Origin of the sequence: Vibrio chagasii, from assembly GCF_024347355.1 — a bacterium.
Classification (GTDB): domain Bacteria; phylum Pseudomonadota; class Gammaproteobacteria; order Enterobacterales; family Vibrionaceae; genus Vibrio; species Vibrio chagasii.
Genome location: NZ_AP025465.1, coordinates 1,845,491 through 1,960,833 on the forward strand (window position 1 = coordinate 1,845,491; position 115,343 = coordinate 1,960,833).

The window sequence follows — 115,343 nt, forward strand, 5'->3', positions numbered from 1 at the left end:
TCCACATCAACATTAACAGTAATAGTGTCTGTTCCGCCATTTCCATCGCTAACAACAACAGTGAAGCTATCATTGCCGTTGTAATTTTCGTTTGGTGTGTAGGTCCAGTTGCCGTCTTCATCTACAACAACGGTGCCGTTGGATGGTTCAGTGCCTTTAGAGAAGTTTAATGAATCACCATCAGTGTCAGATGCTGAAAGGCTACCGTTGACTGGTGTGTCTTCATCAGTAGTTACGGCTATATTGTCGCCAAGTGGGTTGCCATTTGTATCTGTAATAAGTGGGGTATCGTTGACAGGGTTAACGCCAACATTCACAGTGATCGTATCAGTACCACCTTGGCCATCGGATACAACGACCGAGAAACTATCGTCACCATTGAAATCATTATTTGGGATGTATGTCCAACTACCATCACTGTTTAAAGTGACGGTTCCGTTTGCTGGCGGTTGGGACATAGCAAAAGAAAGAGCATCATTATCGTCGTCAGAAGCACTTAATGTACCGCTAACAGGGGTATCTTCATCCGTTGTGAAAGAGACAGTACCTCCGACAACGACATTGTTGGCATCTGTAAATAGAGGGGCGCTATTAGATTCAGTTGAAGATTCTGAGATAGAACGATAGGCATCAAGAAGGCTTAAACTTTGAGTGCGGGACATGCCCAACGCTTCGAAGCCTTCGGTTACGAACTCGGTATCAGGGATAGTTTCTTCACCATCTCGCTCAATGGTACCGCTGGTGCCTAGACTTGAACCATTTTGACCAACAGCGGTTGCGAACTCTTCACCTAATTCTGCAGGGTCTTGACCTTCTTCTAAGGCTGCGAATATATCAGCAATATCTTGGTCGAGTTCAATCTCACCATCTTCTGGTGAGAATCGCTTCGCGGAAACTTCAGGGCTATTTGATTCATTAAGAGATTCTAAGATGACATCTCCCGCCTGAAGTGACTCGCCTTCTTCTAGGACTTTAATCGTGCCATCTGTTGAAATAACAATGCGCTGGCCCAGTGCTAGTGCACCAGCCAAATTCAAAGTCGTCATGTCCATATTAACCCCTAAAACCCATCTTTTGCCATCAACGTCAAAATAGTGACATCTCTTTGTAATATTAGTTAAAATATAACACCTATAAACACATCATTCATAGTTATGATTCTATTATTTAACAACCTTAAATGGAAGTTAATGACAATGCTCACAACAAGTAACAATTCAGGTGCGTAAAACATCAATATAAGTTATTGTGTTAGCGAAAGATAATTCGAATACAAATAAAAGATTTCAGTGCTCAAAATCAAAATAAAACGCACGATGATCTGTTAAAAAATTTACAACCATTTACGGCAGCTTCTAGAGCGAACGTTATTTTTTTGGCGGTTCACCTAAATTTTGTGTCTTTATCAAGTAAAGCTCATATTTCGGTGTCAGTCCATTTGGGGAGATGGAAATTGAATTGCATTCAAGCAACAACATTAGGATTAGCGATAGCGCTGAGTTTGCCGGCTGGCGCACAAACCTTAGAGCAGGCTGTAGCATTTACTTTAGAAAGTAACCCTGAAATCAAAAGTGCTTACAACGAGTATATTAGTAAACGTTACTTGAATGATGCATCAGGGGGAGCCTACCGACCAAGTATCGATTTAGATGGAGGTATTGGTTATGAACATACTGATCTCGCGACCAACCAAGACACCACCGACCTAACACGAAAAGAAGCAACGATTACGTTAACCCAATTGATATGGGATGGGGCTAATACGTCAAATGACATCGATCGTACTGCGGCTGACGCTGAGTCTGTGCGCTATCAACTGTTATCTAACGCCCAGGACATAGCACTTGAAGTAACAAAAGTGTATCTTGACGCAGTTAAAGCTTATGAAGTTCTTTCTCTCTCAGAAAGCAACTTAGCGACACACAAAGAGATATACAGTGATATTCGTAAGCGCGTGGAGTCAGGAATTGGCTCGACAGCAGATATGTCTCAAGTAGAAGCTCGTATTGCTAAAGCACATGGTAACTTACTCGCAGCTCAAAATAACTTGTTTGACACTCACACTCAATTTAAGCGACTTGTCGGACAATCTCCGCTGGGGCTAACCTTTCCTCGTGCCGATGCTGGTGCTATTCCATACACTGTTGATGGCGCCCTAGCAAAAGCCTTCAATCAACACCCTGTGATCAAGATAGCTCAAGCCGACGTTGATTCAGCAAAGTTTCAGTATAAGCAGTCGAAAAGCACCAACTACCCAACAGTGTCTTTTGAAGCAGCGCAAACCTGGCGTGATGATGCCGGAGGTACAGAAGGAAGTAGTGATGAATTCTCGGCAATGGTTCGCTTGAGGTACAATCTTTATAATGGTGGTTCAGATCAAGACCGCGCTGAAAGCGCCGCTTACCAACTGAACAAAGCCAAGGATCTTCGTGAGAGCACGTACCGCAATGTCGAAGAGAGCTTACGTCTTTCCTGGAGTGCTCTGGATTTGACGGTCCAGCAAAAAGAATTCCTATCTGATCACGTAGACTCGGCATCAGATACGGTTATCTCATATGAGAAGCAATACCGCATCGGTAAACGTACCCTTCTCGATTTGCTCAATACCGAGAATGAACTGTTTGAAGCTCGTAAAGGCTATTTAGATGCCAAGTATGACGAGCAATACGCAAAATATCGCGTTATGAACGCAACTGGTAATCTACTTACTGGCTTACGAGTTGAGATCCCTGAAGAATGGAATGAAAAGGTGGAATATTAATGAAGCTAACAAACACAGTTGTATCGCTTTGCTTCATGGTTATATCTACCCATGCTTTAGCTGACAACAATGAAGATGAATTTGAGTATCGTGCGCTTCCGCCTGTCACTCAAATTTACGATCTACAAGATGACGACAACGATGGCGTAATCAATGCGCGTGATTTGTGTGCCGATACGCAGATTGGTGCAGAAATAGATAACGACGGTTGTGGTTCATATTTCGAGTCGTCGGAGAAAAAAGAGCTCCATATACTCTTCGCCAATAACTCTACAGAAATTAACCCAGCTTTTCTTAACCAGATACGCCAAATGGCTGCCTTTTTGAAGCGTTACGAAAGTACCACTATTGAATTGCAAGGTTACGCTAGTAAGGTGGGTAATGCCGAGCACAACCTAATGCTGTCAAAAGAGCGGGCTGCCAACGTTAGACGTGCACTTATCAGCAACGGCATTCAACCTTCTAGAGTCAACATCGTTGGCCATGGTGATTCTGAGTTCAGTAGCAATGACACCAAAATCAACCACGCACTTCACCGTAAAGTCGTTGCTTCTGTGGCCGGTTTTAAAGGCAATATCAAAGAAGAATGGCATATTTTCACTAAGATTAAGAAGTAACCCTCCCCCTTTAACCATACTGAAACGCTATCTTAAATTCACGTTTCAGTATGGTTATAATTCCTTGAATAGCATATACCTAAGCCGTCTATAATGTTAATCTTGCCACGTTATCAACATAGAGAATTAATCCATGAGCAAACTAACAGCTGATACTCAAGCAAATCTAGAACTTTTCGTTTCTGAAACACAAGAAACTAAACTGGTATGGGGCCTTCGCAACGAAGAAGGTTGGCTAGCATGTGACTCAAGTGAATTCGAAAACAGCGAAGTGATGCCTTTCTGGTCTTCAAAAGAAGATGCTCAAACTCACAACGTTGAAGAGTGGGCTGACTTTGAAGTACTAGAAATTCCACTAGACATCTTTGTCGAAGATTGGCTACTAACTCTTGCTGAAGATGGCGTACTAGTAGGTGTTAACTGGAACGAATCTCTAGAAGGCAAAGAGCTTGAGCCTTCTGACCTAGCGAAATTATACATCTAATTTCAAGTATCGGCCGTGCAAATTGTACGGCCGATATCTCTCTGATAAAACTAAATAAATTAGAGATCCCGTTCGCAATCCCTGCCACAAACACCCCTCAAAAATTGAAGCAAGATCAAACTAATCATAGAATATCGTTCTTTATCTAATTGATAGCTTCTTGTGACACGTTCTCTTTTCCTTTGCTTTATATTTTTGGTTAGTTTTGTTACACACAGCCAACCAGTTAGTCCAAGTCTCTCTTTAGACTCACCTATCACTTTGCCAAGAGCATCTGATATAAACACTCCAAACGCTGATTGGAATACACTTTACCTATCGACTTTGAAGCACTCTCCTGAACGTGCGTTAAACATGCTGCAAACACGCTATACGAGCTCGACTGTTTACGGTGATAAGCTTTACCTATCATCTCTCCTCTATCAATACATGAGTCATCGCGATCAACCCTTCTATGGCATAGCTTCCAATGACAGCGAATACCAGGCAATTGAAAAAACATTTCTTTCTGCTCTGATGAAAGACGGCAAAGGTCAATATGAAGAGGCACAGCAAGGCTTTTTGACTCTGTTAGCAAAAATGCAATCTCGTAGCGATTCAACCGGCAAAGCACTGCTCAAGTACCAATTATGTCGATCCCTCAACGAACAAGCTAAATATCATCAAGCGAACTACTATTGCTCGGGGCTTGAGTCCGACTTACATGATGCCATCGATCCTGTGCTGCCCAAGTTCATTACTCATCGGGTCATCGCTAACAATCATCATTTTCGTAGTGACTACCACACCGCGTTAAATACCTATCTATCTTTGATCAAGGCATTCCCAAAAGGAAATGATATCTCTGGGGTTTACAACGATATTGGTAACTTACTCAAAGAGCTAAAACAGTATGAAAAATCAACTCAATACCTAGAGGAAGCGCTTGCCCTTAGAGCCGATGCTTCAGGCCTAATGAAGGCTCAGGTTCATCACAGCCTTGCTGATCTCTATTTAAATCAAAGCCAAAGCGACTTAGCGATTCATCACTTTGAACAAGCGCATAAATTACTAAGAGAATCATCCCATAACTACGGCATGGCAGTCACTCGTTTAGGGTTAGGTAAAGCTTATACGCAAACACAAAAGTATGATTTAGCGCGAAGCTATTTAGTAGAGTCACTCGAGGCTGCCAATGAATTGAACAATGATGGCATTCGTATCAATGCTTATCTGGCAGTGAGTGATATGTTCGAAGAGAAAAAGCTTATGGCTGAGGCACTTAATTATGCCGAGCAAGCTTTGAAGTTAGCGGAACAGGTATCAAGACACAAATACACAGCTCAAGCTCTACTTCAATTATCTGAGATACACAAAGCGCTTAATGATTACCAACAAGCGTTTATCTATTATCAACGATATTCATCCATTCAGATGGAAGCGCGAGATACAGACAACCGACTCGCACTCGAGGCGCTCGATATTGCTCATACCAAATATGAACAGGAACTAGAGAATTCCTTGTTAATGCATCAAGCGAACATTGACCGCCTTCATATCGAAAAAATGGAGCGCCAAAGCTGGGTTTACAACATCATTGTGATTCTATTGTTGTGTGGTGGGAGTTTTATGGTGTTCGCGAATAAAACAATTCGCTCAAAAGCAGCGATTGACGCTACGACCAAAGCGTACAACAGAACTGAGATCATAAGACGAATTAAACGGGTGAAGCGTTCTCAAGAAACGAATAAACAGCATGTTCTAGTCTTATTAGACTTAGATAAGTTTAAGAAAATCAATGATGAACATGGTCACCCAACCGGGGACAGAGCAATAGTTCACATTAGCAGACAAATCAGAAAGCATTTAATGAGCGGAGAGTTGTTTGGTCGTTTAGGTGGTGAAGAGTTTGTAGTAATGCTGACAGACACCCCCCCACCGGAAGTAAGAGAACGAGTTGAAGAGTTGCACTACGCCATATCAAGCACGGTCTTCTTATCAGAAAGTAAAAAGCCACTTAATGTAACCGCGAGTTTTGCTTACTTAGCAACCTCAAACGCATTAAGTGACTTTGATGACTTGTATTCAGTTCTTGATCAAGCGTTGTATCAAGCAAAGAGCAACGGCCGAAACTGCATCATCGATGCCTATAACGAACCTATTGATTTACCAGAAGTTATTTATTCTCAGCCTGTTTGCGAACCAACTCAGCCATGATGCTTTCGCGGTCACCTAGGTAATCATTAAGGCCGACTTTACGTAATTCACACGCTGGACAATCGCCACAACCATCACCAATGATGCCGTTGTAACAAGTTAGGGTTTTACTACGAACAAGCTCAAGTGCTGAGTATTGATCAGCTAAGGCCCAAGTTTCAGCCTTGTTTAGCCACATGAGTGGCGTTTTGATATCCAGCTGCTTATCCATACCTTGAACTAGCGCAGTGTTCATCGCTTTTACAAAGTCATTGCGACAATCAGGGTAACCAGAAAAGTCTGTTTCACACACACCGGTAATCACCGTTTCCGCGCCAATTTGGTACGCGTAAATGCCAGCCAGTGTTAAGAACAGAATGTTACGACCTGGGACAAACGAGTTTGGCAAACCGTTGTCTTGCAGTTCATGAGAAACAGGAATATCGTCACGAGTTAAAGAGCTGATAGCTAGCTCATTTAATAGAGTCACATCCATCACTTTGTGCGCTTTCACGCCTAACTCTTTAGCTAGTGATTCAGCGACTTCAATCTCGAGTTTATGACGCTGACCATAGTCAAACGTAATCGCATGAACTTCATCATACTCTTTTAATGCTTGAACTAGACACGTGGTTGAGTCTTGACCACCACTAAATACTACTACTGCTTTTTTCATTTCCATTCCTACCTAAAACTGACGAGCTTTCTACAACGGGTAAGTACTCTACAAAGTCACAAACTATGCGATGCTCAAGTACTTATGAGTTTGAATTGATAAGCGCCAATTGCGCTCAATGCAGGTATCAATACAAAGCTTCGTCGCACGATCTTTTTGGCTAATTGGTTGTAGAGCAATCACAGTATCGTCAGATACTTCTGCTCGTTCCAGTAAACCATCAAGTTGCTCGATATCCTTACTTGTTCCTACTGGGTGCTTAATCTCGTTCGCACGCTGTAAAGCGCTGTCTAAGATTTCCAGTTTCGCTTTCATTGCCACCTTGGGTGACACCGTAACCCAAGTATCAGGTGTCGCTTTGACTTCAGATGTACCGCTAGTCTCAATTTGGCAGCGACAGCCGTGTTTCTCAAATGCTTCAGTAAGAGGGACAAGATCATAAATACATGGCTCACCACCTGTAATCACAATGTGTTTTGCAGTGTAACCTTGCTTGATGTATTCATTCACGATTCCTTGAGCATCAATAGAAGACCAAGTCGGTGAATCCTCTGTCTTAACCATGATATCACCAAGGCTAGTCTCGTCTTCTGGCAAAGCTTCCCATGTCTGTTTGGTATCACACCAAGAACAGCCTACAGGGCAAATTTGCAGACGAACAAAAACAGCAGGAACGCCGGTAAACACGCCCTCACCCTGGATGGTTTCAAACATTTCGTTAATCTTGTACAACTTTCCCTCAGCTCAATCATTTGATGAAATTAATCAACCGCAGACCTTAAAGCACTTACCCCTTTTGGTCAAACAAATGAGTACTGATAAATCAGTTGATCAAAGCCCTAGCCTGAAGTTTCAAGTTCCCTTATCCTTTCGCCCGTTAGATTTCGTTAGCTTTTAATTTTTAGTAAGGAACAGCATGTACAAACTGATTGCTCTTGATATGGACGGTACACTTCTCAACAGTGACAAAGTGATTTCTCAAGAGAACAAAGACGCAATTGCTAAAGCTCGCGCTGCGGGTGTGAAAGTCGTTCTGGCTTCTGGCCGCCCTTTAGAAGGCATGCAAAGCAAACTCGATGAGCTTTCAATTAACGGCGAGGATGACTTTGTACTCTTCTACAATGGCTCTATGGTTCAGAATGTATCAACAAAAGAGATCATTCATAGCGAGATCAGTAATGGTAAAGTAGCAAAAGAAATCGCTGCACTTGCCGAACAGCTTGGTGGCTATGTCCATGCATTCAGCAAAGTTCATGGTTTAATTACACCAGAGAACAACGAATACACCGGCATTGAGGCGCGCATTAACGGCTTAGATATTACCGAATTCGATTTTTCTCAGTTGGAAGACGACCACGAAATAATTAAAACCATGATTGTTGCTGAGCCAACGAAACTGACAGACATCATCAGTAAATTGCCACAACAGCTTAAGAATCAGTTTACTATTGTTCAGAGCGCACCTTTTTTCTTAGAGTTCCTAAATCCGAACTCGAACAAAGGTGTTGGTATTGAAGCCATTGCCAAACACTTAGGCATTACAGCCGAAGAAGTAATCTGTATGGGCGACGCTGAAAATGACCACCATATGCTGGAATACGCGGGTCTGGGCATTGCAATGGACAACGCAATGGAAGAAACCAAGAAACTGGCAGATCACATCACAGCAAGCAACGACAATCATGGCGTAGCGGTTGCGATTGAAAAGTTTATCTTTAACTCGTAATCATTCGACTGGTATCGTAGACATTAAAAAGGCTGTGCAATGCACAGCCTTTTTGTAGTTAACAAGTATCGTTCGACTATTTTCTTGCCCAAGGCAAACGAAATGCCACAACACCAAACAAAATCAAAATTGGGAAGCGTAATGTCTCAACAATAAATGAAGCGATACCACTAAAAGAAACAAAGCTACCAGCCCAGCTAATCAGCAGATTTCCCGCAAGCAACATCGCCATCACGCCTAGTACAACCTTAAACGAGAATTGACCGATTAAAGGTTTAGAGTCCGTTAGAGTCACGAGGCAAGCAATGGTCATTAAAATAGCGACCCAGAATGAGAACGTTGGCAGTGGCCAGATAACTGTAAGTACGATTGATAGTAGGCATAAGCCCCACCAAACGCCTTTGGATCTTAATAGCACACTAATATCAACATCGGGTTTACTATCAAGTCTCACTATATGCCAAGTCGTTAAGGCGCCTAACAAACCGCCCATCAACACATCACTGAAAAATGCACTGCCCGTATAAGCTTTAAACAGCATAATCCAAAGTAGCCCGGCAAGTACAATCAGTATCGACTTCTGCTCAAAAAGACGTTTTAGTTTCCACAGCACCAACAAAGTTAAACTCACCCAAAGCGCTGCCAACAAACTTGGAAAACTATAACCACTGCTCATCACTAATTTCAATGTTGGGAGATAAGCGTGTGGACGTGGGAAACCAAAACCTTGGTGCGCTATCAAAGTCAGCAGTGTCACTGATATCAAGGTGAAACCGAACTTCAACGCAAAGTTGCGACCAAAATGCCAAGCGATTAATGGCAAAATCACAATGAAAGCCCACGGTTTTGCGAGTAGATCGGTCAATAGAACCGTATTAGAAAAGATACTAGGTAACTTATCGAACATGTTTTGCAGCGAGACAATCCAACCTAGTTCAACTTGGTGAACTTTTGGCGCTGCACCCACCAGCTCCGTCACATAAGTCACAGGCTGATTTGTCGCCAATAGAAACAGCTCATTAATCTCAGACCACTGTTCTGGGTAGCGGTATTCATTTGCTGGTAGCGCAGTAGGAGGAAGCAACATCGCCCTACTCACTTCGACGCCATAATGCGGAGCAAACCAAATAGGTAATTCAAAGCCACCTATCTCGTTTCGAGCTTGATAACTGATCACCTCAGAATCTGAGATACAATCATAAATAACAGCACTGTCTGTGTAACCAAGTACATCACCAACCGTTACGGATAGCCCCGCTTCTTCCCAGGTTTCGCGCTGCGCTGCGATAGCAGGTGATTCACCGGCGACTACGGTGCCTCCCGGGAGAGACAATTGCCCCGTGATCAGCTCATCAACTAACACAATTTGATTGTCAGCACGTACTACACACAAGGCGCCCGCAATATGATCAGGCAAGGTGTTGTTTGCCAAAGCGGGAGTAGTACTCAACAGAGAAATAATAAAAATCAATAGATATCGAATAGCCAACGAATTTACCTACAAATAATAGAAGAAATGGAGACTGCTATCGCAGTTGAACTATTGTAATGAAACACGCAAAAAATCGCTGTCTATGTTTTGTGCAAAGCCTTTCTCATCCATTGAATGTGAGGTGTGAACCCCATTTTTTGATAGAAGTCCTTGGCAGGAGAGTTAAAGTCCCAAACCTCGACAAACACTTGCGTTACACCATAGTTTTCGAAAGTGGATTCGATACGCTCAAACAACGACTGAGCGACATCCGCTTTTCGGTATTCCGGTAAAACAAAAAGCTCATCGACACTCCCCATCTGAACCGGCTTGCTCACTGTGGAGATAAGCTCACAAAAGTGTCCTGAAATGAACCCGACAATTAGCTGCCCTTTGAGCGCCACATACACTAGGCACTCTGGATCATCTAAGTACCTTGCAATACTCTTTTCCTGCTCGATCTCTTCAGCCGTCTTAAAGTGCTCAGGACAAGCAATATGATGGTGATGGTGAAGATCAAACATCAACTCATTAAGTTGCTCTAGATCGGTGTGCTTTGCAGCTCTTAGTGTGACGTTCATTATGAGTACGGTTCTCAGCCCAATTAATTATCTAAACAGAGTCTAGTTTACTTGCCATCACTAGCTATACAAGTGATTGAATTAATTCGTTGTTTGAACAGTGTATTTTAGATACAAAAATGACCACGTTGTCGTGGTCATTCGCGTTGAGATGGGATGGTTGTTAAACCTATTGGGCAAGAGTCGAGCATTATGCGCCGTCGCCTTTTTTCTCCTCTTTGCCTTCCTTAAGATCAACAAGCTGCTGCTCCAATTCAATCAACTTAATTTCCGCTTCGACTTCAGCGACTCGTTTCTCCGCATCAGTGCGGTTATCTTGCGACAAGCCATCAGCAGTCACTTGAGTTCGCTGAGCATTTCTCGCATCATCCGTATCCTTCATTGAACCCGCGACACCACCAGTAACACCACCCAATGCAGCACCTTTAACGGCCAAGCTTGCATCTCCAGTCAGTGCACCCGCTGTCGCTCCTAGTAACGCACCGCCTACCGCACCACGATTTCGTGCAGCATTCTCATTTTCGTTATCCATTGCCGGTGATGCACAGCCAGAAAGAGTCACAATCAGTGTCGCTAAAAGAAAAGGTTTAGTGAATGTCATAGGAGTCTCGCTTCGTTCTTCGTTTGGATTGACGCCATATTAAGCAGACGAACGAACAAGATAAATAAACGCAAGTTTAGATAAAACATAATGGTCTGCTATATATAACCCAATTTATGCATAACGAAATACTAAGTGCTTTGTGAGCCAGGGTTCTCTTCCCCAGACACAAAAAAGGCGATCCCATCGGATCGCCTATTAACCTGTATCAAATGAACCTCGCCCTATTTTCCGAGCTTTTGTGCGATCTCAGTTAAGCTTGTTGGGTCATCAATCGTCGAAGGTACTACGTATTGTTCACCTTCTGCAATTTGACGTATGGTTCTTCGTAAGATTTTACCTGAACGCGTCTTAGGCAATCTCTCGACTACTAAGGCTTGCTTGAAGCAGGCGACAGCACCAATCTCATTTCGAACCTTACCCACTAACTCAGCTTGAAGGTCTTCTCCATCCACTTTCACTCCATCTTTAAGAACAACCAATCCGAGAGGAAGCTGACCTTTTAAATCATCGTGAATACCAACCACAGCACATTCAGCAATGGCAGGGTGGCCACCAACAATTTCTTCCATTTCACCCGTAGACAAGCGGTGGCCCGCCACATTTATCACATCATCAATTCGGCCCATAATAAATAGGTAACCATCTTCATCAAGGTAACCGCCATCTCCCGAGACGTAGTACCCTGGGAATTGGCTTAAATAACCCGATTCAAACCTATCGTGGTTGCGCCATACCGTCGGTAAGCAACCAGGTGGAAGTGGTCGTTTAAGTGCGACAAACCTTGTTGATTAGCTTTTACAGGCTCACCCAACTCATTGAGGATCTCCACTTGATAACCCGGTACAGGTTTAGTTGAAGAGCCCGCTTTCACAAGCAAAGACTGAAGCCCCGTCGGATTTGCGGAAATCGCCCAACCCGTCTCCGTTTGCCACCAGTGATCGATAACTGGTTTGCTCGTGTGAGATTCGACCCAGTCCAATGTTGGCGGGTCTAAACGTTCACCTGCCATGAAAATAGACTTGAGTGATGATAAGTCATACTTGTTGAGCAACTCTCCTTCGGGATCTTCCTTCTTAATTGCCCGGAAGGCCGTTGGTGCCGAGAAAAGCACATCGACATTATACTCTTCACACACGCGCCAGAAAGCACCCGGATCTGGCGTTCGTACTGGCTTACCTTCATACAAAATGGTCGTACAACCATGAATCAATGGCGCATACACAATATAGGAATGCCCAACGACCCAACCGACATCAGAAGCAGCCCAAAACACACCGTCTTGCGGCATATCGTAGATAGTGCTCATCGAGTATTTCAACGCAACCGCATGACCACCATTATCACGTACAACCCCTTTTGGTTTACCTGTCGTTCCAGAGGTATACAGTATATATAGTGGGTCTGTTGCAAGAACAGGTACACACACATGTGGCAAGGCATCCTCAACGGCTTGTTGCCAGAGTACATCGCGTTCGTTGTTCAATTCGGCTAGTGACTGCTCTCTTTGGAATACCACCACTTTTTCAGGCTTCCAGCGGCTGTCCATGATTGCGCGATCGACCATCGGTTTATATGGCAGCACCTTGTTAATCTCAACACCACAAGATGCAGTAATCAACACCTTCGGCTCGGCATCCTCAATTCGAACGGCAAGCTCATGAGGAGCGAATCCGCCAAACACAACCGAGTGAACCGCTCCCAGTCGAGCACAAGCCAACATTGCCATTGCCGCTTCAGGAATCATTGGCATGTAGATCACCACACGATCACCCTTGGTTACGCCTTGCTCGGCAAGCATTCCAGCCGTTTTTGCCACTTGTTCGCGGAGTTCATTATAAGAATAAGAGGTCTTGACGCCAGTTACTGGCGAATCATAAATAAGCGCAACCTTGTCACCGCGTCCATGTTCACAATGATAATCCAGCGCTAACCAACAGGTATTCATTACCCCGTCAGGAAACCAACGTTCGATCCCATTCTTGTCGGCTTGTAAGATGTTTTGGGGTGATTCAAACCAATCAATGGCTTGTGATTGTGTTTCCCAGAACGAATTGGGGTCTTCCCTCGCCCATTGATACTCGGTGATGTAATCCGTTTCTCTATTCATTCGATTTGTAGCAGACATAGTGCCACCTCCATGATTCATCCATTTTCCAAGCGCCTGCCCTTCGGCAATAGCACTTGATTGCGCTCTTTTCTCAGCGTTGTGTTCGGAACATTTAACCGAACACGAAAATCGCTTTACTTGGGAAAAGGCACACGAATGGCACCTTCCATGATCACTCGGGCACTACGACTCATAATCGCCCTCTCAACTTTCCATCCGCTTTCTGTCTCTAGCGCTTTAGCACCTACCTTCAATGTTCCTGATGGATGCCCAAAAGTCACAAAGTCACGAGAGCCTCCTCCCGCCTCTAAATTCACTAGCGTGCCCGGCACACTCGCCGCTGAAGCAATCGCAACCGCAGCTGTGCCCATCATGGCGTGATGCAATTGCCCCATAGACAGAGCGCGTACCAGCAGATCTGTCTCATCCACAGCAACTGACTTGCCACTTGAAGCTTGATACGCTTGAGGCTTAGCAACAAAGGCAACCTTTGGGGTGTGCTGGCGTGATTCCGCTTGTTCTAACGAATCAATAAGCCCCATCGCAACTGCGCCATGCGCTCGGATAGACTCAAACATTTCTAGGGCTTTTGGATCGCTGTTGATATCTGATTGAAGCTCTGTGCCTAGATATCCGACCGATTCAGCATTAATAAAAATAGTCGGTATTCCCGCATTAATGTAAGTCGCCTTGATGCAACCTAGATCTGGAACATCTAAGAAATCGACCACATTTCCTGTAGGAAACATCGACCCACTCCCATCTGCCGGATCTAGAAAATCGACCTGAATTTCAGCGGAGGGGAAAGTGACACCATCAAGTTCAAAATCCCCCAACTCTTGAACTTCACCGTCCATGATAGGCACATGAACAATAATGGTTTTCTCGATATTAACTTGCCATACTCGCACTTCGACCACACCGTTTTCAGGGATACGGCTTGAATCAACTAATCCAGTATGAATGGCGAATGGACCAATCGCCGCAGACAAATTACCGCAGTTCCCGCTCCAATCGACAAATGGCTTGTCTATTGCTACTTGACCAAAGAGGTAGTCAACATCGTGATCGGTTTTATCACTCTTCGACACGATGACGGTTTTACTGGTACTGGAGGTCGCGCCTCCCATACCATCAGTTTGCTTACCATAAGGATCTGGGCTGCCAACCACACGCAGAAGAAACTCGTCTCTCGCAGGCCCCGCAACTTGCGCCGCTTCGGGTAAGTCATTCAAGCAGAAGAAAACACCCTTGCTGGTTCCTCCACGCATATAAGTTGCTGGGACTTTTATCTGTTTAATGTTCATCACAGGCTCCTATTGCGCGAGAAAGTCTTTGGCAAAGCGTTGTAATACGCCACCAGCGCTATACACACTTACTTCGTCTGCCGTATCCAATCTACAGGTCACTGGCACATCAAGTTTTTCTCCGCTTTTACGTGTGATCACTAAAGCCAAATCAGAACCCGCCTGGATGTCGCCATACACGTCGTACAGTTCGGTCCCATCCAACTCTAAGGTGTTGCGATTGATTCCCGCTTTGAATTGCAAAGGCAAAACGCCCATACCCACTAAGTTAGTTCTGTGGATTCGCTCAAAACCTTCAGCAACAATCACTTCAACACCCGCTAATCGGACGCCTTTAGCCGCCCAGTCGCGTGATGAACCTTGTCCATAGTCTGCGCCAGCCACAACAATCAAAGGTTGTTTACGGTTCATGTAGGTTTCTATCGCTTCCCACATTCGGGTAACCTGCCCTTCGGGCTCAACTCGGGCTAATGAACCTTGCACGACTTCTCCAGCGTCCTTCACCATTTCGTTAAACAGTTTTGGGTTGGCGAATGTTGCTCGTTGCGCGGTTAAATGATCGCCACGATGTGTCGCGTAAGAGTTAAAGTCTTCTTCTGGAACGTCCATTTTTGCGAGATACTCACCTGCCGCACTTGATGCAAGAATCGCATTTGATGGCGATAGGTGATCCGTAGTGATGTTGTCACCTAAAATGGCTAAAGGCCTCATGCCAGATAGGCTTCGTTCACCTGCGAGAGCCCCTTCCCAATAAGGCGGTCTACGAATATAGGTACTTTGAGGTCGCCAGTCATAAAGCGGTTCAGTCGTTACCTGTTCCCCATCCGGCTGGAACATTTTCACGTAGATTTGTTGGAATTGCTGAGGCTTAACATGCTCACCGACAACCGCATCGATCTCTGCATCACTCGGCCACAAGTCACTTAAATAGATTGGTTTACCATTGTTGTCAGTGCCTAAGCTGTCTTTCTCGATATCAAAGCGAATCGTACCCGCTAAGGCATAAGCAACCACCAATGGCGGTGAAGCTAGAAAGGCTTGTTTTGCATAAGGATGGATTCGACCATCAAAATTTCGATTGCCCGATAACACCGCAGTGGAATAGAGGTCGCGCTCAATGATCTCTTGTTGAATTTGAGGAGCCAACGCTCCACTCATACCGTTACACGTCGTACATGCATAGCCGACAATGCCGAAACCCAACTGTTCCAGTTCTGGAAGTAAACCTGCTGACTCTAAATAGAGCTTGGCAACCTTAGATCCTGGAGCAAATGACGTTTTCACCCAAGGCTTACGAACCAGACCAAGTTGATTCGCTTTTTTTGCCACTAGTCCTGCTGCTACCACGTTTCTTGGGTTACTGGTATTAGTGCAAGAGGTAATCGCGGCGATAATTACCGCGCCATCAGGCATTTGCTCGTCGCTATATTGTTCCGCGTGTTGCGCTTTCCAAGAAGCTTGGCTGATACCCTGCTGAGCAAGCTCACTGGTTGGTAAACGGCGATGTGGGTTCGAAGGTCCTGCGAGGTTTCGCTCAACTTTCGACAAATCAAACTCCAATACACGCTCATATTGAGCCGAATCGAGATCATCCGCCCAGAGTCCGGTTTGCTTTGCGTAAAGCTCAACTAACTCTACTTGCTCAGGATCACGACCTGTCAGCTTAAGATATTGAATGGTCTGCTCATCGATGTAGAACATACCTGCCGTCGCGCCGTATTCAGGTGTCATGTTTGAGATAGTCGCACGATCACCAATGGTCAGTGCACGAGCACCTTCACCGAAGAATTCCAAGTAGCTTGAAACCACTCTTTCATTGCGAAGAAACTCAGTAATAGCAAGCACAATATCAGTAGCCGTAATACCTTCTTGCCTTTGACCGGTAAGTTTAACGCCCACGATGTCTGGTAAACGCATCATAGACGGACGACCTAGCATCACAGTCTCGGCTTCCAAGCCGCCCACACCTATTGCAATAACACCCAGAGCATCAACATGCGGAGTATGGCTGTCGGTACCGACACAGGTATCAGGGAACGCGATACCTTCTTTAGATTGAATAACCGGGGACATTTTCTCCAAGTTAATCTGGTGCATAATCCCGTTACCCGCAGGGATCACACTCACGTTTTTAAACGCGGTTTTACACCATTCAATAAAATGAAAACGGTCTTCGTTTCTGCGCTCTTCAATCGCGCGGTTTTTATCAAATGCTTCGTTATCAAACCCGGCATGTTCCACTGCCAAAGAGTGATCAACAATCAGTTGAGTTTCGACCACTGGGTTCACCTTGGCAGGGTCTCCGCCTTGGTCGGCAATCGCATCGCGTAAGCCAGCTAAATCAACCAGAGCGGTCTGACCCAGAATGTCATGACACACGACACGCGCTGGATACCAAGGAAAATCTAAGTCGCTCTTGCGTTCAATGATCTGCTTTAAGCTGTCTTCAAGGGTTTCAGGATCACAGCTTCTTACCAATTGCTCCGCCAACACTCGGGACGTGTAAGGTAAGGTTTTATAGCTACCCGGAGATATCGCGTCTACCGCTTCACGGGCGTCGAAATATTCCAAGCCAGTTCCCGGTAGAGCCTTTCTGTATTGGCTATTTTCAACGCCTATATTTTGATCAAGGCTCGGGGTTTTCTCAATTTTCACATCAGACATACATCCACCATTATCTAAAATTCTATTCATTGGTTCTCAAGGACAACTCGATATATGAGCCACCTTGAGACAGAAGGATTAACGTAAATGAATAGGTAGCCAGTCTTGATGCTCCGGCCCGGTGTAGTCTGCACTTGGACGAATGATGCGATTATTTTCTCTCTGTTCGAACACGTGCGCCGTCCAGCCCGTAAGGCGGCTCATCACGAAGATCGGAGTAAACAGTTTGGTTGGAATATCCATGAAGTGGTAGGCCGATGCGTGGAAAAAGTCCGCATTACAGAACAAGCCTTTCTCACGCTTCATAACCGCTTCAACGCGCTCAGATACAGCATAAAGCTGCTCGTCGCCAACTTCTTGCGCTAGCTCTTTTGACCAACGTTTGATTAGCGCGTTACGTGGGTCGCTCTCACGATAAATGGCGTGACCGAAACCCATGATTTTGTCTTTGTTAGCAAGCATCTTCATGATGTTCGCTTCAGCTTCATCGGCGGTTTTCCAATCTTGGATCATTTCCATTGCCGCTTCATTCGCACCGCCATGCAGTGGGCCTCTTAGTGTGCCAATTGCTGCTGTCACACACGAATGGATATCCGACAGTGTTGATGCACAAACCCGAGCCGCAAAAGTAGAGGCATTAAACTCATGCTCTGCATAAAGCGTTAGCGAACAATGCATCACCTTCTTATGCAATTCACTCGGTGCTTTGTCCGTTAGCATCTTCAAGAAGTAACCACCTAAACATGATTCGCTTTGATCCTGTGTATCAATTCGCACACCATCGTGACTGAAGCGATACCAATAGCAGATAATGGCAGGGAAAAGTGCAAGCATACGTTCTGTTGATGATAGCTGCTCAGAGAAGTCAGATTCTTGCTCTAAGTTACCCAACATTGAGCAACCTGTTCTCATCACATCCATAGGGTGAGCGTCTGCAGGGATAAGTTCTAAAGCGGCTTTCAACGGTTCAGGCAAGCCACGTAAACCAATCAACAATGTTTTGTAGTCGTCTAACTCTTTTTCACTGGGTAGATGACCTCTTAGTAGCAGGTGTGCGACTTCTTCAAATTGAGCATGATTCGCAAGGTCGGTTATGTCATAGCCACGGTAAGTTAAACCCGTTCCTGATTTGCCAACCGTACATAGCGCCGTCGAGCCTGCGCTTTGCCCTCGCAGACCAGCACCACCAATCGCTGGTGCTGCACTTACTTGTTGTTTTACTGCAGAAGCATTATCGACAGTTGCTTGATCACTCAAAGATAAAGACATGATGAACTCCTTTTCTGGGTTAGCCGCCCTGCACTCTTTGGTGCTGACTATTTATATTCAGTGACCGCAACTATCTCATTCGATTTGACGGACCCGATGTGACTAACTAACCATTCACGTTATTGGATTAAGTTGATGTTTTAATATTTGAAACTGTGTTTATTCTTCACTCGAAAACAATTGATCCAGCTTGTTCTCGTAGTCGTGGTAATTCAGGTGCTCATAGAGCTCTTTACGAGTTTGCATTGAATCCAACAGTGCTTCTTGATTACCTTCAACTAGCAAGTGCTTATAAACATTCTCTGCCGTTTTGTTCATTGCGCGGAATGCACTGAGTGGATAAAGCACCATGTCGACATGAGATTGCGCCAGCTCTTTGCAGTTGTAGAGTGGGGTTTGTCCAAATTCGGTGATATTGGCCAAGATTGGCACATGCTTACCTGTCGCTGATTTGAGCGCTTCAGAAAACTTTACATATTGGTCGAGCTGATTCATCGCTTCAGGGAAGATCATGTCTGCGCCCGCTTCAACACACGCAATCGCTCGCTCAATCGCGCTATCAATGCCTTCAACTGCCAATGCATCGGTACGAGCCATGATCACAAAGCTCTCATCAGTTCTTGCATCGGTTGCCGCTTTTACTCGATCGACCATTTCTTGTTGGCTAACAATCGCTTTATTTGGTCGGTGACCACATCTCTTCTGAGCCACTTGGTCTTCCATGTGAATGGCAGCAGCGCCAGCTTTTTCCATCGCTCGAATGGTTCGTGCAATATTAAACGCCCCACCAAATCCCGTATCAATATCCACCAGCAAAGGTAAATCACACGCGTTGGTAATGCGTTCCACATCCACCAACACATCGTTCAATGTGGTAATACCCAGATCAGGCAAACCGTAAGACGCATTGGCGATACCTCCACCAGACAAGTAGATAGCCTGATGACCTAAGTTCTTTGCCATCATCGCGCAATACGGATTTACCGTGCCGACGATCTGCAGTGGATCATTGTCTTGCACAGCTTGGCGGAACTTCGCTCCTGCTGATAACTTCATAATGACGCTCCCTGTTTAATGTTGATTTTGTAATTTTTTAATCCACACCTTTGGATTGAATTTGTTGTTCGATAAGCAGACGACTACCGGATATGTGTCGACGCATCAGCATTTCTGCTAGCTCTTCATCACGGTTACGGATTGCTTGTAGGATATATTTATGTTCATCAAGCGCCTCTTTTGGTCGAGACTGCGCTCTAGGTGATTGATAGCGATACATGCGTAACAAGTGGTAAAGCTCATCACACAGTAGAGAAATAAGTTTGCTGTTGCGGCTGGCTTTAATGATTCGATAATGGAAGTCGAAATCGCCGTGTTGATGAAAGTAGGAAGAACCCTCGACTTCATCGATATGTTGGGAATGTGTCGACAATAATCCTTCAAGCCCGATAAGCTCATCTTGTGTGATGTGTCTTGCTGCTAGCCTTGCAGCCATGCCTTCTAGAGCCTCTCGAACCGCGTAAAGCTCAAGTAGCTTGTCAGCAGAAAAGGTAATCACTCGGGCGCCAATATGAGGAATTCGCTCAATCAGCCCTAACCCTTCGACACGCATAATCGCTTCACGCAAAGGACCACGACTGACCTCAAAGCGTTTAGCTAACTCGGGTTCCGAGATCTTGCTACCAGGCGCTAACTCGCCGTTAACTATCGCTTCAACCAAGTATTCCGTCAGGCTTTCTGACTTGGTATTTTCTTTTTCACCAATACGCGTTTTTATGTTAGCGCTTAAGGCAAGATCTTTTGTCGCAGTATTCATATTCACTCTGCTCACTTCTCATTGTCGAACCAAAACTGTCAACAATTTAACAACATGAACATAAAATACACGATCAAATTGTCGACAATCAAGATAATTGTCGACAATTTAGACTAAGGTATGACGCAGAAAAGCTGAACAATATGAGGTTGGATTGGTGAATTATCTTTAGCAGAACCCGATGGGGTATTAATGTATTACCAGCGCTACGAGTCAAGTGAAAGTATATGGGACGAAACAGTACGTATGGAAATTTACCGTTTTACACGCTTTTTGATTTCTGACATTAACGGTCTACTCGTTTGAATCAGGTTATTGGCACGTATTGTTGACTGCGAGAACGCGATACCAACGTTGGGAACTCAAATATTCCGCCCTTGATAAGTACGATGTGTTGGCTAAAGTAATTCACGGCACTACGACTCACATCTCGGGTTCGCGTTTTCATTACGATGTCAGATGCTGTGAAAAACAGCTCTTCAAAATGAGGGTCGGTTTTATGTTCGGTAAAGTCCTCTACCTCAGAATCATATAAACAGTACTCGAAAACATTTTTGTGTCTCTCGACCACTTGCGCTTCAGAAGTAAATAACACCCCATCGCCGCTATTCGAAAAAGAGTAAGACATGATGGAAAAGTGCTCATCAGTAAAATTGGTCGAGCTTAATGTCTTGAGTTTGAGCCCGTTCTTTCTTTCAACGTACTGTTTATAGTTGTAGACAAAGCTTAAGTTGTGACGATTCTGATGCGTATAATGCCTAATAAAAGAAAAAAGCATAAAAACTAAACTTAACAGAAAGAAAAAGTGATACTTATTAAAATTTTTCAAGGATATTTTTAATTTTTTCATTTTGAGAGTGAACTGAGATTATATAGTTATTGGCATAAGAGTTTTGCGATACATCTTCTAACGCATAGGCGAAGTAAACCTTCTTACCTTCAACTTGATAAAATAGCGTCATATCGGTATTCAGTTGACTAATAAGGTTCAATAATAGCTTAGGCGCAGTATGATCCCTTAAAGTGATCAGGTTGATATTATTACCAGCCTGACTCTCCAAGACCTTTAAATGGTAGTCAGATGATATAAAAGAATCTTTCATATATGGGGAGATCTGGGATAAACCTGAGTAAGCATAATCCTGGTACAAAAAATAACCACCAACAGCAAGATTTAAGCTTATAAAGAGCGTTAAAATAGGTTTTGCCTTGGTTGATATCTTGCTTGTAATCTCCTGATATAAGGGCTCGTTCTTTTCAATTTCTGGCTCTTCTGAGTCCAGGCTTATCAGTGCGTTATCGATAAACACATTCAGTTTAGTGCTTATGCTGTAACCAACACCACGGAATGCCGTAATTTCAACGTTCGCCTCTAGATCATAAAAGGCCTTTCTCAAAAGCGAAATACTTCGTTTTATCGACCCCTCAGTCACCACCTTGTTCTTCCAAACTGTATCTAATATGGTCGACTTTTCGACCATTTCTCCTTGCTTTTCCAATAAAAGAATCGCTAATTTAAACTCGTTATTATTGAGCAGTAATTCCTTTTCTCGATAAGTTATTTTATTTTTCCCACTATCAAATTCTACATTCATTGATAGAAAAACCTCATTAAAGCATTTAGATTCATAAAATCACATCGATTGTAATCACAGATCAATTATACCTAGTAAGCAACTTGATAAACACAGTCGCCCAATCAGAATTGAAATGAATCCTAGAAAGGATTTAATTACCCCATATCACTACGCAAAAATAGAGGAAAAACGTTTACTATTTGACCTGAAATTTATTTGATTTACCAAGAAAATAAAAAAGCCACAGTTTTATACATAAACTGTGGCTTTTTGATTGATACCTAACCATTTAACTAACAAATGATTAAGACTAATAGTAGTCAGGCTTTCGGCTCATGCTCTTGCAATACAGGCTACAAAGCCATCACTTGGTTTACTTGTTCACATAAGCTGGCATTAAGCGTGTTGTCCCAATCATTTTCCGTAACAAACTCACCCTTAGTGTTAAAAACCGTCACATTATCTTTTTCTGAAGCGTACGGTGTGAATGTAGAGGTTTGTAACCACTGCGACATAAGATCATTTTTAACCGACTTATCTTTGCTAGAAAATTCTGCAGGTCCGGATACCGCATTCACCTCATTACCGAAAATAAAAGAAAGCTCTGCACCATGACATGAACTCTCCGATGCCTTACACGTTTTGGCAAAGCTCTCTACGTAGTAGTCAGGCCACAGGCTAAAATCAGGTTGATAGTTGAACTGGTACAGCGCCGCATTCGAACCACCTGCAGCCAAGTTTTGCGCAACCTGTTGAGATGAACACGCAAACAGCACTTGATTCATGAGTTTGCGGGCATTGGTTTTACGCTTTGCTGCGGTGCTATTCCAGAAGCTTAATTTGAACTCCGGGATATTACGCAGCTTAGAGCCCTTATCTGCACCGAAAAACAGATCAATCAGTGAGTTATAACTGCCGGGTAAATCAAGAAGCGCATCAAACGGCGCAACAAAGATATTCGACTCATCTTGGTTGAAACCCAGAGTCACATCAACGCCATTTATCGATTTTAGTTCACTCGGCTGATACGGGACAGTCTCTCCATCGACATAGGGTGCCCAAGATAACAGACCCGCTGTTTTAGGGGTAATACTAGTCAAGCTATTCAGCTGCGTTGCCGCCGCTTTCATTTGAACTTGGACATCCACGATCTCTTCAAAAGGCACGCTAGAAATGTCTTTGTTCTTTCCAAGCTTATCTTGAACAACACCCGCTACCCATTTCGCTGACTCCGCATCTTTGTACTTAACGCCATATGGATTACTTTCCATGATGGCACGTTGGTACAGGTGAGAGTTTTGTTGCTCATCCATTAATTGGATGCCAATCGACATCGCACCTGCACTTTCACCAAACAAAGTAATGTTGTCGGCATCGCCACCAAAACTATCAATATTGGCATGAATCCACTGCAACGCCGCCTTCTGGTCTTGGATACCGTAGTTACCAGAGTGTTGTTCACTGTAGTAGCTACCAAGAATACCCAAACGGTAATTCATGCTAACCAGAATAAAGGGGTTGCCCTCATCTGCATTTTTAGCAACAAGCTTCGCGCCATCAAACTGCTTAACTGTACTAGAGCCTAGCTCAAATGCACCGCCATGAATGAACACATAAACGGGCAGCTTTTCGCCTTGTTCAACCCCAGATGGGCGCCAAACGTTCGCATTTAAACAGTCTTCACTTTGTGTTTCTTGTACTACGCCGTTCGCTTCCATTGTGTGAGGTATTTGCGGGCAGATATCCCCTGCAGAAGTCACATTATAATGAACGCCCGCTTTAAAGTGATTAAGCTTGGGGGCCTGAAAGCGTTCTGCTGAAGCATATTTTACGCCCATAAACGCATCGACTTGTGATGAATAGCCCACCGGCGAATGCGCTAGGCCTTGTAGTGTCGCCCCTTCAATATCCACGCTTGGTGCTGCAATAGCTTGGTTGCTTAACGCTAGAACGGCGCTTGCAATCGAGATTGATAATGTATTTTTCATCGGTTTACTCAAAAATAGAGAATCAGTGTTATTCGTAAAAATCAAAAAAGGAGCAAGGTTTGTCACCTTGCTCCCTATGCTTACAAACGATTATTCAGGAGCGACTGTCCAAGCGTTGTAACCTTTCTTCGTCTCAGTGAAATCAAGATTTGGTCGGCCCATTCCCGCTTCACACTTCGTTTCATTCGCTGGCAAAGAGAAGAATGCATTGTGTGGGTTAAACTCTGGGAAGAAACGATACACCTGATCGAAAGCCACTGGCATAGACATTAAACGGTTATCGACCATTCGAGTTGTGCCCGCGCGAACCAGTTCCCAACGCTCATTCCAGTTAACACGAACATACGCGTCGTAATCTGAGTTGTTGGTCGCCGTCAGCTGGATACGGCTCCAGTAATTCAGGAATGAACCACCCGTTTGACATCTCATAGTTAAATCTACCGGCACAGTTTGTGGTCGGTTCGCTTCATTTTGAATACCGAAACGAGAAACAAACATGTGCTGGTTCATTGAACCCTTGTCACCATTTCTCGAGAAAACAATCAAATCGCCCCATTGACTACCACCAGCACCACCGGCACTGCGGTCAAAGACACGGCCATTCCACAATGAAAAAATCGTCATCTCTGCAGTATTGCCTGAAGCAAGAATCGATTCTTCTAGGTGAAAATCAGATTGTGCTTTAAAAGAGAACAGTTGAGACACACCAGCGTCTACATTACATCCTTGGCTAACCACATTGTAACTACTGTAACCGTTCACCGTTAAACACTGTGTATCATCGCTCGCTGGGCGAACTTGGAATACATTCGTCGGGTGTGTGATGGTACCTGGCGCCGCTGGTACAAATTTAAACAGCACATTAGGGTCGGTATTTTCATTTACCGCTTGTGATGTGTCACAATCTTGGAAAGCAAACTTACCGCCAACATTGGTCAAACACCGTACGTTACCATTGCTATCGAAGTTAACAATACGCTTACCTCGGTCACCAATCGCAATATTGAAGCGTTTTGACTTCACCTTATCAACACCGTGTACTCGGTAATGCGCGACAAGATCCAGTGGGAGTACAACGTTTGCAAAACGTGGGAAGTACTGGTCGTACTGACTGCCTAAGTTTGCAATTGCGTCTGTAATACCATCGTTAAGAGAAGCAACATCTAAGTAGAATTGACCATCTTCAGAGAACTCGACAGAGTTCGCTAAGATAGTGCCATTGATTGCCTTCTCTACCAGTTTCAAACCTTCTTCTACTAGGCTTGGTAGCTCAGGAGCGTATACCTTCACAAACTCAACCAGCGGATACTCTGCCGACCAAGTAACACTTTCCAAACCTGAAATGGCACTGTGATCTAGTGTATCAAGTGAAACTTGAATACCAGTATTACGCGCTTCACGGCTGCCATTTCGGTTACCTTTGTTTGTCACCTTAGTAACGGCACCGTTAATGTATGCGTTGTCGTAAACCACATCGTTCGTTGCATCAGCATCGGCAAGCACAATTTGGCTGGCATCAGTGTTGTACGTCACAACCGTAGAAACGTTGTTCCAAGTAAACGTCTGTTTGCCTGTGGTTTGAAGATCGAACGCGACGTCGTTTGTTACGTGGCCACCTTGTAACGTTTTAGTTTGGGTGCCCGCTTGGATGCTTTGTCGATTGTCATCATCTTGCCATACATTAAGACCCGTCAGTTTTACACCGCTACCGTTTGCAATAAAGTCACACGACTCCGGGGTGTTTTGTGTCAACACACAGGTACTGTCTGGGTTGTTAGAATCGACAATACGCATTGGCGATGCACTCAAGTAAGCGCCTTGACCTGTCATTGTGGTGCGGCCTTGCGGATCGACAAAAGAAACCGGTGTGTCATTGTCGTTCAGCTTATAACCCAGCGATACACTGTAGAACGCCGCTGAATCCCAACCTTGTGAAGGGATAACCTGACCCGTAATGGTGTTGTGACCATTTGTGATATTGCTAGCTTGGCCTGATAGCGTTACCCACTCTGTTGTGGTGTTATCTTCGCCAGTACCGACCGTTTTTTCTAGTAGCACTCGAATAGGTTGGTTAGCAAAACTGTTTGTGCTGCCGTTAACTAAATCAAAGTCTAACGTTACATCGATTGGCGTTTGAGTCGCTAGCCACATTTTGCCGTCTCGGGTCAGGTTTTCACCTTTTGCTGGCACAAATGTCGCGGATGCATTTTCAATTTCAGGCGCATCAGGGATCAAATCGTCCATGATGAGGTCACCACCCCACATTCTTCGTACGCCATCGGCCACCCACAGTTCTATCTGAACACCGGTGCTGTGGTAACCAGACTCAGGAAGCAAACAAGACCACTGGCTGTTGCCTAAGCTCGAACAAGTGGAATTACGCCCATCAGAGCCATGAATCACCACCTTAAATGGGGCTTGCTCTTGGTACCACTCCCCCTGCGGGAACGATACCGGCGTGGTGATCAATACCTTTTGATTTGGCTCTAGAGTAAGCCCTTCCGGTTTAAAATTAGCCACACAATATGGACTGGCACCATGTGGGTTGAAATCTAAACACTTCAGGTGAGGGTCAATATTGTCCGCGCCATATTCGTTAGCAATGTTCTGAGAGTGTTGAGCAGCATGGGCTACTGAAATGCTGGCTAAGCTGGTTAGCAGCGCCGCATAAATAGGAGAAAATTTCATTAAGATTTCAGTCTCTTTGATTGAAAATAACAATATGTAAATGGAGATAAAGGCCTTCAAAACCTCAACCGCTTCGAGCTCATTGGCAACAAGTGCAATCGAATATGCTCATCCAGATGGCATTGTTGGAAGTCACAGCCAGCAGCAAGCAACGTTTAAAGACCCGCCAAGCTTGTGCTCGATTTGGCGTGAAATACAGTGAATTACCGTTAGTTTAGGTTTTATGAGCTTTTTTTAGAGGCTGTTAATTCAATGAGTTAGCTAATTAAGCCCGCTTCATAGAAAGCGGGCGCACTCAGTGAAAGAATCGCCAGTGTTATGGCTTAAGAAGCGCGGGCACCTTGTCACTTTGCAAGGCGCAGGTGTGTAAAATGTCGAGAATCAGAGCATTTTCATCGATGGTGTCTTGGTAAGGGATAGTCGGTAGCCCTTCCAGCGCTAAGTGCAGCTTTTCTGCGGTATAGCGGTAGCTATCAAACCCCTGATGTTTCCATAATTCAATCGAGGCAATTGCACGGTCAATACACGCCTCCATCGGTACCGGCTCCACTAAATCATCGACGGTCAGTTCGCCTCCCCACATTCTGCGCACGCCATCGGCCACCCACATCTCAACTTGCATACCCGTACTGTGGAAACCAGACTCAGGAAGCAAACAAGACCACTGGTTGCTGCCTAAGCTCGAACAAGTGGAATTGTGATTATCAGAACTTCGAATCACCACCTTAGATGGCGCTTGCTCTGGGTACCACTCCCCCTGCGGGAACGATACCGGCGTGGTGATCAAGACTCTTTGATTAGGCTCTAGAGTAAGCCCTTTCGGTTTAAAATTAGCCACACAGTATGGACTGGCACCAACAGGGTTGAGATCTAAACACTTCAGGTGAGGGTCAATATTGTCCGCGCCATATTCGTTAGCAATGTTCTGAGAGTGTTGAGCAGCATTAGCTGCTGAAATGCTGGCTAAGCTGGTGAGCAATGCCGCGTAAATAGGAGAAAATTTCATGGTTGTTGGTCTCTTGGTGATTAAATAAAAAGGTAAAATGGTTAAAAGGCACAAGTCGGCCTGCTCTAGAGGCTGAAGAAACGGGTGCATTGCACAGTGAACGAATACAAACTGCGTAAATGGAATATAACGGCGAGAACAAGCCTGCCATCCCACACTAGATTGATATCTACAGCTGATTGCATCAAAACGGTTGATTAACAGTCACTGAAGGCAAGCAGCTATTTGCCCTCAGTGCTCGCAACCTTAAATGCATGACTAACTGAATGAGTCATATCGAGATGGTTAGCGGTCAAACTGCTGGCAATTGACCATACTTTTTCTTCTGTCTTGGTCACTGCCCGCCATCGTAAATTGGAATTGAAGGTGACTGATGGTGATTTCAGGGTTTGCCTCGGGATAAGGCAAAGCCAAGTTGCTGTCTGTCGTTTGATATATCACTAGCCCAAAACTAGGGGGAATCGGTTGCTTGGTCAGCGTAATCGGTATCGGGTTATTGCCATCGTATGAGAAATTGACAACCAGCGTTTCGGGGAGCTTTTTGTCTTGAAACTTTGGAGTCGATGGGCTGAAGTTGACTGGTGGCTCACTTGCCAATTCAGTAATTTCCGTCACGCCCGGCAAAAAATCGAACGCCAGCGTTGGAAAGCTCAATCGATAGCGCCTGCTTCCAGACGGATTTGAAACAATATTGCCAAACGCAACTTGCATATGATCGACGGTTTGCGCTTCATAGCAAATCCCTTTGGTACCATCTGGTGGGTACTTAAGTGCCACGGGTAATGGTTCACTTTCAAAAGTGCGCGTTGCTTCTGGGTAGCCCTTGTCAACCTTGCCGCTGTATGTCACGGTCAGAGGCTTAAAGCCCACGCCTTTATTAAACACCTTATCAATGTCCGATGGGTTGATGGTCAGGGTTGGCGAATTCGCAAAGCACTCTCCCTTGTCATTACACCACTGGTAGGTTTTTGAATCGGCAATGACCTCATCGCCATCGGGATCGAGATCTTGAATAGGACGAACGGAAATAGGGCCAGTGCCTATGGTGTTGTTCTCACTCGGTGCGACATTCCATTCAGGCATATCAGTTGGGTAACCGTGGCCTGAAATGGCTGGCGTGTGGTTAGAGCAAACTTGGTTTTCAGGGCATTCTGCCATCGCTGACCAAGAACAGCATAAAGCCAAAATAGTGATGATGGATTGACGTATCATGGTTGTACCCCTATCGAGAGAAAGCGGGCTGAAAACAGCCCGCTTGGTTAGTGGTTAAAGCAATCTCAAAGGATTAACGTAGTGAAGCACGCGTAATTGGTGCTTCGTTCATAGACGCAGTGATCGTGTAACCTTGTGCCTCTTTCGGTAGAACAAATGTTAGGTCATCACCAGCATCAACCAGCGCTGCTTGAAGCGCCGCTTCAGCATCGCCTTGCGGGTAAAGGCCAGCTGTGTCTGTTGCGTTTGGTGTCAGTGTGAACGTCACATCTGCTTTAGCCAGGTCAACAACCGCACCGTCATCCGCGTGTACCGTCAGAGTTTGACCCACTTCAGCTGTACCGCTGATGGTAAGAGCCGTCTTCGCGCCAACCGTAAAATTGTTCGAAGTCATTTCATTAGACACAAGCGTTGTTGATGGGTAGCCGTATTGAGTATGAACTTGCCACACTAGGTTTAATTGTTTGTTTTTTAACTCAGTGAAGTTTGAAAATGTAATGACACCGTCGTCCAGTTCGCTGATATCCGCTTCATCTACTTTTGCGTATTTGGTGCCACTCGCATCTTCTAGCCAGTACGTCACCTTGGTGATGGCATCATCGTCTTGGTCTTCAAGAGTCGGTGCATCAAACTTAACTTCGATAGGTGCTGGTGCCCATAGAATATCTGGCGTATTTACTACAGGAGCCGTTACTGTTGGCTGGTGACCCAGTACAGGTGCAGTCGCAACACTTTCGATAGCCCAAGCTGCTGTTGCTGTAAAACCACCCATAAGTAGGCCGATAGTGATCATTGATTTTTTCATTGTCTTTCCTTTGTGAACGAAAACGTTCATGTTTTATTGTTAGTTATGAATTACTTGTTGTTTGTCGCCGACTTTGAATCCGACGTTTTTTTCTTTGTCACTTGGACTTTGAACTGGAACCCTTGGTCTTCGCCTTTCAACACATACTTTTGCTGATTGGCGTTCGCCACCTTGGTGAATTCGTTTTGAGTATCATGCTCTCTTCGGAACCATTGGAACGAGTATTGAGAAAGGTCTAAGACCGCCGCTTCATCTTCGAACACATAAGCCGTGATGGCTTCTGTCGTAAATAGGTCTTCATTCAGATGATGCCCTTCATGAAACAGGTCGACACGATAGACACTGCCCTTTAACCACTCGATATTGCCTTGCTTTGCGTCTTGTTCGTTCTGGTCGTAAATTGCTGTTACCGTAACGGATTGCGCCACATGACTCAGTAAAACCAGCTCAGCAATGCCTTCTTCATTGGTGACGGTTTGGTAAACGAAGTTCGCTTGGTTCGGCTCCAGCTCTAACGTCTCCCCATTCAACGTCAAAGATGTTAAGTCTTCTGCGGTGATTTGATAGGTCACCGGGATATCGGCAACGGCTTTGCTCAATAAGGCACTCGCAACGATGCTTTCACCCGCGGTCGCGGTTTCTGGTTCAAACGAAATTGACTCAAGAAACTTACTGTCAGTGACCGTAATCGACATGGTGTTAGACTCTTTCACTTGGCCGCTTTTGAGTTTGTATCTCACCTTAAGCGACAGTGTATTGTTTCCGTCATAGCGGTAGCTTGGCGCGGTAAATAAAGGTACCGAAGCACTCTGACTGTTCAGATACGGATTAGCAGTACCTAACCAGGTGTAAGAGACGATGTCAGGTCCCCCTTTCACCTCCATCCACTCCGCTAATGACTGCTGAGAGTTTTCTGCAACCACCACAGATTCAGGCAGACGAATACTGATCTCTGCGTATTTCTGTTTGTATTCCAAAACAATGTTATGGTCACGTTCAACAAAGTCCGTTAAACGGTCTTGTTTTGGTAATGAGCTTTGGAAAACTTCACGGCGCTCAGGCTCGTAAAAACCGCCAAGAGACAAGGTATAGTTAACACCAGCTATCCACTGTTCACTTGCCCCTTCCTCGTTTTGGTATCCCAACGAGAACGCCAGCTCTTTGGTCGGTTTAAACTCGGTGTTTAACTCGAAACGCAACGGGTTTTTGGTCGGGTTACTGCCATCGCGATGTTCTACGTATCGACCAAGGTATTGACCCGCTGTACCACTTAACTTCCAGCGTGTATCCATCGGCAGATAGCTTTCTAGCGTGAGATCCCAACCCTTCGCAGGTTTTTCAACAAGGCTGTTCATCCCTTCATACTCGTCCGGCGAATCTTTCCAATTCGACAGAGGAAAGTAGAAGTTGGAGCTCATGTTTCCGTAACCCACCCCGTACTCAACACCTAAGCTCATTCTTCGGTGATAGCGCTGATGGTCATAATCTATAAAGGTGTTTATCCCGTAGTACTCATCTTCAGCGAGTTGACGATAACCCGTACCAATGTGCGAAAAGTCTCGGCCATGGAAGTCGTCTTGGTTAAACACCGCACCCGCTTGAATAAACCACAAAGATTTATTGTCGGCTTGCCAAAAAGGGAACAGGCTTTCAACCTGATCAACTTGCCATTTGCTGCCTTTCGCTAAAGAGACGCCTAAATCAAACTGTGCGCCACCAAAAGCTTCAGATAACCAGTCTTCTGTTTCACTCACACCAGCAGCCACTAAACGAGATGGTACTTGCTCTTGGTAGGCGCGAATGTTGCCCTGCTCAGACTGCTGTTGAGCAATGGTCACGAGTTCAGAAGTCATTGGAGCAACATAAGGGTTAGCTTCGTTAAGCTTACCCTCGTCCAAAGCCAGGTTTGGCAACGAAGTACTATCTAACCCCTTGCGGGTCTGATATTGGTGATCGGTCAATTCAGCAATAAGTGGCTCTACCGTTTTCCACTCCGCATCACTGTATGGACCACACTGAAGCTCGTCCTTCCCTAGTTCAACCTCACGACAATAGGTGCTCATGCTAGTAATGACATTTAGCAGCGCTTCATCGACTTGATAAGCTGAAAACGTGACAAAGGTATTTTTCACCGTCGCTTGCTCACTGCTAACTTGCGCATTGTTAGCTTGTACGGTTGAAGCTACCTCTAGGGGTTTTAATTGGTCGCCCTCTAATGGGTTTGCATAACATGCTAGGCTCACAGCCAAACTACATGGCAGTAAGAACACAGCATTAATGGTTCGTGGCTTAAACATGACAAAATGGATTCTTCAAAAATTTTTCAGAATCTTAATCAAGAAAGCGTGAATTACCGCGTGATTCACCGTGAAAGATGAAAAGTACTTAAATTCAACAATTTGGAAGGTGAAGTGATGGCTAAAAGGTGTGTAATTTAGAAATTTTTTAGTTTTTTATTGATGAAATTACCAAGTAAACTCCTTATTAATATGGGTTACCAATCAATAAATTGTTACTTCAAAAAATGAGATTTTTTTTCATCTTGTTTTTCTGCGAACTTATTGACACATAGTGATATTGCATAGAAAAAGCGCACCAATTGGGTGCGCTTTTAAGTCCTGCCAAGTTAAAGGTAAACCGCGTATTTACCTATTTTGCATCGAGTAGCGAAGCACCTTCTAATTTCGGGGTATTAAGCTGCAGCACTTTTCTGGAGATATTTCGACAAGTCGACGCTGTCTATTTGCTCTGGCTTCAAATACGTTTCAGCGTATCGAATGTGGGTCTCACTCGTTAGGAACAGCCTAAACAGTTCTATGTCAATATGTTCATCCAGAGCCATCTTGTGCATGATGTCGATGGCAACGCTGATTGGCTTCGCTTTCTTATAAGGTCTATCAGCAGCGGTCAGCGCCTCAAAAATGTCCGATATAACTAGGATACGCTCTGGAATAGAAAGGTCTTCGGCAGTCAGCTTTCTTGGGTAGCCTGTACCTTTAAGCGTTTCATGGTGAGTCGACGCATAGCGCGGCACTCGGCTAAGTTCTTTCGGGAATGGCAGGCTTTCAAGCATTTTGATGGTACCTATCATATGCTCATTGATTTTGAATCGATCTTCCACCGTTAAAGTGCCACGTGAGATACTTAAGTTATAAATTTCTCCCAAATTGTACAAGTGCTCAGGAACATCCATTTTTATTTGATGCTTAGGATCAAACTCTAATGGTCGGTCGCGTTTCACTATGTGTTCTGGTCTATCACTTAAAAGTTGCTCTTTAGCGGGTAAGCTGGAGTTAGGTATCCTATTCATCGCCTCTATTGGCGATAAACCCAATTGGTCATCAAAATTACGCGTCCAAGTCGTTTCAGCGATAGAATGAATACGGGCAACCTTATCATCACTCATAAATTCACTACCCACATTAGATGTCGCGATAAACGCAAAATCGTCTTGTAACTTTTTCTTCGTTATAGCTAACTCTTCGGCTATCTGATCCGTTGGCAATTCACCTTCAAGCTGCTTACGCAAAGCCGTAATCTCTGCATCACGCCAAAGCACCTCAAATCGTGTTCTCACCTCGTGAATACGGTTGTAGTTCGCTTCTAGCTTAGAGCCTTTATCGACGATATGTTCTGGCGTGGTGATCTTTCCGCAATCATGCAGCCACGCAGCTATTCTAAACTCGCGACGTTCATCGTCATTTTCAAATTTAAAGTCTTTAAAGTAGTCTGATTGAGATTTTTCAGCCGCTTCTGCCAACATCAATCCGAGCTCAGGTACACGGTTACAATGCCCTGCGGTATAGGCAGACTTGTCATCGATGGCTTGTGCAATCAGCTTAATAAAAGATTCTACAAAGGCTTCATGCGTTTGTTCGTGCTGTTTTATTTCGGCGGCCATGTCTTTAACTGCGACAGATAGTTCCCATACTTCCTTGATAGGAGTATCAAGCACGGACACATTGTCATAGTCGCGCTGCTTTACTTTGTTAGTTTCAACTTTGAGCTTACGTATTGGCCGCACAATCGGCGCGCCAAAGAACCACGCTACAGGCAAGGTGAGGCTCATTAATAAACCTGTCACACTAACCGAGGTCGCTACTCGCTTGTTAACTGCGCTGTATACTTCAGCCTCAGGGATAACCACAGCAAAGTATTCTGAGTAGTGCTCACCCGTATCGATCTTCTTCAAATATAGGTGTTTAAGTTCACCATTGAGGTTTAGCTCAACCATCTCCCCCTCGGCGGTCGCTGTTGCGGTTTTTTCATAGAGTTCCGTGTAAGGAATCGTTGTACCCGCATCCATAGCCTGATGATCAAACCACTTTTGAGCTAACGCCGTTTTCTGCTCATCAGTAAGCGACTTGATGGCTTGATTGATGATAGGTAACAGCAATTGGTGTTTATTCTGCAAAACAATATGGAATTGATTAGGATAGTCTGTTTTTAGATCAAGCAGCGCTTCACTCACTCTCAAGTTCTGATGAAAGAACTTATCCAATGAAAATGACAGTACAGGCTTAACATCAATTACCGCAAAAACCTCTTCGTTGTCGACAGCGTCTAGCGCTGCCTCAATATCCTTAAACTCCAAAAGCTTAATATTTGGGAAATCAGTTTTTAACTTCGGTGTCATTGACCATCCAGATACAATAGCTACGCTCTCTCCATCAAGCTCTCGGTAGTTAACTACTGCTGGAGCATCACGTTTCGTGACTACAGCAAACGGTAGTTCATAGATCGGGTCAGTGTATAAACCGATAATGCCATTGCTTTCGTAATTTTGAACCGAGTGTAAGCCATCAATACTTCCCTTTTGGAATTTTCCTGTTAACTCCGCCCACGAGAGGCCATTTACAAATTCGAACTGCACTCCACTCACCTCACTGATCATTTTCAATAGATCAATCGCATAACCGTGTGGTTTTCCTGATACTGAAAAATCCATCGGTCCCCGGTCACTTTGATTTGAAAACAATAAAGGCGATGTATTGTCTATTATGCTTTGTTGCTGTGAAGACCAATTAATTTGATTCGCTTGAGGGAATGTGTTGTTCGACTGATAATTGCGATTAGACGCAATAATATTGCCCGCTTTAGAATATAGAAAGGATTCAGCTTGACTAGCTTCATCTAAACCCAACGCACTCACAGATAGCTTACTCGCTAACGAAGACAAAACAATATCAATCCCTATCACATGTTGAGTATCGCTCGTTGCTTTGGATTCAAACGCTAATGAATATGTTTGGCCTGTAATTTGGAGGTGTTGAAAGAGATATGGCTGGGTTTTCTCGACAGTCTCGGTATTGGCAGAGACATACCAGGGTCTTGTGGTTGGGAAGTAATTACTTTTTTCAGCTTTGGAGTCCCTGAGGTTAAAATCAAGATCATAGTATCTGGTTTGACGAATACGACCTTTTTCGCCATTGCTAATGTCAATGACCACCCAACTGTCGCTATCTTGTGCGCCTATTTTTGCTCTAACCTGAGGAAAGGATTCCAAATTAATGATCTGGAAAAAATTGTCGTTGGATGAACCAATATAAAGACTGTAGAATAGCGGATTGCCTTTTATGGCTTCAGAGAGAATATCTCGCGACTCTTCCCTTGAGATCTGGTCGCTCATTGAGCGATTCACTGAAGAAAGTAAATGTGCTGTGTTTATCGCATCTAAATCAACACTACCTATGTATTCGCTTAAATCCTGAGAAACCATGGTGAGTTTAGACAAGGTATGCTCAGTAGCCATCTTTTTGCTAAAGTAATATTGAAGTGATACAGCAACAATTGCCGTAAGTACCGTTGCAAGTAAAAACATCCCGCCAACGGTCACCCGTAATGAGATTTTTGTGTTTGTCATTATTCTATCCTTGAATAATTCCAGCCTAGAAATTTAACATCCGTGAAACATTTATCTTTTTACTACGTCATATCTTCCCCTTCAATACAAACTTAGACCTATGTGCTGTACGCTTCTTATACTGTTCTCTACGTCGCACTATCCTCTAATTTAAGTGATATTTATCAATATAAATGAATCTCTTATCACTCCCGTGAACTTTATGAACTTTATTCACCCAATGTTCTTTATCCTCAATATCGCCGCATTGAAGACATTTTGTTAACACACCGTTAACTTTAACTTCATCTGCTTAGCAACACCTAAGAGTGATGTTTAGCAGCTAGATATAAAACATAAGTTTCTCTCCATTGAAGAGATCCCCTACATAAGGAACGTGAACCATGTTCAAGGCACTGAAACCTACTCTTGCGGCTTCTATTATCGCAGCAACCTTTTCTTTCAACACTTTTGCTGCAGACGTAGAAAAAATCCATTTCCTAATCCCTGGCGGCGCTGGTGGCGGTTGGGATATGACAGCGCGTGGTACTGGTGATGTATTGGTGAAATCAGACATCGTAGAAAATGTCTCTTTCCAAAACCTATCTGGTGGCGGCGGTGGTAAGGCCATTGCTCACCTAATCGAAACAGCACAGCGTCAAGAAGACACATTGATGGTGAACTCTACCCCTATCGTTGTTCGCTCACTAACAGGTATCTTCCCTCAATCTTTCCGCGACCTAACACCGGTTGCTGCAACGATTGCTGACTATGGTGCGATCGTTGCGTCTGCTGATTCTAAATACAACACTTGGGAAGACGTAGTAAAAGAATTCGAAAGTAACCCTCGTAAGGTAAAAATCGCTGGTGGCTCTGCACGAGGTAGCATGGATCACCTAGTGGTTGCAGCGGCATTTAAAGGTGAAGGCTTTGATGCTAAGAAAGTTCGTTACATCGCCTACGATGCTGGTGGTAAAGCGATGGCAGCACTGCTTTCTGGTGAGACACAACTCCTATCAACCGGTCTTGGTGAAGTACTAGAGATGTCTAAATCAGGACAAGTAAAAGTACTGGCAGTAACGGCACCAAAACGTCTTGAAGCAGCACCAGATATCCCAACACTAACCGAGTACGGCAATGAAACTGTATTTGCGAACTGGCGTGGTTTCTTCGCTGCTCCAAATACAAGCCAAGCGAAGATCGATGAGTGGAACGAAGCGTTAGGCAAAATGTACAAAACCGATGAGTGGCAAGTGGTTCGTGACCGTAACGGTTGGATCGATAACTACAAAGCCGACAAAGACTTCTACGCCTTCTTAGAAGATCAAGAAAAACAGATGGGCGACCTAATGCGTGAGCTAGGTTTTTTGAAGTAACCAATAACGATAGAGGGTCATAGTGCCCTCTTACTCTTTCCTTGTTTCGCCGTACATGAGTTTACTAAAACTCCTTTGTTTATTCGTAACGTATTACCAAAGCTTGCCGATTCGTTGTAGACGCAAGTGGCTAAAGCAGCACTGTAATTCGCTTACTTTCGGTTAGTGATCCCAGACATTACTCATTAACTCGCTCATATACGGCTTTTTTTACTTTCTACACACCCCAAACGGAGTTGGATATGTCGGACTTACCAACCAAATTTTTTAGCAAAGAGTCTCTGCTTTCGAGTGATCGTCTCGGCGCAATGATCTTCATGCTAGCGTGCTTGTGCTACGGCTACCAAACTACCCTAATTCCGCTATTTCCCGGTGATGAGTACGAACCCTTTACTGCAAGAACATTGCCTACCCTACTGACTTTCATTGGCATCGGCCTTTCACTGATTTTGCTTGTTACTGGCCAACCAGACAAAAAGCTTAAGTGTGAAACCGCGCCTTTGAACTGGAAACTACTGATTGGTTTCTTAGTGCTAATGGCGTTTTACGGCGTTGGACTGACATACCTAGGCTTCGTTTTAGCAACAAGTTTCTTTTTGCTTGCTGGCTTTTACCTACTGGGAGAGCGCCGCAAGTCAATCTTGTTTGGCGCATCGTTTCCTTTCGTGATCGCATTCTTTCTTCTTTTAACTCAAGGCTTAGATATCTACCTAGAGCCTGGTTTAATCTTCACTCTTTGGTAGGGACAACATTATGTTAGACGGAATTTTACAAGGACTTTCGACCGCCGTGATGCCAATGAACATCATGATGGTTATCGTGGGCTGTTTCGTTGGTACCTTCATCGGTATGCTTCCAGGATTAGGTCCAATCTCAGCGATTGCTCTAATGATCCCTATCACCTACGGTCTAGATCCTTCTTCTGGCCTTATCTTGATGGCGGGTGTTTACTATGGCGCGGTATTTGGCGGCTCGACGTCATCAATCCTAATCAACGCTCCAGGTTGTTCTTCAACAGTTGTAACCGCTTTCGACGGCTACCCAATGGCGCAAAAAGGCCAAGCAGGTAAAGCACTAGCCCTTGCTGCGTACTCTTCTTTTACTGGCGGTACGCTTTCAGCAATCATGCTATTAATCGCGGCTCCGGCTTTAGCAAGCGTATCACTGAGTTTCCAGTCTTCTGACTACTTTGCACTGATGCTATTAGGTCTCTCTGCTGTAGCAGCATTTGCTGGCCCGGGTCAGGTTATCAAAGCGTGGATGATGACTATCTTAGGCTTAATGCTATCAACCGTAGGTATCGACAAAGGTGTTGGGGTCGAGCGTTTCACATTCGGCCTAACAGACTTAATGGACGGTTTTAGCTTCCTACTACTTGCGATGGCAACCTTTGCTCTGGGCGAAACCTTAATGGGCATTCTTAAACCAGAAAAAGACACCAGTGCTGAAGAAAGCCAAAAGATGTCTGATATCGGTAGCATGAAAGTGACCAAAGAAGAGATCAAAGAAGTCGCGCCGGTTTCCATTCGCTCTTCAATCCTTGGCTTCTTTACAGGTGTACTACCGGGCGCAGGTGCCACTATTGCGGCATTCCTAAGTTACGGCATGGAGCGTAGCCTTGCACCAAAAGACAAACAGAAAGAATTTGGTCAAGGAAGCATTCGCGGTCTTGTTGCTCCCGAATCGGCAAACAACGCAGCATCAAGCGGCTCATTCGTACCACTGCTAACGCTTGGTATTCCTGGGTCTGGTACAACAGCTATCATGCTTGGCGCGTTAATCGCTTACGGTATTCAGCCGGGTCCTCGTCTATTTGTTGAGCATCCAGATGTATTCTGGTCAGTAATCATCTCTATGTACTTTGGTAACATCGTACTGGTTATCTTGAACCTACCGCTTATCCCGTACATTTCTAAACTGTTGGCTGTACCGAGAACCGTATTGCTACCAATGATTTTGTTCTTCTCAATCACAGGTGTTTACTTGGTCTCTTTCAACACCATGGATGTATTTGTAATGTTGATTATTGCGATGGCTGCCATTGCGTTGAGGTTAGCTAACTTCCCTCTAGCACCGCTACTGCTTGGCTTTATCTTAGGTGGTTTGATGGAAGAGAATCTAAGACGTGCGCTGATGATCAGCGATGGTGAACTAAGCTTCCTGTGGGAGCGCCCTATCACGATGACATTCACTATCCTTGCGGTATTGGTTCTATCTAGCCCAATTCTAGTGAAACTATTTAAAAGCTTTAGAGCAAAACCAGTGGAAGTTTAAAGCTCTACCAAATCAATTAAACCTCAACGAAAGGAGCCATTGGCTCCTTTTTTCATTTGGACTTTCAATACGAACCAGCAGTTAAAGATGGTAGCAAACTCACAAACTAGCACCTTCAACACGCTCAGCTCTGATATTCTTAACAAAATAAAGTAAGGTAACCAGTCATTTAACGCATTGGACTCAAAACTATGGATTGGTTGGTTCTATTTCTCTCAGGCGTGATTGGCGGTGTGCTTAACTCTATTGCAGGAGGCGGAAGCTTTATCACCTTCCCTGCCTTATTATTTGCTGGTGTTCCACCAATAGCCGCAAACGCGACCAATACCTTTGCATCATGTGCAGGCTACATCAGTGGCGCTTATGCACTGCGTCATGAGATCCAATCGGGTACCAAGAAACTAAAGCTGACCATTGCTTTGTGCGTACTAGGTGGTGGTATTGGTGCTTTCTTGTTATTACACACACCCGAAGCTTTATTTACTCAGTCCGTACCTTGGTTACTGCTTTTTGCAGCGTTGCTTTTCACTTTTGGCGGAACACTAAACAAATGGCTTAAGCGCGCCACAGAAAAACACAAACACGCCACCAGCGCTGGGGCTTTTTTTTGGTTCATCGCGGCTTTCCGGGGAAAGCCGCTTTTATCTTCAAGAAGAAGTAGTCTGTATCTCGATACCCATATCCCATTCGCTTGATTAGCTTTATCTTGTTGTTTATCCCTTCCAATGTGCAGGTGTTAAGCGGATAACTCGCAGATGCGATAATGCCGTGAAGATAAGGCCTTAGTTTTCGTGCGAACTCTTTCAATGGCTTAATTCCACTCTCTTGTACTTGTGCCCACCACGCCTCCCAGAGCCCTTTAGCATGTACTTCTGATTCACAATACCAAAGCTCTTTGAGTTGTGCTCCGAGTATATAAGTGGTCATTAAGTCCTTATTGATATTCAATATTTCGGTAAGATAGCTGTTTTGCTGTGTATTCAAATTACCCCTGTTTTTTAGCAACACCCAGCGTGAGCGCTTGATCCATTGCCTCGCTTTTTTATCTTGCTTGAGTTTGTTGGCTTGGTCGACTCTGACTCTATCCATCACCTCTCGACCGAACTTAGCAACAACATGGAATAAGTCGTAAACGATTTTTGCGTTCGGACAGTGTGCTTTAACTTCAAGATCAAAAGCCGTATTCATGTCCATTGCGACCGCTTCGATATTATTGCCATGCTTGCCTAGTTGCTCGAAGAACGGCCGTATGTCCTTACGGCTTCGGCCTAACCCTATCCAAATGACTTGGTGTGTCTTAGCGTCAGCGATGACCGTGGCATATCGATGCCCTTTAAAGATGGCGAACTCGTCCATGACGAGTTGCCTTAGCTCCTCCCATTTCACTGGCGGTACCACTTTTCTAAGTCGGGATTTATCTATCTCTTTAATGGTGTGCCAATGAACGTTCGTTAACCGGGAGATATGCTTAATAGGAAGAAGAGGCAGTAATTGTTCTATATAGCTTCTTAAGCGCTTCGTTATACGAGCATAAGGCTCCAACCAAGATAGAGATTCTGTTTTTATGCCACACTCACGGCACTTGATTCTTCGCGTTTGAACAGAAAGAACAACAGGAACACCGAGCAACATGGCTTCTTTTACATGACGCCATTGATACTCATGAATAGCCTCGGCCTCGAGACCACAAAGGCACTTAGCCTCAGAGTTCGGTTCAAGAGTCAGGGTAATAAGTGATGCTGTCTGGTGAGACTTTACGACTTGAAAGCCTTCCCAGAATGAAGATAGGAAAGTATGATTCGGCATGAAAACGGTAGTTTGTGTATGATTTTTGTTTGGCGACTAAACCATATCACTTACTACCGTTTTTGTTTTTAGTTCCCGCTAATCCGCGATGAACCTTTTTTTTCAGCACTATTACTGCTCGTTGTGTGTATATACGGCGGCTATTTCAACGCAGGATTAGGCATAGTGACATTAAGCTATTTGGCTCTTGCTGGTTACACCAATATCAATGTAATGAATGGGATCAAACTGCTGGTTTCAGCTTGTGCCTCGCTTGCGGCAATTGTGTTTTTTATCGTCAATGGGTCGATTGATTGGCCATCTGGCATGGCGGTTTTAATGGGGACATTGGTTGGAGGCTATTACTCAGCGAAGATCTCTCGCCGCATTCCACAACAATATGTTCGAAACACAGTGATCATTGCGAGTTTTCTAATCACTGCCTACTTCTTTTATGATAGTTAAATTGGTGCCACTTAAGTACAAGATCATTGAGGTTAATAACAATCAGTACCACCGATAAAATTTCACCTCTAACCCTCCAGATGGCTATTTTATTGATTATAAAATAACCACTCTAAAATATGTGAAAGCAGTCGTTTAATTAGTAAATTTGATAACAATTTAGACTGTTTTTTAGCCTTTTGTTCACGCTAAATGGGATAATTCTCCTGTCGAAAATGAGACTTCATTAGGAGGCGTTATGAACATTAAACTCGGTCATGTCATGTCATCAAGTCGACTCATTTGCTTTGTCGCTTTTCTTGCTGCCACATTCGCGTGGATCCTAAAAATGCCCGCTCTGTTTTCTGTGTCAGCGCTCTTCTTACTGGTCAGCGCTATCGTTTATGTCGCCGATCTTTGGAAGAACCAAAAGAGAAATCGCGAAGCTTAAGGCTCAAATACAGCAGGCTTTACACGCTTGAATAAAGTACACACGTTAAAAAAGGAGCACTTAGGCTCCTTTTGTCTTTTATGCTTATCGCTTTAGCTGATTAGACGGCGTTATTAATGACGCCTCTTTATAAGCGAGGCCTTGTTCTTAACGACGGTTCTTTCTAACGACGGCTTCTTATTAACGACGGAAGTTACGACCGTTACCGCCACGACGAGCTTTAAAAGCAGAAGCTGCTTTAGCTTGTGAAGCTTGAATCGACTCTACCGTTAACTCCATTGGTTCACGAGGCTCTAAACCATGTCGGAACGTTCTTGAGCGAGGTGGCATCTGGTATTCAATGTCTGACGCTTTAGGCATACGCTTGAAACGGTAAAGGTAGAAGTTTTCAACCTTTTCACGAGCCCACTCAGTCTTTTTAAGGTATTTAACAGCACTTGCGATAGTTGGCTTAGTGTTAAAGCAGTTCATGCGCATTGCCGCATCCAAAATTTCCCAACCATAGTGATCCACTAATTCAGTGATCATGGTTTCAAGCTTTAAACCGTGTAGCGGGTTATTTTGTTGCAGTTCGATTCTTTCTTCTTCAGTCATAACATTACCTTTTTCAAGGCAGCTCTCCACCTTGAATATACGCTAGAACACCGTCATCACTGACCGCTTCTAGCTCAATCACTTAGGCATTATGTCCATTGCCTTTCTTTATGCCTTTATGATGGCATAAAGCATGTCAGTTATCCTATTTATCTTTTCATTTAATTTAAAAACCTTCATCAACCATCCTAGGCATAACCTCACAGTTGGTCATTAATTGGTTGTAACACCTACCTATGTGCAAGTTAACAGAATTAATGAGAACACACTGAAATAACCATTTATTTACTATTGTTATTATCTTTTATTCGCACGCAGTGCTATGGTTTATTCGAGACTAATGAAACAAAAAGACTAATAATAAACAATGATATAACTATAATTAAAGGTTGGCTTGTAACATGTTTGACTACTCCCAGATCAACAGAGTAGCGGCTCAAGATAAGGACATTATCGCCATTGTTAATGACCTTTTTCGGCTAGCTCGCGAACATTACCCCATATTATCTCGGCTTTCGGTCATACTTTGCAGTGACAATAAGGCGTCAGATTACTTTGTCGCAGACGCCCTTAGTAAAGAGGCTGAGCATCGACACATCGAGCAGGAAATCAAACCAGAATCGGCACTTTCTCGATTAGCTGAATCCCTCGATATTCGAATCATCAACGATCTCAGCTCGACTCCACCAACAGAGCAAACTTGCCATTTATTAAAGCTCGGCCATCAGAGCAGTTACACAACCCCTATTCACTATCAAGAACATAATCTTGGGTTTGTATTCGTGAATGCCTCATCGATTGGGTTCTTATCTAAATCATCAATACAATGCGATATGGCTTATCTCACTCAAGTCATCTCAAGCTTGTTCATTCAACTGTTCGAGCGGCAACGTCACTTCCAATCTTCCTTAGCAATTGCACTGAATATTGGACACGCTCGCGATCCGGAAACCAAAGATCATCTGATTAGAATGGGCAAATACAGTGAACAATTGGCTCGAACCCTATCAAATACAAACACAGAGATTACCCACCAGTTCATCCATCGTATTCGCTTATATGCACCCTTTCACGATATCGGGAAATACCGAATTCCAGATAATGTATTGTTCAGTACCGAGCGTTTCTCCGATGAGGAAAGAGCGATAATGAACAACCATACGTTATATGGGGAAGACATGATTAACGATGTGGTTTCGCTATCTCACCACAGTTCAATGTGTTCAAAAGAAATTCAGTTCATCAAGAATATCGTGCGTCATCACCATGAAAGGTTTGATGGTTCAGGCCTACCCGACGCCTTAAGTGCGCAGTCCATACCACTAGAAGCGAGAATCGTAACCTTAGCGGATGTGTTTGATGCGCTAATGAGTAAGAGAGCCTATAAAAGAGCATGGACATTAAATGAAGTGATGGAATACATAGAGGTACACAACGGTTCGATGTTTGACCCACAGTGTGTCAAAGCACTGAAACAGAACCTCGACTACTTCCTGTCAATTAGAAAGCAATATAACGACGATATTCAACCGCAAGCAATGACAGCTTAGTTCGAACTTATCTTGCAAGCTCCCAATCTAATATCAAGCGTTAGCTAAATCAGAGCCAACAAAAAAGGATGCCAATTGGCATCCTCAACTTTAAAACCCATCGTATTAGTGTATCTGAGCCAAAACCACATCGAAACCAACTGACTTCGATTTCAAATGACACTCGCCTCAGCAAACTGCAGCTTCGCAACAAATGATAATTCAACGTAAACAGCAAAAATAATCACCAAGCTCGCACTAGAAATATAGATATTTAAAATCACAAATCACCAAATCAATCACCACGTGTATTTATGGTGGTATTGGTTTGGTCTGTACTCATAAAAAGAAAAACTTAAAATTATCCAAAGGTACGCACGTGAACCCAATAGCTCAAATTAAGAGTAACTCTAATCGACTACTAACAGCGATGGCCGTTTCTTCAATTATCTCAGGCTGTGGCGGCGGAAACTCTGACAGCACGATCGAAGACGGCGTTGCTTTAAGAGACTCTGATCTCACTCTTTACGAAAATGAATATCAACATCGCTTTTGGTACGATGTTAAATACAAAGACGACAAAAATAGACAAATCACATTCAAAGTTTCAGAGCAGTCAACAGCAAAGAATGGTGAAGATTTTGAATTAACTGCCTCACGCTCAACCTCAAATAATGCTGGCTATTTTACGCTTGCGATCCACGACGATGACCGTTTCGAAGGCAAACAGACGATAGTCATAGATATCATGGTTGATGGTCAATTTATTAGAGAAGAAACCATAACACTTGATGACACAAATTCAACGTCTCTGACTGGCCATGCAGCCATTGAAAAGAGAGGAGCGGTTGGCCATGGAGAAACAACAGTTGTAATAGATGACACAATGTATGAACTCAGTTTTAATTATGCGTTATTCAAATATGATCTTCTAACACATAAAACTGTAAAAAAACGCGAAATTACTGGTAATACATCGATAGGTAGCGTTTACCAATATGATGGTGACATATTTTCATACCGTAATGACAAGATACAACGCCTGAACACAGACAGCCTACTTTGGGAAATTATTTCAACCCCACCATCTCCAACAAACGAGATGAATCCAGTTGGTTATGCAATACAGTCAACACAAGTAGTTAATGACAAGCTCTATTTATTTGGCTATCAAAATGTTCAAGACGAACAAAAGCCGATCAATTTTAGCTATGACTTTCAATACAAAAAATGGAAAGAGTTAAGTAATCGTCCACACTTCAACACTTTTGCTCAATCGGTGCAGTTTGGCAATGATGTCTACCTTTTCAGAAATGGGCAAGCCATGATATACAACACTTCAAAGGATGAATGGTCTACTGACCCTATCGAAGCAAAAATTGGAACAACACAACCTCATGTTGCAGGAAAGTACGCTTATAACTTTTTTGTGGAAGATAACGCGGCTTACTTATCGCGCTTTAACCTTGAAAAACGAACGCAAGAAGTACAGCAAGTATCCAATTCCCAAAGAGGTATTTCATGGCAGATAGAAGGAACCTTCATGTATAAGGGAAGAATTTACCTGGCGAATAACGAACAAACACGCCTGCTCTCCGCCTACTGGGGAGATAACTAAATTATTTTCCAATATACGACTTATTAAAAAGGTGCCCTGTGGGCACCTTTGTTATATTAACAACGAAATGATAATCAATTATACGTCGTAAGTTGTAGAAGCAGTGTCGCCGCCTGTACCAGTCCAGTTTGTGTGGAAGAATTCACCACGTGGACGGTCAGTACGCTCGTAAGTGTGAGCACCGAAGTAGTCACGTTGAGCTTGAAGCAGGTTAGCTGGTAGACGTGCAGTTGTGTAGCCGTCTAGGAAAGATAGCGCAGAAATCGTACATGGCATTGGGATACCAGAACCTAGAGATTTCGCTGCTACTTTACGCCATGCCGCTAGGCTGCTTTGTAGGATGTTTTTGAAGTACTCATCAGAACCTAGGAACGCGATGTCTGGGTTTGCTTCGTACGCATCACGGATGTTGCCTAGGAATGCAGAACGGATGATACAACCACCACGCCACATTAGTGCTACGTTGCCGTAGTTTAGATCCCAGCCGTTCTCGTTAGACGCTTCGCGCATTAGCATGAAGCCTTGAGCGTAAGAGATGATCTTAGAAGCTAGTAGAGCTTGACGTAGTGCATCAACCCACTCTTGCTTGTCGCCTTCAACTGGAGTGATTGTCTTACCGAATAGAGTTTCAGCTTCAACACGTTGATCTTTCAGTGCAGATAGACAACGAGAGAATACAGACTCAGAGATAAGTGTTAGAGGAATACCTAGGTCTAGTGCGTTGATACCTGTCCACTTACCCGTACCTTTTTGGCCTGCAGTGTCTAGGATCTTTTCAACTAGAGCTTCACCGTCTTCATCTTTGTAGCCAAGGATGTCTGCAGTGATTTCAACTAGGTAGCTGTCTAGCTCAGTCTTGTTCCAGTCAGCGAATACTGCTTGCATCTCGTCAGCAGACATACCTAGGCCATCTTTCATGAACTGGTAAGCTTCAGTAATAAGCTGCATGTCACCGTATTCGATGCCGTTGTGTACCATCTTAACGAAGTGACCAGCACCGTCGTTACCAACCCAGTCACAACAAGGCTCGCCGGCGTCAGTTTTTGCAGAGATACCTTGGAAGATTGGCTTAACCGCTTCCCAAGCTTCAGCCGCGCCACCTGGCATGATTGAAGGACCGAAACGAGCACCTTCTTCACCACCTGATACACCAGTACCGATGAAGTGGATACCTTTCTCACGACAGTGCGCTACACGACGGTTAGTGTCTGGGTAGTTAGTGTTACCACCATCAATGATGATGTCGCCTTCGTCTAGAAGTGGGATTAGGTTTTCGATGAATGTGTCTACAACGTCACCAGCACGAACCATAAGCATCACTTTACGTGGTGCTTCTAGCTTCTCAACTAGCTCTTCTAGAGAGTAAGCACCAACAATGTTAGTACCTTTAGCTGGGCCTTCTAGGAACTCGTCTACTTTCGCAGCAGTACGGTTATGAGCCACAACTTTGAAGCCGTGGTCGTTCATGTTTAGGATAAGGTTCTGACCCATTACTGCTAGGCCAATTACACCGATATCACCTTTCATTATTTATATCTCCTTGCGGCTAGTCGCACTTATGCGATAGCACTTGCTGCATTTGAATCTAGGAACCACTCTGTCTCGCCAGTTTTAGACTGGATTTTCGCTGCCGGGTAAGGCAACTCTGAAGCAGGAGTAGTATGAATTTCTTTAACGATCTCAACTTTACCTGCACCCAGTACTAGGTAGCTGATTCGTTTTGCTGCTTCTAAAACTTTTGCTGTTTTAGAAACACGGATTTGACCCGACTCAGGGTGAGAAGCCAGTACAGACAGGTTCTCATCTTGGTAGTTAGTAACACCCGGGAACAGTGATGCTGTGTGGCCATCTGCGCCAACACCTAACAGAATCCAATCAAAAACAGGCGTGCCGTTTTCAGAAGGGATCACATCAGCCATCTCTTTTGCAAAGCGCTCTGCTTCTGCTTTAGGCTCATCTTCGCCGCGAATGCGGTGGATGTTTTCAGCAGGAAGGTTTACTTGAGAGAATAGAAGCGCGTTTGCTTCACCGAAGTTGCTTTCTGCATCATCCGGTGCAACACAACGCTCATCACCCCACCAAAAATGAAGGTTGTTCCACTGAATACCTTCTGCGTATGGCGCTTGCGCCAACAGTTTGAAAAGCATTTTTGGTGTGCTACCGCCAGACAGTGAAATGTGAACAGGTTTACCCTGCTCGCTGTACGCTTTCATTTCGTTTGCTAGGCTTTCAACAACTAGCTCTGGCGTTTCAAAGATCTTGTGGTTGATCATAGTTCGCAGTAATCCGTGTCTGTTAAGTTTTTGCATGGGAAACGCCATGCGCGGCCATCACGTTGCAGAAGTTCATCTGCTTCCTGTGGGCCCCAAGTACCACAAGCATAGCCAAACAGTGCTTGAGGATCTTGTTTAAAGTCTAAGATTGGTTGAACGTACTTCCAACATGCTTCTACCGCATCGGTACGTGCAAACAGAGTCGCATCACCGTTAAGTGCATCAAGAAGAAGACGCTCGTAAGCCGTTAGCATCTGAGTTTCAGGCAAGTCAGAGTAAGAGAAGTTCATTTTCACTTCTTTTGCTTTGAAGCCGGCACCTGGCTCTTTCAAGCCAAAGCTCATCTGAATACCTTCATCCGGTTGGATACGGATAATCAGCTTGTTCTCTGGTGCGTCTTGACCAAATACAGGGTGTGGCGTGTTCTTAAAGTGAATCACGATTTCAGTCACACGTGTAGGTAAGCGTTTACCGGTACGTACGTAGAAAGGAACGCCATTCCAACGCCAGTTATTGATGTGAGCTTTCAAACCGATGTAAGTCTCGGTACGAGAATCATCCGCTACACCATGCTCTTCACGGTAACCTAGTAGGTGCTGACCACGAACATCTGATGCTGTGTACTGACCTAATACTAAGTCTTTCCGCAGATCATCTTCTTCTAATGGCTTAAGACACTGAAGCACTTTAACCACTTCATCACGAATAGAATCAGCGTTAATTTGTGCAGGTGGCTCCATACCCACCATTGCTAGCACTTGTAGCAAATGGTTTTGGAACATGTCACGAACTGCGCCAGAACCGTCGTAGTATCCGCCACGTTCTTCAACGCCAAGGAACTCAGCACCTGTGATTTCAACATAATCAATGAAGTTACGGTTCCACAGTGGTTCAAACATCGCGTTTGAGAAACGAAGCACTAGAAGGTTTTGAACCGTTTCTTTACCGAGGTAATGGTCGATACGGTAGATCTGGTGTTCTTGGAAGTGATGATGGATCTCTTCATCCAGCGCTTGAGCTGATGCTAGATCGTAACCAAATGGCTTCTCAATGATCAGACGACGCCAGCCGTTCTTCTCATCGTTCAGACCATGTGCAGCAAGGTTTGCTGGAATCACACCGTAAAGGCTTGGCGGGGTTGCCAAGTAGAACAATGTGTTATGGTTTTCGAATTGGTAGTCTTGCTCAAGCTTATCCAGACGTTGTGCTAGACGAGCGTAATCGTCTACATCTGAAGTGTTGATCGCTTGGTAATGCAGATGCTCAATAAATGCATTCAGCGTCTCTGGCTCAGTTTTTTCCATTTCCTGAAGAGACTTCTTCAGCTTCTCACGGTAAGACTCGTCGCTGTACTCAGTACGGCTCACTCCAAGAATCGCAAAGGATTCTGGAAGTTGATTGCTAGCATACAGGTGGTACAAAGCAGGAATTAACTTGCGGTAAGTTAGATCTCCCGACGCACCAAAAATAACGATGCTGCTGTTTTCAGGTATTACCATCATCTTTCCTATAAAAACAAGGTTTTTAGTATTCGCCAAAGGTATCAGCGACATACGAAAATAGATAATAGGTCTTGGCTATTACATCAATAGCAAGTGCCTATTACACTTGAGAATGCGTTTGGTAAACGAGGGTGAATGCTATCACCACTATTCGGGACAGTATTGTCTATGAGTATTTGATTTACATCAACCACTGTGAAGGCAATCGATTAAATATTGACTCATTTTGAACAAAATATAATCGACCATTGGTTTCACGAAGACTGAAAAAGAAGCAAATCGGCATTCTCGAACATTGTAGTCGAGAAAGAATGGCATCTGGTCTGCGGAGTGTAGTTTAATAAAGCGTGAGGAGTGTAAAACCAGATTATTCAACTGGTTTTACATTTTACTTAAATAGAAAGGACGTTGTTAGCACTGCCTTATCTTTTGGCTTTGTTATAACAGCGTTCAGGGCGCCCAACCGTACCGTAGCTCAAATCTGCTGTTAGTTCACCGGTAGTGATCAGGAACTCTAAATAACGTCTAGCAGTTGTACGGCTTGCACCAATTCGTTCGCCAGCTTCATCGGCGGTAATATTAACGGCATCAGCTTGTAGAAAAATAGCTCTGATCTTATCCAACGTTACGCCATCGATTCCTTTGGGCAAGGTTGATACTTTTCCTGAATCCGCTTTGGCATTGGCTTGCAGCATCTTATCAACCAAACCTTGGTTCAAATCAGACACGCTTTCGAACTCTTGTAACTGTGACTGATACTTCTTCAGCGCGGCTTCCAAACGAGGAAACATGACTGGTTTTAATAGGTAATCCACCACGCCGCCGCGCATCGCTGTCTGTAAGGTGTCTACATCTCGCGCCGCGGTAATCAAAATCACATCACACCCTTGGTTGTTACCTCGAACGTGATTAAGAATATCGATCCCACTACCATCTGGTAGATACACATCTAATAGCACCAAATCTGGTTTTAAGATGTCCAATTGCATAAGCGCTTCAGACTGTGTAGTGGCAATGCCAACCACGTCAAAGCCTCCCATCTGTTCTAGATAGCGATGGTGAAGCTCTGCAATCGCAATATCATCTTCAATGACCATGACTCTCGTGATTGCGTTCATTTATGTTCTTCCTTTAACCATTGTTTTTCCATCAAGGTGATCTTCATGTGATCACTCGTGCTCTATTGTTCTTCTTTTGGTAAATACACTGTCATACGTGAACCAAAATCGTTGTTATCGACCATTTCTAGCTGCCCTTGATAACGGTCGGTAAGCTGCTTAATCAGATATAAGCCAACACCGCGGTTTTGTTTCGCTTTACTCGATATGCCTTTTTCAGTCAGCGCATCGGTTGCCAAGTGCTTAGGTAAACCACATCCTTTATCTTCCACTTCAACGATAATCTCATTGCCAAAATCACTGATAGACACTTCAATCACGCGGCGCGCTGGGGCTATTTGCCCCTCTTGCTTAATCGCCATCATGGTGGCATCAAAAGCGTTATCAATGAGGTTGCCAAGAATCGTCACGACATCCTCTGCGTTTAACCAAACTGGCAGTGCCTCAAGCCTTGAGCCTTCTTCAACTTTAAGCTCCAAACCAATCTCTCGAGCTCGCTCTGTTTTTCCTAAAAGCATGCCTGCAATAAGAGGGTCTTTTACCGTCTCTCTTAAAAACTCAATTAAGCTCTGGTAATGTGCGGTTTCTTGACCGATCAGTTGCTGAACTGAATCCAACTCACCCATTTGAATCAAGCCACTGATAGTATTCAACTTGTTCTGGTGTTCATGTGTTTGCGAGCGCAACAAATCCGCGTACTCTTTGGTTTGCGAAAGCTGATCCGTTAAGTCGTTAATCTCATCGCGTAGTCGGAAACTCGACACCGCCCCAACCACTTCACCAGCAACAATAATCGGACTGCGGTTGGCAATGATCCGCTTATTGTTTAAATACAACTCAACATCGTGGTCGATGTCGCCTGTTGATAACAGCAGTTCTAAATCACTGCCTACTAACACATCAGAAAGGCGCTGTTGATTGAGTGCTTTATCTCTATCGATGGATAAAATATCGCAGGCACTTTTGTTTATTGAGCGTAAGATACCGTTCTTATCGATACTTAAAATGCCCTCTTTAACAGTGCTCATGGTGACATCTAACTCAACATACAGTCGGCCTATCTCTTCAGGCTCAAAGCCTAAAATAGCGCGCTGAAAACGACGAGATACATAACTCGAAATCAAAGCGTTGACCGCAACCACCAGCAACGCCATCACAATCAAAAAGGCTAAGTAAGGTTCGATTCGATCTTGCAAAGAATCCAATAGGTAACCAACTGACACGACGCCAATTATCTTCCCATCAGCGTCCTTAACGGCCGATTTACCACGAACCGAAAAACCTAATGAGCCTTTCGCTGTTGAAACATAAGACTCCCCGAACACCAATGCTTTTTGATTGTCTCCGCCACGCATTGGTTTACCGAGCCTGTCATCGTATGGGTGAATCAAACGAACACCTTTTTCGTCGCCAACAACAATAAACGCCGCGCCAATCAATTGAGTGAGGTTTCGGAATTTGGCTTGGGTTTCTTCAGGGAGGGTATGTGGGACGCCTTCGGGATTCAGTGTTCCTTTTTCTTCAATAATGCGCGTTACAAGGGGAGATTCCGAAAGAAACTCAGCCACACCCAACGCTTTCAACCCCATTTCTTGCTCTTGAGATTGTTTGATATAGGCAAAACCCGCCGCTGAAAGGATCAACAGCTCAACAAGGCCAGTTACTGTCATGATAATCAACAACCTTTTTCGGAAGCTGATACTACTCCATCTCATATAAATCCGTCCCTAGTGCTCAACAGGCAATGTTAACACTAAGTTAACCAGAGCACCTTTCCGCCTATACGAATTTGTGACTATTGCTCAACTAAATAATTAACTAGATTATTAATTGATATTCCTTTACGTTGCTCGCCTCGATAAATCGTTCGTTTTTAGAACGGATTAGTTGAAAAACCCAAAAAATCGAATAAATATTGAGCTAGATCACTAAGCTTTTAGGTGTTTTTTAGGTTGTTTAAAATAAATACAATTATAATGATTGCATATAAAGGAGTTTATTATTGCCAAGCTATACGTTGCAATTTTAAGACAACGCTTTAAACCGGAATTTTGGTTAACAGAAAGGCAACAACTCTTCACCCACTGGACGTATCGATAAATAAAAGTTGCGTGCTCGCCGTTACGAATGATGAACAAACGGATTAAGTATTCTCCCCTATTCATCTCGCTATTTCACACTCGGCAGGCCAGACAACGAAGAGGTGACTGACAAAAGCAGCACCCAAGAATAAAGCATTGATGAGCAGGAAGTATCGATCAGTGGCAACGTCCGACAGAAACAGGATAAAAAACATAACGTATTAACATTGTTGAAAAGGAAACCAGGCAATGAAACGCGATACTTTTGGAATCTGCCTTACAAAGGCTATGCTGTTCAAAAACTTACAATCTACTTTTACTCATGTCAGAGCATATGAGAAGAACGAGACATCCCCGCTCGATCTAAAAGTGTTGTTAGCTTTCCCGCAAATGTCAGGTAGAGATTTATTACAAACCATGCAAGGTTCAAAACAATTGGTGTGGCGTGCCGATCACCATTGCCCAAGCTTTAAATAGCACCAGTCCATTTGTAGTAACTTCTTCTATACTGAACTTAAGGAGCACGATTCGTCGTGCTCTTTTCGTTTCTTTGTCTATAGACGCTAAATCCTTAATAGCATTCACATTATGTTAACGAATGATTATGCTATTTGCTCATATGAGGTAATCTGTTCAAGACAAATGATGATCCCCCTGTTAACATTAGAGCTAATACTCTAATTTGGTAATTAATGCAGATGACCAAACCGACATTCCGATGCCTTGCGATTGCCAGTATTCTTATCGGTACTATCAGTTCGCCAAGCTATGCTGCCCCGCTCACTTTTTCTGAGGCGTGGCAAATACTCCAAGAGAACAACAACTCTCTTGCGGCTCAACAAGCTAACGTTGAGCGTTATCAACACCTTCAAAATGCAACCGGAAGCCTTAACCTGCCTTCAGTGACGTTAGGCGCAAACTACACTCACCTTGATAACGATGTCACTATCAATGGCGAGCAGTTTGCCGATAGCTTAAGTGGTGTACCATCCATTGGTCTTCCTGTTCCTCCTCAAATTATCAGTGCGCTTGGTGGCATTACCTCAACGATTACCGAGCAAGATATCTTCAGCTCTTCTATTCGCGCAGTGTGGCCTATTTTTACAGGTGGTCGAATTACCGCAGCACAAACCGCAGCTGAAGGTAAAAGCGAAGAAGCGCAAAGCCAACTGCTAATGGAAAAACAGGCTCGTTACGAAGACTTAAGCAAATATTACTTCTCAGTGATCTTAGCTGAAGATGTCGTAGAAACGCGTCGAGCAGTCGAAGCTGGCTTAACTCAACATCGTGATTTTGCCATCAAGTTAGAGCAACAAGGGCAAATTGCACGAGTAGAACGCCTGCAAGCGGACGCCTCTCTAGATAAGGCAGTAGTTGAACGCACTAAAGCTGAGAATGATCTTAAGATTGCTCAATTAGCCCTTACCCAAATTCTAGGTCAAAGCCAAAGCGTTGAACCTTCAGAGCAACTGTTTATCAACAAAAACCTACCTCATATGGATGTGTTCATTGATCAAACACTCATGACCTACCCTGGTCTTAAGATTCTGGATGCGAAAGAGAAACAAGCGAGCAGTTTAATCAAAGCTGAAAAAGGCAAATATTACCCAGAGGTTTATCTTTACGGGGATTACAGCCTCTATGAAGACGATTCGCTCGCCAGTGAAATGAAGCCAGATTGGTTAGTTGGCATTGGTGTCAACGTACCGCTACTCGACACCTCAGGTCGTTCAGACAAAGTGGCTGCTGCGCACAGTGCGGTATCTCAAGTTAAATTCCTAAAGTCACAAGCCAAACAAGACTTAACCGTATTGGTACAAAAGACCTACCTTGAAGCAAACCAAGCGATTGAAGAGGTTCAAGGCCTTAATTCTAGCTTGTCATTAGCTCAAGAAAATCTACTACTTCGTAAAAAAGCATTCACTCAAGGGCTTTCTAACTCGTTAGAAGTGGTTGATGCCGAGCTATACCTTGCGAGCATCAAAACACAGCAATCTGCTGCGCGATTCAAATACCTTATCTCTCTCAACAAGCTATTAGCGCTAACCAGCGAAATGAACGCTTACTCGAGTTACTTAACTTCTTCTGTTACGTCTGATTTCGACTCAAAAACAGATACCGCTAGCCAGTCAAAAGGATAATTCATGAAACCTATTAAGCCTCTTCTTCTATCTATAGTTGGTATCGGAATTGTTGGCTGGGTCGGATACAGTTTTTACCAAGCGTACCAACCTCAACCAGTTAAGCTTCAAGGTCAAATTGATGCACAGCAATACAGCATCTCTTCGAAAGTACCCGGTCGTATTGACGAGGTATTTGTGCGCAAAGGCGACTCTGTTGAGAAAGGTGAATTGATCTTCTCCCTTCTAAGTCCAGAGATCGACGCAAAATTAGAGCAAGCAAAAGCAGGTCAAAAAGCCGCTGGTGCACTGGCTCAAGAAGCAGAAAATGGTGCTCGTACTCAGCAAATTCAAGCCGCTAAAGACCAATGGTTGAAAGCTAAAGCAGCCGCAGACTTAATGGACAAAACCTACCAACGAGTAAACAACCTTTACAATGATGGCGTCGTTGCAGAACAAAAACGTGATGAAGCCCAAACACAGTGGCAAGCTGCTAAATACACAGAAAGCGCGGCTTTCCAAATGTATCAGCTAGCACAAGAAGGGGCTCGCGATGAAACCAAAGTGGCTGCTGCTCAAAAAGCATTAATGGCCGCTGGCGCGGTAGCTGAAGTCGAAGCCTACGCCAAAGACACACAAATCCACAGCTGGTTCAGCGGTGAGGTTTCTCAAGTGCTGCTTAGTAGCGGAGAACTGGCACCACAAGGTTTCCCAGTCGTGACCGTGATCGATACGAAAGATGCATGGGCGATACTCAACGTTCGTGAAGACATGCTCAAGCACTTTGAGAAAGGCTCACAGTTTGAAGCTTACCTGCCAGCTCTGGATAAATCGCTCACTTTCCAAGTGACGCACATTGCGGTGATGGGTGATTTCGCAACTTGGCGTTCAACAGATGCAGCACAAGGCTTTGACTTACGTACATTTGAAGTAGAAGCACGCCCAGTTGATACAAGCGAAACACTGCGCATGGGTATGAGCCTTGTGGTTGAGCTTTAGGTGACATATGTCTGCTAATACTCACTTACCAGAGCATCACAAAACGATAAACAGCTTACTTCGACAGTGGGCGATAGTCCGTAAAGACAAGTGGTTGTTGTCGTGCTTAACTTGGATACCTTTGCTACTTGCTGCAAGTATCTGGCTGATCTTTTCACAAGGTATCGCTCGTGATTTGCCTGTTGCAGTGGTTGACCTAGAACACAGCCAAATTTCGCAGCAGTTTACTCGCTTAGTCGATGCCTCACCTACCCTGCAGGTCACTCAGAAATACAGCTCCGCAAGTGAAGCAGCAAAAGCCATGATAGAGCGTGATATCTACGGCTACGTCGTTATACCTAGACATTTTGACCGAGACCTTTATCTTGGGCTAAACCCGCAGGTTTCCGTGTTCTACAACAGCCAATTTATATTGATTGGTAAACTGGTGAACTCGGCTTTTTTGCAAGCTCAAGGCACTTTCAACGCCCAACTTGAAGTGATTCAACAGCTTTCCCACGGAGATACCACGGTAAAATCCGCCTTGGGGCAAGCTGTCACCGTTCAAAACCAAATCACTCCGCTGTTTAACAAGAACACCAGCTATTCTCAATTCTTGGTATCTGCGGTTATTCCTGCTTTATGGCAAATCATGATAGTGGTAGGAACGATTTTAGTACTCACTGCAAATGTGCGAGCTCGTGGGCTAAAAGCGTGGTTATCGCATTCTCCGATCAAGTCCCTAGCATCAACACTCACCCCTTATGTTGTTCTGTTTTTAGGGTTTGGTATTGCGTTTAGCTTTTGGTTCTATCGCATTTTGGAGTGGCCATTTAACGGCAGCTTTATGGCATTAACCATTGCACAGTTACTAACGGTTATTAGTTGTATCATTATGGGTTGCTTGTTCTTCTTCTTGACGCTTGATCCAGCAAGAGCGATGAGCTTTGCAGGTGCTTTCACAGCGCCAAGTTTTGCGTTTATGGGGATCACCTTCCCTGTTACAGACATGAATGCGGCAGCCCAAGCTTGGAGAAGTCTATTGCCTGTTAGTCATTACATCGAAATACAAACGGTTCAATCCAGTTACGGTGTGAGCGCTGCGCAATCGCTGATGAACCTCACTTCAATGTTTTGGTACGTTATTCCTGCTTTTGTAGTGATCTTATTGATTAAAAAGCACTTAGCGCAAGCAGCACAGTCAACACAAGCAGAGCATAAAGGAGTAAATCAATGAGCTTTACTCAATTACTGAAGCAAGAACTCCTGGCGGTTCTGCGTAACCCAGTAGTATTACTGACCGTGTTTGGTGGTGTGGTCTTTTACTCATTCTTGTACCCTTTGCCTTACGCCAATCAAGTACCCCAACAATTGAAAGCGTCCGTTGTAAACCTAGACAAGAGCCAAAGCAGCTACCATTTAGAGCGAATGGTCGATGCGACCTCTCAAATTGATTTGGTTCGCCGTGACTCCACTATCTCAGACGCTAAACAGGCTGTACTCAATCAAGAAATTGGTGGGTTCATCGTCATTCCTGAAAACTTCTATAAAGATCTACTTCTAGGGAAAAGCCCAACACTCTCTTATGCGGGTGATGCATCTTACTTCCTAGTGTATGGCACCATAGTTGAGGGACTTGCAAAGGCAGGCGGCACGTTAGCCGCACAAGTTAAGGTGAGTCACTTGTTAGTTGAAGGTGTACCTTTAGAATCCGCAGCCAAAGGCTACAGCGCATTTAGCTTAAATTTAAAACCTACTTTCAATAGTCGAATGGGATACATCGATTACGTCGTTCCCGCTGTCTTTGTATTGATCCTTCAGCAAACCCTAGCCATGGCATCAGGGTTGGTTGGTGCAACGCAAAATGCTCAATCCACATTCGGCTATTGGTGCAGAGTTCATCCAACCAAACTAATCCTTGCTCGCAGTTGCACCTTAGTAGGGATCTACTACTTATTATCGATGTACTACTTCGGCGCCAGCTTTTCGATGTACGGGATTAACCTACTCGCCTCAATCTCACAGATTTTAACCTTGTTACTGCCCTTCTTATTGGCCAGCTGTTTGATTGGCATTTTTATCGGTGAGTTAGTGCCACGAAGAGAGTTAGTCACGGTTGTGGTGTTAATCAGTTCAATGCCACTGATCTTCTCTTCAGGTTTTATCTGGCCGATTGAAATGATGCCTGAATGGTTAGTACTGTTATCACAACTGTTTCCAAGCACACCTGCTATCCAAGGTTTCTTAGCCCTGAATCAGATGGGCGCTTCGTGGCAAGAGGTCGCATCTCAATGGACGCTGTTATGGGGACAAGTTGTACTTTGGGGGTCGTTGCTTGCACTGAAGCTCTACCACAAGTCGAGCAAAAGCATCGTTAACCGCACTACCGATAATAGCCTTTGAGTGGTTTAGCTCATCGCAAACATAAAAAGCTCTGATAAAGGGCTTTTTTAATACCTCCGACTTGCTCCTTCCCTTGTAAGAGACTTTTCAAAACCTCCCAAAAACAAGCGTTACATCAAAGCTCATCTATTTTAGCTATCAATTTAACCGCCAATCTATATGCCTTTTCAAACTCAAAAATCATCAACTTATACCCAAAAGACGACAAAACACGAATTATTGTAAATTTATTGTAAAAATTTCTTTGACGGTATTAATTTTATGTATAGGGTTATCAATAAGACGTGGTAAGCCGAATATCATAGTCTTATTGGTTCACGTGCCAAAAGGATCTCCATATAAAACGTGATTAGTAGTGATATTTATCTCGCATTTCGACTTGGCTACAGAGCATTTTGTCGCTATCGAAGAAATAAATAAGCTATTGAAATATAAGACAAACACAACATAAGCAAACATAAATTAATAAAAAGACAGGGAAAACCATGAAAAACATAAGAGAATTATTTTTTGGGTTTATATTATTGTTTAGTTCCAGTGCATTTGCAGAAGAAGGATCATTTAATCAAGCTATCAGTAACTTAAGCAAAAGTGTTGATGGATTTTTCAACGACTACACAGGATGGTTCGTTGGACTCATATTTAAAAGTGTACCGGTTGGCGAAGCCAACTTCCCTATTATTGTTGGCTGGTTATTACTCGCTGCGTTGATCTTTACTGTTTACTTTGGCTTCGTTCAATTTAAGCGAGTCGGTATGGCTGTAGATATCATTAGAGGCAAGTACACAGACCCTAACTCAAAAGAAGACGGCGAAGTTTCCCATTTTCAAGCTTTAGCTACTGCCCTTTCTGGAACCGTCGGTCTTGGTAACATCGCAGGTGTAGGTGCTGCACTCGCCATTGGTGGCCCTGGTGCAACATTCTGGATGATTTTGTGTGGCCTTCTTGGTATGGCTTCAAAATTCTGTGAGTGTACGTTGGGTGTGAAATACCGAACTATCTTACCGTCAGGTGTGGTTTCGGGTGGTCCAATGTACTACCTGAGCCAAGGCCTAAGTGAGCGCGGATTGGGTGGGCTGGGTAAAGCACTTGCGATCGGCTTTGCACTGATGTGTATCTTGGGTTCACTTGGTGGCGGTAACATGTTCCAAGCTAACCAAGCTCATGCAATGCTAACGTATGCCTTTGATATCCCAAGTGAGTACGGTGTTATCACTGGCCTTGTACTAGCTGCTTTAGTTTTCTCTGTGATTGTTGGTGGTATGCCTTCTATTGCATCGGTAACAGAAAAAGTGGTTCCTTGGATGGCTGCGCTATATATCGGTATGGCTCTAGTTGTTATCGGTTCTAACCTTGATCAAGTTGGCCCTGCTTTCAGCGCAATCTTTACCGGCGCATTTACTGGCGAAGGTGTTGTTGGTGGATTCATTGGTGCGTTAATTCAAGGCTTGAAGCGTGCAACCTTCTCGAACGAGGCAGGTGTTGGTTCTGCGGCAATTGCTCACTCAGCGGTAAAAACAAAAGAGCCAATTACTGAAGGCCTAGTGTCACTACTAGAACCGTTCGTTGATACCGTAATCATTTGTACGATGACAGCATTGGTTATCACTATCGCTGGCCTAAACACAGGTCCATTCGATGGTTCAGGTTTAACAGGTGTAACTCTAACTGCGGCGTCGTTTACTGAAACTGCAGGTTTCTTCAAATACACCTTAGCACTAGCCGTTATCATGTTTGCATTTTCTACTATGATTTCTTGGTCGTACTACGGTCTTAAAGCATGGACTTACCTATTCGGTGAAGGAAAGGCTACGGAACTGGTTTTCAAAGTGATGTTCTGTGTGTTCGTTGTGATTGGTGCAACAATCCAATTTGGTGCGGTAATCGACTTCTCTGATGCAGCTATCTTTGCGATGTCTATCTTTAACATCCTAGGTCTATACTTCTTGATGCCTGTTGTTAAGAAAGAACTGCAATCATTCGTTGCTCGTGTGAAATCAGGTGAAATCAAAACCTACGAAAAGTAATCACTCGCCAATTAACACTGTTCTAAAAGTCTTGGCGATACCCTTTGCTTGAGAAAGCGAGAACAGAACAATAGCTTAGTCAAAATCCCTACCAGTTTTGCTTGTGGGGATTTTTTGTACCTAAATTTTCTTGTTCACGCTGCTTAGGATTTCGGCATACTTTTATACGGTCCACTACCTCTTCTACTTCAATCACATATGGTTTCGTTAATGGCGAATTACAGTCGTCAAACAATAAGCTACGGTGCAATTCTCACACAGATATTCATTCATGGTTTATCCCTGTCCATTGAGATGGTCTAATCAAAGAATGACAACAGACCGCATGTTCACCCTAGAACACCGCTATTATGCTGTTTATCAACCCTATAAATACGCGTGCAAAGTCACCAAATATTCAATTAATCACATATTAAAAACATTTTGCGGCTCTAATCACGAATAACTTGGTAATAGTGTGAAAACGGTTATGAACCATTCTGCAAAACTGATTAACAGAAGAAATAAGCCATCTGGAACGAAAAACGCCCAGACCATTTTCATGATGTGGGCGTTTGAATTGCTACTGCTAAAGACGAATGAATTAAAGGTTTGAGCTTATAAACCCATCTCTTCAGTTAGGGCTTTGATTTGCTCAAGATCCATGGTGTGAACTTCGATCATTTGTCTGATGTCGCTGAGACGTGAGTTCGCGTTATCTTGCTTCTCACAAGCGTCAGACTTCGCGTCCCAAGACGTACCATCTAAGAAAACATCACACGCTTTCTTCAATGATCCTAAGTTCTGCTCAATGGTATCTCTTTCTTTCTCAAGCTTTTCTAGCTCTTGAGATATTTGTAATTCTTTGCGGAAAAGCTCGCGAGAACGTTCAAACAAAGTCGACTGCATATCTGCCTGACGGTTTAGCTTCTGGTTATCTTGCTCTGTTTTATCTAATGTCTGTTTCTGCTCGTTTAACTGCTGCTCTAATGAGTAATTTGCTTTCTCTAACACGGCAGATTGCTTAGCAAGATCTTGAAGTTCTTTTTGATGCGCTTCTGCTTGCTCGGCCAAAGCCGCTTCAACCTTAGCATCAATTGCAGTATCAACTTCCACAACTTTCGCTTCAACAGAAGACACCAACTGTGTTTTGCTTTCACTCAATTCTTGATAACGAGCTTCGAGTACCTGATAAGTGGATTCCCACTTGGAAGCTGTCACTGTAGAACCAATCAAGCCACCAAGAGCCAAACCAATAACGGCAGCGATACCGATATAGAGCTGACTGCGCTTATCGCGTTCTTCAATAACAACCACTTCATCTTGTTCGCTTTGTCCAGGTTGCTGGTTCACTAGCGGGTACTCCCAAAAATATGTTTAACGTTACGCGGTCACTGGCACTAATACCAATACTGATTTTATTTTGTAGGTTCAGTTAAACCTATCGCTCAAATCACAAGTACTTGAGCTTTAGTAACACGTTCATCCCATCTGCTCACAGACGGTTTAACGAGTTAATTCCGAAATCATTAGGCTGGCAGTATACAAAAGGAAGCTACTAACGATAACTATCACCACCCATTTTTGTACTTTTTCGCTTGTCCTATAACGAAACAGTATAAATGCCAACGCCAATAAAAAAACAATCGCTATTAGTCGAGTCATAACTCCTCCTTGTTTCTCTATTTTATACCATTTAAATAAGCAAGTTACGTCAGAGTCGCGTTGTTTGATCATTTAGTTGAACAACATTTGCTCAAACAGATATTTTGTAGCTGACATCACAATTTATATGATCTAGGATACGCCTACAGATTACCTGATAAGTCAGGTAATTGTTCCAATGAAGACTGCAGGAGAGTGGTTTTTAACTAAATATTAAAATTTAGTTAGATTGACCCGCCGAAGAAGTAAATCTTTCAGGTGCTTTATGCTGGAGAAATCCAGAAAAGTGAGGACTGTCGTTGGAGGAACCTCTGGAGAGAACCGTTCAATCGGTCGCCGAAGGAGCAAGCTTAGTGCCCGTTACTTATCTGTAAGTGATTCGCTAAGTGAAACTCTCAGGCAAAAGGACAGAGGAGTGGAAAGCAACAAGCCTTAATTAACAAAAGAATTCTATCTAGAAATCCGTATGTATTAAGTGGTGCTACCGATCCCTGCGATCTGCACTGCCTTCCCTCTTCTCCTTAAATTTTTAATTTATTAAGGGGAATCTATGAACCACCTACAAGCTACACTACAAACCATCAACCAATTCGTTTGGGGACCACCGCTGCTTATTCTGCTAGTGGGTACAGGTATCTACTTTACTTTTCGCTTAGGCTTACTCCAGTTTAGACACCTCCCAACCGCGCTAAAAATGGTGTTTAGCAAAGACAAATCCGGTACGGGTGACGTATCCAGTTTTGCCGCTTTGTGTACCGCGCTTTCAGCAACTATTGGTACAGGTAACATTGTTGGCGTAGCGACCGCGATCAAGATTGGCGGCCCTGGTGCCCTATTTTGGATGTGGCTTGCCGCGTTATTTGGCATGGCGACTAAATACGCTGAATGTCTACTAGCCGTAAAATACCGCAGAACCGATAGCAATGGTGAAATGGTTGGCGGCCCAATGTACTACCTGCAATACGGAGTGGGCTCAAAAATCTTGGCGGTAATGTTCGCTGTATTCGCTTTAGGCGTTGCCTGTTTCGGTATTGGTACCTTCCCACAAGTTAACGCGATCTTAGACGCTACTGAAATCTCATTTGGCGCTCCACGTGAAATGTCGGCAATCGTTTTAACAATATTGGTGGCAGTGGTAACGCTTGGTGGTATTCAATCTATCGCTAAGGTTGCAGGAAAAGTGGTTCCGACCATGGCGGTGATGTACATCGTTGCGTGTTTGAGCGTTCTGGTTTCAAATGCAGACCAACTACTGAATGCCATTACCCTTGTTGTTACCTCTGCGTTTAGCAACACAGCAGCAACAGGCGGTTTCTTTGGTGCGAGTATCATGCTTGCTATTCAATCGGGTATTGCTCGTGGTGTATTCTCTAATGAATCTGGTCTAGGTAGCGCACCCATGGCTGCGGCGGCTGCAAAAACAGATTCATGTGTGAAGCAAGGTCTGGTCTCTATGACAGGTACCTTCTTCGACACCATCATTATTTGTACGATGACAGGTTTGGCGCTTATCTTAACCGGTGCTTGGCAGACTGACCTTTCTGGTGCTGCAATGACCACTCATGCATTTGCTATTGGTCTGAATGCAGACACGCTCGGCCCTATGCTGGTTTCTGTTGGTCTAATCTTCTTTGCGTTTACTACGATTTTAGGTTGGAACTACTACGGCGAGCGCTGTGTTGTTTTCTTGCTAGGTACTAAAGCAGTCCTACCTTACAAGATTATCTTCATTGCGTTGGTGGCTTCTGGTGCATTCTTGAAGCTCGACATGATCTGGATAATGGCAGATATCGTGAACGGTCTGATGGCAATTCCAAACCTAATCGGCCTTATCTTGCTACGCCACGTCGTTATCGAAGAAACTAAGCTGTTTTTCAAACCATTATCTTCTTCTAGTGATTATAAAACTGTAAAAGCCTAATCGAGATAAATTGCAAAATAAAAGCCAAAGCCCACAATCAAATGTGGGCTTTTTATTACCTAAGTAAATAAAAAATTTAATTAACTAAAAGATTACTTAAAACAATTACCCCAAATATTACAAGACTTTTTAAATAGCAACTTGCACTAATAAAGCGAAAGCTTAATTAGTTATTACTTACGTTAAATATTATGTATTTTCAAGAAACCAAAAAAATTCAAGAAAAAGCAACATGTGGCTTTTATTCATATATAAGTCAGTTTATAGTCGCTAACATTGTTGAGATAATTATAATAAAAATAAAACGTTGGCTATATGATCAAATTTGACCCTATAACAAATCGTATTTATAACGACGATCGTTCCATTAAAATTGGATATCGAGAAACACGAGTCTTAGAGCTTCTTCTTAAACACGCGCCCGATATTGTGAGTAAGCAAGATATTATTAACTACGCTTGGGGTAACGAATTCATAGGGGATACTTCTCTCGCGAAAAGTATCAGCTTGCTGCGCCAAAAGTTCGTTAAGCTTGGGACCAAAGATTCACCAATAGTGACAGTTCCAAAGGTCGGTTACCGCCTCATAGACCATTGTGTTTGTATCGAATCTACTGTGGACGATACAAGCATTACTGCGCCTGAAGATACAACTCCGCCGTTGCCTTTACCTGACAGCGAAGTTAAGGCGACCTCAGGCGAAAAACACAACGGAACCCAAGCATTGTCCGTCTATCGTAAAATTGCCTATTCAAAGAATCTTGTGTGCTATTTTACTGCTAGCGTGCTGCTAGCAGCATCAATCGCGTTGGCATTCAGTAAGTTTCACGACAAGAGTCTCCATGAAGTAAAACCATCAGACCGGCTGACCGAGTATTGGATAGGCCAACTACAAATATTTCAAGACCCACAAATGACCCTAACTCCCGAGTTGAAAAGGCTTCTTAACAAGTACCAATGTGACTGTATCGCTTATATCAGCGAAGAACCTGGTTATTCTGAACTTGCGATACTCAATAAGGTAACTCGCAAATCAGTGAACATTTTTTACAACCCATCACAACTGGACAAAGCCAGTAAAGAGATTGAGCTATTCCTAGGAAGGGGGTCATTATGATGCCGTTTGTTGCTGTCTTCTCCGCACTAATCCTATTGGCAGGGGTGTGGAGTATTCCTGATTCTCACAAACTTGAAGATCACAGTTACCAGCATAGTATGATCGATTTGCTCTCTGAAGATAACGTATTACGAAGCGATGGATTCACAAAAATTAGGGATAACAAAGTTCTGCATATCGTCTCAATTCAAGACGATAAAATACCAAACCCTATCGTTCTTCGATTTCAAGGAAATGCGGGACACTCTACATCATTTAATTTTGCCATTGCTGGCACTATAGACCTACTGTCGGTACAGAAAATAAACGAGGCAATGAACGACAATGTGTTATCACCATACCTTTTGTTGAACAATGATCCACTAACGTTGAATATTGATATTTTGAGTGCGAATGAAGCATTTGCCATTATTCGGAGTTGTAATACAGGTCGTACTCAGCTGTTAGCTAAACGCTAAATTACCTCCTTAACGAGTAATAAACTCCCTTCAAAGTTATATTATTTAAGATGGATTTCGACTCAGTTCGAAATCCATCTCTTTCCTTTAATCTATTATTTATCTTATTTTTCATTCTCAAAACTAATAATTCTCATAATTGAAACACCCCTTATCTATTCCATATATCGTCACTTCATAATAAGAACTAACGAAACAATTGAAGTAAGATCCCATTCTTAGTTCCAAATAGCCTCATAAGTACGAAGTAGTACTATTCACAAGTAATTTTTTTGAAAATAATAATCGATTAAATAGAGCTTATCGTTAATTCTCATCTCACATCCCAGCCTGACATTGCCAGCAACAGTAATTACTTGGTAATCCACGGAAAACCAAAGAAGCATTTTCAACCTCAAATCCACATTGACGTTAGTCGAATCTTAAGAAATCTTCATTTTTCTAAATTCATTTTGAAGTGAGCCAACAAAATTCATATTCGTTGCACAAATTTTCATCAATAGACATAATTATCAATTTAAATAACTGATTTTAATTCAAAAGAAAATTCAAGTATTTTTACTATAGTTACTTCTATCAGTATGGAAAAGTGAAATGGTCCTGCATCAGCAAGATATAAAAAGCGTTACCAATATAAAAATGAAAATGAGGGAATTGTTTGTGATTAGTAAAAATAAAAGTATCTTGGCAGCAGCAGTGTTGTCTGTACTGTCGACCGGAGTAAACGCGAAAGTATACCCAGATCAAATCGTGCGTGACAATTTAGGTGAAGATGTCTGTCGCACAGATTATCGCCCTTTAGATCACTATGAAGCTCAAGAGCACAGAGACTTTCTTATGCAGCAAATGGGGAAATGGGATATTGTTGGCTTGGAAGGCAACTGGGTTATTATGGGACCGGGTTACCATGGTGAGGTTAAACAGACTGGTCCGAACAATATAACCTTCTGTTACCCAATTAACGAACAATCAGAAATTCCATCCTACTCCGCTGTTGCCATAGAAGAAGGCGATGAAATTGATGTTGAGTATAGCTTAACCCATGCTCAAGATGAGTTTGTCCGTCCGCTAAGTTACTTAGCGCATTACCTCGGTTATGCTTGGGTTGGCGGGAATAGCGGCCAATATGTCGGCGAGGATATGATCACAAGCCGTGTCGGTGACCATTGGGTTATTGAAGGAAACAACAACGGTTCTTGTGATGGTTACCGATGTAACGAAAAAACAAAAATCATTGTTGATAACTTTGCCTTCAATATGTCAGATGAGGACTTCACGCACGGTGAAGTTAATGAGTCAGAAAAGGAACTCGTAAAGACCGTTTGGCAAACGGTTGAAAACAATACCGATACTGAGCAATCATATACGGTCACCCTAAAAGTAATGGAGTCGCAAACTTGGTCAAAAACAAACGATTACGGCTTTTCAGAAAGCGTTTCCGTTGAGAATCAGTTCAAGTGGCCTTTAGTTGGTGAGACCAAAGTCAATATCAAGCTTGAAGCGAACCAAAGCTTCGGTGAGCAGAATGGTGGATCTTCTTCAGTAGAAGTATGGCAACAAGCTCATCCAGTTGTTCCTCCTCACTCCAAAGTTCAAGTTAAAATCGATCTGTGGCGCTCATCTATCTCATACCCTTACCAATTCAACGCTGATATTGCTTATGATGTTGAATTCTATGGCTTCCTTCGTACTGATGATAATGCATGGCACTCTCACCCACATGACCGACCATACAAGTCTCACACATTCACAATGGGCCGACCAAGCGAAAACTCTGCTAACATTCCTTACCAGTGGGATCACCGCTACATTCCGGGCGAAGTAAATTGGTGGGACTGGAGTTGGGCTATTCAACACTGGAGCCTGGGGAGCATGCAATACGCAACAGGTGCTAGCTTACGTCCATTCCACTCTTTCGTATCTGGTAATTTTTTTGCAGATTCTTCATACTCTGGTGAGATCGTTTACGGTAAACCTATTCCAATCGATGATGATACTCTAAGCGCACGAAGCAGTATTGAAGGCGATAAAGTGACAACTACAGACCTTGGACCCCTTCAAGTAACGACCAACTTTGATGCCGATGAACTGAGTGATCTAGGCTTTGAAGGTGCTGAGTTAGACATTCGTTTAGATGACTAATACAGTCAATCTATATACACGGTAATAGGACACTTACCGTGTATGACGACAAAGCCCACGCTAATTTGGTAACAAGAACCTAGCGAGGGCTTTATTTTTTTCACAATGAGACAGAAACTAAGCCTGCTTTTCCATCAGAAGTTTGACGCCTAACCCCACCAATACCATACCGGTTACCCCTTCCATCCACTTCATAAAGCTTGCGTTCTTTAGTAGATTTTTAGCTGAATTTAATGCCCCCGCTAAACCGCATTGCCAAAGCATAGCGATGATAAAGTGAACCGAAGCCATCAGCATAGACTGCAATAACGGCGAGCCTTCAGGATTAACAAATTGAGGTAAAAACGCCAAATAGAAGACTGCGGTCTTTGGATTTAAAACGTTAGACAAAAAGCCTTCTCCTAGCGATCGTTTGGCACTGTAGGCTTGTTGAGTTTGCTCGCCTACTTTCAACCCACCACCGTTTTTCATCAATGTACGTAAGCTACTTAAACCAAGCCAGATTAAGTAAACAGCACCCACCATTTTTACAGCTTGAAATAGCTCTGCTGATTGAGCAAGAATCGCAAAAATGCCGACTGCAGAGAAAAAGGCGTGTACATATAACCCAGCACAGATACCGAAGCTTGTCATACAGCCGTCAGCTAAGCCAGAGCGACTGGTGTTGCGAATCACCAATGCTGTATCCAAGCCAGGCGTTAACGTTAAAATAGTGATGGCAATCAGAAATGCCTCAAAGTTCAAAATATCCATATCATTATCATCTTTGTTCAGCGTTCTATCATCAATACCGCTTATCTACACATTTCGCAAGCAACAATTACCACCAGCTATACAAGTCACTGAATTTGTGCACAATGGTACAGTTTAATTTGTTAAAAAATAGTAAATTCGAGCCACCGTATCGCTCGATACTATTATTGCTATATCTTCGACTGAGAAGTACAGCATTAGTCAAAGCGAAGCCGTAATAAAGCACATGAGAAATGAACCTTATCGATCTTCCGTGTTAAGGGCATTCAACGAAACCAAATTAAGAGTAGTCAAATGAGCGCATTCAAAAAACTAGTCGAACACTCTCAAAAATGTTCACGTTTTCAACATCTAGCTTCAATTTGTGGTTGGGACCAAGCGTCAATGATGCCATCTGGTGGTAACCAAGCGCGTAGCGAAGCGATGGCAGAACTTTCAGTTCATATTCATGGATTGATGACTCAGCCACAGCTGGTCGATTGGATCTCTGACGCTGAAAACGAAGGCCTGAATAATGAACAACAATCATCGCTTCGTGAAATCAAACGTCAATGGCAGCAAGCTAACCTACTCCCTGAGAAACTGGTTGAAGCTAAGTCGCTAGCGGGTTCAAAATGTGAGCATGCATGGCGTAGTCAACGTGGAAACAACGACTGGGTTGGTTTCGAAAAAAACTGGCGTGAAGTGGTAGAGTTATCTCGAGAAGAAGCTCAAATTCGTGCAGAAGCAGCTAACCTATCACCTTACGATGCAATGCTAGATATCTACGAACCAGGTACTAGCTCAGCATCATTAGACACCTTGTTTGCGGATGTTAAAACTTGGCTTCCAGGTCTCATTGATGAGGTCATTGAAAAGCAATCAAGCGAGCAATTTAGTGCTCCCAACGGCTTTTATGCCGCTGAAAAGCAAAAAGCACTAGGCTTAGAAGTCATGAAGTTACTTCAATTTGACTTCAATCACGGCCGATTAGATGAAAGTGTTCACCCATTCTGTGGTGGTGTGCCTTCAGATGTCCGTATCACAACTCGCTACGATGAAGCCGAATTCGTTCAAAGCTTAATGGGCATCGTCCATGAAACAGGACACGCGCGTTATGAGCAAGGCTTACCAAAACATCTAGCAGGCCAGCCTGCAGGTCAAGCTCGTTCTATGGGTATCCATGAATCTCAATCGCTGTTCTTTGAGATGCAAGTTGGCCGCAGCGACCCGTTCATTGGGCACTTGGCAAACCTAGCGGGACAGCAATTCTCTGGTTCTGAATTTGAGAAAGATAACTTCCAGAAGATCTACACTCGTGTGAAGAAAGACTTCATTCGTGTCGATGCTGATGAGCTAACCTACCCTGCACACGTTATCTTACGCTACGAAATCGAACGTGACCTGATCAATGGAAAAATCAAGCACACTGATGTACCTGAATTATGGAACAGCAAGATGCAGTCTTACCTGGGTTTGAGTACGGAAGGCAACTTCACCAACGGCTGTATGCAAGATATCCACTGGACAGATGGCGCATTCGGCTACTTCCCATCTTACACATTAGGTGCAATGTACGCGGCTCAGTTCATGGCTTCAATGAAGAAAACAGTAGATGTGAGCTCAGTAATTGAAAGCGGCGACCTATCCCCTATCTTCACTTGGTTAGAGTCGAATATTTGGAGTAAAGGCAGCCTACTCACTACCAATGATTTGGTAAAAGGTGCAACGGGTGAAACCTTGAATGCGCAATACTTCAAAGATCATTTGAGAAGTCGTTACCTTTAATCGATCCAATTAACAAAGGCTGTATAGAACAATAAATGAAAAGGCTGAGCAAGTTACTGACTCAGCCTTTTCATAGTAAAGTGGGCTCTATAATATCCTATAGATTCTGAGCTTTACCTACATTACTTACCTTTCAACATATCGAAAAAGATCTCTCTCGACACTGGTGTATTATCCCTGTGCGTCTCATACAAAACGTGTTCTTCAGCGTCTGCAGACTTCGATAACTTGATACTCCACAAGGCTTTTAGTTGATTAGGTACGATCGAGTAACGAACATCAATGACCCGAAGCGCATCATTTGGGTCTTGTGATACAAAGCCATTCGAAAACCAGCGAAAACGCTCAATGTCTTTTGCTTGCTGTGAATTGAGGTCAAGCCAGGGGAAATCCTGACTAACATTCAGTTTAACGATCGAATCACCAGGATAAGTTTTAACGGAGGTGCCGACTCGAACAGCATCTACGTAGTATCGAGATTCTGTTTCGTACACCACTTTCCACACTAAGATATTCGCAAAGCTCGGCTTGGCTTCTAACCGAATAGGAGTATGTTGGCGTTCTTGTGCTAATTGCCATCCTATCGCTTCTACTCTATCCCTTTGTATCATGCCTAACGTCGGATAAATCAAAGCCCACAGAAACGCAATACGCGCTAACCAAGGTGTTCGCTTCCATGTCGCCAACACCAACAATATTAAGATAGGAATGGTATAGACAGGGTCGATAATCGAAATAGTATTCCAAGCATAACGTTCGTTGGTGAACGGCCAGAACAGTTGAGTGCCATAAGTGGTACAAGCGTCTAGCAGTGCATGAGTACCGTATCCCAATGCACAAAACAGCCAACTTTGTTTAAAAGAAAGCCCACATCTTTTTGCAATCAGATGATGTAGAGCCAAGGCACAGATCAAACTGCCAATGGGAATAAAGAAGAGTGAATGGGTAAATTGTCGATGAAATTCCAAAGCCAACAAAGGGTCACTTTGAGACTTAATCAATGCATCTAAATCTGGTGCCAACCCGGAGAGCAGACCTAATACCCCAGAAACAACCAAATGTTGTTTTTTACTCGCCGATTGTGACAAAGAAGCACCTAGCACGCCCTGCGTTAACGGATCCATAAATCACCCACTTTTAGCATTCCCTTGAACTGAACAAGTACATTTAGCTATAGCAGTGGATTGTCATAACCAAACGATTTTATCAATATACTCATGTACATAGCTGTATAAGCATAGACCGATAAACAAAAAAAGAGCAGTTATGAAACTGCCCTTTTCTCATTATTGGTGGTTGATCAATTTATTCGGTTTTGCTCTATATATTGATACTTGAACGATCTTCAATTAACGAGCCACCATACTTGCCGCGATAACAACCAACAGTACTGAGAAGATCTTCTTGATGGTTGGAACGGGTAAATGGTTTGTTGCTTTTGCACCTAAAGGTGCGGTGAACCAAGACGTGCACACAATACCCAGCAGCGCAGGCAGATAAACAAAGCCAGCAAAACCGTCGGTTAGCGCAAAGTGGCTGCTGCCTGAAGTGATGTAACCTATCGAGCCAAACAACGCGATCACAATGCCACAAGCCGACGCACAACCAATCGCCTTTTTCATATCGACCGAAAAGAACGTTAATAGCGGGACCAGCAATGCACCGCCACCAATCCCTATCATTGCAGACAAGCCGCCAGTAATGGTCGTCAGAACCGTTAATACACCTTTATTAGGTAGCTTTCGTTCCTTAGGTGCGTCATTTTTGCTGCTTAAGAACATCTTGATCGCAATAAGAACCACGCTCACGGCAAACACAATACGAACAACTTTCTCGGGCAACAGAGCCGCCATAAAGCCACTAATCAGCGCGCCCAGAGCAACACCAAGCATGATCCAAGGCGCAATATTCCAAGGCACATTTCCATTCTTATGGTGAGCTAGCGCTGAAGAGGTTGAAGTAAATAGAATCGAAGCCAGCGAAGTGGCAATTGCAGCAACAACAACTTGGTCGGACGGTAGAACGTCTAAATACAGTAAAATGCTGCTTAGTACCGGCACAATGATCAGCCCTCCGCCAATGCCTAACAAACCGGCTAGAAACCCAACACCACTGCCTAATAACGCACAGTAGAAAATCAACAACAGCAATTCACTCATTTCATCCATCTCTTATTCAATTAATTGTCTTAAATAACACACTATTAATATGGTTATATTTCCATCAAGATAATTAATATAACTGACACCAGCTTTGATTTTCAAACAGATAGATCATGAATATTCCTCATGTTGATTGTGAAGTATTACCATTGTTAATCCTCCCACCTTCCAAGTATAAAAATATTAAGCGATTAACTTAATGCGACATATTTAAAGAATATAGCCAGCACTCTTAATACGGTCACAAGCGAAAATAACGCAGTGATATAAAAGACCGAGAGTAAGTCAGACAACGAATTGGGAAGTCAGAACAGTATGAATAACGAATTTAATTTTACGATTAAGAGCATCAGCCTCGACGAAAACTACACACCTTCAGACAGCACGCGTATCACCACCAACTTCGCAAATTTGGCGAGAGGTGCAAGCCGCCAAGCTAACTTACGTAATGCTTTACAGATGATTGATAACAGCTTCAATGCTCTAGCACATTGGGACAACCCTAAGGGCGACCGCTACTCTGTTGAGCTTGAAATCATTTCTGTTGATATGGACATTGAAAGCAACGGCGCAGCATTTCCTTCAATTGAAGTGCTAAAAACCAATATTCTGGACCACAAAACGAATAAGCGCATTGAAGGTATTATCGGAAATAACTTCTCTTCTTATGTTCGAGATTATGATTTCAGCGTATTACTTTTAGATCACAATAAAGGCCAAGATAAATTCAGTATTCCAGCCGATTTTGGTAATTTGCACGGCAAGCTGTTTAAATATTTCGTTAACTCTCAAGCGTACAAAGAGAACTTTAAGAAACCACCTGTTATTTGTTTGAGTGTTTCAGATAATAAAACCTATTACCGAACTGAAAATCAACACCCTGTATTAGGCTTTGAATACCAACCTAACGAGTCTTCTTTAACTGAACATTATTTCAAGAAGATGGGATTACAGGTTCGTTATTTCATGCCGCCAAATAGTGTTGCTCCTCTGGCTTTCTATTTCTTTGGTGATCTGCTGAACGATTACTCTAACCTAGAGCTTATCAGCACCATCAGTACCATGGGTACGTTCCAGAAAATCTACCGCCCTGAAATCTACAACGCGAATGCTGTTGCAGGTAACTGTTACCAACCAAACTTGAAAAACTTGGATCACTCACTGACTCAAATCGTGTATGACCGTGAAGAACGAAGCAAGCTAGCTGTTGAACAAGGTAAGTTCGCAGAAGAAAACTTCATTAAGCCATATCAGTCGGTACTAGAAAACTGGTCTGCCAACTACGCGCTGTAATCGTTCGATTTTACGCGCAATAGGAAACATACGCTCCACTTTTGGAATCTAAGGACAGGCAGAATTATTATGAAAACACTATTACCGACTTCAACAGCAGGCAGCTTGCCTAAGCCGTCTTGGCTAGCACAGCCAGAAACACTTTGGTCTCCATGGAAACTGGAAGGCGATGAACTCACAGACGGCAAACAAGATGCGCTGCGTGTGTCTCTGCATGAACAACAGCAAGCAGGCATCGATATCGTGAGTGATGGCGAACAAACCCGCCAGCACTTTGTAACGACCTTCATTGAACATCTGAATGGCGTTGATTTTGAAAAGCGTGAAACCGTTAAAATCCGCGACCGCTACGATGCGAGTGTACCGACAGTGGTTGGCCCAGTTTCTCGTCAGAAATCCGTGTTTGTTGAAGATGCGAAATTCTTACGTCAGCAAACCGACCAACCGATCAAATGGTCTCTGCCGGGTCCTATGACCATGATAGATACACTTTACGATGCGCATTACCAAAGCCGTGAAAAACTGGCGTGGGAATTTGCAAAGATCCTCAACGAAGAAGCGAAAGAATTAGAAGCTGCAGGCGTTGATATTATTCAGTTCGATGAGCCTGCATTTAACGTGTTCTTTGATGAAGTGAACGATTGGGGTATCGCTTGTTTAGAAAGGGCCATTGAAGGGCTTAAATGCGAAACCGCAGTACACATTTGCTATGGCTACGGAATCAAAGCAAACACAGATTGGAAGAAGACATTAGGCACTGAGTGGCGTCAGTACGAAGAGGTATTTCCTAAGCTGCAGCAATCGAATATCGATATTGTTTCGTTAGAGTGCCACAACTCTCATGTACCACTTGAACTGCTTGAACTTGTTCGCGGTAAGAAAGTGATGGTTGGCGCTATTGATGTTGCTACAGATTCTATTGAGACACCGGAAGAAGTGGCTAGCACTCTAAGAGAAACACTTAAGTATGTTGATGCAGACAAGCTCTACCCTTGCACCAATTGCGGCATGGCTCCTCTACCTCGCGAAATTGCCTCAGCGAAGCTCAATGCACTCAGTGCTGGCGCAGAGATCGTTCGTAAAGAACTTTCAGCGTAACGGCTGTTCTGAATACAAAAATTAAATTTTGAAGCCTAAGTATCACATTGATGCTTAGGCTTTTCTCCTTTTAAGTGAAGCGTGTTACTCGCAGTCGCTTACCAAGTTTTATCCAAGTCTTGAGCGTATAAGGAGATCGCTCGTTGGTACTCTTTAATCGCCTCACTATTGGTCGTAGAAACCAACAACTCAAGCAACAGAGACGTCGCCTCTTTATGTCGACCTAAGTTGTACAGACACATTGCGTAGAAAGGCTTCACTTCTATCGAATTTGGATACTCAGCCATCGTCTGTTCGAAATGGCTTAAAGCCTCAGTATACTGACCTAGGCTTCGGTAAGTGCTTGCTAAGCCAAACAACGCATCAAAGCGCTCTACGGAAGAGAGCTTCCCTTGCAAAGACAAAACATAATGCTCAATCGCCTGCTGTTCCTTGCCTTGATTATCGTATGACCAGGCTATCTGTAGGTGTGCTTTGGCTGCAAAATTTTCATCACTTAATAGTGTCGCCAACAAGTCTCGCGACTCTTGATATTTCTGTTCTTTTCGAAGCGCAATGGCTTGTGAGATAGTTGTTTCCATTCTTAATACCTGATAGCTCTGCGGTTGGGATACACGCGCTTCTAATTTAAGCCTAATGAGTTACCTAGGCAGCATAAGCAGATTAGTGCACGAAGTAAACGATGCTAGCACACAAGCAGAGTTTGAAATATTGGTTTACGTACAACCTAACCCAAAAAACAACACCAAGTTCGACACGCGAAAGTGATTCGACTCTTCTTAAGTTATGGACGCTTTTATATATTTTAGTTATTACAGGGCCACTGTCGCCTCAATCTCAATTCTTAAATCAGAGTGAATCAATTTAGATACCTCGACTAGAGAACAAGCTGGAAGATACTCTCCATAAAAGTCGAACAATAATTCTCGAAGACTGCCTAGTTCAGACATATCACAGATAAAGATCGTCAGCTTAATAAGATCACTGACTGCTCGCTGTTCATGCTCTAGTATTTGCTTGATCTGACTAAGTCTCTCGTTCGTCTGCTCACCAATTCCTTGATCCTGTGAACTTGTGCCGTAAGCAGTCAAACCAGAGACATAGAGCGTACCGTTGTGCTTTGTCGCGTGAACATAAGGCCCAGCAATTGATGGCAAGCCTTGATAATTTATACGTTCAACCATTTCGTTTCCTTTATAGTCCAGTTAATTGCAGCTCCATTTCAACAAGCCCCTTCACTTCAGAAATTTTTGTAAAACCTTTTGATTGGTAAAGCTTAATCGCAGGGTTCTCACTGAATACACGCAGCACTAACTGATTCGATGCCTGACTGCTCGCATGTGCAATCACTAAATCCAAACACTTAGAGCCAAAACCTTTACCTTGGTATTCGGCTAATATCTGTAAATCTCGAAGGAACGTGATGTCACTGGTATAACTAAAGCGGACAACACCAATACGCATATCACCTACATAAACTTCATAGTTATCTAACTCGTCCCAACTGCGTAAAAACTGCTCATGACCCCAAACGATCCCGCGCGTATCGTAGTAAGGCGCCATATTCGTTTTGGTGATCGATTCAGCGAACTTAGGGTCTGAACCTTTGACCAACTTTACTTCCATATTGTGTCCTTTGTTTTCAAGTTGCTTCCTAATACTGCATCAAAAAATGTTATAAGTATTGAATCAAAAACGTTAAGAGGATTTAAGGGACATATCCGCATCTAAAGCCTTTTCCAACCACATTGAACTGATGTATTTGCCATTTTTCTTTGCATATTCATTGAACACACCAACTTCTCGAAAACCAAAATGCTTATGTAGTGCGATCGATGCCTCATTGGGTAATGCCACACCGGAAAGAACGCGATGAACACCGAAATCAATGATTGATGCGAAGAGCTGAGAATACAACTTAGAGCCTATCCCTTTACCTTTTGCATCTTCAGCTAAATAAATTGTGACTTCGGCTGTATCTTCAAATGCGGATGTTGCTCTGTACGGTTGAGAGCATGCGAAACCAAGTAGCGAGTCGTTTTCGGTTGCGACATAAAGTTGATATTTACTATCACTCGAGAATTGAGAGAACCATTGCTGTCGATTTTCCAACGAAAACCTCTCTTCTTCAAAGCGCGCGTTAGTGTTCTCAATATAGAAATTGAAGATGCAAGTAATTGCGGCTATATCGGACAACTCTGCAGTTCTAATTTTCATTTAATACCCTTTCGGTTCTCACTGATTCGCGATTAGGACTAAGCATCGACCTTTTCTATAAACCAAGTCCCTTGGCACGGGCCATTGGTTAAATACCAACGACCATCAAACCGCATGCCGCTGCCTGTTGCTGAAAAGCGATAGTCCCATTGGCGATGTTTGGCATATAACCGTAATTCACCGCTTTCTGAAACCCAACCCTCTAATGCTGTTCCGCTGTAGGTAAGCCTCAAAGTGGCTTTACCTTCACGAATGTTTCCTGTGATGGTTGTTCGCTCACACATATTATTGCCAGTGGTGTTAACACGGCGACCTAGCCACTCACCGTCAAAGTCAGTAGATGGTACAAATTGAGGGCTATTCGGCAGTTTAGGAAATGACTCAGAATTACTGGACCCGAACCATTGAAGTTCGCGGCCAACGAGGAAGAAGACAACAAAGCCAATTGATACAGCGATGACAAATCCCTTTTTCATAATCTAGCCGCCTTCTTACAAAAACTAGAAGCACCCTAACATAATGAAAAATAATAAGTTAACCGAGATAATATCAACTTTGATGTATACCACAAATTGCATTCCAATGTTGAATATAGAGACAGCGGCATCGCACGAAATTGCCACGCATTGGGAATCAATTATGTGCAGTACCGAAAGCTCTGGACAGAAAAACTAACCTTCCAAGGCATTCCGCCAATATTGCACCGTTTTATCAGAGACAGAACCCGTTTCATTGGCCGCTGCGATCAAGAAGTCACATAAGTTGGTTGCAACCTCTTCATTGCCTAACAAGTATAAACTGCGAATGGCTCGCGTTAGTCGAAGTTGGTTATGGTCGTGATTCTTCAACCATACATGGTTGGCAGCGCTAAGTGGCAATAATGACGATATCTCACTTCCATCTCGCTGCATTCCCCAAAACTCAAGCATCAGGTCAAGCACTTGTAGATGAGCAGTGCGAAGCTCTTCTGAATTAGCAAAGATACTCCTATCTTCTTGAGTAACAAACGGTGCATGTTGATTGAACTTGGTCCCTTCATCTATTGGGAAAAACACTTGAATGTACTTATGGTCGTGTTCCAACCAGAAGTGATTGTAAGCTAACAACTGTTCAATATTACGACCAATTTTGTCTGGCACTTCTCCAGAGATAAAGCGAGCAATCTCACTCATTTAAAATCCTACCGACTATAGTTTTTGCTTGCGGGTTTCCGCTAAATACTGGGAGGTACGATTAACAACCTCCCAATTCAATCTACTCTTGCTATTAGAGAAGCTTATTCTGATTTATAACCAAACCGAGCCAAGTAATGCCAAACCTTCTTTACGTCTTGTTGGTCATAACCTTGCTCTGTCACGGCTAGCCCCAGTATTTTCGCATTGATCTTGCCGTTTACCGCTAACTTTTTTGCGAGTTCTATAAACGACTGGCCGCGATAATCTGGGTAGCGACTCATCTCTTCTAGGCTTAATTCGTAGCCATTGTGCCACTTTATCGGAACGCCCAATTTCACCGCGCGTTCTTCAATAATCGTCGAGCGGTAAATAGGGTCTAATACAAGACATTCAATATCGTCTTTCAGAGAGATAACCCCATGAACATGTGCCTCGATATAATCATCAAGTAAATCAACATCGGATGACAATGCTTTATCAACTAATGCCTGCACACGGCTAGAAACGGCGAAGTCCTCTGGCTCAAAGAAACTGTCGGGATAGCAAAACGTGGTTCGTTCCAAGGTCTCCGCTTTCAGTTGGAAGTAACAGGATCCAAAACGAGGTGACGCACCTGTTTCGTAGTTTCTGTAGTTCAATGCACCATATTTAGGCCTAAGCGCATCGGGAGCACTGTCGTAAGCACCGTCAAATACACGTTTTTCCCATAACCAACGGTCACCACCGGGATAAGCCGTCATACCACCGTTACTGGTACCTGTTTCAAATTGAGACTTCAAACACCCATCGTCAGCAATTACTTCGAGCAAAGGTTTATTGTCAGACGTATAACGATCGGAGTGGAAGTTGATCGTCACCGAGCAACTCGTTAAACAATCCGTACCTTGTGATTTCAATCGGATGTTTTCGATTGCTTGCTCTACTGCGTTGTCAGCCATGAAATCTCCTGTTTTCGAGAAAGAATACTGCGCCGACTAAACAAATAGTACGACACAGACAATAAACTTAACCTATTAAGATATGAACACAAAGTTCAACTTAGACAAGATATGCAGACAGCGGCAAATGACCTACTGCGCCTCAGGGGATGAAGCTTCCGAGCTAACCCGAAATTCCGCTTGGCTAAGCTTCTCTTTCGCTAAAGCCTCTTGCTGCTCTATGAAGCTAAAGAAGTTGCTCTCGCTAATGAACGGGTTATTCGAATCATCGACATTTCGTTTCTCACGATTAGCGAATAAATGATTCTTATGTGGATGGTTAGACAAATTCACACTCACTACAGGCGGCTGCAAAGCGATCTCTCGGACTCTGTCCATGCTCTCGAAGAACTGCTTCGCTAGCTTTGGATCTCGTGTATTTATACTGTGTCCGCCAACAACAAATGCGCGATACGATATACCCTTGTCCTTCACCATAAGATCTATTGAATAGTCCCCTTCCGTGTGGCCGGGTGTAAGGTAAAACTTAAACTCGTCTTCACCAACGCTAAGGCTGCTACTGTCTTGCACAAATAACTCTACTTGGGGAGGCAAAAAGGTATTCTTACCGCTGCTTTTATTGGCTTGAGCAATGGCTAATTCGTAGCCCTTCTGCGTCATCACAACTTTTGAGCCATATTCAGACTGAAGATATTGCGCTCCACCAGCATGATCAGAATGGCCGTGAGTGACCAAAATATGCGTGATTGCCTTATCTTGTAATCCAAGCTTTTCTAAATTAATTGGTATCCATAGCGAATAAGGGAAATCGAGTGTATCAATCAGAACTAATCCCTTTGAAGTCTTTACCGCATAAGACGACACCCACCTATCACCAACGTAATAAACATTATCGAACATTTGGAAAGGTTCAACATAGCCATTTTTAATCGACATTTCCGGAACGTTTTCAGATGCTATTACACTCGTCGAAACCAGTAAAAATAAGCCAATAAATAGCTTTTTCATGTCCCCTCCTAGATTGCTGACGTTGCATAATTTTAGCTGCAACACCTTAATTAAATTAACCTTTCTAATAAACGACACTGATACTCTGCGACACATTTTAGCTCAGCAGTATGTGCAGGGAATTGTTCGTGAAGAAAACACAATGCATCCGCTAACGTTATTTGATGTAGATTCGACGTATACCCGAAAACCAATCGGTGGACATTGTCATAGAACTCATCGGAGCTATCTGAACTTTGACACTGTGCCAAGATAGCTTGATCAAGCTCATCGTCTGGATCTTCCAATGGGCTCTTGGCCTGTCGATAAAGATTAGAAAGCATCGAGTCATATTGCTCTTTCGACAGTTCTTCTTTGCAACGCAATATCCATGTAAGCGTAATTAGGTTGTGCCCAAAGAAACCAAACTGTTTGAGGCATGCTTGTAATACCTTGTCGAGCTCTACGACTTCGCTTGTGTCAGTGCTTCGATCGCCACCAGAGCGGGTCGATGTGACAAATTCAGTAAAGCGGTTAAGGAATGCTGGAATCTGAGACGGCTCTAACTCACGGTAAACACGATTCAGCGCTAATAAGATGGTCACATTGTGGGAAAGATATTCACTTATTTGAGAAGCCTGCGAAACGTAATGCGAGAAGATATCTTGAAAGCCCTTATTCTCATGCCACTGCATTAAAGCAACATACGCCGCTGGGTATACCCCACTTTCCAATATCCTATGAATACGAAAATCCGTAAACTTTGGCGCCAGCACCGTTGCAGAATACTCGCCTAAAACCTCAATCTCAGTTTGGTCTATCAACTCACTCGTTTTAAGCCAGACATTGTCTGATTTAGCGAAATAAGCATTCAGATAATTCGCAGCCAAATAAGCTTTTAAAGAATGAGGTTGATGGATGCTGGCACTGCTATAAAGTGCCTTTTCCAATAGTTGGTCGCTTGTCATGTTTCCTCCGTGAAAGTGACGTTTGGTGAGAGAATCAAGATTGCTCAACACCGAACGTCCAAATACACATCATATGCTTATCGTAATGCACGGGAAAATGCCATGCATTACGATTCAACCTAAAGCCATTAACTAAGGGGGTTATTTGCTCAGGTTGTTTGGAAATACGTTAGTTTTTACTTCCGTAGCAAACTCATTTGCTGCGTCAAAGATAGTTTGGCTGCAATGTGCGTACTGTTTTGAAAATGGAGGCCACCGGTTACCAAGCCCAAGCGCATCATTGATCACTAATACCTGACCATCACAATAGGCACCCGCGCCAATTCCAATCGTAGGGATGCTAATCTCTTGAGTAATCGATTCGCCAAGTGAAGAAGGTATGTGCTCAAGCACCAACATAAACGCACCCGCTTCTTGAATCGCTTTTGCTTCTTCGCTTACGGTTTGAGCATCTTCAGCAGATTGCCCTACTTTCTTGAAGTTTGTTGCCGTTTGCGGTGTTAACCCCGTGTGGCCAACAACTGGGATATTGTTTGCGACAAGGTGAGCAATAACATCGAGTTTTGCCCCTTCCAGCTTTATGCTGTCGGCACCAGCCTGCATCAGCCTTTTAGCATTAACTAACGCAACTTCAGGAGAACGATCGGTTAAGTATGGGAGGTCGCCAATAATGTGAGTATTTGGAGCACCTCGACGCACCGCCCCTACATGATATTCCATGTGCTCAATGGTCACATCTCTCGTACTACTGAAGCCCATTTCAACCATGCCGACCGTGTCACCAACGAGAATAATAGGTATCCCAGCAGATTCGATACTTGCAGCCACAGGGAATGTATAAGCGGTCAACATCGGAATACGTTGTTTCCCTTTCATTTCCATAAAAGAACTTGGAGTGTGTTTCATGTTCTTGCTCTCATAAAATCATGCGTTATTAAAGCACTGATACTATTAGTTTTAATTGAGCTATGGAAGAGAAAATGTGGTGTTGATTAAACGCCCACAAATTAGGTTAAATTCAGAAAATGCGCTGAGTTAGTGGGCGTTAAACTCACGAAGAGTAATGATTAAGAGGAATTAAGTTTTCGTCTATAAATCCGTAACCCAACCTCAAACTATGTGTAGTGGCTCAAATGCTTCTCTATAAACTCGATATCTGCGCGAAAAAAATCACCAAGAGGTATCGCTGAGGGTTCTAGCCAATAGAAAGTTTGCTGTCTTTCTGCGTCGACCATTTTCGGTTCATGATTTAGATCCGCGCGCAAAACGAAGTAATGAATCTCACCACCGAAGTTGTTCTGCCCTTGATGAGTGCCGAGGAGTTTTAAATCTTTAAGACCCGTTTCTTCCCACAACTCTCTAATTGCGGCTTCGCGCCCCGACTCTCCGGGATCAACTGAACCTCCAGGGAACTCAAAAACAATTCCTTGGCGATGTCTAAAACGCTTTTGGATTAAGACTTTCCCTTCTCTTACAACCACCGCCATAGCTATGTTTTTCATGTGAGCTTTCCTTGGCTTTGTTGCGTAATTCAGTTTAGAGACAGAGCCACCCTGTTTCGCATGCTTTTTAGTCAATACGACAAGTTTCAGGCATACCTAACCCAGTAAGCTTGTTCAACGCTTTTATCATCGCGTAAGTTTCCCCCACCTGTGCATTGTAATTTCTTAAGCTCAATCGGCCTCCTAGCAACTGTTTAACTCGATACATCGCTGTTTCTGACAATGAACGTCTGTGGTATCCATACCGCTCTTTCCAATACTTATTTTAACCGTATAGCTTCTGGCAACCCACGGCGATATTTCGAGGGTGACCACGCTCCCAGAAGGCTGCTCTTTCTCTTGGGGGAATAAGCGCAACGGCTCGCTTAATCTTAATAGCAGCGTGACACGCTCTTGTGTCATAAGCGCCATCACCAGACACCTCAAGGATACTTCGGCGTGTTTGTTTTAGTAAATTCGGGAGTACTTCTCCATCTGTAACCGTTGATAAACTTAGCTCGGCGGCAATGATCTCATGAGTGTTGGTATCGACGGCAATATGAAGCTTTCGCCAGACTCTACGCTTGCCATCCGTCCCATGTTTTTTGACTTTCCATTCACCTTCGCCATAAACCTTAAGGCCAGTAGCATCAATGGCCAGGTGCTGTATCGCTCCTCTCGTTTTAGTCTTAAATGAGACCTCAACTTGCTTGGCTCTACGACTGATGCAGGTGTAATGCGGACAACTTAACGGTACATGGGCTAACCTAAATATCGAGTCGATAAATCCTTGCAGCGCTCTCAATGGCATAGAAAAAACCCGTTTCACCATGAGTGCTGTCGTGATAGCTAAATCACTGAACCGACGTGGCCTCCCACGCTTATTTTGTTTGCTTTGCGCCCAGCCGCTTATTGCCTCTTCATCAATCCAAAAGGTCAGAGAACCACGGTTAATGAGTGATTGGTTATATTGCTTCCAGTTGGTTATATTGCTTCCAGTTGGTTGTTTTGTAACGAGGTTTAGGCATAGAGCTACGAGAGGTAGTGGACGTAGCTGATCAGATCGTAGGCTCTGGATTTAGTTCCATTGAATTACGCAACAAAGCCGCTTTCCTTGTTACTCTCTACGGGAAAAATGCCGAGCATTGTGAATCAGACTTAAATACCCTGTTGTAGCTTTATGTGTATTGCTCAACGATTTGCCTAATTTTCTGTGCTGCCAAAAATATTTGAAATGCTGTTAAACCAGAAATCACGATCGCGTTCAACAAGATAGCACCTAAAACGACTTCACTTATTTCTGACATGAAGAACCAAATAGAAAAGCTTGCCGCGCTACACAATATTGCTATTAAGTATGATGCCATTATTCGATCGGTTATTTTATTAAATGAACTCCACTCGTAGAGCTGCTTATTTGATGTATTTTCCAACGGAGCATGAAGTTTTTGCGAAATCTTAAATGTAATACCGGCTTTGTTGCGTAAATCGATGGAACCAAATCAAGAAGCTACGATCTGATCAGCTACACCTTTTAATCGTCGTAGCCTCATGCCTAAACCTCGTTACAAAACAACTAACTGGAAGCAGTACAATCAAGCCTTAACCAATCGTGGTTCTCTGACCTTTTGGATTGATGAGGAAGCGATAGCCGAGTGGAAGCAAAACAAACAAGGCAAGCGTGGTAGACCTCGCCGGTTCAGCGACTTAGCCATTACTACTGCATTGATGGTGAAACGCGTGTTCTCTATGCCATTGAGAGCGCTGCAAGGATTTCTAGACTCCGTATTTAAGCTGGCTAACATCCCACTTGTTTGCCCACACTACACCTGTATAAGCCGCCGAGCTAAGGAAGTTGAGGTTTCATTTAAACCCAAAACCAGAGGAGCAATACAACATCTGGCAATTGATGCCACTGGCCTCAAGGTTTATGGCGAAGGTGAATGGAAGGTCAAAAAGCATGGTACTGATGGGAAGCGCAGAGTCTGGCGTAAGCTACATTTAGCCGTTGATACTAGCAGTCACGAAATAGTCGCAGCAGAGCTGAGTTTATCTAACGTTACCGATGGCGAAGTGCTTCCCAACCTACTTAAGCAGACACGTCGTAAAATCATTGAGGTATCAGGTGATGGTGCTTATGACACAAGACATTGCCATGATGCAATACGTATAAAGCGAGCGGTTCCGCTAATCCCGCCACGCGAAGGGGCTGCCTTCTGGGAGCAAGGACACCCTCGCAATTTAGCAGTTGGTTGTCAGAAGCTTTATGGCTCCAACAATAAGTGGAAAAAGCGGTATGGCTATCACAAGCGGTCGCTATCAGAGACAGCAATGTATCGAGTGAAACAGTTGCTAGGTGGGAAATTAAGCCTGAGAAACTACAACGCTCAAGTTGGCGAGACTTACGCTATGATCAAAGCGCTGAATAAGCTTACGGGGTTAGGTATGCCTGAAACTCAGTATATTGTTTAAGAGTCAAGCACATGGGACAGGCATGTCTTCGCTCTGAATTAAGCAACAAAGCCTATGCATTTGACCAGTGAGCATAAAATAAACTTCCATAGCTCATCGTTGCCTTTAAGCTTTTGACCGACAATCACAAAAAACTCCGGGAAATTATAAGTGATAGCAATGCTTAAGAGCAGAACTAAAAACTCCGGTGAGATAATACTGAAACGGATAATGTCTGCTAATCGTTTCATCAGTGACCTAGGTGCCTTTTTTCTTTGATTTCGTCAAATATACCTATAGCTTTCAGATATAGCTCTTCTGGCTCGGGATTTTTATCAAAAGAGAAGTTTTTTACCGTTTCAGAAGTTTTTATGGTTACTACTTCATTATCTCTTTTTCCTCTTACTGTACCGTGCCCATACCCATCAGCAGCCATTAATATTGCAGCGTCACCAATTGGCAGAGGCTCTTCTGAAACATATTGTTCTTCTACTGTTTGGTTTGCGGCTTTTTCGATATGGTAAGGAAGATCTGTGTTTAATGGCTGATTTTCTGGAGCATCTTCAACGACAGTCATACGATCTGTATTTCGCTTAATTAGGTAATCTTTTAGCTCAGCCCACAAACAACCAAACATAGGGTTTGGTGGAGAGATCTTAGCGTTAACATGGTATATACCGTCAAGAGAAGAGACTTTTGCAGCAAATGAACGTAAATCTGATACTAACTCGATATCACAGTCTACAAAAAACCTTTGATATGTCTCTTCTATAATTGAACAAAAACGGTTCACAAACGCTTTCTGTTCAATATGATTATATACGTTTAAAAAAGCTATACCTGAATGGGATGGAATGTAAACAAAAGGGCTAGATGCCACTTTGAGATTTGGCTCAATTTGTGTTTCTTCGGTTCGCTTATGAGTATCCACAACAGTAACTTCACCCAGCGGTTTATATTTGCTAAGTCGACCAAATATGTAATTTACACCATCTAACTTAACTTCTTGCACATCGATAAATGTCCAAGATGAGCCTCGATGAGAGATTGAGACTGGTTCTTTTATTGCGTTCATTAACTTTTCTTGATCAAGAGTACCAAGCTTTAATACTCGACCTAAATAATACGTACCTGAGCTAGACACTCATGACTCCTTAAAAAATTAATAACAGATACTAAACAAAAATTCTTTATTTAAGTGGAAAGCTGTTCGTCTAGTTCCCTATGTAGCCTATCTTAAGCGACTCACTCCATTCATAACAATGACTTATCGTTCTTAGTTTGTGATTGAACATGAAAATGTAGATGTTTTCCTATCTAACGAGACTAAGTGTTAAAAAAGGTGAGTTCTGTGCTTAGTGGTATTGTTAAAACAAGTTTACTATTGATAATAAAGACAATACCCCCACTTCCAAAAACGCTCTTATTTACTTATTTGTAATTAAGATAAAATAAGAAAAATATCGAATTCAACTTAGAAATTTTCATTCTATAAATTTAAACAAAGCGGTTTTTAATAACTCCCGCCCCTTCATACGTTTACGATAAATAATAAAATAGGATTTTATAAAAATAATTTGATCAATAAGAATTTTTGTAAACTTTGAATTACATACTCTAAAATTTAATCTCTAATAAAAACTTGTCATAAGCCGAAATGCTCTTCCAATCTTGATTCGCAACACATGGCATTAGCGTGTTGCATATAGACTTCCTATAAAGCCGTTGGGAAGAAGGAGTTTATATAAAATCAGGAACAAGAAATGAACCAACAACATCAACTAAGCTGGAAAATAGCAGCTATTCTAGGTACATCTTTTGGCTTTAATGCACACGCTGCTGAAATGGTCACCATCGAGAACGATAGCCTACTCCAACAAAGCCTCATTGCTCAATCAAAGAGCATTGCACCGCTAGAGCTAGGTTTTTCTGAAGTTAAACGGGTGGTACTGCCCAATGGAAAAACCAAAGTACGCTACCAACAAACCCACTTTGGTCTACCCGTCTTTAATACCTCCGTTGTCGCCACCCTATCCAAAAACCAACCCTCACAAGTATTTGGTTCAATGGCGCAAGGGATCAGCGATGATCTATCACACATCGCGCCTAAATTGAATCAAGAGCAAGCCATCGAAGCTGCATTGTCCTCCCACCGCTCGTTTACCGTCGGCAAAAAGTCGATTGAAAACAAAAATGCGAAGTTAGTTGTCAGGCTCGATGAGAACCAAACCGCACAGATGGTGTATTTGGTCGATTTTTTTGTCGCGTCCAATTACCCAGAACGTCCTTTCTTCTTTATTGATGCCATGACGGGGGAAGTCCTTCAAAAATGGAACGGATTAAATCACGCCAAAGCCTTGGGAACTGGACCTGGTGGTAATACCAAAACCAATCGATATGAATATGGTACTGACTTTCCAGGATTCTCGATTGATAAAGCCGGGACCACATGTACGTTAGAGAACGACGCAGTGAAAACGGTCGACTTGAATAACAGAACTTCTGGTAGTTCAGCTTACAGTTACAACTGTAGCGATGACACCAACTACACAGATCGTAAATACGTGAATGGCGCCTACTCTCCCCTTAACGATGCGCATTATTTCGGCAACGTCGTCTTTGATATGTACAAAGAGTGGATGAACACATCACCTTTATCGTTCCAACTCACTATGCGTGTTCACTACAGTACCGATTATGAGAATGCCTTCTGGAATGGTTCATCCATGACTTTTGGTGACGGCAAAAATACCTTCTACCCATTAGTCGATATCAACGTCAGTGCGCATGAGGTGAGCCACGGTTTCACCGAACAAAACTCCGGGTTGGTCTACAGAAACATGTCAGGCGGTATAAACGAGGCCTTCTCCGACATCGCAGGCGAAGCGGCTGAATACTATCTGCGTGGAAATGTGGACTGGATTGTCGGTAGCGATATCTTCAAATCGGAAGGTGGCTTGCGTTACTTTGATCAACCATCAAAAGATGGTCGTTCAATCGATCACGCCTCTGATTACTACGATGGTTTGAATGTTCACTTGTCGAGCGGTGTTTATAACCGAGCATTTTACCTTTTAGCTAACAAATCAGGCTGGGACGTACGCAAAGGCTTTGAAATCTTTACCGTCGCCAACCAACTGTATTGGACAGCCAACAGTACCTTTGATGCCGGTGCATGTGGCGTAGCCAAAGCGGCTGCAGATATGGGTTATACGGTTGCCGACGTGGAAGATGCGTTTAATAGTGTTGGCGTCAACGCAAGCTGCAGCCCTACCATTCCGGTTGACAATGTGCTCACCAAAGGGACGCCTATCGCGAACCTAAGTGGTAACAAATACTCTGAAAGTTTCTACACATTCTCCGTAGATTCTGCATCAAGCGTAACGGTGGCAATGTCTGGCGGAACTGGCGATGCAGATCTGTATGTCAAAGCAGGCAGTAAACCAAGTACCTCAAGTTATGATTGCCGCCCTTATCGTACCGGTAATAACGAGCAATGCAGTGTTAACGCGCAGCCGGGCGTTACCTATCACGTGTTACTTCGTGGGTACACAAATTACTCTGGAGTGACTTTGCGCCTAGATTAAGCCTATGCACTTCGATTGCTGATACATAGTTAATTGCTTATAGGCTACTAATATAACAACCTCTGCTTATGCTAAGCGTGAACAGAGGTTTTATTTTTGGGTCATACTCTTTTAGATTACATTGTTAACGTATTTCTTTCATAGCTAACAACACTATTGACAGAAGAGCCGTTTAAGTTCTTCAGAATACCTTCTGTATTTTGTATACAGGGAAGCGAGCACCTTCGATAAACCCTTTATGGAAACTACATGACAAATAACGGCTACTTTTAATTGTGCCGACTCGCCCTTAAGGATTAGCACCATTGATCATATCATCCGCACAGTTTAAGCAAGCTGAGTTCGTGGAGTCTAGTATCGGTAGAGGTATTTTGAAAATCAGAACTTTATATTTTAGACAATAGCGTTTTAGCGCAAAGCACTAAAACGCACATTAGGATTGAATTATTTATTGAAGAAACCTAATAGCACATCCGCTGCCCGCGTTATTGCCATTGGTTTGTAGAAAATGTTGGCCGTCGTTTATGGCTTTGTGGTTAAACAGAGTACATCACTGTCGCTTCACCATCGACGGCGATTTCACCATTCGCGTTCAATACTTGAGTAGATATCACAGCGATAGGTTTGTCTTCACGCACTCTGATCACTTCCACCTTGGCTGTGACAGTTTCGCCAACAAATATAGGACGAAGAAACTTCAAGGATTGCCCCAAGTAAATGCTGCCTGCGCCCGGCACTTTAGAAGCCAACAAGCCAGAGATAAGGCTCGATGCCAACATACCATGCACGATTGGACGCTCAAATTGTGTGGTTTTAGCGAAATCTTCATCTAAATGGATTGGGTTGTAGTCTTCCGAGACGCTAGCAAACGCTTCTACGGTTTGCTTATCTAATTTCTTTTCTATTGTGGCAATTTGTCCGATTTCTGGATTCATTATGCAGACTCCTTTTCCATGTCATTTTCTTGCACAATGACATCTTGAATGCGCTGCTTCACGTATTCACCTGGCGCATCCAGTTCACCTTCTAGCTCACGAGCTTCAATCATTTCGGAGAAGTTGCGCTCATCAACCCATTTTTGCCAATGTGACCACCACGAGCCATGGTGCTTGTCGGCGCTGGCAAGCCACTGAGATGGTGCTTGGTCGTTATCATCATTGGTCCAAAAACCATATTTATTGGAATCGGCATGGTTCATCGGCCCTGCAATATGACCACTCTCGGTAAGTACAAATTTATTGTCTCCACCTAGCAGTTTTGTGCCTTCAAAATTGCCGTCCCATAGCGCGATATGATCATCGATAGCAGAGAGGAAATAAGCCGGCGACTTTACTTTACCTAAATCAATCGCCACACCATCGATCACTAACTCACCTTTGGCGAGTCGATTCTCAAGATAGCACTGACGTAGCAGCTGGTTATGGGTCGCAGCGGTCACGTTGGTGTTGTCACAGTTCCAATAAAGGAGGTCGAATGCCATTGGGCTCTCCCCTTTCAAATAATTGGAAATGTAGTAATTCCAATACAGGCTGTTTTCACGAAGTAAGCTGAATGACACGGCCATTTGGCGGCCATCCATATAACCACGTTGGTTGTTTTGCGCTTCAATGCTGCTAATGATCGGATCATTGATGAAGACCCCTAACTCACCTGGCTTTTGGAAGTCGAGGATCGTAGTCAGCAGAGTGACCGATTTGATTCTCTGCTTACGACGTTTGCCAGAAAGGTAAGCCATGGCTGCGACTAAGGTGGTGCCACCGATGCAGTAACCGATACCGGTAACTTCTCGCTCGCCTGTGACACTTTCAATGGCATCAAGTGCAGGTAGCACGCCTTGAGTCACGTAGTTGCCAAAATCGACGTCTCGCATTTGAGCATTAGGGTTCACCCAAGAGATCATGAATACTGTGTGGCCTTGGCTGACCAACCACTTCACATAAGAGGTCTCTGGATTGACATCCATAATGTAATATTTGTTGACGAACGGCGGTACGATCAGTGTCGGGCGTTTATAGACTTGTTCTGTGGTCGGCTTGTATTGAATCAGCTCGAACATCTCGTTTTGAAAGACGATTTTTCCGGGCGTTGAGGCAATATTCTCCCCCAGTTTGAACTGGTTTTTATCCGTCATTCGAATATTGAGCATGTCGGCACTTTGCTCTAAATCCTGACGGAATTGCTTCATCCCCTGGATCAGGTTTTCACCCTTACTCTCCATGGTCAGCTTGAGTATCTCTGGGTTAGTCGACACGAAGTTACTTGGCGACATGGCATTCAAATACTGCCGAGTGAAAAATGAAAGGCGAGCTTTGGTCTCGTCGTCCAGACCATCTGCGTTCTCAACTGATTGTTGAATATTGTCACAAGCAAGTTTGTAGCTCTCTTTGATGTAACGATACAGTGGCGTGTCATTCCATGAAGGGTCACGAAAACGACGATCCGTCTCTTTAGTTTGTTCTTGAGTGCCGAGGATACAATCGTTAAGTAGATTAACTTGCTGCGCCCACCAATTCATCTGTTGCTCAACCATATTGGTTGGGTTCTGAGTCATTGAGCCCACCCACTTCGTAAAATCTTCCGATTGGGTTTTCATCAATGTCGATTGTGTTGGCTGCCCTAGATTGTCCATCCAGGCTTGTCCGTATTGGGACATGAGGTTCATCATACCTTCAAAGGGCGATTTATTTTCCATTCTGACATCCTTGTTAGAAGTGATGCTGAGAGATGGCGGCTAGACGTTACGCTCCGCCATCAACCGACAAGCAATAAACTAAGCACTTTTCGCAGTCTTTACCGCAGAAGCTGTAAGCTCGTCAGCGGCAGATTTAAAATCTTGACCAAGTTGAGTCAGCTTTTGGCTATCTTCCATGAGTTGTTGTGAGATCTTACTCGCCACTTCCATCTGTTTTGAACCATAAGCTGGAATATCTTGTGGCTGCTTTAACGAAGCTAAGCTCTGCAAAGACTCATTACCTAGCGCGCTATAAGCCTGAAGGCTATCAAGCTGAATCTTGGTCAGTGTCTCTATATTCTTAGTCACTAGTTGATTGAAGTTGTAGAACGGGTTAGTTACAGACTCTAGCTGCGATGTGAAAGCCTTAAATGTTTCCTGAGTAGACATAATTTCATTCCTTGTACTGAGCAGATCGAAGAAGTAAATGTGCGCTTCCTATGCAAATTTGATTTAAATTTGTTGCGCAACAGTTAACATATTGATCAAGATCAAAGTAAAAGTCATCCCGTTAAATGCCCGATAAATCGCTCTATAAATTCATTAATTTAAACATTTGTTTGAATTTTCGGTTCAGATGCTCATCACCCTAAATAGGTAAGTGGGTTCAAAGCGAACTCAATATGAACTGCGTTTAATACAACCCGCTCGATTTAGGAGATGAATTGACAGAAATGTGAGATTAGTCACTTTGTTGCGTAAGGTTGAATGAGGTTGTTCAGGATAGAACAACCCAAATAGGCTGCTAAACATGAACACTCAAGCTATAAGTTTGTAACCAGAGCGGGAGAGTTCATATTCAGAATAAAATGGGCTTTTTACCCAAGAAAGAGCGCAATGTTATCGACACAAATTCACTTTAGATGCCTGCCGCCATCAAGGTGCAATGTTCTTCCTGTCATGTAACGACTGGACAGTACATACTTGATGCCATCAACCACTTCCTCAAAACCCGCTTCTGCCGGAATCAAAGCTTTTTGCAGAGCTTTAGCCTTGTACGCCTCGTCATCATAATCATTGAATTTGATCATAGCTGGTGAGACAGTGTTTACTTTCACGTTGGGAGCCATCATCGCCGAGAACGAAAGCGTTAAGTTATTAAGCGCAGCTTTGCTTGCCGCGTAAGCGATATGTTTTTTACTGCCTTTTTCGGCAACATAGTCACTGATGTGGATGATATCTGAGGTTTGATCGCCAGACATCAGCAGGTCTTTGAGCGACAGATTGATAAGGTATGGTACGCCGACGTGAACTGCCATCATCTGGTTCATAATTTCTGCAGCGTTCTCGCTCGGATCTTTCTTATTCTCCGGCTTCCAATCAGAGGCATTATGAACGATGGCTCGAAGTGCTCTGTACTCTTGCCCTACATAGTGCAGAAAGTCCTCTACGCTGCTTTGCTGGTAAAAATCGACGTACTGTAGATCAGCCCCCTTATCACGCAGCTGTTGCAACTGAGGATATTCTCTGCGAAAGGTACCAATCACTTGGTACCCATCAGCCAGAAGTTGCTGAGCGAGTGCGAACCCTAATCGCTTCCCTACTCCAGTTATCAGAATCGTCTCACTCATCGTAAAAACTCAGCTCTAGTTTGAGGATTAGTTTTGAAAATGCCACCGAGCGCTGTTGTGGTCGTTTCAGAGTTGGCATCCATTACGCCTCGAGACTTCACGCAGTAATGCGTTGCTTTGATGGTCACCGCGACATTTTCTGTTTCAACGAGAGTCTGTATGGCAATCAAAACCTGCTGGGTTAAGCGCTCTTGGACTTGGGGGCGCTGCGCGAAGAATCGGACAATTCTGTTTATTTTTGACAGGCCAAGTATCTTAGATTCCGGAATGTAGGCCACTTGTGCCAAACCGTCGATAGTAATGAAGTGATGCTCACATGTGGAGGTTAAGTCGATGTCCGACACCTTAACCATCTCATCAACCGACATCTTGTTCTCTATCACGCTGATTTTTGGAAAGTTGTTGTAATCCAGTCCCGAAAAGATCTCATGCACGTACATCTTTGCGATGCGGTGAGGCGTTTCTGCAAGGCTGTCATCTGTCAGATCCAACCCCAACGTGCTGACAACTTCCGTTAACAGTCCCTTGATACGATTGTATTTTTGGTCGCTGTTCATTTCACTCGCGGTCATCGGAGTTTCAAGCCCTCTCGCCAGTAGAGCTGTTCTTACTTGTTCTGCTTCTGTACTCAACATTGGAACGCTCCTTAGAAGTTATTATCTTGGTCTGCTTCATAGCTCAGCGTGAGCGAAACGGAGTCGGCAAAACGCAGCGCGTGGGGTTTATCAATTCTCACTTGAGCGTACCGAACCCATGAATGATCAATGCAGATTCCAAGTACATCGCTGGTTAACTTTTCTAGAAGCAGAAATCTTCCAGACTCGACATGATGAATGATCTTCTTGCAGATGTTTTTATAGTTGAGAGCATTGTCGACGTCATCAGAGAGGCAAAGGTTGTTCGCTGGATAATGAATCTCTGCGTTTATAACAATGTCTTGCTGCTTGGTTTTCTCTTCTTCGTTGAAGCCGATGAAGGTTCGTAGTCTGAGGTTTGTGATGGTAATAATGGCGTTGTGGTTCATAACAGTTTCCATTCCGTCGAAATTGATATCAGGTACGTGCTTGTTTTAAGAAAAGATCAAATAAAGCTCTGATAATAAGAGTCTGCGGTTTTTGTCAGCTCTGAAGGCATTACGTGAGACTGAGCTCGAAAGGGATTGGGTCGGTTTTCTGACTCGACTGGTCAAAACTATTCCAAAGCTCTTGGAACGAGGTATTAAGAATTGGGTGATTGGCAGTCGCGGCAAGGTCGACTAACGGGCGAAGCACAAAAGCGTACTCGGTAATTTCACCTCTAGGTAACTCCACCCCGTCGATAATGCCTACTTGATCACCGTACAGAAGGATATCGATATCCATGGTTCGCGCAGCATACTCTTTAGTCTCGCGTTGGCGGCCGTTATCGGATTCGATTCGATGAAGAGTTTTAGATAATTCTGCGATAGGAAGGTCGCATTCAAACCCCACGACAAGATTGAGGAAGTTGTCTCCTTCAAAGCCGACTGGCTCACAATCGTAAAACTGAGAAATTTGCAGTGGAGCGAAGCGATGGTTCAACGCTTTGAGAGATTCTGTGATGTGGTGTTCGCGATTAATGTTGCTTCCGATGCTGACATAGACGATGGCCATAGTATTTCTTCCTTTTTAAGCAGCCTATACGTCCTACTCGCTATGAAGATCAGCTATATGTCCTTTAATGTCGGGTCGATACTGAAAAGGTTTTGTCGAAGATTTCCCTACATGCTTAACCGCGATAACATCGTCGCCCCTTTGAAAGCGACGACAAGTATTACTCACTTAGCTGTTTGACTGATGTCCAGTCTTCTTGGCTAGCTTTTGCATAGCCTCGGCGAACGTTGTTGTTCCACCTTTCGCCTTAACTTGCACAACCTTGTAACCCATGTTTTCTAGCGCTTGCCGCTCTGCCAATACTGCTTGGTCGTCTTGTTGGCTACCTTGAGCTGGCTGATGAATGTAACACCCTTCTAGTTGTCCATCTTCGACCAATTGGTGGTGTTTCAGTGCTTGGATATCAAAATTCATAAGTCAGTCTTTTCATTTAAATTGGAAGTCTATCTGGCAAAAGCCACCAGCATTTTTCATGTTGTCATTTGTACCATAAGGTACTTTATACATGAAGAACGAATCGAATGACCAAAACGCTTACTCATACAACTAGGCGTTGTCTTATATTTCGGAGCTCAAGGTTAAAACTTCGCTAGTAAACAACTCTCTTAACCACTGATTGACGATGTCATCATTCCGATTGCTGTGCCAGTAAACACTGAGTGAAGGCTTGATGTATTCAAAAGGAATCTCTAGAAGCTTAATTCTATCCTTACAGAGGTCAGCACTACCGTGAGGTTGGTGGTAACAGTATAACCGCGCCTTTAGTTTAATGCTTCAAACAATTAACTTCGTTCCACCGGATTAACCTTGACATCAACAGTGGATCAGTAAGTTTAAGTGCCCGATCAAAGTAATAGATTTGCTCAGCTAAAATCCCTTTAGGTCTAGGTTTTTATGTAGGAAGTGTTTGACGCGAGGAAGACGCCATAACGTTGTTCAGTGAGGAGTGGATTGATCTTAAAAATAACGTAGTGCGCAGATCAGATCATCTCATCGCGCTAGTAATTAAGGGAGTCGAATTATACCGAAAACTATCTCTTCCGAAATACGGCCGAAACTATAGTAGATATAGTGAAATCCTATAACTCTTCTTGACGTGTACCTCTTAATATTATTCCTACCTACCCACATCTGTTCTTAATTCGGTCGTTTAGGGGCCAATTCAAAATCAGTACTGAAAACATACCTTCATTACAAAAAAATATACAAATAGATAATAGTATTGTCATTTAACTATTGATTGGTTTATAAAAATTAAAATATCAAGTTGGCTTTATATAAATTTTACAACAATCAATAAAACTGAGATCTTGTGCTAAATACCGATACAGAAATCACTAACTAAGTTTTAAACATATTCACCTTATTGATAGGTTAATCCTGTAGGGCAATTGCTCTATTAATGATAAAAATTAAAATAAGGATTATTTATGAGACCATCTTTTACAATCAGTATGGTACTTGCGACGACAGTAGTTGGCTTTCAGTCTTATGCAAACAATATCGATACACCACACTCTCTTACTGACTCTATTGCTGTTGCAAAGAATGTCGCTGCACAAAAGCAATCACTAGCGTTACAAATAAGTGCTCGCTACATTGACATTGAGTCTTCTCTAAAAAAGCAAATCAGCGAAAAAAGTTTATCGACGCCATTAGACACACTGAACTCGGCTCAACCCTACTCTGCCTTTTCAAGCAAGATGCACAAAGCCGATCTTAGCTATCGTAAGATGAAAGGGATCGACGACTTCAGTGATTCTGTCTTAGAAATTAGGATGGCTGATGAAGCCATGGTTGAAGCCTGGAAAAATGGAGAAAGCCCACTGTTTGCTTACGAACCATCGGGCGATGATTCAAATTGGCAATACATCGAAGCTTACGATGTGTATGGGCAAGTTCATGAATTAGACGTGTACCAAATGCCCGATGTTCCGGTATTTGTGATCGACAGCAATGGTGCCGAAGAACTCAAGGCTGGGTTGATGACCATGCAAGCTGAAATGCAAAAACAAGGTACAGACACACAACTTAACTCAGGCAGCAACAGTGCTAGCAGCAAGCACAAAGAACCTCAAAAGCAGACGCTATTTAACAGTGATGCGCGCTCTTTAGCTGAATCGGAGCCTGAAGAGTTGAATACCACTCAGTTAACCAAGATTCGCTTAGCCATCGATAGAGAACCGTGGATCTCAGGCAAAGCGGAAATCTACGCTATCGTCACTGGAGTAGATTCAAGTCGTATAGCTCCACAAATCGACTTAATTGAGATGCCTTACTTAGACTACGACAAACAGACTTACTATCCGAGCCAAAGCATCATCTTCTGGCCTCGTTACCGCTGGGGGGCTGCAGACATGATCTTGATGGAACATGATGATGGTACCAACTATAAAGACCTAGCGAAGCTGCTGGTGCAAGCCGCTGAAGAGATTTTGAAAATGATTCCAGACCCAGAAGTACAGGGTTATACGATCATTCCTCAGATCACCAGTAAAATCATTGAGCTGATCCCAAACAATGTGTTGGTTAATGACGATGATTTTGTGGACGTCTACTACACCTTAATGCAAAACACTCCTTATATTGACCGTCCTGGAGCAGGTGGTAATGCTGTAGCTTCTTTCACTCCTATCACGATATTGCCAACAGAATAATGCGAGACTCTTAAAACTGAATAAAGCGCATAGGCCTTTGTCTATGCGCTTTAAGTCTTGTTACTTAGAGAGAGTAATCAAACACGATGATGTCATCCAATAGCGGACGAAATACCTCTTTCAGTGCATCGTGCTCTGGATGTGGTAGATAGTTTTGTCGCCCCGCTTCATCGGCAAACGTCATCAACACAGAATGACTATAACCTTGGTTCTTGTTCTCTGGACTATCATTTAGCCCCCACTCTACTGAAGTTACACCTTCAACCTTACTTGGCATTGCTTCAAACAGCGCCTTTAGCTTTTCAACCTCTGAAAGCTCCGCATGTTCTTTGAATTTGATCAGTAAAATATGACGTATCATCTGCTCTTCCTTTCCACGCATTATCTAATGCAGCAAAACCTTTAACAGTGAACAAAATGCCACACGTCACACACCATGCCAAGGCTTGTTAGTTACTAGTCTGCCATTAGAAGATTCCCATAACGAAAAATGCTGCCCCCTAAGGCACAGCATTTTTATGGCAATGGTAGAACGTTCAAAGTGGTAAGCACACTTTAAAAATTAGTCACGGCGACCTGTAAGCTTAATCGCTTGGTTTTTATCAACGTTCTTTTGGAATTGGATTCCGCCATTAGAAGCTTCGTTTCTTCCTTCAAGCACTAAGTCTGACTCTACACGCTCTGCCTTCACTTGATTGCCTTCGCTTCTTGTCATATCGATAGTGCCGGTATGTGTACCGTTAGCAGCAAAAGCAGTGTTCATTGAAAGTGCCATCAAGCCAAGTGCAAGTAACTTATTCATACATCACCTCGTTGTATTTCTAATTATCTGTTCGTCTAATATCTGTGTTGCTTTGTTGAGGTAACTTTAACGACTGAGAGATAACGACACGAGGAAAAGCGAGATTTACCAAATGGAAAATCAAAGGATTAGCGATCTTCTGACGTTGTCCTGTCTTAGAAGTTGTGCATTGCCACTATGCTATTAGAGTCACATGATTTCTGGCGGCTTAGCGCACAGAGATTGCTGCCTATAAAAGGAATGATTTGGAGAGCCTATGGACATCAACCTCGATATTCAAAATATCCTCGTCATCAAGCGGATGTATGAACTTCGTAATGTAGGACTGGTAGCAGAGTCGCTAGGAAAAACTTCTGGAGCGATCAGTAAGAACCTTTCAAAGTTAAAAACCCAACTTAACGATCCACTGTTTATTCAAACCAAACACGGCTTCGAACCCACGACCTTTGTTGAAAATAACATCAGCAACTTCGAGCAGATACTGAGCAGCATCGAGGCCATCAAACATCAAGACTTCTCTCCAGAATCTTATCGAGGCACGATCAAAATCTACGCGAACACGCTGTTTTGGGAACGTTTTGGATCCAAACTCTACTTCGCTCTCAGCAAAGAAGCCCCGAATGCTCACTACTCATTCCTACGATGGGGAAGCAGCAATGCTAGAAACCAACTCATAGACGGCGAAGAGGCGATAGCGGTGCACTACTTTGATGAAACCTTACCGCAGTCGATTTCTCAAATGGACTTCGGAAAAGGAAAAGTGGTGTTCTTTGTAAGAGAGGACCACCCAGCGAAAGACTTTGAATCGCTCGCCAACTATCCGACGGTTCTATTTAAAACACCTGGATGGAATGACAATAAGTACCCAATTCTGGAGCGTCTCAGAAACATTGGCTTTGAAATAAACCCTAGAGCAGATATCGATCACCCTGCGATGATTCACGATATCATACTCAATTCAGACTATTTTGGAATTACGCTCAGTGGCAGCGTCCCAGAAGGCTGCCGTAGTATGGAACTACCTGAAAAACTCACTTTCGATGTGCGCTATGTGATGAGCTGTCGTCGTTCACAAAAAGAGGCACCATTAAATCAGTGGCTATTCCAAAAACTATAAGCGACCCTAAAAAACAAACAAGCCTAGCCTCTACCTATTTCGTCTCAAACTTAACCAAAGGTACCATTTGCCTACTTCTCCCCAAAAAACAAAAGGCTCCAAAGGAGCCTTTAATTATGGTTCTGATGACTATTCGCTTATATTTTTATTTTAAAATGCTTCTTCGAGCGTTGGTTGACTCTTTTTTTCAGCTTGATTCTCATAGGTTTCCACCTCTTTCAAACGCGCAGTGAAATGCCTTAGTACTGGTGGTTCATAAACAAAATCGAGCCCTTTCACTTTGCTCGCGTTCTCTTTTACTTTTTCGAACGCTTCAATAATGAAGTCCATATGCGTTTGAGTGTAAGTCGCGCGTGGAATGGTTAGGCGCAATAGCTCAGCAGGACATGGATGCTGCTCACCTGTTGCTGGGTCTCGCCCTTGCAGCAATGAACCAATCTCAACGGCTCGAATTCCCGCTACTTTGTATAGCTCACACGCTAAAGCATGGGCTGGGAACTGACCCGCCGGAATGTGTGGAAGCAGTTTACCCGCATCAACAAACGCAGCATGGCCGCCCGCTTGTTGGCACACAACGCCAATCGCTTCTAAACCATCAACCAGGTATTGCACCTGACCGATGCGGTACTCCAACCAATCTTGGCGCATGCCGTCGTATAACCCAACCGCAAGGCGCTCCATAGCACCGCCCTCTAAGCCACCATAGGTTGGGAAGCCCTCTTGAACCACACACAAAGTCCGACACTCTGTGTACACATCCATGAATGAGTCGTCTTTAAAGCACAACAAACCGCCCATTTGCACCATTGCATCTTTCTTAGCTGACATCGCCAAACCATCTGCGTACTTATAAGATTCGCGAGTGATTTGTTCGATGGTCCAATCTTGATAACCCGGTTCACGCTGCTGAATAAAGTAAGCATTTTCAGCGTAGCGAGCCGAGTCCATGATGACGGGGATATCGTACTTGTGCGCGATTTCGTACACAGCTTTCAGGTTAGCGATAGACACAGGCTGTCCACCAGCCGAATTACAGGTAATGGTACTCACAATGTAAGGGACGTTTGCAGCCCCCGCTTCCAAGATCGCTTGTTCAAGCTTCTCGATATCGAAGTTACCTTTAAAATCAGCATTCACAGAGGTATCAAACGCTTCTTTGGTATAGACGTTTTTCGCCACGCAGCAGTTCACTTGAGTGTGGCCTTGTGTGGTATCGAAGAAGTAGTTCGACAAAGCGACCATTTTGCTGCGATCGAGCCCCTTTTCAATTTCACGCTTCTTAATCAGAACAGGGATGTAAATCTGCTCAGCGCCGCGACCTTGGTGAGTAGGAATAGTCAGCTCATAACCGAAGATATCTTTCACCGCGTTCGACAGTGCGTAGTAACTGCGACTGCCACTGTAGGCTTCATCACCCATCAACATCGCTGCTTGCATACGTTGTGTGATTGAGCCGGTACCGCTGTCTGTCAGCAAATCGATGAACACATCATCACTGTCGAGTAAAAATGGGTTCATTCCCGCTTCGACAATGGCTTGCTCACGGTAAGCGTAGGTGGTTCTTTTTACTGGCTCTACAACACGAATACGAAACGGTTCTGGTAGATGTTTGAAATTTTCCATAATAATACCTTTCAACAAATTCAGCTTAGGGAGAAGAAGCCAAATTCATTATTTTTAGATGTCACGAGTCATCACTATTAATTTTATTTTCACGAACTATCACACTCGTGATAATTACTATAAAAATTAATAGCTAGAAATAAATTATTAAATCAATAATGTATTGATTAGGATCCAATTAATAATGACCAAGAGCTAAATAACAACTGCATGAAACTAACAACTAATGTATTAGTGACCGCATTGCTTAGCGCATTAGTCAAAGACAAAACTAATCGGATTGGCAAAGCTCAAAGGCTCCGCTGGCGCGTGACGCCCAGAGGGTACTACTCTGAAGAAAGGTGGAAAGAGAGCTGATGATCTAAAGTATACCAAGCTAACAGGGTTAGCCATGTTGTTGATTGCCATTTCAGATACATGTTCACAATATATCCCTACGTTGAAATCAAGGTGATCCGAAATTTAAATATAGTGCAATTATTTTATAAATAAAGACGAATAAATCATAAATGTGATCAATATTTAGAATCATAATTTTATGTTTTATTGTCTGATATCACACTATCATGAATTCGACTTAATGCACTATTATACTAGTTCATTATTTTGAAAGTAATAATAAGTTCAAGGGACAAAAGTTCATAAATATAAAAGAAATGGTTTACCAAAGAGATATTTAGGCTTACGAATATCGCTTTGGTATTGTTGGTTATTTTTTCTTGGTGACTTGTTTTATCGCCATCTCAGCCAGCTTAGGGGTCGCGGCTTTCAAAGCACTCGGAGCAACCTTCTTGCCTGCTTTCATGGCTTTATTAAGCTGGCCTTTTACCGAAGTTCCTCTGTTGATAGCTTCGAGACGCTGACGATTTCTCTGCACGTTATTGGCATCTGCAATGTGCTCTATTAGCGTCTGTTTCAAAGCCTCTAAACCAAACTGTACCTTTTCAGGTGCAATCGCTAGTGGTAAAGCAATATCAGGCTTCAGAAGTGTTTGATTGTATTCAAGGGCCTGAGCAATGATCTTAGCTTTTGCCGAGGTTGGATTCTCCAAATCGTAAGGTGGCTGCCACTCTTCCGCAGGCTTTAACCGATCGACTTGGTTAACCACGGTGATCACAATTGGCTGCTTGCGCGAAATGTTCTTGGGATCATCATAAAACGCATCAAACTTATCTTTAAGCTGCTTGTCCAGTTCACGAGCAGACTGATTCGCTTTAAGTACCCATAACACCACATCAGCTTGAGTCATCTCTTTAAGCATCACAGCTTCGGTTTTGGCATCGCCATCCAACCCTTGAAGATCAACCACTCTCACATCGTTGTCATCTACAAATGCGTTGTAAACCGTAGAGCTGTCCGTTGATGGTAGAACATCCACCTCGGCAACCATTTCCTCTTTGAGAGCATTGATAATCGATGATTTACCAGAGCTCGTTTGCCCGACCAGTACAATCCTCACTGGTTCTAATTCACGAGCGAAACGCTTCTCGTCGACCTCTGAAACATCAGACGCTTTTAACGCTTCATCTTCAATACTGAAACGCCCACTGTATAAATCGATCGCAACGGCTGCCACTTCATCGAGCAAGGCTTGTTTCGCTGCATATTGCATGTCATCCACAACGCCCTTTGTCATAGAAGCTGTCGCTTGCTCACGACCTAAGTCAGAAATAACCTTCAATGGATTCAAATACAGGTTTTTAAGGTGATTCCCCCAAATCGCCGCTTTGAAGATCTTCTGCCCCAACTCACCATATTTATCATAGGCTTCGTAGCCCGCCTTGATGTAAGAAACCTTTAGGTATTCGATGCCCGGTATGTGCTCTTTTACCACCACTTTGTAACGATGGCTTACCTCTTCAAACAGCTTAAGTCCTTCTGGAATTGAAAAATCGAGCGACTTCTTACCAAATTTTTGGGCGACGAATTCCAGCACCTGCAAACCGGTTTGGTCTAGATTGCCCCACTCAATATGATCAACTAATTGTTGACGAACGTAATATTTCGATTCATTCCAAATCGACAGTTCAGCTTGAGACCATTCATTCGAGGCTTTGACCAACGCATCGTCGATGTTGTGATTCGATGACTCAGTTCTAGCTTCATCTGTTGTATTTTTTTCCGCATCACTATTGGTTGAATTGCGTGACGAACGGCTAGAGATGTATAACGGAATAGTGAACAGCAAGGTACTCACAGCAATAGCTATCGACAGTTCCAGTAGATAGCCATACTTGATTGCCAAGAACAGACCAAAGCCCATCATGATGATGCTCGGAAAGATCGCCGAAATCAGAGCGATGCCCCACCGCCCGCTCGACAACACAGCGAGCAATCTAAATAAGTTCTTAATTTTCTTCATAACCCGACGCTGCCTTACCTTTTTTCAGGGATTCTTTATAGATTTTTTGCATCTCTTGTTCAGAAACTTCTTCGCCTCTGTTCTTGTGATAAAAGTAGTAACATGCCGCTCGGCCAAGACCATAACTGGTACCAAAACTCATTGCTGCAGCAGCAACGGCGCCAACCGTTTGCCCATACACAGGTATCAACTTAACCAATTGCCGAGTGCCAAGCTTCACTCCATATTGCACCGCAAAGCTACTGCCTAAAGTACCAATAAGTTCACTAAAAACTCTCTTATTCCACTCAACCCCATATTGATTGGCCAAACTGTGAAGCATTTTCGCTTGAATCGCAGGCACAGACACCAAGCCCACGCCTGGAACTAAATCGCTAGCCGCTGCACTTCCCGCATACCAAAGCACTTCATTTTCGACCTTGTCAAAGTTAGCTTCTTCTTGCGTAGCGTGTTCTTTGTCTTGCACCATCATCCCTATAACAGGGAGCATGTTGGTCAACCGTTCTAACAATAATTCGAGGTTATAGACATCATCATTGTCGCTCTCAAAATCAACCGCGACTGATTCAAAGCCTTTACCCCACACCTTCTCTACTTGTTGAGTGTTAAATTGAACTTGCCTTGCTCGATCTGTTTCACTGGAAAACAACACAGCGGTATGAACAAGCAACAAGTGTTTAATCTTCTTCTGTTTCTTAATCTGTTTTAGAGCAGTAAGCACGGTGGATTGTTCAGGTTCGTCGGCTTTCATCACCACCACTAACGCATTACCCGCTTGACCGATTTCTTTTAGGTCCTCGTCGGGTTCATAATCCGCTTCACCCAAACCACGAGTATCAAGAAAGCGCATCACAGGTTTGTCTTGAGGGAACGCATACGACATGGCTGTCATGGTACATGGTGCAAATCCGTTTCCGACTTCGACTGAGGAATCACCCGTGACCGCTTGAATAAACGATGATTTACCTGCACCCGTTTTGCCGAGCAGCCACAAGGTTGGCAAATGTTTACGTTGATATTCGTGTGCCTGAGTCAGGTCAGGATTCTTGCTCGGGTTAATGAAGTCTTTGACTTGTTCAAACATGATTAGGTTAACTCTCACTTGATGTTGAGGTTCGGGTTGGTGACAAGTTGCGATGACCTATATAATCTCGATATCGCATTCAACTTACATTTGTTCATCTACGACGATTTGCAATGCTTAGGCGTTTGTTTTTATGAGCTTATTTTAGTACATGCGCGTCTATTACGTATTGATATAGACTCCAACCTACTGCTACAGTTTGTGCGATAAATCAAAACCATCGAACAAAAACTCAGAGAGCTCAAAAAGAAGTATGGAACAAATTTATTTAGCGGGTGGTTGCTTGTGGGGCGTACAAGAGTTCATTAAGTATGTGCCCGGCGTGATACGCACAGAAGCAGGTCGTGCTAATGGACGTTCTCAAATAAAGGATAACCAAAGCAAACCAAGTGAATACGATGGCTACGCAGAGTGTGTACAAATTGAATTTGATCCAAACCTCACCTCAGTAACCGCGCTAGTGGGCCACCTTTTTGAGATCATTGATCCTTACAGCGTCAATAAACAAGGTGTTGATGTAGGCGAAAAGTATCGCACTGGCGTGTACAGCACCGAAGCCAAACACTTAGCTGAAGCGGAGCGCTATATCGCATCACGTGAAGACGCCGAGCGCATCGCCGTAGAGGTGTTGCCATTGACCCATTATGTTGCCAGCGACGATACCCACCAGCATCATTTGAGTCACTTCCCTGAAGATCATCACTTATGCCACATCCCTTGGGATCTTCTGCATAAATACAAATCATAGTGCAAAGCTTAACCTTGCGGCCTGTCTTCATTCACCATCTGTCCGGAACCTCTTCGTAACTCCGTAGGTAAACAGAATCATTTTTAGACGGCCCCCTACGTCAAAATTCACTTCAAAAAGTTCCGTTCCCGTTGCCTTCAATAATGAAAACTTGAAACCCAGTAATAGCTACTGACAGTAGTTACGAGAAGTGAAATGCTGTTAACACATTGGTTACACTTTCCTCCCGTCCAATAAAAAGGTGTCATTATGAAGAAATACATCCCAATATTGATTGCTCTTAGTACGATGTCCTCAATGAGTTACGCAGCGACTCCACGTGAAGATGCTGTAGACTATTTACAGATGCGTAAAGGCGTGGCTTATCAAGTAAACCACTCAAAGCCCTTTACCGGTCAATTTGACGAAAAGTTCGATAACGGTCAGATCGCTACTCAAGCCCAGTTTGCCGATGGTCTGGAGCTTGGGTTAGAAACCAATTGGTATCCAAATGGACAGATCGCTTCCAAAGTCAATTACGTCAAAGGTCAATTACAAGGTAAAGCAGAAACTTGGTATCCGAATGGGCAGAAAAAAGCCGAGCTAAACTACAAAGACAACGAACTTTCGGGCGTCGCAACTCGATGGTATCCAAATGGCGAAAAGAGCCTAACTGCAGAGTACAGTGAAGGGCTAAAAGATGGCTTGGTGACCGACTACTACACGAATGGCAATAAAGCGACAGAAGCAAAATTCGATGATGGCGAAATCGCCAACGGCAAATTGACCCGCTGGAACCTCAACGGGGATAAAGTAGAAGAAGTGACCTTTAAAGATCACCAGGTCACATCTAAACAAGTTTGGATGCCTACACAAAGCTAATTCCTGTCATTGTTTAGAGGATATAACAACGCTCACCACGTTAGCGTATACAACCTAACCTGAAACCAACGAGCATTCGTTTACTAACTTTTGAATGCTCGTATTGCCTTCCTATTTAATACTTTCACGTTTTATCTACTAACGCCAAATATCAGAACTTCGCTCAAATTATAAAACGTGACTTACCATGCAAGACAGCGCACTCTCCTAGATGCCGTCACTGACCTACTCTTATAATTAAGTACTTTGTTTAATAATCAGGGGTTTGCTTAGCCTGAAGCAAACCCACCGCTATAGTGGGAACTAATTTATGACAACCTTGAATGCACAGTTAGCAAACCTGAAAGTAATCCCTGTAATCGCCATCAACCGCGCTGAAGATGCCATCCCTTTAGGCAAGGCACTAGTTGAAAACGGAATGCCATGTGCGGAGATCACGCTACGAACAGAATGTGCTATCGAAGCGATCTCTATCATGCGTAAAACGTATCCGGACATGTTGATCGGCGCGGGTACTGTACTGACTACAGAGCAAGTAGACGCATCTATTAATGCGGGTGTTGATTTCATCGTTAGCCCAGGTTTCAACCCTCGTACCGTGCAACACTGTATCGACAAGGGGGTTGCAATCGTGCCGGGAGTGAACAATCCAAGCCTTGTTGAACAAGCAATGGAAATGGGTCTCCGCACGCTGAAATTTTTCCCGGCTGAGCCTTCAGGTGGCACAGCAATGCTCAAAGCCTTAACGGCCGTGTATCCGGTTAAGTTCATGCCTACTGGCGGTGTTAGCTTGAAAAATGTAGACGCGTACCTTTCTATTCCTTCTGTATTAGCATGTGGCGGTACTTGGATGGTACCAACTAACCTTATCGACGAAGGTAAGTGGGACGAGCTTGGTAAACTAGTGCGAGATGCTGTGGATCACGTTAACGATTAGTCAGTTTTGGCCTTTATGTTAAGCCCTTCAGTTGTGGGGCTTTTTATTTAAATTTTAAATCAGTTTCTAAACTGGCAAAACAACACATTTACGGATGACTCATCACAAAAAACTCACTATTGCTTGCTTATATGGCACTTGCACTATCGGGAGCGGCGCAAGCCGACCAACTCGAAGACATTCAAAAATCAGGCACGCTACGTGTCGGTACTACGGGCGACTACAAGCCGTTTTCTTACTTCGATGGTAAAAGCTACTCAGGCTATGACATCGACGTCGCACAGCACATTGCAGAGCAATTGGGCGTAGATTTACAGATCGTTCGTACTACATGGAAAGATCTCATTACGGATCTTGATAACGATAAATATGATATTGCGATGGGTGGTATCACGCGCAAAATGCAGCGCCAACTGAGTGCAGAACAAACTCAAGGCTACATGACCTTTGGTAAGTGTTTCTTGGTCGCTAAAGGCAAGGCAGAACAGTACAACAGCATTGAGAAAGTAAACCTCTCTTCGGTACGTGTTGGCGTAAACATCGGTGGCACCAACGAGATGTTTGCAGATGCCAACTTGCAGAACGCAAGCTTCACACGCTACGAGAACAACTTAGATGTGCCGCAAGCCGTTGCGGAAGGCAAAGTTGATGTGATGGTAACCGAAACTCCGGAAGGCCTATTCTACCAGGTAACCGACGAGCGCCTTGAAGCGGCTCGCTGTGAAGCACCGTTTACCAACAGCCAGTTCGGTTATCTGATTCCTAAAGGTGAGCAACGTTTGTTGAACACTGTGAACTTCATTATGGATGAGATGAAACTGAAAGGTGTTGAAGAAGAGTTCCTGATTCACAACTCTCTTAAATAGTCCTTTAAAGTTATAGATAAAAAAATAGGCCAGCATTGCTGGCCTATTTCGTTATTTTAATCCGCTCTTACCATCGGGCCTATCAGAGCGGAAAACTACCCATGAGTAATCACATTCTGCTGCACAAGTGCATCCAGGATATCTGAAGGCATGGTGCCGCTTAACGTCAACTGAGGCGCGAGGTCTTCAACTACAATCACTTGCTCTGTTGTACCTAAGCCATCAGGGTTGATGGTTAACTCAACATCATTCCCTTCTAACTTAGCATCAACATGCTGAAGCAATGTCGCCATATTCACATTCGCGTCTTTCAGTTCAGGTAATACCTCACGTAGATCAATCTGGTCACCCTCGGCTAAGTTGAAGTCAGTGATCGTATCTTCGACACCATCCTCAATGTTCAGCCAAACAAACGAGTCCATACCATCACCACCGGTCAAGATATCCGAACCGCCACCACCAATGAGCGTATCGTTGCCATCACCGCCGATAAGGGTGTCATCACCCGCTCCGCCTTCAAGTCGGTCATTACCTGAGCCCGCCGTTAGATCTGTTGCATTAGCCCCAGCCAGCAACTGAACATCATCGGTCTCACCAGCCAAATTAATATCGACCGCATTCGACACAATGTTCACATTTAGGTCGATTGCCGCCGATGTGGCTGTATCGTTGTTATCTAACTCTTCAGAAACCGCCTCAACTTTAAGTGTGTAGCTACCTGGAGTTTGAGAAAGCCCAACCACTTGCAAACTTTCAATTGCATCAGCGGTCGCCATCCATACCCCACCACCGAGATCCGTTACGGAGCCAACGTCACTGGTGATTTGAGCGCCCGCAGGCACATCACTGATGTGCAGTGTTAGCTCTTCAGTAACGTCTGTTAGAGCTGCGATAATGCCAACCAAAGGAACACCACTATTACTCACCGACTGGCTCGCAGTGATGTTTCTTACGTAGTTAGACGCCGGATCAATCGTTAGGCTTGGCGCGTTCGCGACAGGCGTCACCGCAATGTTGTAAACAACAGGTGCAGTTTCAATGGCGATACCAGAAGGATTACCACTGTCTTTGGCAGTGACCTCTAAGCCGATGCTGTTGGTTGGAGCCAAGCTCGCATCAAGGTAAACTCCATTCGGACTGGTCGGTGTGTCAATCAAGGCATTCAGATCGCTCAGCGTCCCTACTAACGTCACCGAACCACTATTGTCACCATTAACGGTCACACTAGTACCAGCAGGTAGTGATACTGAAAGCGTTCCATAATCAACGGTCAGCGTTACTGTCATCAAGTCATTAGCAAAACTATCGACATAATCAGGGTCACTAACATTAATACCACTAAGCAGTTGTCCTGCGTCTTCATCAATCAACGTAGTGACACTGTCACCATTAACAACAGGAGTATCGTTCAAACCTTGTACCACGGCAGTGATTTCAGCGGTATCGGTTAGGAAGTCATTAACGCCATTCGTTGTCCCGTCATCCTCTACGGTATAAGTAAACTTAACATCACCGTTATATTCATCGGCTGCGGTAAACACCCAATATGGGCCCGTAATCGTAGCATCATCAGCACCACCCACGTTTTCGAAGCGTTGCAGTGTGCCCTGGCCTTGATCGAGCACCAAACTGGTCACAGCAATGGCATCATTGTCTGGGTCCGTGGTCGCCGCTATCAAGTCCTCTTCTTTGATGATCAATAGACCTTCTTCAAGCATGGTGCCTAGGTCAATATCCGCCGCGACAGGCTGATCATTCACTTCGGTGACTTCAAGGCTAATTTCAGCACTGTCAGTTAGGAAATCATCGACACCATTTGTCGTGCCGTCATCCTCAACGCTATAAGTGAATTTAACGTCGCCGTTAAAATCGTTGTCAGCGACAAATAGCCAGAATGGACCGGTAATCGCTGCGTTATCAGCGCCACCAGCATTTTCAAAACGCGTTAACTGACCTTGTCCCTGAGTCAGGGTGACACCTGTTACCGTGAGGTTGTGGTTTTCAGGGTCAGAACTTGCTGCAATCAAATCACCTTCAACAATGACTATCTGGCCATCTTCAGCAATCGAGCCTAAATCAACGTCTGTCGCGATAGGCGCGTCGTTTACTTCCATCACCTTAATCGTGAAAGTCGTCTGGTTAGTCTGTGCAGTGTTCGAATCCGCTGGGTCAATAAGACCATTGTTACCGCCGTCATCGAGTGTTGCATTGATTGTCACCACCCCACTCTGGTTGAGGTAGTTCTGGTCTGGATCCGGCTTGAAGGTCACCGCACCATTGGTCAATGCCGTATTAATGTCAGCTTCTTTACCCGTGATGACCAGCGAACCGTCAGGTTGCAAGACAAATGTTACATCTGGAGAGCTTGTAAACTCAAAGACGCCCTGTGCTCCTGGCAGTGTTTGGTCAATCTCCAACGTCAGCGTATACGGTGCATCTGGGTTGTCAAAACTTGCGTCTACGTCGTAGATGCTGAAGTTATTAATCGCCACACCAGCTGAGTCTTCTTGCGTTTCAATGTTGGTAACGTTGACGAACGTTGGTTGATCGTTGATAGGATCAATCACTAAATCAACATCGAAGCTGGTTGGAGTACCCAGGTATTCAGTGTTGTCTGCATCTGTATCCACAGAACGAACCGTGATTTGCAGTGGACCTGTAATACCCAACGCATTACCTGTTTCGCTATTGTGTTGACCAGAATTAAATACGATCTTATCAAGCGACTGAGCAGGCACATCCAGTGTCCAAATCTGTGTCACCGGATCGTAACTAGCCAAAGTCGTTCCGTCTGGATAGTAGATAGAGGCATCTTGAGGTACACCAGCCACCTCTACACGAAGTGTCTCTGGCGCATTTTCAGTATACGTGCCGCTGCCTGTTGCAGACAGCTCTTTATCTAAAATAGTCGCGTTGATTTCGATATCAATGTTTTGGCCTTCATTGCCAGTAACAGAGTCCGTTGGGTTGGTATCAACATCATCACCCACTGGCACCACATGCAGCTTAAAACTTGGCAGATTCGATGCTGCAGTTGGCACGCCTAACAAGGATTCTTGAGTAAAGACAGCAACGCCAAATTCCGCCGTACCACTAAAGTTTTTAGGCGGTAAGATCGAAATCTCACTCAAATCAAATGACAACCCTGATGCTTGAGGAAGCTGAACACTCCACTCACCACCACCATTATTCTTCACTGTATATGCGGAACCCGGATCTGCACTCATTAAGAAGCCATCTGGCACACCAGTGAACTTAATCGAAACGAACTGCTCTGAGCCGTCTAGGTCAGTGAGCGCAATGGAGACAGGTCCTGTTCCCGATAGAGAAATAGCTTGATCTTCATTGCCCGTAATCTCAATGACATCAGGATCACTACCGGGCCCTGTTACAAGCACATCATCAACCACAGGGACAACTTCAAAGCTAACACTGGTATTGAACGTATCAGTATCGGTTGCCGTTCCGGCTGGAGACGAGGCGTCATTGTAGGTAGCAGTATCGGTTATTGTTCCGCTGACATTCACTTGTACTTGGTTGATGTCGTTACCCGTTGGGTAATTCGGAGCAGGACGGAACAATACATTGTCCAAAGCACCGGCATTAATTTCCGCTTCATTGAAGGTCACGGACGTGCCAAGCGATACACCCGCACTTGTGTAAAACGCACCGACGCTTGTGTCATCCAAAGTCAGCGTAATAGATGTGAATTTTTCGTCACCACCCTCAACCCCACTGACTTGGTCAGTAATGGTCGTGCTGAAATCAAGCTGAATGTAAGTATCTTCGTAACCCACCGGATCTTGTCCCGGTTGACCATCAGTATCAACAGGATTAAACGAGTCATCGAGCGAACCAACAACCGTTACATCAATGTCCGGGTTACCTTCAACGTCAGGAGCGACTTTAATCACGACATCGGTCACCAAGGTTTTCTCATCACCAGACAGTGTATCTTTGGTGACTATTGTGATTGGTAACCTAAAGTCGCCAGAATAGTCAGCAGGCAGATTAAGTAGCAGACCAGAGAAATCCGTTGGAACACCCTGATCGACCGTTGTTTCAAATACATACTTCCCGTTTACGAAGTCAACATCACTGCCTCCCCCTAAACTGATTGGGAAAGTTATTCCTGGGGGAATGGTCACAGAGTCATCAATAGTGATAGTTACTTGGTCTGTTGAAGCGTCTTCACCGGAGAATGTGATCAGACTATTTAGTGCCGTTCCCAAGTCTAACTGTGTGTCTTCTACAGCATCGACAACGCTATCTGGTGTCATCGTAATATCTGCAGCCACCTCGCTCCCGCCAACAAGCACTTCTGGAAATGACAAATTCACTTCACCTTCCCTTTGAACCGCAACTGATGACTCAGTTTCAGTGCCATCACCTCGGTCAATCACGGTACTATAGATGGTCATCTTGATGTCATTGAAAACGCCTGGAACTCCAGAAACTGGCGGAAACGTAAGGCCGTTTGGTGCACTAATACTAAACAGGTCTTCATTGGTTACCACCCAACGACCATTACCTTCATAAGCGGCACCCATTACAAGCAGCTGATTGAGGACAGCATCTGATAGCGCTGAGTCGTCCACATTAGTCAGTTGAATCACTAGCTGGTCAACCTCTTCGATAGCAGACGAAGCATCAGTTTCTTGGTATCGAATAACAAACTCACCCGTAACCGATGTATTATCACTGTTGGTTGTGAATTTGAGAACACCCGTTATAGCATCCGCGACCACTGTACCCAAGTCTGTAAGACCTGCGACCTCATCTACAACCAGCTTGTTGTTAGCATCTTCAGGCTCAACCACAGGTCGCACACGAACATCAATCGAACCTGTGATTGTCGCTGTTGCAATACCCTGACCTGGGTCAGTTACGTCAACATATTCATGATCGCGTTCTTCAATCATGACAACCGTATTCAGCGTAAAATCGGTGCTCGAATCTTGTTCCGGTATTATCTGAATAAAATTATTGTTCAGTGCTATCTGGGTGAACGCTTCTGGAGTCTGTCCAGTCTTAGGTGTGATGGTTAGCGTTCCGGCTACAGCATTGTAGTTCCAAATTACATCACCGTTTACAACCACACTTGCAACACCACTTGGAATGCCACTTATGACGATTGAAGTGAAGTGCTCATCATCGTCAATGTAATCAGTGCCCTCTGGGTGCCAATCAATGTTGATCGCCGTATCTTCGTCCCCACGAGTTACCGTATTGTAGGTTGCTGAGGTATCAATCCTAGGCTCTACAAGTATACGAATTTCCTTATCAAAAGAGAGTGTATGGCCATCATTCTCAGTCACGACCACTTTACCCAAAATACTAATGTTCTCCGTAGATGAGTCAACTGGCCTTATATGGATACCTGAAGTTACCCCAGCTTCCGTTATATTGGCTTCGTAAATAGGTTTAGATAAATCCGGACTTCCATTTGGACTAGTTGCATAACCGACAAAATTTAGATCAATCGTTGCTCCATCACCATCTTCAAGAACGACCCCCTCAGGAATGCCTGAAAGAATAACCGTTACAGACTCTGAGCCATCGTCAGGTAACGGTGTAGTGCCGCTATCTGGTCTTCTCTCACCTGACAATACGGTGAAATCAAGCTCAGCGAAGCTGTCACCATTTTGACTCTCTTGAATCGTAGTTTGGACACCGAATATCGAACTATCAGTAATTTCCGTCCATGCAGTACCGTTTGTACCACCGTAAGGGCTGTCCGCTACCCCTTTAACCTCAACGTTTACCGTTTTAGTTCCTAATATTTCTTCATCGACCTGAGGCCCAGAAGAAAGGTTCGCGGTATCTTTGACAACACCAGTAACCTCAAACGTAAAGTCGACATTGCTGTGTTTAGCCGGAACGATCTCTACATTGGCTAAGTCGGAATACGCCACTTCCTGATAATCGACACCGTTGATGGTGATTGTGGGAACCAGAGTAGTGGTTCCAAGGAAATAAAGCACCGCACCTTCGGTTATATTGCTGATTCGAACAAACAACTCTTCGGAGCCATCAGTGTCCACCGAGCCATTCATGGTGATCACTTCATCCAAGGTGAAGGCATCTTTGTTCGCCAGAGGACCGAGGTAGTCTGGATCATCAATATTGTCTTCATTAATACGAATTCGGTTAACGCTGAACGAGCCAGGGTCCGCATCGGCAGTCACATCAATGATAATGTTTTGCTCTACAGAGCGAGCCGTTGTCTTATCATTTGCCCCGCCGTTAGCCGAATCATCGTATGGGTTGAGCGTCTCCTCAGTAATTGCGGTTGCTTTGAACTCAATTTGTCCAGAGAAGTTGTCGATTGGATTAACCACGGTGCTATTGATATCTGCAGCAGCAATCGTGTAGACACCATTGACTGGCGTTAACACATTGCCATTTTGATCCAACAGCTCAAACTTCCCATCACCTTGAACTGCTTCTAGCTCATAGGTAATCGTCTCAGTATTACTGTTATCTTGCGACTCTGCATTCAGTTGAAGTGTCACATTGTCTTCATCTTCATTCACTTGATATTGATACGTACTATTCGCATCATCCCAAGTAGCAATATCCGCTACCGCTTCAATCTCAATTCTGAAGTTTGAATTTACTGTATGGTCAAGCGTACCGTTGTTATCAATTTCAAGCTCGTAGTTGATTCGCACACCATTGTCATTTGAACCGTAGTTTTGGTCTGGAACAAAGAACAAGTTATCGATTGTCGCGATGATGTCTAATGGCTGGTTCGTGCTTGGAGCAAAGCTCTGCTGCATTTGAGGCGGACCAAACAAGATATCACCGTTTGGTTCAGCGACTAACTTGTGATATTCCACGCCATCAAAGTAATAGAACGTCCCTCTGTGATTACCACTTTGAATCGTCAGTTGGCCGATAGACTCGTTATTATCTTGGTCCTTCAGGTTAACCTGCAGCGCAATTTGTGCTGGTGCATCAGGCAAGCCGCTTTGGTTATCTTGAATATTCTCGAGGCTTGGAGCATCACCCGTTGCGTAAGGGATTGTCGAGTCTCTACCCGCCTCCTCAAACGTAGTTACCTTAAGCGATACTGCTGATGACTCTTCATCGGTGATCGTGATGTTCAAAGGCGTTGATGAAGTATCTAAATCACCGTCTGTCGCAATCACATTGATCGAGAAGTCGATGGTGTCTCCATCATGATCGAGATAGTTGGTCGCTCTAAACTCCACTTCACCATTTGAATTAATACGTAATCTACCAAGCTCACGAGTATCGATACCGCCACTACCATCATCGGTTTGTTCATACACTCGTACTTGCTGGACACCACTGTTTAAGTCAAAGCTGCTACTGTATAGCCCATTGTTTCCTGTTCGGAACACGATGTCTGCGCCATTGCTGGTAATACCCTCTATGCGAGTCAGCGCTGCATCATCCGCACCCACATCCGTCGCATTGGCAAACATGTTAACTTTGGAGTTGCCATAACCTTGACCCTCAACTCGCGTGATCGATTGAGTGGTCACCAATGGAACATCATCAGTTACCGTAATAGTCAGATCGATCGCGTTCGATTTGTCTTGGTCAAAATCTTCGGCCACGACAGAGAAATCAAGCTCGATGGTGTTTTCATTCGCGCCATCAGGGTGCTTAAGTGGTTTAAACAGCTCAAATTGATAGCTGTTGTTTGAGGTATCAAAAATGATTTCAAACACAGGCTGATTGCTGGTTACCGTCTGTGCAACATAAGTGAAGGTTGTACCGCTTTGTGAAACAGGCAGCCACTCTAGGCTTTCTCCATCAGAAGTTAAGCCAGCAATCACTAAATTTTCATCGACCAATTCGTACTTAACAACACCATCAGCACCTTCATCAACGGTGAATAGTCCGTTAATAATGGTATCTTCGGATTGATCCGAACCAATCCCGGCAAGATCATCTTCATCAACCACCGTCTCACCCGTTGGCGCACTCATCACTGGCACATCATCGAGCACTTCGATCGGCAATACATACTGATTAGAGTCATCACCGTCACCATCAACGGCCACCACATCAAATGGAATCGTTAAGGTATTGGAATTTGGGCTTGTTGGATGGTTCAGAGGACCTAGCAACGTAAACGTATAAGAGCCGTCATTCGCGAGCGCGAGCGTGAAGATAGGAGTTCCGCTTGTCGTCGTACCTTGATAAGTCGTCGTATTCGCAGCTCCAGTGACTTCTGTAATAGAAATCGCTTCCGTTCCAGAGGTCAATGTCGC

General features: G+C 43.8%; 91 protein-coding genes, 4 pseudogenes and 1 riboswitch (2 of these 96 running past the window's edge). Of the genes and pseudogenes, 34 read left to right on the forward strand and 61 right to left on the reverse strand.

Annotated features, from left to right (window positions below; genetic code table 11):
• Nucleotides 1-1,052: the 5' portion of an Ig-like domain-containing protein gene (locus tag OCV52_RS08585; RefSeq protein WP_261900839.1), read on the reverse strand. It extends 17,533 nt beyond the left edge of the window; 1,052 of the gene's 18,585 nt are visible here — the first part of the coding sequence; it begins with the start codon at nucleotides 1,050-1,052; its stop codon lies beyond the left edge, outside the window.
• A gap of 401 nt (nucleotides 1,053-1,453) precedes the next feature.
• Between OCV52_RS08585 and OCV52_RS08590 the strand changes: the two genes are divergently transcribed.
• The 4 genes from OCV52_RS08590 to OCV52_RS08605 all read left to right on the forward strand — a co-directional run bounded on the left by OCV52_RS08590 (nucleotide 1,454) and on the right by OCV52_RS08605 (nucleotide 6,058).
• Nucleotides 1,454-2,761, forward strand: a complete 1,308-nt coding sequence (locus OCV52_RS08590; RefSeq protein WP_449369296.1) for a TolC family outer membrane protein — start codon at nucleotides 1,454-1,456, stop codon at nucleotides 2,759-2,761.
• On the forward strand, nucleotides 2,761-3,378 hold the full coding sequence (locus tag OCV52_RS08595; protein ID WP_137406483.1) for an OmpA family protein: 618 nt from the start codon (nucleotides 2,761-2,763) through the stop codon (nucleotides 3,376-3,378). The genes OCV52_RS08590 and OCV52_RS08595 overlap by 1 nt, the downstream gene beginning before the upstream one ends.
• Nucleotides 3,379-3,511: 133 nt before the next feature.
• Complete coding sequence (locus OCV52_RS08600; protein WP_004738289.1) at nucleotides 3,512-3,862, forward strand: DUF2750 domain-containing protein; 351 nt, start codon at nucleotides 3,512-3,514, stop codon at nucleotides 3,860-3,862.
• 354 nt (nucleotides 3,863-4,216) lie between these two features.
• Entirely contained in the window at nucleotides 4,217-6,058 is a 1,842-nt protein-coding gene (locus OCV52_RS08605) for a tetratricopeptide repeat-containing diguanylate cyclase (RefSeq protein ID WP_390903402.1), read from the forward strand.
• On the opposite strand, the gene queC is transcribed toward OCV52_RS08605, so the two are convergent.
• Together queC and queE are read right to left on the reverse strand one after the other, a co-directional pair.
• Nucleotides 6,018-6,713 carry a 7-cyano-7-deazaguanine synthase QueC gene (queC, locus tag OCV52_RS08610; protein WP_137406485.1) on the reverse strand — a complete coding sequence of 232 codons (696 nt, stop codon included), beginning with the start codon at nucleotides 6,711-6,713 and terminating at the stop codon, nucleotides 6,018-6,020. The genes OCV52_RS08605 and queC overlap by 41 nt on opposite strands.
• A gap of 63 nt (nucleotides 6,714-6,776) precedes the next feature.
• Complete coding sequence (gene queE, locus OCV52_RS08615; protein ID WP_313956299.1) at nucleotides 6,777-7,445, reverse strand: 7-carboxy-7-deazaguanine synthase QueE; 669 nt, start codon at nucleotides 7,443-7,445, stop codon at nucleotides 6,777-6,779.
• A gap of 184 nt (nucleotides 7,446-7,629) precedes the next feature.
• On the opposite strand from queE, the gene OCV52_RS08620 reads away from it, so the two are divergent.
• Complete coding sequence (locus OCV52_RS08620; protein ID WP_137406486.1) at nucleotides 7,630-8,439, forward strand: Cof-type HAD-IIB family hydrolase; 810 nt, start codon at nucleotides 7,630-7,632, stop codon at nucleotides 8,437-8,439.
• A gap of 76 nt (nucleotides 8,440-8,515) precedes the next feature.
• Here the strand turns inward: OCV52_RS08620 and OCV52_RS08625 are convergent, their stop codons facing one another.
• From OCV52_RS08625 to OCV52_RS08710, 18 genes and pseudogenes are all read right to left on the reverse strand, one after another.
• Nucleotides 8,516-9,928, reverse strand: a complete 1,413-nt coding sequence (locus OCV52_RS08625) for a bifunctional NUDIX hydrolase/phosphatase PAP2 family protein (protein ID WP_137406487.1) — start codon at nucleotides 9,926-9,928, stop codon at nucleotides 8,516-8,518.
• An 83-nt stretch (nucleotides 9,929-10,011) separates the two neighbouring features.
• Entirely contained in the window at nucleotides 10,012-10,491 is a 480-nt protein-coding gene (locus tag OCV52_RS08630; protein ID WP_061033470.1) for a GNAT family N-acetyltransferase, read from the reverse strand.
• A 190-nt stretch (nucleotides 10,492-10,681) separates the two neighbouring features.
• Nucleotides 10,682-11,092 carry a glycine zipper domain-containing protein gene (locus tag OCV52_RS08635; RefSeq protein ID WP_137406488.1) on the reverse strand — a complete coding sequence of 137 codons (411 nt, stop codon included), beginning with the start codon at nucleotides 11,090-11,092 and terminating at the stop codon, nucleotides 10,682-10,684.
• A gap of 224 nt (nucleotides 11,093-11,316) precedes the next feature.
• A pseudogene (locus OCV52_RS08640) lies at nucleotides 11,317-13,220 on the reverse strand (propionyl-CoA synthetase).
• Between the two features lie 116 nt (nucleotides 13,221-13,336).
• Nucleotides 13,337-14,509: a 2-methylaconitate cis-trans isomerase PrpF gene (gene prpF, locus OCV52_RS08645; RefSeq protein ID WP_137406489.1), complete on the reverse strand. Its 1,173-nt coding sequence runs from the start codon at nucleotides 14,507-14,509 to the stop codon at nucleotides 13,337-13,339.
• A 9-nt stretch (nucleotides 14,510-14,518) separates the two neighbouring features.
• Nucleotides 14,519-17,173: a Fe/S-dependent 2-methylisocitrate dehydratase AcnD gene (gene acnD, locus OCV52_RS08650; protein ID WP_137406490.1), complete on the reverse strand. Its 2,655-nt coding sequence runs from the start codon at nucleotides 17,171-17,173 to the stop codon at nucleotides 14,519-14,521.
• Between the two features lie 78 nt (nucleotides 17,174-17,251).
• Entirely contained in the window at nucleotides 17,252-18,442 is a 1,191-nt protein-coding gene (gene prpC / locus OCV52_RS08655) for a bifunctional 2-methylcitrate synthase/citrate synthase (protein ID WP_137406491.1), read from the reverse strand.
• Between the two features lie 159 nt (nucleotides 18,443-18,601).
• Nucleotides 18,602-19,498, reverse strand: a complete 897-nt coding sequence (gene prpB, locus OCV52_RS08660; protein WP_137406492.1) for a methylisocitrate lyase — start codon at nucleotides 19,496-19,498, stop codon at nucleotides 18,602-18,604.
• A 37-nt stretch (nucleotides 19,499-19,535) separates the two neighbouring features.
• Nucleotides 19,536-20,255 (reverse strand): GntR family transcriptional regulator, encoded by a 720-nt coding sequence (locus OCV52_RS08665; RefSeq protein ID WP_137406493.1) that lies wholly within the window; start codon nucleotides 20,253-20,255, stop codon nucleotides 19,536-19,538.
• Between the two features lie 307 nt (nucleotides 20,256-20,562).
• Nucleotides 20,563-20,883, reverse strand: a complete 321-nt coding sequence (locus tag OCV52_RS08670; RefSeq protein WP_239936268.1) for a hypothetical protein — start codon at nucleotides 20,881-20,883, stop codon at nucleotides 20,563-20,565.
• Between the two features lie 187 nt (nucleotides 20,884-21,070).
• Nucleotides 21,071-21,850 carry a winged helix-turn-helix domain-containing protein gene (locus OCV52_RS08675; protein ID WP_137406494.1) on the reverse strand — a complete coding sequence of 260 codons (780 nt, stop codon included), beginning with the start codon at nucleotides 21,848-21,850 and terminating at the stop codon, nucleotides 21,071-21,073.
• Between the two features lie 335 nt (nucleotides 21,851-22,185).
• Nucleotides 22,186-23,820, reverse strand: coding sequence for a carboxylesterase family protein (locus tag OCV52_RS08680; RefSeq protein WP_137406495.1), 1,635 nt, complete (start codon nucleotides 23,818-23,820; stop codon nucleotides 22,186-22,188).
• Nucleotides 23,821-23,910: 90 nt separating this feature from the next.
• Nucleotides 23,911-26,508, reverse strand: a complete 2,598-nt coding sequence (locus OCV52_RS08685) for a hypothetical protein (RefSeq protein ID WP_137406496.1) — start codon at nucleotides 26,506-26,508, stop codon at nucleotides 23,911-23,913.
• Nucleotides 26,509-26,824: 316 nt separating this feature from the next.
• Nucleotides 26,825-27,514, reverse strand: a complete 690-nt coding sequence (locus OCV52_RS08690) for a hypothetical protein (RefSeq protein ID WP_240700649.1) — start codon at nucleotides 27,512-27,514, stop codon at nucleotides 26,825-26,827.
• A 285-nt stretch (nucleotides 27,515-27,799) separates the two neighbouring features.
• Complete coding sequence (locus OCV52_RS08695; RefSeq protein ID WP_137406497.1) at nucleotides 27,800-28,726, reverse strand: hypothetical protein; 927 nt, start codon at nucleotides 28,724-28,726, stop codon at nucleotides 27,800-27,802.
• A gap of 73 nt (nucleotides 28,727-28,799) precedes the next feature.
• Nucleotides 28,800-29,531, reverse strand: coding sequence for a hypothetical protein (locus tag OCV52_RS08700; RefSeq protein WP_137406498.1), 732 nt, complete (start codon nucleotides 29,529-29,531; stop codon nucleotides 28,800-28,802).
• Nucleotides 29,532-29,581: 50 nt separating this feature from the next.
• On the reverse strand, nucleotides 29,582-31,828 hold the full coding sequence (locus tag OCV52_RS08705; protein ID WP_137406499.1) for an inverse autotransporter beta domain-containing protein: 2,247 nt from the start codon (nucleotides 31,826-31,828) through the stop codon (nucleotides 29,582-29,584).
• A 395-nt stretch (nucleotides 31,829-32,223) separates the two neighbouring features.
• The gene (locus OCV52_RS08710; protein WP_137406500.1) at nucleotides 32,224-35,394 is read right to left on the reverse strand and encodes an HD domain-containing phosphohydrolase; all 3,171 of its coding nucleotides are present in this window, start codon (nucleotides 35,392-35,394) and stop codon (nucleotides 32,224-32,226) included.
• A gap of 383 nt (nucleotides 35,395-35,777) precedes the next feature.
• Here OCV52_RS08710 and OCV52_RS08715 point away from each other — a divergent pair, with 383 nt between their 5' ends.
• The 4 genes and pseudogenes from OCV52_RS08715 to OCV52_RS08730 all read left to right on the forward strand — a co-directional run.
• A complete protein-coding gene (locus tag OCV52_RS08715) occupies nucleotides 35,778-36,749 on the forward strand; it encodes a tripartite tricarboxylate transporter substrate binding protein (protein ID WP_004738325.1) in 972 nt (323 codons plus the stop codon).
• Between the two features lie 242 nt (nucleotides 36,750-36,991).
• Nucleotides 36,992-37,492 (forward strand): tripartite tricarboxylate transporter TctB family protein, encoded by a 501-nt coding sequence (locus OCV52_RS08720; protein ID WP_004738327.1) that lies wholly within the window; start codon nucleotides 36,992-36,994, stop codon nucleotides 37,490-37,492.
• Between the two features lie 10 nt (nucleotides 37,493-37,502).
• Nucleotides 37,503-39,023, forward strand: coding sequence for a tripartite tricarboxylate transporter permease (locus OCV52_RS08725; protein ID WP_137406501.1), 1,521 nt, complete (start codon nucleotides 37,503-37,505; stop codon nucleotides 39,021-39,023).
• Nucleotides 39,024-39,214: 191 nt separating this feature from the next.
• A pseudogene (locus tag OCV52_RS08730) lies at nucleotides 39,215-39,631 on the forward strand (sulfite exporter TauE/SafE family protein); the annotation flags it as partial.
• Nucleotides 39,632-39,635: 4 nt separating this feature from the next.
• Here OCV52_RS08730 and OCV52_RS08735 read toward each other — a convergent pair.
• Complete coding sequence (locus OCV52_RS08735) at nucleotides 39,636-40,829, reverse strand: ISL3 family transposase (protein WP_261900840.1); 1,194 nt, start codon at nucleotides 40,827-40,829, stop codon at nucleotides 39,636-39,638.
• A gap of 96 nt (nucleotides 40,830-40,925) precedes the next feature.
• Between OCV52_RS08735 and OCV52_RS08740 the strand changes: the two are divergent.
• A pseudogene (locus tag OCV52_RS08740) lies at nucleotides 40,926-41,273 on the forward strand (sulfite exporter TauE/SafE family protein); the annotation flags it as partial.
• Nucleotides 41,274-41,511: 238 nt separating this feature from the next.
• Nucleotides 41,512-41,703: a hypothetical protein gene (locus OCV52_RS08745; protein WP_061033488.1), complete on the forward strand. Its 192-nt coding sequence runs from the start codon at nucleotides 41,512-41,514 to the stop codon at nucleotides 41,701-41,703.
• A gap of 180 nt (nucleotides 41,704-41,883) precedes the next feature.
• On the opposite strand, the gene OCV52_RS08750 is transcribed toward OCV52_RS08745, so the two are convergent.
• Nucleotides 41,884-42,297: a VF530 family protein gene (locus OCV52_RS08750; protein ID WP_061033489.1), complete on the reverse strand. Its 414-nt coding sequence runs from the start codon at nucleotides 42,295-42,297 to the stop codon at nucleotides 41,884-41,886.
• Nucleotides 42,298-42,698: 401 nt separating this feature from the next.
• On the opposite strand from OCV52_RS08750, the gene OCV52_RS08755 reads away from it, so the two are divergent.
• Both OCV52_RS08755 and OCV52_RS08760 read left to right on the forward strand, forming a co-directional pair.
• Nucleotides 42,699-43,847 (forward strand): HD-GYP domain-containing protein, encoded by a 1,149-nt coding sequence (locus OCV52_RS08755; RefSeq protein WP_240700697.1) that lies wholly within the window; start codon nucleotides 42,699-42,701, stop codon nucleotides 43,845-43,847.
• A 358-nt stretch (nucleotides 43,848-44,205) separates the two neighbouring features.
• On the forward strand, nucleotides 44,206-45,444 hold the full coding sequence (locus tag OCV52_RS08760) for a Kelch repeat-containing protein (protein ID WP_137408575.1): 1,239 nt from the start codon (nucleotides 44,206-44,208) through the stop codon (nucleotides 45,442-45,444).
• A 78-nt stretch (nucleotides 45,445-45,522) separates the two neighbouring features.
• On the opposite strand, the gene gnd is transcribed toward OCV52_RS08760, so the two are convergent.
• From gnd to OCV52_RS08785, 5 genes are all read right to left on the reverse strand, one after another.
• Nucleotides 45,523-46,971 (reverse strand): decarboxylating NADP(+)-dependent phosphogluconate dehydrogenase, encoded by a 1,449-nt coding sequence (gene gnd / locus OCV52_RS08765; protein WP_137408574.1) that lies wholly within the window; start codon nucleotides 46,969-46,971, stop codon nucleotides 45,523-45,525.
• A 29-nt stretch (nucleotides 46,972-47,000) separates the two neighbouring features.
• Nucleotides 47,001-47,717, reverse strand: a complete 717-nt coding sequence (pgl, locus tag OCV52_RS08770; RefSeq protein WP_137408577.1) for a 6-phosphogluconolactonase — start codon at nucleotides 47,715-47,717, stop codon at nucleotides 47,001-47,003.
• Nucleotides 47,714-49,216 carry a glucose-6-phosphate dehydrogenase gene (gene zwf, locus OCV52_RS08775; RefSeq protein ID WP_009846580.1) on the reverse strand — a complete coding sequence of 501 codons (1,503 nt, stop codon included), beginning with the start codon at nucleotides 49,214-49,216 and terminating at the stop codon, nucleotides 47,714-47,716. Before zwf ends, pgl begins: the two co-directional genes overlap by 4 nt.
• 425 nt (nucleotides 49,217-49,641) lie before the next feature.
• Nucleotides 49,642-50,337: a response regulator gene (locus tag OCV52_RS08780; RefSeq protein WP_137408573.1), complete on the reverse strand. Its 696-nt coding sequence runs from the start codon at nucleotides 50,335-50,337 to the stop codon at nucleotides 49,642-49,644.
• Between the two features lie 62 nt (nucleotides 50,338-50,399).
• Nucleotides 50,400-52,052: an ATP-binding protein gene (locus OCV52_RS08785; protein WP_137408572.1), complete on the reverse strand. Its 1,653-nt coding sequence runs from the start codon at nucleotides 52,050-52,052 to the stop codon at nucleotides 50,400-50,402.
• A gap of 615 nt (nucleotides 52,053-52,667) precedes the next feature.
• On the opposite strand from OCV52_RS08785, the gene OCV52_RS08790 reads away from it, so the two are divergent.
• The 6 genes from OCV52_RS08790 (at nucleotide 52,668) to OCV52_RS08815 (ending at nucleotide 59,946) form a co-directional block, all read left to right on the forward strand.
• The gene (locus OCV52_RS08790; RefSeq protein ID WP_061033495.1) at nucleotides 52,668-52,895 is read left to right on the forward strand and encodes a hypothetical protein; all 228 of its coding nucleotides are present in this window, start codon (nucleotides 52,668-52,670) and stop codon (nucleotides 52,893-52,895) included.
• A gap of 215 nt (nucleotides 52,896-53,110) precedes the next feature.
• The gene (locus OCV52_RS08795) at nucleotides 53,111-54,559 is read left to right on the forward strand and encodes a TolC family protein (RefSeq protein WP_137408571.1); all 1,449 of its coding nucleotides are present in this window, start codon (nucleotides 53,111-53,113) and stop codon (nucleotides 54,557-54,559) included.
• A gap of 3 nt (nucleotides 54,560-54,562) precedes the next feature.
• Nucleotides 54,563-55,537, forward strand: a complete 975-nt coding sequence (locus tag OCV52_RS08800) for an HlyD family secretion protein (protein WP_137408570.1) — start codon at nucleotides 54,563-54,565, stop codon at nucleotides 55,535-55,537.
• 7 nt (nucleotides 55,538-55,544) lie between these two features.
• The gene (locus OCV52_RS08805) at nucleotides 55,545-56,753 is read left to right on the forward strand and encodes an ABC transporter permease (RefSeq protein ID WP_137408569.1); all 1,209 of its coding nucleotides are present in this window, start codon (nucleotides 55,545-55,547) and stop codon (nucleotides 56,751-56,753) included.
• On the forward strand, nucleotides 56,750-57,919 hold the full coding sequence (locus tag OCV52_RS08810; RefSeq protein WP_137408568.1) for an ABC transporter permease: 1,170 nt from the start codon (nucleotides 56,750-56,752) through the stop codon (nucleotides 57,917-57,919). Before OCV52_RS08805 ends, OCV52_RS08810 begins: the two co-directional genes overlap by 4 nt.
• 485 nt (nucleotides 57,920-58,404) lie before the next feature.
• A complete protein-coding gene (locus tag OCV52_RS08815) occupies nucleotides 58,405-59,946 on the forward strand; it encodes an alanine/glycine:cation symporter family protein (protein ID WP_137408567.1) in 1,542 nt (513 codons plus the stop codon).
• Nucleotides 59,947-60,543: 597 nt separating this feature from the next.
• Here the strand turns inward: OCV52_RS08815 and OCV52_RS08825 are convergent.
• Complete coding sequence (locus tag OCV52_RS08825; protein WP_137408566.1) at nucleotides 60,544-61,278, reverse strand: chromosome partitioning protein ParA; 735 nt, start codon at nucleotides 61,276-61,278, stop codon at nucleotides 60,544-60,546.
• Between the two features lie 613 nt (nucleotides 61,279-61,891).
• A riboswitch (glycine riboswitch) is annotated at nucleotides 61,892-62,011 on the forward strand.
• Between the two features lie 129 nt (nucleotides 62,012-62,140).
• On the opposite strand from OCV52_RS08825, the gene OCV52_RS08830 reads away from it, so the two are divergent.
• From OCV52_RS08830 to OCV52_RS08845, 4 genes are all read left to right on the forward strand, one after another.
• Entirely contained in the window at nucleotides 62,141-63,511 is a 1,371-nt protein-coding gene (locus OCV52_RS08830; RefSeq protein ID WP_137408565.1) for an alanine/glycine:cation symporter family protein, read from the forward strand.
• Between the two features lie 315 nt (nucleotides 63,512-63,826).
• Nucleotides 63,827-64,627, forward strand: a complete 801-nt coding sequence (locus OCV52_RS08835) for a winged helix-turn-helix domain-containing protein (RefSeq protein WP_137408564.1) — start codon at nucleotides 63,827-63,829, stop codon at nucleotides 64,625-64,627.
• Complete coding sequence (locus tag OCV52_RS08840; RefSeq protein ID WP_137408563.1) at nucleotides 64,624-65,085, forward strand: hypothetical protein; 462 nt, start codon at nucleotides 64,624-64,626, stop codon at nucleotides 65,083-65,085. The genes OCV52_RS08835 and OCV52_RS08840 overlap by 4 nt, the downstream gene beginning before the upstream one ends.
• A gap of 660 nt (nucleotides 65,086-65,745) precedes the next feature.
• Nucleotides 65,746-67,227, forward strand: coding sequence for an aerolysin family beta-barrel pore-forming toxin (locus tag OCV52_RS08845; protein ID WP_137408562.1), 1,482 nt, complete (start codon nucleotides 65,746-65,748; stop codon nucleotides 67,225-67,227).
• A gap of 117 nt (nucleotides 67,228-67,344) precedes the next feature.
• On the opposite strand, the gene OCV52_RS08850 is transcribed toward OCV52_RS08845, so the two are convergent.
• Complete coding sequence (locus OCV52_RS08850; RefSeq protein ID WP_137408561.1) at nucleotides 67,345-67,980, reverse strand: LysE family translocator; 636 nt, start codon at nucleotides 67,978-67,980, stop codon at nucleotides 67,345-67,347.
• A gap of 294 nt (nucleotides 67,981-68,274) precedes the next feature.
• On the opposite strand from OCV52_RS08850, the gene OCV52_RS08855 reads away from it, so the two are divergent.
• Entirely contained in the window at nucleotides 68,275-69,747 is a 1,473-nt protein-coding gene (locus tag OCV52_RS08855) for a carboxypeptidase M32 (protein WP_137408560.1), read from the forward strand.
• 122 nt (nucleotides 69,748-69,869) lie between these two features.
• Here OCV52_RS08855 and OCV52_RS08860 read toward each other — a convergent pair whose 3' ends face one another.
• Nucleotides 69,870-70,871: a metal-dependent hydrolase gene (locus tag OCV52_RS08860; RefSeq protein WP_137408559.1), complete on the reverse strand. Its 1,002-nt coding sequence runs from the start codon at nucleotides 70,869-70,871 to the stop codon at nucleotides 69,870-69,872.
• 225 nt (nucleotides 70,872-71,096) lie between these two features.
• The gene (locus OCV52_RS08865; protein ID WP_137408558.1) at nucleotides 71,097-71,906 is read right to left on the reverse strand and encodes a sulfite exporter TauE/SafE family protein; all 810 of its coding nucleotides are present in this window, start codon (nucleotides 71,904-71,906) and stop codon (nucleotides 71,097-71,099) included.
• Nucleotides 71,907-72,224: 318 nt separating this feature from the next.
• On the opposite strand from OCV52_RS08865, the gene OCV52_RS08870 reads away from it, so the two are divergent.
• Both OCV52_RS08870 and OCV52_RS08875 read left to right on the forward strand, forming a co-directional pair.
• Nucleotides 72,225-73,202, forward strand: a complete 978-nt coding sequence (locus OCV52_RS08870) for a DUF1852 domain-containing protein (RefSeq protein WP_137408557.1) — start codon at nucleotides 72,225-72,227, stop codon at nucleotides 73,200-73,202.
• Between the two features lie 69 nt (nucleotides 73,203-73,271).
• A complete protein-coding gene (locus OCV52_RS08875; protein ID WP_137408556.1) occupies nucleotides 73,272-74,300 on the forward strand; it encodes a methionine synthase in 1,029 nt (342 codons plus the stop codon).
• A 98-nt stretch (nucleotides 74,301-74,398) separates the two neighbouring features.
• Here OCV52_RS08875 and OCV52_RS08880 read toward each other — a convergent pair whose 3' ends face one another.
• The 13 genes and pseudogenes from OCV52_RS08880 to OCV52_RS08940 all read right to left on the reverse strand — a co-directional run bounded on the left by OCV52_RS08880 (nucleotide 74,399) and on the right by OCV52_RS08940 (nucleotide 83,373).
• Nucleotides 74,399-74,881, reverse strand: coding sequence for a tetratricopeptide repeat protein (locus OCV52_RS08880; protein WP_137408555.1), 483 nt, complete (start codon nucleotides 74,879-74,881; stop codon nucleotides 74,399-74,401).
• Between the two features lie 231 nt (nucleotides 74,882-75,112).
• On the reverse strand, nucleotides 75,113-75,484 hold the full coding sequence (locus tag OCV52_RS08885; RefSeq protein ID WP_137408554.1) for a RidA family protein: 372 nt from the start codon (nucleotides 75,482-75,484) through the stop codon (nucleotides 75,113-75,115).
• 10 nt (nucleotides 75,485-75,494) lie between these two features.
• Nucleotides 75,495-75,926, reverse strand: a complete 432-nt coding sequence (locus OCV52_RS08890; RefSeq protein WP_116871968.1) for a GNAT family N-acetyltransferase — start codon at nucleotides 75,924-75,926, stop codon at nucleotides 75,495-75,497.
• 72 nt (nucleotides 75,927-75,998) lie between these two features.
• On the reverse strand, nucleotides 75,999-76,517 hold the full coding sequence (locus OCV52_RS08895; protein ID WP_137408553.1) for a GNAT family N-acetyltransferase: 519 nt from the start codon (nucleotides 76,515-76,517) through the stop codon (nucleotides 75,999-76,001).
• A gap of 38 nt (nucleotides 76,518-76,555) precedes the next feature.
• Entirely contained in the window at nucleotides 76,556-76,993 is a 438-nt protein-coding gene (locus OCV52_RS08900) for a hypothetical protein (protein ID WP_137408552.1), read from the reverse strand.
• Nucleotides 76,994-77,188: 195 nt separating this feature from the next.
• Complete coding sequence (locus OCV52_RS08905; protein WP_137408551.1) at nucleotides 77,189-77,689, reverse strand: opioid growth factor receptor-related protein; 501 nt, start codon at nucleotides 77,687-77,689, stop codon at nucleotides 77,189-77,191.
• Between the two features lie 104 nt (nucleotides 77,690-77,793).
• Nucleotides 77,794-78,630, reverse strand: a complete 837-nt coding sequence (locus OCV52_RS08910; RefSeq protein ID WP_137408550.1) for a DUF3626 domain-containing protein — start codon at nucleotides 78,628-78,630, stop codon at nucleotides 77,794-77,796.
• Nucleotides 78,631-78,762: 132 nt separating this feature from the next.
• Nucleotides 78,763-79,638, reverse strand: a complete 876-nt coding sequence (locus OCV52_RS08915; protein WP_137408549.1) for an MBL fold metallo-hydrolase — start codon at nucleotides 79,636-79,638, stop codon at nucleotides 78,763-78,765.
• Nucleotides 79,639-79,688: 50 nt separating this feature from the next.
• Complete coding sequence (locus OCV52_RS08920) at nucleotides 79,689-80,585, reverse strand: hypothetical protein (RefSeq protein WP_137408548.1); 897 nt, start codon at nucleotides 80,583-80,585, stop codon at nucleotides 79,689-79,691.
• A gap of 141 nt (nucleotides 80,586-80,726) precedes the next feature.
• Nucleotides 80,727-81,491, reverse strand: coding sequence for a 3-methyl-2-oxobutanoate hydroxymethyltransferase (panB, locus tag OCV52_RS08925; protein WP_137408547.1), 765 nt, complete (start codon nucleotides 81,489-81,491; stop codon nucleotides 80,727-80,729).
• A gap of 209 nt (nucleotides 81,492-81,700) precedes the next feature.
• Nucleotides 81,701-82,087, reverse strand: a complete 387-nt coding sequence (locus tag OCV52_RS08930; RefSeq protein WP_137408546.1) for an NUDIX hydrolase — start codon at nucleotides 82,085-82,087, stop codon at nucleotides 81,701-81,703.
• Nucleotides 82,088-82,154: 67 nt separating this feature from the next.
• Nucleotides 82,155-83,094, reverse strand: a pseudogene (locus tag OCV52_RS08935) (IS5 family transposase).
• A gap of 150 nt (nucleotides 83,095-83,244) precedes the next feature.
• Nucleotides 83,245-83,373, reverse strand: a complete 129-nt coding sequence (locus tag OCV52_RS08940; RefSeq protein WP_261900841.1) for a hypothetical protein — start codon at nucleotides 83,371-83,373, stop codon at nucleotides 83,245-83,247.
• Between the two features lie 244 nt (nucleotides 83,374-83,617).
• Between OCV52_RS08940 and OCV52_RS08945 the strand changes: the two genes are divergently transcribed.
• On the forward strand, nucleotides 83,618-84,538 hold the full coding sequence (locus OCV52_RS08945; protein ID WP_096995464.1) for an IS5 family transposase: 921 nt from the start codon (nucleotides 83,618-83,620) through the stop codon (nucleotides 84,536-84,538).
• Between the two features lie 38 nt (nucleotides 84,539-84,576).
• Here the strand turns inward: OCV52_RS08945 and OCV52_RS08950 are convergent, their stop codons facing one another.
• Both OCV52_RS08950 and OCV52_RS08955 read right to left on the reverse strand, forming a co-directional pair.
• Entirely contained in the window at nucleotides 84,577-84,768 is a 192-nt protein-coding gene (locus OCV52_RS08950; protein WP_137408014.1) for a hypothetical protein, read from the reverse strand.
• Nucleotides 84,768-85,661 (reverse strand): hypothetical protein, encoded by an 894-nt coding sequence (locus tag OCV52_RS08955; protein WP_240700685.1) that lies wholly within the window; start codon nucleotides 85,659-85,661, stop codon nucleotides 84,768-84,770. The genes OCV52_RS08950 and OCV52_RS08955 overlap by 1 nt, the downstream gene beginning before the upstream one ends.
• A gap of 619 nt (nucleotides 85,662-86,280) precedes the next feature.
• Between OCV52_RS08955 and OCV52_RS08960 the strand changes: the two genes are divergently transcribed.
• Entirely contained in the window at nucleotides 86,281-88,104 is a 1,824-nt protein-coding gene (locus OCV52_RS08960; RefSeq protein ID WP_137408015.1) for a M4 family metallopeptidase, read from the forward strand.
• Nucleotides 88,105-88,640: 536 nt separating this feature from the next.
• Here OCV52_RS08960 and OCV52_RS08965 read toward each other — a convergent pair.
• The 8 genes from OCV52_RS08965 to OCV52_RS09000 all read right to left on the reverse strand — a co-directional run bounded on the left by OCV52_RS08965 (nucleotide 88,641) and on the right by OCV52_RS09000 (nucleotide 94,451).
• Complete coding sequence (locus tag OCV52_RS08965) at nucleotides 88,641-89,039, reverse strand: MaoC family dehydratase (protein WP_137408016.1); 399 nt, start codon at nucleotides 89,037-89,039, stop codon at nucleotides 88,641-88,643.
• The gene (phaC, locus tag OCV52_RS08970) at nucleotides 89,039-90,796 is read right to left on the reverse strand and encodes a class I poly(R)-hydroxyalkanoic acid synthase (protein WP_137408017.1); all 1,758 of its coding nucleotides are present in this window, start codon (nucleotides 90,794-90,796) and stop codon (nucleotides 89,039-89,041) included. Before phaC ends, OCV52_RS08965 begins: the two co-directional genes overlap by 1 nt.
• 78 nt (nucleotides 90,797-90,874) lie before the next feature.
• Nucleotides 90,875-91,225 carry a phasin family protein gene (locus OCV52_RS08975; RefSeq protein ID WP_004738385.1) on the reverse strand — a complete coding sequence of 117 codons (351 nt, stop codon included), beginning with the start codon at nucleotides 91,223-91,225 and terminating at the stop codon, nucleotides 90,875-90,877.
• Nucleotides 91,226-91,689: 464 nt separating this feature from the next.
• Entirely contained in the window at nucleotides 91,690-92,406 is a 717-nt protein-coding gene (folM, locus tag OCV52_RS08980) for a dihydromonapterin reductase (protein WP_105024794.1), read from the reverse strand.
• Nucleotides 92,403-93,041 (reverse strand): GTP cyclohydrolase I FolE, encoded by a 639-nt coding sequence (folE, locus tag OCV52_RS08985; RefSeq protein WP_105024793.1) that lies wholly within the window; start codon nucleotides 93,039-93,041, stop codon nucleotides 92,403-92,405. Before folE ends, folM begins: the two co-directional genes overlap by 4 nt.
• 11 nt (nucleotides 93,042-93,052) lie before the next feature.
• Nucleotides 93,053-93,430 carry a dihydroneopterin triphosphate 2'-epimerase gene (gene folX, locus OCV52_RS08990; protein ID WP_063522227.1) on the reverse strand — a complete coding sequence of 126 codons (378 nt, stop codon included), beginning with the start codon at nucleotides 93,428-93,430 and terminating at the stop codon, nucleotides 93,053-93,055.
• Nucleotides 93,431-93,539: 109 nt separating this feature from the next.
• Nucleotides 93,540-94,037 (reverse strand): 2-amino-4-hydroxy-6-hydroxymethyldihydropteridine diphosphokinase, encoded by a 498-nt coding sequence (folK, locus tag OCV52_RS08995; protein WP_137408018.1) that lies wholly within the window; start codon nucleotides 94,035-94,037, stop codon nucleotides 93,540-93,542.
• 168 nt (nucleotides 94,038-94,205) lie between these two features.
• Nucleotides 94,206-94,451 (reverse strand): hypothetical protein, encoded by a 246-nt coding sequence (locus OCV52_RS09000; RefSeq protein WP_137408019.1) that lies wholly within the window; start codon nucleotides 94,449-94,451, stop codon nucleotides 94,206-94,208.
• A 1,016-nt stretch (nucleotides 94,452-95,467) separates the two neighbouring features.
• Between OCV52_RS09000 and OCV52_RS09005 the strand changes: the two genes are divergently transcribed.
• Nucleotides 95,468-96,694 (forward strand): DUF3103 domain-containing protein, encoded by a 1,227-nt coding sequence (locus tag OCV52_RS09005; RefSeq protein ID WP_137408020.1) that lies wholly within the window; start codon nucleotides 95,468-95,470, stop codon nucleotides 96,692-96,694.
• 64 nt (nucleotides 96,695-96,758) lie between these two features.
• On the opposite strand, the gene OCV52_RS09010 is transcribed toward OCV52_RS09005, so the two are convergent.
• Both OCV52_RS09010 and OCV52_RS09015 read right to left on the reverse strand, forming a co-directional pair.
• Entirely contained in the window at nucleotides 96,759-97,076 is a 318-nt protein-coding gene (locus OCV52_RS09010) for a Dabb family protein (RefSeq protein WP_390903394.1), read from the reverse strand.
• Between the two features lie 180 nt (nucleotides 97,077-97,256).
• On the reverse strand, nucleotides 97,257-97,496 hold the full coding sequence (locus tag OCV52_RS09015; RefSeq protein WP_105024789.1) for a hypothetical protein: 240 nt from the start codon (nucleotides 97,494-97,496) through the stop codon (nucleotides 97,257-97,259).
• Between the two features lie 256 nt (nucleotides 97,497-97,752).
• Here OCV52_RS09015 and OCV52_RS09020 point away from each other — a divergent pair, with 256 nt between their 5' ends.
• Entirely contained in the window at nucleotides 97,753-98,613 is an 861-nt protein-coding gene (locus OCV52_RS09020; protein ID WP_137408022.1) for a LysR family transcriptional regulator, read from the forward strand.
• A gap of 150 nt (nucleotides 98,614-98,763) precedes the next feature.
• Here the strand turns inward: OCV52_RS09020 and tnaA are convergent, their stop codons facing one another.
• From tnaA to OCV52_RS09035, 3 genes are all read right to left on the reverse strand, one after another.
• Nucleotides 98,764-100,236, reverse strand: a complete 1,473-nt coding sequence (tnaA, locus tag OCV52_RS09025) for a tryptophanase (protein WP_137408023.1) — start codon at nucleotides 100,234-100,236, stop codon at nucleotides 98,764-98,766.
• A gap of 709 nt (nucleotides 100,237-100,945) precedes the next feature.
• Nucleotides 100,946-102,598, reverse strand: coding sequence for a GTPase family protein (locus OCV52_RS09030; protein WP_137408024.1), 1,653 nt, complete (start codon nucleotides 102,596-102,598; stop codon nucleotides 100,946-100,948).
• The gene (locus OCV52_RS09035) at nucleotides 102,585-103,682 is read right to left on the reverse strand and encodes a YcjF family protein (RefSeq protein WP_137408025.1); all 1,098 of its coding nucleotides are present in this window, start codon (nucleotides 103,680-103,682) and stop codon (nucleotides 102,585-102,587) included. Before OCV52_RS09035 ends, OCV52_RS09030 begins: the two co-directional genes overlap by 14 nt.
• A gap of 253 nt (nucleotides 103,683-103,935) precedes the next feature.
• On the opposite strand from OCV52_RS09035, the gene OCV52_RS09040 reads away from it, so the two are divergent.
• The 4 genes from OCV52_RS09040 to OCV52_RS09055 all read left to right on the forward strand — a co-directional run bounded on the left by OCV52_RS09040 (nucleotide 103,936) and on the right by OCV52_RS09055 (nucleotide 107,094).
• Nucleotides 103,936-104,430 carry a peptide-methionine (S)-S-oxide reductase gene (locus OCV52_RS09040; RefSeq protein WP_137408026.1) on the forward strand — a complete coding sequence of 165 codons (495 nt, stop codon included), beginning with the start codon at nucleotides 103,936-103,938 and terminating at the stop codon, nucleotides 104,428-104,430.
• A 249-nt stretch (nucleotides 104,431-104,679) separates the two neighbouring features.
• Nucleotides 104,680-105,291 (forward strand): toxin-antitoxin system YwqK family antitoxin, encoded by a 612-nt coding sequence (locus OCV52_RS09045; protein ID WP_137408027.1) that lies wholly within the window; start codon nucleotides 104,680-104,682, stop codon nucleotides 105,289-105,291.
• A gap of 310 nt (nucleotides 105,292-105,601) precedes the next feature.
• Nucleotides 105,602-106,228, forward strand: a complete 627-nt coding sequence (locus OCV52_RS09050) for a bifunctional 4-hydroxy-2-oxoglutarate aldolase/2-dehydro-3-deoxy-phosphogluconate aldolase (RefSeq protein WP_102425167.1) — start codon at nucleotides 105,602-105,604, stop codon at nucleotides 106,226-106,228.
• 101 nt (nucleotides 106,229-106,329) lie between these two features.
• Nucleotides 106,330-107,094, forward strand: a complete 765-nt coding sequence (locus OCV52_RS09055; RefSeq protein WP_206383569.1) for a transporter substrate-binding domain-containing protein — start codon at nucleotides 106,330-106,332, stop codon at nucleotides 107,092-107,094.
• A gap of 95 nt (nucleotides 107,095-107,189) precedes the next feature.
• On the opposite strand, the gene OCV52_RS09060 is transcribed toward OCV52_RS09055, so the two are convergent.
• A protein-coding gene (locus OCV52_RS09060) for a retention module-containing protein (RefSeq protein WP_137408029.1) crosses the window boundary here: on the reverse strand, nucleotides 107,190-115,343 show its end. It continues 9,399 nt past the right edge of the window; only the last 8,154 of its 17,553 coding nucleotides appear in the window; its start codon lies beyond the right edge, outside the window — the gene reads right to left on this strand; the stop codon is at nucleotides 107,190-107,192.

Bases quoted from the DNA above. Each gene is read 5' to 3' on its own strand.
- OCV52_RS08595 (WP_137406483.1), top strand. From the start codon at position 2,761: ATGAAGCTAACAAACACAGTTGTATCGCTTTGCTTCATGGTTATATCT.
- OCV52_RS08600 (WP_004738289.1), top strand. From the start codon at position 3,512: ATGAGCAAACTAACAGCTGATACTCAAGCAAATCTAGAACTTTTCGTT.
- OCV52_RS08605 (WP_390903402.1), top strand. From the start codon at position 4,217: ATGCTGCAAACACGCTATACGAGCTCGACTGTTTACGGTGATAAGCTT.
- queC (WP_137406485.1), bottom strand. From the start codon at position 6,713: ATGAAAAAAGCAGTAGTAGTATTTAGTGGTGGTCAAGACTCAACCACG.
- OCV52_RS08620 (WP_137406486.1), top strand. From the start codon at position 7,630: ATGTACAAACTGATTGCTCTTGATATGGACGGTACACTTCTCAACAGT.
- OCV52_RS08630 (WP_061033470.1), bottom strand. From the start codon at position 10,491: ATGAACGTCACACTAAGAGCTGCAAAGCACACCGATCTAGAGCAACTT.
- OCV52_RS08635 (WP_137406488.1), bottom strand. From the start codon at position 11,092: ATGACATTCACTAAACCTTTTCTTTTAGCGACACTGATTGTGACTCTT.
- prpF (WP_137406489.1), bottom strand. From the start codon at position 14,509: ATGAACATTAAACAGATAAAAGTCCCAGCAACTTATATGCGTGGAGGA.
- acnD (WP_137406490.1), bottom strand. From the start codon at position 17,173: ATGTCTGATGTGAAAATTGAGAAAACCCCGAGCCTTGATCAAAATATA.
- prpC (WP_137406491.1), bottom strand. From the start codon at position 18,442: ATGTCTTTATCTTTGAGTGATCAAGCAACTGTCGATAATGCTTCTGCA.
- prpB (WP_137406492.1), bottom strand. From the start codon at position 19,498: ATGAAGTTATCAGCAGGAGCGAAGTTCCGCCAAGCTGTGCAAGACAAT.
- OCV52_RS08665 (WP_137406493.1), bottom strand. From the start codon at position 20,255: ATGAATACTGCGACAAAAGATCTTGCCTTAAGCGCTAACATAAAAACG.
- OCV52_RS08670 (WP_239936268.1), bottom strand. From the start codon at position 20,883: ATGTCTTACTCTTTTTCGAATAGCGGCGATGGGGTGTTATTTACTTCT.
- OCV52_RS08675 (WP_137406494.1), bottom strand. From the start codon at position 21,850: ATGAATGTAGAATTTGATAGTGGGAAAAATAAAATAACTTATCGAGAA.
- OCV52_RS08680 (WP_137406495.1), bottom strand. From the start codon at position 23,820: ATGAAAAATACATTATCAATCTCGATTGCAAGCGCCGTTCTAGCGTTA.
- OCV52_RS08685 (WP_137406496.1), bottom strand. From the start codon at position 26,508: ATGAAATTTTCTCCTATTTATGCGGCGCTGCTAACCAGCTTAGCCAGC.
- OCV52_RS08690 (WP_240700649.1), bottom strand. From the start codon at position 27,514: ATGAAATTTTCTCCTATTTACGCGGCATTGCTCACCAGCTTAGCCAGC.
- OCV52_RS08695 (WP_137406497.1), bottom strand. From the start codon at position 28,726: ATGATACGTCAATCCATCATCACTATTTTGGCTTTATGCTGTTCTTGG.
- OCV52_RS08700 (WP_137406498.1), bottom strand. From the start codon at position 29,531: ATGAAAAAATCAATGATCACTATCGGCCTACTTATGGGTGGTTTTACA.
- OCV52_RS08705 (WP_137406499.1), bottom strand. From the start codon at position 31,828: ATGTTTAAGCCACGAACCATTAATGCTGTGTTCTTACTGCCATGTAGT.
- OCV52_RS08710 (WP_137406500.1), bottom strand. From the start codon at position 35,394: ATGACAAACACAAAAATCTCATTACGGGTGACCGTTGGCGGGATGTTT.
- OCV52_RS08715 (WP_004738325.1), top strand. From the start codon at position 35,778: ATGTTCAAGGCACTGAAACCTACTCTTGCGGCTTCTATTATCGCAGCA.
- OCV52_RS08720 (WP_004738327.1), top strand. From the start codon at position 36,992: ATGTCGGACTTACCAACCAAATTTTTTAGCAAAGAGTCTCTGCTTTCG.
- OCV52_RS08725 (WP_137406501.1), top strand. From the start codon at position 37,503: ATGTTAGACGGAATTTTACAAGGACTTTCGACCGCCGTGATGCCAATG.
- OCV52_RS08735 (WP_261900840.1), bottom strand. From the start codon at position 40,829: ATGCCGAATCATACTTTCCTATCTTCATTCTGGGAAGGCTTTCAAGTC.
- OCV52_RS08745 (WP_061033488.1), top strand. From the start codon at position 41,512: ATGAACATTAAACTCGGTCATGTCATGTCATCAAGTCGACTCATTTGC.
- OCV52_RS08750 (WP_061033489.1), bottom strand. From the start codon at position 42,297: ATGACTGAAGAAGAAAGAATCGAACTGCAACAAAATAACCCGCTACAC.
- OCV52_RS08755 (WP_240700697.1), top strand. From the start codon at position 42,699: ATGTTTGACTACTCCCAGATCAACAGAGTAGCGGCTCAAGATAAGGAC.
- gnd (WP_137408574.1), bottom strand. From the start codon at position 46,971: ATGAAAGGTGATATCGGTGTAATTGGCCTAGCAGTAATGGGTCAGAAC.
- pgl (WP_137408577.1), bottom strand. From the start codon at position 47,717: ATGATCAACCACAAGATCTTTGAAACGCCAGAGCTAGTTGTTGAAAGC.
- zwf (WP_009846580.1), bottom strand. From the start codon at position 49,216: ATGGTAATACCTGAAAACAGCAGCATCGTTATTTTTGGTGCGTCGGGA.
- OCV52_RS08780 (WP_137408573.1), bottom strand. From the start codon at position 50,337: ATGAACGCAATCACGAGAGTCATGGTCATTGAAGATGATATTGCGATT.
- OCV52_RS08785 (WP_137408572.1), bottom strand. From the start codon at position 52,052: ATGAGATGGAGTAGTATCAGCTTCCGAAAAAGGTTGTTGATTATCATG.
- OCV52_RS08790 (WP_061033495.1), top strand. From the start codon at position 52,668: ATGAAACGCGATACTTTTGGAATCTGCCTTACAAAGGCTATGCTGTTC.
- OCV52_RS08795 (WP_137408571.1), top strand. From the start codon at position 53,111: ATGCAGATGACCAAACCGACATTCCGATGCCTTGCGATTGCCAGTATT.
- OCV52_RS08800 (WP_137408570.1), top strand. From the start codon at position 54,563: ATGAAACCTATTAAGCCTCTTCTTCTATCTATAGTTGGTATCGGAATT.
- OCV52_RS08805 (WP_137408569.1), top strand. From the start codon at position 55,545: ATGTCTGCTAATACTCACTTACCAGAGCATCACAAAACGATAAACAGC.
- OCV52_RS08810 (WP_137408568.1), top strand. From the start codon at position 56,750: ATGAGCTTTACTCAATTACTGAAGCAAGAACTCCTGGCGGTTCTGCGT.
- OCV52_RS08815 (WP_137408567.1), top strand. From the start codon at position 58,405: ATGAAAAACATAAGAGAATTATTTTTTGGGTTTATATTATTGTTTAGT.
- OCV52_RS08830 (WP_137408565.1), top strand. From the start codon at position 62,141: ATGAACCACCTACAAGCTACACTACAAACCATCAACCAATTCGTTTGG.
- OCV52_RS08835 (WP_137408564.1), top strand. From the start codon at position 63,827: ATGATCAAATTTGACCCTATAACAAATCGTATTTATAACGACGATCGT.
- OCV52_RS08840 (WP_137408563.1), top strand. From the start codon at position 64,624: ATGATGCCGTTTGTTGCTGTCTTCTCCGCACTAATCCTATTGGCAGGG.
- OCV52_RS08850 (WP_137408561.1), bottom strand. From the start codon at position 67,980: ATGGATATTTTGAACTTTGAGGCATTTCTGATTGCCATCACTATTTTA.
- OCV52_RS08855 (WP_137408560.1), top strand. From the start codon at position 68,275: ATGAGCGCATTCAAAAAACTAGTCGAACACTCTCAAAAATGTTCACGT.
- OCV52_RS08860 (WP_137408559.1), bottom strand. From the start codon at position 70,871: ATGGATCCGTTAACGCAGGGCGTGCTAGGTGCTTCTTTGTCACAATCG.
- OCV52_RS08865 (WP_137408558.1), bottom strand. From the start codon at position 71,906: ATGAGTGAATTGCTGTTGTTGATTTTCTACTGTGCGTTATTAGGCAGT.
- OCV52_RS08870 (WP_137408557.1), top strand. From the start codon at position 72,225: ATGAATAACGAATTTAATTTTACGATTAAGAGCATCAGCCTCGACGAA.
- OCV52_RS08875 (WP_137408556.1), top strand. From the start codon at position 73,272: ATGAAAACACTATTACCGACTTCAACAGCAGGCAGCTTGCCTAAGCCG.
- OCV52_RS08880 (WP_137408555.1), bottom strand. From the start codon at position 74,881: ATGGAAACAACTATCTCACAAGCCATTGCGCTTCGAAAAGAACAGAAA.
- OCV52_RS08885 (WP_137408554.1), bottom strand. From the start codon at position 75,484: ATGGTTGAACGTATAAATTATCAAGGCTTGCCATCAATTGCTGGGCCT.
- OCV52_RS08890 (WP_116871968.1), bottom strand. From the start codon at position 75,926: ATGGAAGTAAAGTTGGTCAAAGGTTCAGACCCTAAGTTCGCTGAATCG.
- OCV52_RS08895 (WP_137408553.1), bottom strand. From the start codon at position 76,517: ATGAAAATTAGAACTGCAGAGTTGTCCGATATAGCCGCAATTACTTGC.
- OCV52_RS08900 (WP_137408552.1), bottom strand. From the start codon at position 76,993: ATGAAAAAGGGATTTGTCATCGCTGTATCAATTGGCTTTGTTGTCTTC.
- OCV52_RS08905 (WP_137408551.1), bottom strand. From the start codon at position 77,689: ATGAGTGAGATTGCTCGCTTTATCTCTGGAGAAGTGCCAGACAAAATT.
- OCV52_RS08910 (WP_137408550.1), bottom strand. From the start codon at position 78,630: ATGGCTGACAACGCAGTAGAGCAAGCAATCGAAAACATCCGATTGAAA.
- OCV52_RS08915 (WP_137408549.1), bottom strand. From the start codon at position 79,638: ATGAAAAAGCTATTTATTGGCTTATTTTTACTGGTTTCGACGAGTGTA.
- OCV52_RS08920 (WP_137408548.1), bottom strand. From the start codon at position 80,585: ATGACAAGCGACCAACTATTGGAAAAGGCACTTTATAGCAGTGCCAGC.
- panB (WP_137408547.1), bottom strand. From the start codon at position 81,491: ATGAAACACACTCCAAGTTCTTTTATGGAAATGAAAGGGAAACAACGT.
- OCV52_RS08930 (WP_137408546.1), bottom strand. From the start codon at position 82,087: ATGAAAAACATAGCTATGGCGGTGGTTGTAAGAGAAGGGAAAGTCTTA.
- OCV52_RS08940 (WP_261900841.1), bottom strand. From the start codon at position 83,373: ATGTCAGAAATAAGTGAAGTCGTTTTAGGTGCTATCTTGTTGAACGCG.
- OCV52_RS08945 (WP_096995464.1), top strand. From the start codon at position 83,618: ATGCCTAAACCTCGTTACAAAACAACTAACTGGAAGCAGTACAATCAA.
- OCV52_RS08950 (WP_137408014.1), bottom strand. From the start codon at position 84,768: ATGAAACGATTAGCAGACATTATCCGTTTCAGTATTATCTCACCGGAG.
- OCV52_RS08960 (WP_137408015.1), top strand. From the start codon at position 86,281: ATGAACCAACAACATCAACTAAGCTGGAAAATAGCAGCTATTCTAGGT.
- OCV52_RS08965 (WP_137408016.1), bottom strand. From the start codon at position 89,039: ATGAATCCAGAAATCGGACAAATTGCCACAATAGAAAAGAAATTAGAT.
- phaC (WP_137408017.1), bottom strand. From the start codon at position 90,796: ATGGAAAATAAATCGCCCTTTGAAGGTATGATGAACCTCATGTCCCAA.
- OCV52_RS08975 (WP_004738385.1), bottom strand. From the start codon at position 91,225: ATGTCTACTCAGGAAACATTTAAGGCTTTCACATCGCAGCTAGAGTCT.
- folM (WP_105024794.1), bottom strand. From the start codon at position 92,406: ATGAGTGAGACGATTCTGATAACTGGAGTAGGGAAGCGATTAGGGTTC.
- folE (WP_105024793.1), bottom strand. From the start codon at position 93,041: ATGTTGAGTACAGAAGCAGAACAAGTAAGAACAGCTCTACTGGCGAGA.
- folX (WP_063522227.1), bottom strand. From the start codon at position 93,430: ATGAACCACAACGCCATTATTACCATCACAAACCTCAGACTACGAACC.
- folK (WP_137408018.1), bottom strand. From the start codon at position 94,037: ATGGCCATCGTCTATGTCAGCATCGGAAGCAACATTAATCGCGAACAC.
- OCV52_RS09000 (WP_137408019.1), bottom strand. From the start codon at position 94,451: ATGAATTTTGATATCCAAGCACTGAAACACCACCAATTGGTCGAAGAT.
- OCV52_RS09005 (WP_137408020.1), top strand. From the start codon at position 95,468: ATGAGACCATCTTTTACAATCAGTATGGTACTTGCGACGACAGTAGTT.
- OCV52_RS09010 (WP_390903394.1), bottom strand. From the start codon at position 97,076: ATGCGTGGAAAGGAAGAGCAGATGATACGTCATATTTTACTGATCAAA.
- OCV52_RS09015 (WP_105024789.1), bottom strand. From the start codon at position 97,496: ATGAATAAGTTACTTGCACTTGGCTTGATGGCACTTTCAATGAACACT.
- OCV52_RS09020 (WP_137408022.1), top strand. From the start codon at position 97,753: ATGGACATCAACCTCGATATTCAAAATATCCTCGTCATCAAGCGGATG.
- tnaA (WP_137408023.1), bottom strand. From the start codon at position 100,236: ATGGAAAATTTCAAACATCTACCAGAACCGTTTCGTATTCGTGTTGTA.
- OCV52_RS09030 (WP_137408024.1), bottom strand. From the start codon at position 102,598: ATGAAGAAAATTAAGAACTTATTTAGATTGCTCGCTGTGTTGTCGAGC.
- OCV52_RS09035 (WP_137408025.1), bottom strand. From the start codon at position 103,682: ATGTTTGAACAAGTCAAAGACTTCATTAACCCGAGCAAGAATCCTGAC.
- OCV52_RS09040 (WP_137408026.1), top strand. From the start codon at position 103,936: ATGGAACAAATTTATTTAGCGGGTGGTTGCTTGTGGGGCGTACAAGAG.
- OCV52_RS09045 (WP_137408027.1), top strand. From the start codon at position 104,680: ATGAAGAAATACATCCCAATATTGATTGCTCTTAGTACGATGTCCTCA.
- OCV52_RS09050 (WP_102425167.1), top strand. From the start codon at position 105,602: ATGACAACCTTGAATGCACAGTTAGCAAACCTGAAAGTAATCCCTGTA.